The 101,865-nt window shown below is 70.8% G+C and carries 95 protein-coding genes and 1 pseudogene; 46 read left to right on the top strand and 50 right to left on the bottom strand.

Annotated features, from left to right (window positions below; genetic code table 11):
* Positions 1-102 precede the first annotated feature (102 nt).
* On the top strand, positions 103-408 hold the full coding sequence (locus tag ACIBVN_RS44390) for a hypothetical protein (protein WP_397146322.1): 306 nt from the start codon (positions 103-105) through the stop codon (positions 406-408).
* A gap of 7 nt (positions 409-415) precedes the next feature.
* Here the strand turns inward: ACIBVN_RS44390 and ACIBVN_RS44385 are convergent, their stop codons facing one another.
* The 3 genes from ACIBVN_RS44385 to ACIBVN_RS44375 all read right to left on the bottom strand — a co-directional run bounded on the left by ACIBVN_RS44385 (position 416) and on the right by ACIBVN_RS44375 (position 2,933).
* Positions 416-1,117, bottom strand: coding sequence for an SDR family oxidoreductase (locus ACIBVN_RS44385; protein WP_397146321.1), 702 nt, complete (start codon positions 1,115-1,117; stop codon positions 416-418).
* Positions 1,118-1,137: 20 nt separating this feature from the next.
* Positions 1,138-2,295 carry a thiolase family protein gene (locus ACIBVN_RS44380; protein ID WP_397146320.1) on the bottom strand — a complete coding sequence of 386 codons (1,158 nt, stop codon included), beginning with the start codon at positions 2,293-2,295 and terminating at the stop codon, positions 1,138-1,140.
* Between the two features lie 74 nt (positions 2,296-2,369).
* Positions 2,370-2,933, bottom strand: a complete 564-nt coding sequence (locus ACIBVN_RS44375) for a TetR/AcrR family transcriptional regulator (RefSeq protein ID WP_397146319.1) — start codon at positions 2,931-2,933, stop codon at positions 2,370-2,372.
* 55 nt (positions 2,934-2,988) lie between these two features.
* Between ACIBVN_RS44375 and ACIBVN_RS44370 the strand changes: the two genes are divergently transcribed.
* A complete protein-coding gene (locus ACIBVN_RS44370) occupies positions 2,989-6,087 on the top strand; it encodes a bifunctional cytochrome P450/NADPH--P450 reductase (RefSeq protein WP_397146318.1) in 3,099 nt (1,032 codons plus the stop codon).
* A gap of 351 nt (positions 6,088-6,438) precedes the next feature.
* Positions 6,439-7,053, top strand: coding sequence for an ACT domain-containing protein (locus tag ACIBVN_RS44365; RefSeq protein WP_397146317.1), 615 nt, complete (start codon positions 6,439-6,441; stop codon positions 7,051-7,053).
* A 3-nt stretch (positions 7,054-7,056) separates the two neighbouring features.
* Here the strand turns inward: ACIBVN_RS44365 and ACIBVN_RS44360 are convergent, their stop codons facing one another.
* Entirely contained in the window at positions 7,057-7,413 is a 357-nt protein-coding gene (locus tag ACIBVN_RS44360) for an ArsR/SmtB family transcription factor (RefSeq protein ID WP_397146316.1), read from the bottom strand.
* Positions 7,414-7,550: 137 nt separating this feature from the next.
* Between ACIBVN_RS44360 and ACIBVN_RS44355 the strand changes: the two genes are divergently transcribed.
* Complete coding sequence (locus ACIBVN_RS44355; RefSeq protein ID WP_397146315.1) at positions 7,551-8,534, top strand: cation diffusion facilitator family transporter; 984 nt, start codon at positions 7,551-7,553, stop codon at positions 8,532-8,534.
* A gap of 34 nt (positions 8,535-8,568) precedes the next feature.
* On the opposite strand, the gene ACIBVN_RS44350 is transcribed toward ACIBVN_RS44355, so the two are convergent.
* On the bottom strand, positions 8,569-8,715 hold the full coding sequence (locus ACIBVN_RS44350) for a hypothetical protein (protein WP_397146314.1): 147 nt from the start codon (positions 8,713-8,715) through the stop codon (positions 8,569-8,571).
* Positions 8,712-9,074: a bifunctional 4-hydroxy-2-oxoglutarate aldolase/2-dehydro-3-deoxy-phosphogluconate aldolase gene (locus ACIBVN_RS44345; protein ID WP_397146313.1), complete on the bottom strand. Its 363-nt coding sequence runs from the start codon at positions 9,072-9,074 to the stop codon at positions 8,712-8,714. The genes ACIBVN_RS44350 and ACIBVN_RS44345 overlap by 4 nt, the downstream gene beginning before the upstream one ends.
* A gap of 176 nt (positions 9,075-9,250) precedes the next feature.
* Here ACIBVN_RS44345 and ACIBVN_RS44340 point away from each other — a divergent pair, with 176 nt between their 5' ends.
* Positions 9,251-10,456 carry an MFS transporter gene (locus tag ACIBVN_RS44340; protein WP_397146312.1) on the top strand — a complete coding sequence of 402 codons (1,206 nt, stop codon included), beginning with the start codon at positions 9,251-9,253 and terminating at the stop codon, positions 10,454-10,456.
* Here ACIBVN_RS44340 and ACIBVN_RS44335 read toward each other — a convergent pair.
* Positions 10,446-11,360, bottom strand: coding sequence for a carbohydrate kinase family protein (locus ACIBVN_RS44335; RefSeq protein WP_397146311.1), 915 nt, complete (start codon positions 11,358-11,360; stop codon positions 10,446-10,448). The two genes, ACIBVN_RS44340 and ACIBVN_RS44335, sit on opposite strands and share 11 nt — an antisense overlap.
* Positions 11,357-12,382 (bottom strand): LacI family DNA-binding transcriptional regulator, encoded by a 1,026-nt coding sequence (locus ACIBVN_RS44330; protein ID WP_397146310.1) that lies wholly within the window; start codon positions 12,380-12,382, stop codon positions 11,357-11,359. Before ACIBVN_RS44330 ends, ACIBVN_RS44335 begins: the two co-directional genes overlap by 4 nt.
* Positions 12,383-12,760: 378 nt before the next feature.
* On the opposite strand from ACIBVN_RS44330, the gene ACIBVN_RS44325 reads away from it, so the two are divergent.
* Both ACIBVN_RS44325 and ACIBVN_RS44320 read left to right on the top strand, forming a co-directional pair.
* Positions 12,761-14,047, top strand: coding sequence for an ABC transporter ATP-binding protein (locus tag ACIBVN_RS44325; protein WP_397146309.1), 1,287 nt, complete (start codon positions 12,761-12,763; stop codon positions 14,045-14,047).
* 137 nt (positions 14,048-14,184) lie between these two features.
* Positions 14,185-14,808, top strand: a complete 624-nt coding sequence (locus ACIBVN_RS44320; RefSeq protein ID WP_397146308.1) for an FMN-dependent NADH-azoreductase — start codon at positions 14,185-14,187, stop codon at positions 14,806-14,808.
* A 6-nt stretch (positions 14,809-14,814) separates the two neighbouring features.
* On the opposite strand, the gene ACIBVN_RS44315 is transcribed toward ACIBVN_RS44320, so the two are convergent.
* The 3 genes from ACIBVN_RS44315 to ACIBVN_RS44305 form a co-directional block, all read right to left on the bottom strand.
* Positions 14,815-15,141 carry a Uma2 family endonuclease gene (locus ACIBVN_RS44315; RefSeq protein ID WP_397146307.1) on the bottom strand — a complete coding sequence of 109 codons (327 nt, stop codon included), beginning with the start codon at positions 15,139-15,141 and terminating at the stop codon, positions 14,815-14,817.
* A gap of 148 nt (positions 15,142-15,289) precedes the next feature.
* The gene (locus tag ACIBVN_RS44310) at positions 15,290-16,477 is read right to left on the bottom strand and encodes a hypothetical protein (protein WP_397146306.1); all 1,188 of its coding nucleotides are present in this window, start codon (positions 16,475-16,477) and stop codon (positions 15,290-15,292) included.
* A 425-nt stretch (positions 16,478-16,902) separates the two neighbouring features.
* Positions 16,903-18,153 (bottom strand): acyltransferase family protein, encoded by a 1,251-nt coding sequence (locus ACIBVN_RS44305; protein ID WP_397146305.1) that lies wholly within the window; start codon positions 18,151-18,153, stop codon positions 16,903-16,905.
* Positions 18,154-18,304: 151 nt separating this feature from the next.
* On the opposite strand from ACIBVN_RS44305, the gene ACIBVN_RS44300 reads away from it, so the two are divergent.
* Complete coding sequence (locus ACIBVN_RS44300; protein ID WP_397146304.1) at positions 18,305-19,210, top strand: D-isomer specific 2-hydroxyacid dehydrogenase family protein; 906 nt, start codon at positions 18,305-18,307, stop codon at positions 19,208-19,210.
* Positions 19,211-19,222: 12 nt separating this feature from the next.
* Here the strand turns inward: ACIBVN_RS44300 and ACIBVN_RS44295 are convergent, their stop codons facing one another.
* The 4 genes from ACIBVN_RS44295 to ACIBVN_RS44280 all read right to left on the bottom strand — a co-directional run bounded on the left by ACIBVN_RS44295 (position 19,223) and on the right by ACIBVN_RS44280 (position 23,566).
* A complete protein-coding gene (locus tag ACIBVN_RS44295; RefSeq protein WP_397146303.1) occupies positions 19,223-21,082 on the bottom strand; it encodes a protein kinase in 1,860 nt (619 codons plus the stop codon).
* Between the two features lie 169 nt (positions 21,083-21,251).
* Positions 21,252-22,394 (bottom strand): cytochrome P450, encoded by a 1,143-nt coding sequence (locus tag ACIBVN_RS44290; RefSeq protein WP_397146302.1) that lies wholly within the window; start codon positions 22,392-22,394, stop codon positions 21,252-21,254.
* 211 nt (positions 22,395-22,605) lie between these two features.
* Complete coding sequence (locus tag ACIBVN_RS44285; protein WP_397146301.1) at positions 22,606-23,391, bottom strand: IclR family transcriptional regulator; 786 nt, start codon at positions 23,389-23,391, stop codon at positions 22,606-22,608.
* 82 nt (positions 23,392-23,473) lie between these two features.
* A complete protein-coding gene (locus tag ACIBVN_RS44280; RefSeq protein ID WP_397146324.1) occupies positions 23,474-23,566 on the bottom strand; it encodes an XdhC family protein in 93 nt (30 codons plus the stop codon).
* Positions 23,567-23,629: 63 nt separating this feature from the next.
* On the opposite strand from ACIBVN_RS44280, the gene ACIBVN_RS44275 reads away from it, so the two are divergent.
* The gene (locus ACIBVN_RS44275) at positions 23,630-23,866 is read left to right on the top strand and encodes a hypothetical protein (protein WP_397146300.1); all 237 of its coding nucleotides are present in this window, start codon (positions 23,630-23,632) and stop codon (positions 23,864-23,866) included.
* A 3-nt stretch (positions 23,867-23,869) separates the two neighbouring features.
* On the opposite strand, the gene ACIBVN_RS44270 is transcribed toward ACIBVN_RS44275, so the two are convergent.
* The 5 genes from ACIBVN_RS44270 to zwf all read right to left on the bottom strand — a co-directional run bounded on the left by ACIBVN_RS44270 (position 23,870) and on the right by zwf (position 32,433).
* Positions 23,870-27,094: an NACHT domain-containing protein gene (locus ACIBVN_RS44270; protein ID WP_397146299.1), complete on the bottom strand. Its 3,225-nt coding sequence runs from the start codon at positions 27,092-27,094 to the stop codon at positions 23,870-23,872.
* Between the two features lie 92 nt (positions 27,095-27,186).
* On the bottom strand, positions 27,187-27,798 hold the full coding sequence (eda, locus tag ACIBVN_RS44265) for a bifunctional 4-hydroxy-2-oxoglutarate aldolase/2-dehydro-3-deoxy-phosphogluconate aldolase (RefSeq protein WP_349450166.1): 612 nt from the start codon (positions 27,796-27,798) through the stop codon (positions 27,187-27,189).
* A 142-nt stretch (positions 27,799-27,940) separates the two neighbouring features.
* Positions 27,941-28,906, bottom strand: a complete 966-nt coding sequence (gene glk / locus ACIBVN_RS44260) for a glucokinase (protein ID WP_397146298.1) — start codon at positions 28,904-28,906, stop codon at positions 27,941-27,943.
* A gap of 111 nt (positions 28,907-29,017) precedes the next feature.
* Positions 29,018-30,961, bottom strand: a complete 1,944-nt coding sequence (gene edd, locus ACIBVN_RS44255) for a phosphogluconate dehydratase (RefSeq protein WP_397146297.1) — start codon at positions 30,959-30,961, stop codon at positions 29,018-29,020.
* Entirely contained in the window at positions 30,958-32,433 is a 1,476-nt protein-coding gene (gene zwf, locus ACIBVN_RS44250; protein WP_397146296.1) for a glucose-6-phosphate dehydrogenase, read from the bottom strand. The genes edd and zwf overlap by 4 nt, the downstream gene beginning before the upstream one ends.
* A gap of 141 nt (positions 32,434-32,574) precedes the next feature.
* On the opposite strand from zwf, the gene ACIBVN_RS44245 reads away from it, so the two are divergent.
* Positions 32,575-33,780, top strand: a complete 1,206-nt coding sequence (locus ACIBVN_RS44245) for an ROK family transcriptional regulator (protein WP_397146295.1) — start codon at positions 32,575-32,577, stop codon at positions 33,778-33,780.
* Positions 33,781-33,793: 13 nt separating this feature from the next.
* Here the strand turns inward: ACIBVN_RS44245 and ACIBVN_RS44240 are convergent, their stop codons facing one another.
* Complete coding sequence (locus ACIBVN_RS44240; RefSeq protein WP_397146294.1) at positions 33,794-35,368, bottom strand: ABC-F family ATP-binding cassette domain-containing protein; 1,575 nt, start codon at positions 35,366-35,368, stop codon at positions 33,794-33,796.
* 78 nt (positions 35,369-35,446) lie between these two features.
* Between ACIBVN_RS44240 and ACIBVN_RS44235 the strand changes: the two genes are divergently transcribed.
* Positions 35,447-36,103, top strand: a complete 657-nt coding sequence (locus ACIBVN_RS44235) for a TetR/AcrR family transcriptional regulator (RefSeq protein WP_397146293.1) — start codon at positions 35,447-35,449, stop codon at positions 36,101-36,103.
* Positions 36,104-36,131: 28 nt separating this feature from the next.
* Here ACIBVN_RS44235 and ACIBVN_RS44230 read toward each other — a convergent pair whose 3' ends face one another.
* Both ACIBVN_RS44230 and ACIBVN_RS44225 read right to left on the bottom strand, forming a co-directional pair.
* A complete protein-coding gene (locus tag ACIBVN_RS44230) occupies positions 36,132-36,728 on the bottom strand; it encodes a hypothetical protein (protein WP_397146292.1) in 597 nt (198 codons plus the stop codon).
* Between the two features lie 69 nt (positions 36,729-36,797).
* Positions 36,798-37,499, bottom strand: a complete 702-nt coding sequence (locus ACIBVN_RS44225) for a DUF2470 domain-containing protein (RefSeq protein ID WP_397146291.1) — start codon at positions 37,497-37,499, stop codon at positions 36,798-36,800.
* Positions 37,500-37,567: 68 nt separating this feature from the next.
* On the opposite strand from ACIBVN_RS44225, the gene rpsD reads away from it, so the two are divergent.
* On the top strand, positions 37,568-38,182 hold the full coding sequence (gene rpsD / locus ACIBVN_RS44220) for a 30S ribosomal protein S4 (protein WP_397146323.1): 615 nt from the start codon (positions 37,568-37,570) through the stop codon (positions 38,180-38,182).
* 21 nt (positions 38,183-38,203) lie between these two features.
* Here rpsD and ACIBVN_RS44215 read toward each other — a convergent pair whose 3' ends face one another.
* A complete protein-coding gene (locus tag ACIBVN_RS44215) occupies positions 38,204-38,992 on the bottom strand; it encodes an ion transporter (RefSeq protein ID WP_397146290.1) in 789 nt (262 codons plus the stop codon).
* 119 nt (positions 38,993-39,111) lie between these two features.
* On the opposite strand from ACIBVN_RS44215, the gene ACIBVN_RS44210 reads away from it, so the two are divergent.
* On the top strand, positions 39,112-39,420 hold the full coding sequence (locus ACIBVN_RS44210; protein WP_397146289.1) for a DUF4190 domain-containing protein: 309 nt from the start codon (positions 39,112-39,114) through the stop codon (positions 39,418-39,420).
* Here ACIBVN_RS44210 and ACIBVN_RS44205 read toward each other — a convergent pair.
* Positions 39,349-40,050: a TetR/AcrR family transcriptional regulator gene (locus ACIBVN_RS44205; RefSeq protein ID WP_397146288.1), complete on the bottom strand. Its 702-nt coding sequence runs from the start codon at positions 40,048-40,050 to the stop codon at positions 39,349-39,351. The genes ACIBVN_RS44210 and ACIBVN_RS44205 overlap by 72 nt on opposite strands.
* Positions 40,051-40,108: 58 nt before the next feature.
* On the opposite strand from ACIBVN_RS44205, the gene ACIBVN_RS44200 reads away from it, so the two are divergent.
* Positions 40,109-40,864 (top strand): ABC transporter ATP-binding protein, encoded by a 756-nt coding sequence (locus ACIBVN_RS44200; protein ID WP_397146287.1) that lies wholly within the window; start codon positions 40,109-40,111, stop codon positions 40,862-40,864.
* Complete coding sequence (locus ACIBVN_RS44195) at positions 40,864-41,589, top strand: ABC transporter permease (protein ID WP_397146286.1); 726 nt, start codon at positions 40,864-40,866, stop codon at positions 41,587-41,589. The genes ACIBVN_RS44200 and ACIBVN_RS44195 overlap by 1 nt, the downstream gene beginning before the upstream one ends.
* Before the next feature lie 6 nt (positions 41,590-41,595).
* Here the strand turns inward: ACIBVN_RS44195 and ACIBVN_RS44190 are convergent, their stop codons facing one another.
* Positions 41,596-42,954 carry a S8 family serine peptidase gene (locus ACIBVN_RS44190; RefSeq protein WP_397146285.1) on the bottom strand — a complete coding sequence of 453 codons (1,359 nt, stop codon included), beginning with the start codon at positions 42,952-42,954 and terminating at the stop codon, positions 41,596-41,598.
* A gap of 185 nt (positions 42,955-43,139) precedes the next feature.
* Here ACIBVN_RS44190 and ACIBVN_RS44185 point away from each other — a divergent pair, with 185 nt between their 5' ends.
* A complete protein-coding gene (locus tag ACIBVN_RS44185; protein ID WP_397146284.1) occupies positions 43,140-45,176 on the top strand; it encodes a spermidine synthase in 2,037 nt (678 codons plus the stop codon).
* Here ACIBVN_RS44185 and ACIBVN_RS44180 read toward each other — a convergent pair whose 3' ends face one another.
* Positions 45,177-46,742, bottom strand: a complete 1,566-nt coding sequence (locus ACIBVN_RS44180) for an LCP family protein (protein ID WP_397146283.1) — start codon at positions 46,740-46,742, stop codon at positions 45,177-45,179.
* 175 nt (positions 46,743-46,917) lie between these two features.
* The gene (locus ACIBVN_RS44175; RefSeq protein WP_397146282.1) at positions 46,918-47,940 is read right to left on the bottom strand and encodes a neutral zinc metallopeptidase; all 1,023 of its coding nucleotides are present in this window, start codon (positions 47,938-47,940) and stop codon (positions 46,918-46,920) included.
* Between the two features lie 550 nt (positions 47,941-48,490).
* On the opposite strand from ACIBVN_RS44175, the gene ACIBVN_RS44170 reads away from it, so the two are divergent.
* Complete coding sequence (locus ACIBVN_RS44170; protein ID WP_397146281.1) at positions 48,491-49,360, top strand: LysR family transcriptional regulator; 870 nt, start codon at positions 48,491-48,493, stop codon at positions 49,358-49,360.
* A gap of 136 nt (positions 49,361-49,496) precedes the next feature.
* On the opposite strand, the gene ACIBVN_RS44165 is transcribed toward ACIBVN_RS44170, so the two are convergent.
* Both ACIBVN_RS44165 and ACIBVN_RS44160 read right to left on the bottom strand, forming a co-directional pair.
* Positions 49,497-50,843, bottom strand: coding sequence for a sensor histidine kinase (locus tag ACIBVN_RS44165; RefSeq protein WP_397146280.1), 1,347 nt, complete (start codon positions 50,841-50,843; stop codon positions 49,497-49,499).
* Entirely contained in the window at positions 50,836-51,510 is a 675-nt protein-coding gene (locus tag ACIBVN_RS44160; protein ID WP_397146279.1) for a response regulator transcription factor, read from the bottom strand. Before ACIBVN_RS44160 ends, ACIBVN_RS44165 begins: the two co-directional genes overlap by 8 nt.
* Positions 51,511-51,637: 127 nt before the next feature.
* Between ACIBVN_RS44160 and ACIBVN_RS44155 the strand changes: the two genes are divergently transcribed.
* The 3 genes from ACIBVN_RS44155 to ACIBVN_RS44145 are packed head-to-tail and all read left to right on the top strand — an operon-like array spanning position 51,638 to position 54,766.
* A complete protein-coding gene (locus ACIBVN_RS44155) occupies positions 51,638-52,804 on the top strand; it encodes an outer membrane lipoprotein carrier protein LolA (RefSeq protein WP_397146278.1) in 1,167 nt (388 codons plus the stop codon).
* On the top strand, positions 52,801-53,787 hold the full coding sequence (locus ACIBVN_RS44150; RefSeq protein ID WP_397146277.1) for an ATP-binding cassette domain-containing protein: 987 nt from the start codon (positions 52,801-52,803) through the stop codon (positions 53,785-53,787). Before ACIBVN_RS44155 ends, ACIBVN_RS44150 begins: the two co-directional genes overlap by 4 nt.
* Positions 53,774-54,766: an ABC transporter permease gene (locus tag ACIBVN_RS44145; protein ID WP_397146276.1), complete on the top strand. Its 993-nt coding sequence runs from the start codon at positions 53,774-53,776 to the stop codon at positions 54,764-54,766. Before ACIBVN_RS44150 ends, ACIBVN_RS44145 begins: the two co-directional genes overlap by 14 nt.
* Before the next feature lie 46 nt (positions 54,767-54,812).
* Here the strand turns inward: ACIBVN_RS44145 and ACIBVN_RS44140 are convergent, their stop codons facing one another.
* Together ACIBVN_RS44140 and ACIBVN_RS44135 are read right to left on the bottom strand one after the other, a co-directional pair.
* Positions 54,813-55,649: a siderophore-interacting protein gene (locus tag ACIBVN_RS44140; RefSeq protein WP_397146275.1), complete on the bottom strand. Its 837-nt coding sequence runs from the start codon at positions 55,647-55,649 to the stop codon at positions 54,813-54,815.
* A 97-nt stretch (positions 55,650-55,746) separates the two neighbouring features.
* The gene (locus ACIBVN_RS44135) at positions 55,747-56,724 is read right to left on the bottom strand and encodes an alpha/beta hydrolase (protein ID WP_397146274.1); all 978 of its coding nucleotides are present in this window, start codon (positions 56,722-56,724) and stop codon (positions 55,747-55,749) included.
* A gap of 305 nt (positions 56,725-57,029) precedes the next feature.
* Between ACIBVN_RS44135 and ACIBVN_RS44130 the strand changes: the two genes are divergently transcribed.
* From ACIBVN_RS44130 to ACIBVN_RS44120, 3 genes are read left to right on the top strand one after another with little or no spacing between them, the layout of a single operon-like run.
* Positions 57,030-57,737 carry an ABC transporter permease gene (locus ACIBVN_RS44130; protein WP_397146273.1) on the top strand — a complete coding sequence of 236 codons (708 nt, stop codon included), beginning with the start codon at positions 57,030-57,032 and terminating at the stop codon, positions 57,735-57,737.
* Positions 57,730-58,518, top strand: coding sequence for an ABC transporter permease (locus ACIBVN_RS44125; RefSeq protein WP_397146272.1), 789 nt, complete (start codon positions 57,730-57,732; stop codon positions 58,516-58,518). The genes ACIBVN_RS44130 and ACIBVN_RS44125 overlap by 8 nt, the downstream gene beginning before the upstream one ends.
* Positions 58,519-58,520: 2 nt before the next feature.
* Entirely contained in the window at positions 58,521-59,267 is a 747-nt protein-coding gene (locus tag ACIBVN_RS44120) for an ATP-binding cassette domain-containing protein (RefSeq protein ID WP_397146271.1), read from the top strand.
* On the opposite strand, the gene ACIBVN_RS44115 is transcribed toward ACIBVN_RS44120, so the two are convergent.
* A complete protein-coding gene (locus ACIBVN_RS44115) occupies positions 59,261-59,698 on the bottom strand; it encodes a hypothetical protein (protein WP_397146270.1) in 438 nt (145 codons plus the stop codon). The genes ACIBVN_RS44120 and ACIBVN_RS44115 overlap by 7 nt on opposite strands.
* 164 nt (positions 59,699-59,862) lie before the next feature.
* On the opposite strand from ACIBVN_RS44115, the gene ACIBVN_RS44110 reads away from it, so the two are divergent.
* The 3 genes from ACIBVN_RS44110 to ACIBVN_RS44100 all read left to right on the top strand — a co-directional run bounded on the left by ACIBVN_RS44110 (position 59,863) and on the right by ACIBVN_RS44100 (position 62,980).
* On the top strand, positions 59,863-60,429 hold the full coding sequence (locus ACIBVN_RS44110) for an MFS transporter (protein WP_397146269.1): 567 nt from the start codon (positions 59,863-59,865) through the stop codon (positions 60,427-60,429).
* 48 nt (positions 60,430-60,477) lie between these two features.
* The gene (locus ACIBVN_RS44105) at positions 60,478-61,191 is read left to right on the top strand and encodes a YcnI family protein (protein WP_397146268.1); all 714 of its coding nucleotides are present in this window, start codon (positions 60,478-60,480) and stop codon (positions 61,189-61,191) included.
* Between the two features lie 274 nt (positions 61,192-61,465).
* A complete protein-coding gene (locus ACIBVN_RS44100; protein ID WP_397146267.1) occupies positions 61,466-62,980 on the top strand; it encodes a serine/threonine-protein kinase in 1,515 nt (504 codons plus the stop codon).
* An 89-nt stretch (positions 62,981-63,069) separates the two neighbouring features.
* On the opposite strand, the gene aceA is transcribed toward ACIBVN_RS44100, so the two are convergent.
* On the bottom strand, positions 63,070-64,356 hold the full coding sequence (gene aceA / locus ACIBVN_RS44095) for an isocitrate lyase (protein ID WP_397146266.1): 1,287 nt from the start codon (positions 64,354-64,356) through the stop codon (positions 63,070-63,072).
* Positions 64,357-64,600: 244 nt separating this feature from the next.
* Here aceA and ACIBVN_RS44090 point away from each other — a divergent pair, with 244 nt between their 5' ends.
* Positions 64,601-66,073 carry a helix-turn-helix domain-containing protein gene (locus ACIBVN_RS44090; protein ID WP_397146265.1) on the top strand — a complete coding sequence of 491 codons (1,473 nt, stop codon included), beginning with the start codon at positions 64,601-64,603 and terminating at the stop codon, positions 66,071-66,073.
* A 33-nt stretch (positions 66,074-66,106) separates the two neighbouring features.
* Positions 66,107-67,033 (top strand): glucosyl-3-phosphoglycerate synthase, encoded by a 927-nt coding sequence (locus ACIBVN_RS44085; protein ID WP_397146264.1) that lies wholly within the window; start codon positions 66,107-66,109, stop codon positions 67,031-67,033.
* 252 nt (positions 67,034-67,285) lie between these two features.
* Here ACIBVN_RS44085 and ACIBVN_RS44080 read toward each other — a convergent pair whose 3' ends face one another.
* Entirely contained in the window at positions 67,286-67,858 is a 573-nt protein-coding gene (locus tag ACIBVN_RS44080; RefSeq protein WP_397146263.1) for a TetR/AcrR family transcriptional regulator, read from the bottom strand.
* Positions 67,859-67,944: 86 nt separating this feature from the next.
* On the opposite strand from ACIBVN_RS44080, the gene ACIBVN_RS44075 reads away from it, so the two are divergent.
* The 4 genes from ACIBVN_RS44075 to ACIBVN_RS44060 all read left to right on the top strand — a co-directional run bounded on the left by ACIBVN_RS44075 (position 67,945) and on the right by ACIBVN_RS44060 (position 71,773).
* On the top strand, positions 67,945-69,153 hold the full coding sequence (locus ACIBVN_RS44075; protein WP_397146262.1) for an MFS transporter: 1,209 nt from the start codon (positions 67,945-67,947) through the stop codon (positions 69,151-69,153).
* 76 nt (positions 69,154-69,229) lie between these two features.
* Positions 69,230-70,438 (top strand): acyl-CoA dehydrogenase family protein, encoded by a 1,209-nt coding sequence (locus tag ACIBVN_RS44070; RefSeq protein ID WP_397146261.1) that lies wholly within the window; start codon positions 69,230-69,232, stop codon positions 70,436-70,438.
* 289 nt (positions 70,439-70,727) lie between these two features.
* A complete protein-coding gene (locus ACIBVN_RS44065) occupies positions 70,728-71,303 on the top strand; it encodes a TetR/AcrR family transcriptional regulator (protein ID WP_397146260.1) in 576 nt (191 codons plus the stop codon).
* A gap of 89 nt (positions 71,304-71,392) precedes the next feature.
* Complete coding sequence (locus ACIBVN_RS44060) at positions 71,393-71,773, top strand: amidohydrolase family protein (RefSeq protein ID WP_397146259.1); 381 nt, start codon at positions 71,393-71,395, stop codon at positions 71,771-71,773.
* A gap of 347 nt (positions 71,774-72,120) precedes the next feature.
* On the opposite strand, the gene ACIBVN_RS44055 is transcribed toward ACIBVN_RS44060, so the two are convergent.
* Entirely contained in the window at positions 72,121-72,726 is a 606-nt protein-coding gene (locus tag ACIBVN_RS44055) for a DUF2867 domain-containing protein (RefSeq protein WP_397146258.1), read from the bottom strand.
* A complete protein-coding gene (locus ACIBVN_RS44050) occupies positions 72,723-74,651 on the bottom strand; it encodes a fumarylacetoacetate hydrolase family protein (RefSeq protein WP_397146257.1) in 1,929 nt (642 codons plus the stop codon). Before ACIBVN_RS44050 ends, ACIBVN_RS44055 begins: the two co-directional genes overlap by 4 nt.
* Positions 74,652-74,756: 105 nt before the next feature.
* Between ACIBVN_RS44050 and ACIBVN_RS44045 the strand changes: the two are divergent.
* Positions 74,757-75,008, top strand: a pseudogene (locus ACIBVN_RS44045) (SDR family NAD(P)-dependent oxidoreductase); the annotation flags it as partial.
* Positions 75,009-75,164: 156 nt separating this feature from the next.
* Here the strand turns inward: ACIBVN_RS44045 and ACIBVN_RS44040 are convergent.
* Positions 75,165-76,280, bottom strand: coding sequence for a serine hydrolase domain-containing protein (locus ACIBVN_RS44040; protein WP_397146256.1), 1,116 nt, complete (start codon positions 76,278-76,280; stop codon positions 75,165-75,167).
* 284 nt (positions 76,281-76,564) lie between these two features.
* On the opposite strand from ACIBVN_RS44040, the gene ACIBVN_RS44035 reads away from it, so the two are divergent.
* From ACIBVN_RS44035 to ACIBVN_RS44025, 3 genes are all read left to right on the top strand, one after another.
* Complete coding sequence (locus ACIBVN_RS44035) at positions 76,565-77,290, top strand: MarR family transcriptional regulator (RefSeq protein WP_397146255.1); 726 nt, start codon at positions 76,565-76,567, stop codon at positions 77,288-77,290.
* 202 nt (positions 77,291-77,492) lie between these two features.
* Positions 77,493-77,798 carry a hypothetical protein gene (locus ACIBVN_RS44030; protein ID WP_349456199.1) on the top strand — a complete coding sequence of 102 codons (306 nt, stop codon included), beginning with the start codon at positions 77,493-77,495 and terminating at the stop codon, positions 77,796-77,798.
* Positions 77,795-78,937 (top strand): NlpC/P60 family protein, encoded by a 1,143-nt coding sequence (locus tag ACIBVN_RS44025; RefSeq protein ID WP_397146254.1) that lies wholly within the window; start codon positions 77,795-77,797, stop codon positions 78,935-78,937. Before ACIBVN_RS44030 ends, ACIBVN_RS44025 begins: the two co-directional genes overlap by 4 nt.
* Before the next feature lie 32 nt (positions 78,938-78,969).
* Here the strand turns inward: ACIBVN_RS44025 and ACIBVN_RS44020 are convergent, their stop codons facing one another.
* Positions 78,970-79,311, bottom strand: a complete 342-nt coding sequence (locus ACIBVN_RS44020; protein WP_397146253.1) for a VOC family protein — start codon at positions 79,309-79,311, stop codon at positions 78,970-78,972.
* Positions 79,312-79,503: 192 nt separating this feature from the next.
* Here ACIBVN_RS44020 and ACIBVN_RS44015 point away from each other — a divergent pair, with 192 nt between their 5' ends.
* Positions 79,504-83,766, top strand: coding sequence for an SGNH/GDSL hydrolase family protein (locus ACIBVN_RS44015; protein WP_397146252.1), 4,263 nt, complete (start codon positions 79,504-79,506; stop codon positions 83,764-83,766).
* 129 nt (positions 83,767-83,895) lie between these two features.
* Here ACIBVN_RS44015 and ACIBVN_RS44010 read toward each other — a convergent pair whose 3' ends face one another.
* Entirely contained in the window at positions 83,896-84,582 is a 687-nt protein-coding gene (locus ACIBVN_RS44010; protein ID WP_397146251.1) for a helix-turn-helix transcriptional regulator, read from the bottom strand.
* Positions 84,583-84,689: 107 nt separating this feature from the next.
* Between ACIBVN_RS44010 and ACIBVN_RS44005 the strand changes: the two genes are divergently transcribed.
* The 5 genes from ACIBVN_RS44005 to ACIBVN_RS43985 are packed head-to-tail and all read left to right on the top strand — an operon-like array spanning position 84,690 to position 87,113.
* Positions 84,690-85,181 (top strand): DUF2231 domain-containing protein, encoded by a 492-nt coding sequence (locus tag ACIBVN_RS44005; protein WP_397146250.1) that lies wholly within the window; start codon positions 84,690-84,692, stop codon positions 85,179-85,181.
* 12 nt (positions 85,182-85,193) lie between these two features.
* Positions 85,194-85,610 (top strand): hypothetical protein, encoded by a 417-nt coding sequence (locus tag ACIBVN_RS44000; RefSeq protein WP_397146249.1) that lies wholly within the window; start codon positions 85,194-85,196, stop codon positions 85,608-85,610.
* 4 nt (positions 85,611-85,614) lie between these two features.
* Positions 85,615-85,974, top strand: coding sequence for an ArsC/Spx/MgsR family protein (locus ACIBVN_RS43995; protein WP_397146248.1), 360 nt, complete (start codon positions 85,615-85,617; stop codon positions 85,972-85,974).
* A gap of 57 nt (positions 85,975-86,031) precedes the next feature.
* Positions 86,032-86,409, top strand: coding sequence for an ArsR/SmtB family transcription factor (locus ACIBVN_RS43990; protein ID WP_397146247.1), 378 nt, complete (start codon positions 86,032-86,034; stop codon positions 86,407-86,409).
* Positions 86,406-87,113, top strand: coding sequence for a cation transporter (locus ACIBVN_RS43985; RefSeq protein WP_397146246.1), 708 nt, complete (start codon positions 86,406-86,408; stop codon positions 87,111-87,113). Before ACIBVN_RS43990 ends, ACIBVN_RS43985 begins: the two co-directional genes overlap by 4 nt.
* 34 nt (positions 87,114-87,147) lie before the next feature.
* Here the strand turns inward: ACIBVN_RS43985 and ACIBVN_RS43980 are convergent, their stop codons facing one another.
* A complete protein-coding gene (locus tag ACIBVN_RS43980) occupies positions 87,148-87,312 on the bottom strand; it encodes a hypothetical protein (RefSeq protein WP_397146245.1) in 165 nt (54 codons plus the stop codon).
* Positions 87,313-87,446: 134 nt separating this feature from the next.
* Between ACIBVN_RS43980 and ACIBVN_RS43975 the strand changes: the two genes are divergently transcribed.
* Positions 87,447-87,893: a hypothetical protein gene (locus ACIBVN_RS43975; RefSeq protein ID WP_397146244.1), complete on the top strand. Its 447-nt coding sequence runs from the start codon at positions 87,447-87,449 to the stop codon at positions 87,891-87,893.
* A gap of 174 nt (positions 87,894-88,067) precedes the next feature.
* Complete coding sequence (locus tag ACIBVN_RS43970) at positions 88,068-89,198, top strand: virginiamycin B lyase (protein ID WP_397146243.1); 1,131 nt, start codon at positions 88,068-88,070, stop codon at positions 89,196-89,198.
* A 103-nt stretch (positions 89,199-89,301) separates the two neighbouring features.
* On the opposite strand, the gene ACIBVN_RS43965 is transcribed toward ACIBVN_RS43970, so the two are convergent.
* The 3 genes from ACIBVN_RS43965 to ACIBVN_RS43955 form a co-directional block, all read right to left on the bottom strand.
* Positions 89,302-91,200, bottom strand: coding sequence for a cytochrome c oxidase assembly protein (locus ACIBVN_RS43965; RefSeq protein WP_397146242.1), 1,899 nt, complete (start codon positions 91,198-91,200; stop codon positions 89,302-89,304).
* Positions 91,201-91,335: 135 nt separating this feature from the next.
* Positions 91,336-92,235: a cation diffusion facilitator family transporter gene (locus ACIBVN_RS43960; RefSeq protein ID WP_397146241.1), complete on the bottom strand. Its 900-nt coding sequence runs from the start codon at positions 92,233-92,235 to the stop codon at positions 91,336-91,338.
* On the bottom strand, positions 92,235-92,591 hold the full coding sequence (locus tag ACIBVN_RS43955; protein ID WP_349456188.1) for a metalloregulator ArsR/SmtB family transcription factor: 357 nt from the start codon (positions 92,589-92,591) through the stop codon (positions 92,235-92,237). The genes ACIBVN_RS43960 and ACIBVN_RS43955 overlap by 1 nt, the downstream gene beginning before the upstream one ends.
* A 396-nt stretch (positions 92,592-92,987) precedes the next feature.
* Between ACIBVN_RS43955 and ACIBVN_RS43950 the strand changes: the two genes are divergently transcribed.
* Positions 92,988-93,776 (top strand): glycerophosphodiester phosphodiesterase, encoded by a 789-nt coding sequence (locus ACIBVN_RS43950; RefSeq protein ID WP_397146240.1) that lies wholly within the window; start codon positions 92,988-92,990, stop codon positions 93,774-93,776.
* Positions 93,777-94,124: 348 nt separating this feature from the next.
* Here the strand turns inward: ACIBVN_RS43950 and ACIBVN_RS43945 are convergent, their stop codons facing one another.
* From ACIBVN_RS43945 to ACIBVN_RS43925, 5 genes are all read right to left on the bottom strand, one after another.
* Positions 94,125-94,994: an ATP-binding cassette domain-containing protein gene (locus ACIBVN_RS43945; protein ID WP_397146239.1), complete on the bottom strand. Its 870-nt coding sequence runs from the start codon at positions 94,992-94,994 to the stop codon at positions 94,125-94,127.
* A complete protein-coding gene (locus ACIBVN_RS43940; RefSeq protein ID WP_397146238.1) occupies positions 94,994-96,019 on the bottom strand; it encodes an ABC transporter ATP-binding protein in 1,026 nt (341 codons plus the stop codon). The genes ACIBVN_RS43945 and ACIBVN_RS43940 overlap by 1 nt, the downstream gene beginning before the upstream one ends.
* Positions 96,016-97,746, bottom strand: coding sequence for an ABC transporter permease subunit (locus ACIBVN_RS43935; protein WP_397146237.1), 1,731 nt, complete (start codon positions 97,744-97,746; stop codon positions 96,016-96,018). Before ACIBVN_RS43935 ends, ACIBVN_RS43940 begins: the two co-directional genes overlap by 4 nt.
* A complete protein-coding gene (locus ACIBVN_RS43930) occupies positions 97,743-99,113 on the bottom strand; it encodes an ABC transporter substrate-binding protein (protein WP_397146236.1) in 1,371 nt (456 codons plus the stop codon). The genes ACIBVN_RS43935 and ACIBVN_RS43930 overlap by 4 nt, the downstream gene beginning before the upstream one ends.
* 275 nt (positions 99,114-99,388) lie before the next feature.
* Positions 99,389-99,805, bottom strand: coding sequence for a MerR family transcriptional regulator (locus ACIBVN_RS43925; protein WP_397146235.1), 417 nt, complete (start codon positions 99,803-99,805; stop codon positions 99,389-99,391).
* 28 nt (positions 99,806-99,833) lie between these two features.
* Here ACIBVN_RS43925 and ACIBVN_RS43920 point away from each other — a divergent pair, with 28 nt between their 5' ends.
* Complete coding sequence (locus tag ACIBVN_RS43920; protein ID WP_397146234.1) at positions 99,834-100,583, top strand: MBL fold metallo-hydrolase; 750 nt, start codon at positions 99,834-99,836, stop codon at positions 100,581-100,583.
* Between the two features lie 13 nt (positions 100,584-100,596).
* On the opposite strand, the gene ACIBVN_RS43915 is transcribed toward ACIBVN_RS43920, so the two are convergent.
* Entirely contained in the window at positions 100,597-101,658 is a 1,062-nt protein-coding gene (locus ACIBVN_RS43915) for an SPFH domain-containing protein (protein WP_397146233.1), read from the bottom strand.
* Positions 101,659-101,865: the final 207 nt, after the last annotated feature.

Raw genomic sequence — 101,865 nt, 5'->3', positions numbered from 1 at the left:
ATCGGGCCACCAAGCTCGATCACAGGCCCGGCTCAGCAGATCGCGATCGAGATGCAACCGGCCGGGATCGACCGCTTTACACCAGCTACCTAGAGTAGGCGGGTGCTTCCAGATCTTCGCCAGCCGCTGGTGAGGCAGCTCGCCGAGTCCGACGCGCCCCGCCGCTACTGGCACATGGCCGACGAGGACGGGCGCGCCTGGCTCTTCGAGAGCGTCGAGGGCGACGCCAACGAGCAGTGGGCGGTGCGGCAGGTGCTGGTGACCGCCGACCGGGCCGCCCGCCGCTACTGGTGGCGTCACCTGCAGGACGAGCACGGCTTCCTCGCCGACCAGCCGCTGGAGATCTGGGAGCTGACCGAGATCACGGAGCCGGCGTTCGAGTCCGTCTGGGAGGCGAGCGCCGGCTGAGCCCGGTTCAGCCGCGGGCGGCCAGCGCCGGGTAGAGGAGCTCGAGGTCGCCCGAGAGGGCGGCCCTGGCCTGCTTGCTGATCGTGTCGGCCAGGACCTCGTACGCCTCGGACTCCAGCGCGTCGAGGGTCTGGGCGACGACCTCCGCAGGGGAGATCTTCGGGCCGGTGGCGTGGGCGGCCATGTCCGTGTCGATGTAGCCCGCGTGCACCCCCAGGACGTGGGTGCCCTGCTTCTTCAGCTCCACCCGCAGGGCGTTGGTCAGCGACCACGCCGCGGCCTTCGACGCGGCGTACGTGCTCACCTCCGGGAACGTGATGAGCGACAGCACCGACAGCACGTTGACCAGCGCGCCGCCGCCGTTGCGGGCCAGGACCGGGGCGAAGGCGCGGCTCATGGACAGGGTGCCGAAATAGTTGGTCTCCATCTCGGCACGGGCCGAGTCCAGGTCTCCGGCGCCCATGCGGGCGATGCCGGCGTTGTTGATCAGCAGGTCCACGTCGGCACAGCGGGCGGCCGCGGCCGCGACGGCGTCCGGGTCCGTGATGTCGAGCTCGATCGCGACGAGGCCCGCGCCGCTGATCGTGGCGGGGTTCCTGGCGGCCGCGTACACCGTGCGGGCGCCCCGGTCCAGGAGGGCCTGGGCGAAGGCGGCGCCCAGGCCGCGGTTCGCGCCCGTGACCAGGGCGACGCTGCCGGAGATCTTCATGTTGAATCCTTTGGTTGTCGTTACAGTCGTTCGAGGATCATGGCGTTGGCCAGGCCGCCGGCCTCGCACATGGTCTGCAGGGCGTAGCGGGCGCCGCGCTCGCGCATCGCGTGCACCAGCGTCGTGGCGATGCGGGCGCCGCTCGCGCCCAGCGGGTGGCCGAGCGCGATGGCGCCGCCCTTGACGTTGACCTTGGCCGGGTCGGCGCCGGTCTCCTGCAGCCAGGCCAGCACGACGCTCGCGAACGCCTCGTTGACCTCGAACAGGTCGATGTCGGCGAGACTCAGCCCCGCGCGGCGCAGCACCTTCTCCGTGGCGGGGATGACGGCCGTGAGCATGAGGATCGGGTCCGCGCCCGCGACGGCGAAGCTGTTCAGGCGGGCCAGGGGGCGCAGGCCCAGCCGGGCCGCCGTCTCCGAGCTCGTGATCAGCACGGCCGCCGCCCCGTCGTTGATCGGGCTGGTGTTGCCCGCGGTGACCGACCAGTCGATCTGCGGGAACCGCTCGGCGTAGCCCGGGTCGGCGAAGGCGGGCTTGAGTCCGGCCAGGATCTCCGGTGTCGTGCCCGGGCGTACCGACTCGTCGCGCTCGAGCCCGGCGAGGGGCGCGAGCTCGTCGGCGAAGGAGGCCGCGGCGGCCTTGCGGTGCGAGTCCGCGGAGAACACGTCCTGCTGCTCGCGGCTGAGCGACCACTTGGCGGCGATCAGCTCGGCGCTGATGCCCTGCGGCACCAGGCCCTCGGGGAAGCGCGCGGCCATCGCGGGGCCGAATGGGTCGGCGCCGGGAGGCACGTTCGACCACATCGGCACGCGGCTCATCGACTCCACGCCGCACGCCACCACCAGGTCGTACGCGCCCGCCATGACCCCCTGCGCGGCGAAATGCACGGCCTGCTGGGACGAGCCGCACTGCCGGTCCACGGTGACCGCGGGCACCGACTCCGGGAAGCCGGCCGCCAGCCAGGCGTTGCGCGTGGTGTTCATGGCCTGCTCGCCCACCTGGTCGACGCAGCCGCCGATCACGTCGTCCACCAGCGACGGATCCACCCCGCTGCGCTCGATCAGCGCGCGCAGGGTGTGGGCGAGCAGGTCCACCGGATGGATCCCCGTCAGGCCGCCGCCCGCCTTGCCCTTGCCGATCGGAGTGCGTACGGCCTGCACGATGACCGCGTCACGCATCGCGCCCTCCTTGTGGGTTGGAAAACTGAACCCACTCTAGCGCGAGCGGGTTGGGTTTTCCAACGCACCTCTGATCAGCTGGAGAAGCTCACGATGCCGTTGATGATCAGGTGGACGGCCATGTCGAAGTTGTGGCCGATCTCCTCGGGGGCGTCCGACATGTGGCCCTGGGTCGAGGACACGATGAAGCCCGCGACGAACGCGTTCAGGATCTCGCTCGTCCGCCGCAGCTCCGGCTCGGGGACCCCCGCCAGCCGCAGGATGCGATAGAGCGTCTGCCAGATCGCCATCTGGTGGTCGGCGACGAGCTGAGGGTGGGTGTGCACATATCCCCACAGGGCCGGATGTTCTCGGGCGTGCCGGTGGTACGCCAGTGCCAGTGCCTTGAGCTGGTCCTGCCAGGGGGCGCCGTCGTCCTGTGGCATGTGCATCTGCTTGGCCGCGATGGCGCAGACCAGCTTGAGCAGCGCCTCCTTGCTCTCCACGTGGTGGTAGAGCGACATGGGGTTGACGTCCAGCTCGGCTGCCAGCTTGCGCATGGACAGCCCCTCCACCCCGCCCTCGTCTATCAGGCGTACCGCCGTGGAGCCGATCTCTTCGAGGGTCAGGGGAGTTCCCCTGCGTGCGCTCACCGCCATACGCCGTATGGTAGCGTCAACCATACGGTGTATGGCTACTCGAAAGGGAGCAATCATGGCGCAGATCCCCGCACCCCAGGGCCTGCCCATCCTGGGCAACACGCTGCAGATTCCCTCTCACTCGCCGATCGAGCACTTCGTCCAGGTCGCCTCCCGGTACGAAGAGGGCATCTTCCGGCTGGAGATCGCCGGTCGCACGATCGTGCTGGCGTACGACCCCGATCTGGTCGCGGAGGCGTGCGATGAGAGCCGGTTCGTCAAGCGCATCAGGCCGCCGCTGTCGATCGTGCGCGACTTCGGCGGCGACGGGCTGTTCACGGCCGACCACGACGAGCCGGTGTGGGGGCACGCGCATCGCATCCTGATGCCCGCCTTCAGCCAGCGCTCGATGAAGGCGTACTACCCGCAGATGCTCGAGATCGCCGAGCAACTCGTCGAGTCCTGGGCTGGCCGCCAGGGGGAGGACCTGCCCGTCGCCGACGACATGACCAGGCTCACCCTGGACACGATCTCGCTCACCGGGTTCGGCTACCGGTTCCACTCGTTCGACTCGCCCGAGCTGCACCCGTTCCTGCAGGCCATGGGTGGCGCGCTGACCGCGGCCATGCTGCGCAACCAGCAGCTGCCGTTCATCACCAAGCTCAAGCGCGGGCAGGAGGAGGGCTACCGGCGCGACATCGCCACCATGCAGGAGCTCGTCGACGACGTGATCAGGCAGCGCCGTGCCGAGGGCGTCAGCGGCTCGAAGGACCTGCTGGGCCTGATGCTGGAGGCGTCCGACCCGCAGACCGGCGCCCGCCTGTCCGACGAGAACATCCGCAACCAGGTCCTCACCTTCCTCATCGCCGGCCATGAGACCACCAGCGGGCTGCTCTCGTTCGCCCTGTACAACCTGCTGCGCGAGCCGCACACCCTGGCGCGCGCCTACGACGAGGTGGACCGGCTGCTGCCGGGCGACGAGCCGCCCACGTACGAGACGATCATGAAGCTCGACGTCATCCCCCGCATCCTGGAGGAGACGCTGCGCATCTGGTCGCCGATCCCGGCGTTCGCCGTGGCGGCGGTCGAGGACACCACGATCGGCGACTACCCCATCGCCAAGGGGCAGAGCGTCACCATGCTGCTGCCGATGCTGCACCGCAACCCCAAGGCATGGGAGCGGCCCGGCGAGTTCGACATCGACCGCTGGCTGCCGGAGAACAAGAAGAACCACCACCCCGGGGCGTACAAGCCGTTCGGCAACGGCGAGCGCGCCTGCATCGGCCGCCAGTTCGCGCTCACCGAGGCCAGGCTGGCGCTGGCGATGGTCCTGCGGCGGTTCGCGATCTCCGACCCGAACGTCTACCGCATGCAGATCAAGCAGACGCTCACGCTCAAGCCCGACGGGTTCACGCTCAGGGTCCGCGAGCGGCGCGCGCACGAGCGGGCCGTGGTCGTGGCCCAGGAGGTCGAGGAGAGCGAGCAGCAGGAGATCGCCGTCACCGGCGTCCCGCTCACCGTCGCGTACGGCTCCAACCTCGGCACCAGCTCCGACATCGCCGAGCGCCTGGCCGAGCGGGCCGGCCGCGCGGGCTTCGCCACCACGCTGACCACGCTCGACGACATGACGCCGCCGGGCGAGGGCCTGCTGATCGTGGTCGCCTCCTCCTACAACGGCAAGGCCCCCGACAACGCCCAGCACTTCGACGCGCTCGAGACGCTGCCCGACCTGTCCGGGGTCCGGCTGGCCGTGCTGGGCTGCGGGAACACGCAGTGGCCCACGTACCAGGAGTTCCCGAAGCGCGCGTACGAGAAGCTGACGGCCGCGGGGGCGGTGCCGCTGATCGAGCGCGGCGAGGCCGACGCGGACGGCGACTTCGACGGTGACGTGTCCGCGTGGACCGCGAAGCTGTGGTCGGCGCTGGCCGAGGAGTACAGCGCCTCCGCCGAGAACGCCGGGCCGCGCTACGAGATGGAGGTCCTGAACGAGGCCGAGGTCAGGCCCGCGGTCGTCTCCTCGCGTGCCTTCCCGCTCACCGTCGTCGCCAACGAGGAGCTGACCGGCGACCCCGCCGGGCTCTGGGACTTCTCGATCGAGGCGCCGCGTCCCGGCGTGCGCTCGATCGTGGCCAGGCTGCCCGAGGGCGTCACGTACTCGGCGGGCGACCACGTGGCCGTCTTCGCCAAGAACGACCCCGAGCTGGTGGAGTGGGCGCTGCGCTGCCTGCGCGTCCCCCGGGAGCAGGTGGTACGGCTGCGCGCCGCCGGATCCACCCACCTGCCCGTGGACACGCCGGTCACGGCGGGCCTGCTGCTGACCGAGTTCGCCGAGCTGCAGGACGTGGCCACCAGGGCCGACATCGAGGCGCTCGCCGCCCACACCGAATGCCCCTGGACCCGCGGCCAGCTCGCCGCGCTGACCGCCGCCTACGCCGACGAGATCCTCGCCAAGCGCCTCTCCCCGCTGGCGCTGCTCGAGCGCTTCCCGGCGATCTCGCTGCCGCTGCCGGTGTTCCTGGAGATGGCCGGGCCCATCAAGCCGCGCTACTACTCGATCTCCTCCTCGCCGCTGGCGGACCCGTCGCTCGTGCGCCTCACCGTCGGCCTGGTGGAGGGGCCCGCGTGGTCGGGCACCGGCACGTACCAGGGCATGTGCTCCGCCTACCTCGCCGGTCTGAAGGAGGGCGAGGTGTTCTACGGCTACATCCGCGTGCCCGCGCCGCCGTTCCGGCTGCCGGACGACCCGGCCACGCCGGTCATCCTCGTCGGCCCCGGCACCGGCTTCGCCCCGCTGCGCGGCTTCCTCGAGGAGCGCGCCCTGACGGGCGCCTCCGGCCGGGCCGAGATCTTCACCGGGTGCCGCCACCCTCAGCACGACGAGCTGTACGCCGGCGACCTCGCCCGCTGGGGCGTGTCCGCGCACGTCGCGTACTCCGCCGTGCCGGGGCACCCGTACCGGTACGTCCAGGACGCCATCGCGGCGCACGCCGGCGAGGTGTGGGAGCTGCTCTCGCAGGGCGCCCACGTGTACGTGTGCGGCGACGGGCTGCGGATGGCTCCGGCGGTGCGGCAGGCGCTGCTGGACATCCACCGGGAGCGGACCGGGCAGGACGGCGCCGAGTGGCTGGCCGAGCTGGAGGCGGCCGGACGCTACCAGCAGGACGTGTTCGCCTGACCGCCCAGAGCGCCGGCCCGCCGCCCGGCACCGGCTCCGACGCCGCGCCGCGGGCCGGCGCGCGCCGGCGCCGGGTGGGGCCGGCGGGCGGCTGAGTGGTGCGGCGCGGCGGCATGGTGCGGAGGTGTGTGCCCTATTGGGTGGCGGCACGGCGCGGGGGCGCGTGCCCCATCGGGTGGCGGCACGGCGCGGGGGCGTACTATGACCTGCGGAAACTTGCGCCAGCCCTTTATCGACAATCCGGACTTAACCCTGCATGCTGGGATATAACCGCAGCATGTGCGACATATCCGTGGAATATTCTCGAAACCTTTCCACGGCACTGTGGGAGCCTCTGGAAAGGGGGCGGCAATGCTGCTGCGACTGAGGGTGTCGCTGCCAGACCGGCCGGGTGGCCTTGGCCAGATCGCCAGGGCTTTGGGCGCGCTTGGGGCGGACATCCTGCAAGTCACCGTGCTCGAACGCGAGAGCGGTCGGGCCGTGGACGACTTCACCGTCTCGTGGCCGGGGCCGGTGACCACGTCCGAGGCCCGCGAGCGGCTGTCCGCCGTGCCGGGTGTACGGGTGGAGGGCGTCTGGGCGACCAAGGAGGTGCCGGGCTCGGCGCTGGACTACGACCTGCTCATGCACGTGGTGTCCGAGCCCGCGCGGGGCTTCGCCACGCTGGTGGACGCGCTGCCGGGGTTGTGCGGTGCGGAGTGGTCGGTGGCGCTGGCCGACGGGGCCGTGCGACACGCCTCGCTGGCCGCTCCCAAGAAGTTCGAGCTGGACCTGCCGGAGCCGCCGCCGCGTGCCGCCACCATGGACGCCGACGAGCTGCGGTTGATGCTCCTGCCGGTGGTGGCCCAGGGCCTGCATCTGGTGGTGGCCAGGGCGGACGGGCCGGTGTTCCACCGCGCCGAGCTGGAGCGTGCCGCCCGCATCGTGGACGTGGTCGCCAAGCTGGCCGCCCGGGCCGCCCGCTGACGTTCAGTCGTGGCGGGGCAGGCCCGAGACCTCGTGGCCGGCGTGGAACAGGGCCTCGGCGATGAGTGCCCGTACGTGGGAGTCGCGCGCCCGGTAGAGCACGCGACGCCCGTCCCTGCGCGTGTCCACCAGGCCCGCCAGCCTGAGCTTGGCCAGGTGCTGCGACACGGACGGTCGCGGCACGCCGATGGCCTGGGCAAGTGAGTTCACATCCTGCTCGCCGGATGACAACAACCACATCAGCCTCAGCCGGGTGCCGTCGCTGAGCATGCGAAAGGCGTCCACGGCTGCGTTCACCTGGGCGGGAGTCGGTTGCTCCTGCGACTGGTTGGCACCTGAGACGTTGTCGCGTGCGTACATGACTACATATCCTGGTCAAAACGGACCAATCGCGCAAGCGAGGGGATGCCATGGCTGACCAGCGGGACCTTCGAGGGCACGGGCACGGGCATGGGCATGGGCATGGGCATTCTGGGGCGGCGGGGAGATTCGCGCGCATGGTACGCGAGGTCGTGCCCCACGGCCTGTTCAGGACGCACAGCCACGACAGTGCCGACAAGACCGACGCCGCCCTTGAGTCCAGCAGCCGTGGCATGCGCGTGCTGGCCATCTCGTTCGCCGTCCTGATGGCCACCGCCGCCGTCCAGGCGGTGATCGTCGTGGCCTCCGGTTCGGTCGCGCTGCTCGGCGACACCCTGCACAACCTCGCGGACGCCCTCACCGCCGTCCCGCTGGCGATCGCGTTCTCCCTCGGCCGCCGCGCCGCCACCCGCCGCTTCACCTACGGGTACGGCAGGGCGGAGGACCTCGCGGGCATCGTCATCGTTCTCCTGATCGCCGCCTCGGCGGCCCTGGCCGGGTACGAGGCCGTCATGCGGCTGCTGAACCCCCAGGACATCAGGGCCGTCGGCTGGGTGGCGGGGGCGGCCCTGGCCGGGTTCGCGGGCAACGAATGGGTGGCCCGGTACCGGATCAAGGTGGGCAGGGAGATCGGCTCGGCCGCCCTGGTGGCGGACGGCCTGCACGCCAGGACCGACGGCTTCACCTCGCTGGCCGTACTCCTGGGCGCGGGCGGCGCGGCGCTCGGCTTCCCCCTCGCCGACCCGATCGTGGGACTGCTGATCACGTTCGCCATCTGTTTCGTGCTGCGCGACGCGGCCCGCGAGATCTACCACCGGCTCATGGACGCCGTGGACCCCGCCCTCGTGGACGCCGCCGAACGCATCCTGGGCGCGGTGGACGGGGTGCGGCGGGTCGGCTCCGTACGCCTGCGCTGGATCGGTCACGCCCTGCACGCCGAGGTGGAGATCCTCGTGGACCACGGCATGTCGGTGGTGGCCGCGCACGCGGTGGCGGTGGAGGCCGAGCACCGGCTCATCCACGACCTCCCGCGGCTGAAGGCCGCCACCGTCCACACCGACCCGCACGGCCCGGCAGGCGCCGACCACCACGCCAGCCTGTCTTCCCACCGCACCACCTGAACCTGCCCCGTGCCCCACGCAGGCGTGGGCCGGCCTACCGCGCCGCGACCTCGGCGAGCCTGGCCAGGAGGGCGGTGACGCGTTCACCGGCCGCCTTCGCGCCCCCGGAGGTCAGCGCGGATCCCATCCCGCAGGCCACGGCGCCCGCCGCGATCCATTCCGGCGCGTTGTCGATGGTCACGCCCCGGTGGGGATCGCGGGCGCCTGGGGCAGCGCCTGCCGTACGTCCCGCAGCCACGACGGCGACACGCCGGAGGCCGGGAAGATCTTCACCGCGTCCGCACCCTCCTCCAGAGCCCGGACGATCTCGGTCGGGGTCGCCACGCCGGGGAAGACGGGCACGCCGTGGCGGTGGCCGGTGCGGATCACGTCGGGGTGCAGGCTCGGCGAGACCAGGAACCGCGCCCCGGCCTCCACGGCGGCGCGGGCCGCGGCGGCGTCCAGCACGGTGCCCGCGCCCACCAGCGCCTCAGGCCGCCGCTCGGTGAGGCGCGCGACGGCTCGCACGATCTCCCACCGGTACATTACTTCCCTTCTCACGATGTACGCCGTCCGGGCCGCTGACCTGCGGGCCGTCCGGGAAATGCGCGGCGCCGCGCCACGCCGGCGCCCGTGATTTCCACGCGTCCGACTCCAGAACCGCCACCCGTCTCCCTTGACCGCGAGCCGACCGTGAGGAACGCTGAAGCGGGAGACGTTGCCGGGGGCTATTGCGCGTGAGGCGTCCATTCATCACCTTGCTGGCCGCCAATGCCCTTTCCGTCACCGGAAACGTGCTGTCCATGCTCGCCGTCCCGTGGTTCGTCCTGGAGAGCACGGGAAGCGCCGGGCTCACGGGGCTGGCCGCCTTCGCCACGACCTTCCCGATCGTCATCTCCGCGGCGTTCGGCGGCACGCTGGTGGACTGGCTGGGGTTCCGCTGGGCGAGCGTGCTGTCCGACCTGACGAGCGGCCTCGTCGTGCTCGCCATCCCCGCGCTGTCGCTGACGACCGGGCTCTCCTACCCGCTCCTGCTGCTGCTGTTGTTCGTGCGCTGGCTGGTGGCCACCCCGGGGGAGACCGCGCGCAAGGCCATGCTGCCCGACCTGTCGGCGCTCGGGCGGGTGCGCATCAGCCGCGCGACGGCCGCGTACGACGGCGTCAACCGCGGCGCGACGATGGTGGGCGCCCCGCTCGCCGGGATCCTCATCCTCTGGGCGGGTCCCAGCACGCTGCTCATCGTCGACGGCGTCACCTTCCTGCTCTCCGCCCTGCTCATCTCCGGCGGAGTCCCGCACATCGACGCGGGAGAACGCGAATCCGGCGGCTACCTGCGCGACCTGCGCGACGGGCTGACCTTCCTCTGGCGCGACCGGCTGCAGTTGAGCGCCACCGCGATGATCGTGGTCGTCAACATGCTCGACACGGGCGTGACCCAGGTGCTGCTGGCGCTGTACGCCCGCGACGTGGCAGGTGACCCCCGCGCGTTCGGCCTGCTCACCGGCGGGCTCGGAGCGGGCGCGGTGGCCGGGACGATCGTCTACGGCGCGGCCGGCGGACGATTACCCATGCGGCTCACCTACGGCTGGTGCTTCCTCATCGCCGGCGTCCCGCGCGTATTGGTGCTGGCCCTCGGCGCCCCGTTTCCCGTGGCGCTCGGCGTGGCCGCCCTTTCCGGATTCGCGGCCGGCGCGATCAACCCCATTCTCGGCGTGATCCAGTTCGACCGCATCCCCGCCCGCCTGCGAGCGCGGGCGCTCAGCGCCATGACGGCCGCCGCCTACGCGGCCATGCCGCTCGGTGGGCTGCTGGCCGGCTCGCTCACCGAACTGGCCGGTCTCGCGGCCACCCTGTACGCGTTCACCAGCGTCTATCTGATCGCGTCGATCCCGCCGTTCGTCTGCCGGGCCTGGCGCGAACTGGACCGGCCGTCTACCGCGTAAACCTGGCCAGCAGCAGGGACTCGGTGATCGGGGACTCGTGGGTGCCGGCGACGGTGCAGGCGTGCGCCCCCGCGATCGACCCCAGCCGTACGCACTCCTCCAGCGACCGGCCCCGCACCGTGCCGTACAGGAAGCCGGACACGAACGCGTCGCCCGCGCCGTTGCTGTCGGCCACCGGCCCGGGCAGCGGCACCGCCGGGAACGCGCGCGGCTCGCGGTCGCGCGTCAGGACGAGACAGCCGTCGGCCCCGCGCGTGCACACGACCGTGTGGGCCCGGCCGCGCGCGAGGATGTCGCGCATCGTCGTCAACGGGTCCTCGAGGGCGGTCGCCGACAGGAACACCAGGTCGGACCGGTAGGCGAAGTCCTTGTGGTAGTCGTTGGCGCCGTCCCAGTCGTGCAGGTCGGTGGAGACGGGGACGCCGTCGAGGTCCGGGTAGGCGTGGCGGCAGAAGTCCATGATCGAGACGTGGACGTGCCGGGCGCGCACGTTCGCGTACAGCTCGCGCGGCAGGCGCTCGCCGGGCGTGACCTTCGGGTCGTGGAGCGAGGTGCGGCGGCCGTCGGGGCCGACGAGCAGCACGCTGCGCCGGGTGCCCGCCGCGGCCGGCCCCCAGGAGCAGTCGATCTCGCGCAGCGCGTGGCGGACGAGCGCGCCCTGCGGGTCGTCGCCGATCAGGTCGGCGAAGGCGACGCCCAGCCCCAGGGCGTGGCAGCCCAGCGCCACGCCCGCGCCGGTGTTGCCGATCCGGTCGACGACCGGCGGCACGTGGTAGGTGTCCTGGTACGGCAGCGGCAGCTCAGGCACGTACACCGTCGTATCGACCCCGGAACCGCCGAGGACCAGAACGTCGTGCGTGTTCGTGGCCCCGCTCCGCAAGGCGGGTCCGGTCACTCCGCTCACCGGTTGACCAGGGGGCCGGAGCCGGTGGAGCCGCGGACGACCAGCTCCGGCTGGAAGATCAGCTCGACGTGCTTGGCCGGGGCGCCGTTCACCTCTTCGAGCAGCGTCTGCACGGCCGCCGATGCCATGGCGCCGATCGGCTTGCGCACGGTGGTCAGCGGCGGGTCGGTGAACGCGATCAGCGGCGAGTCGTCGAACCCGACCACGGACACATCTCCCGGCACGGACAGCCCCTTCTCCCTGCAGGCGCGGATCGCGCCCAACGCCATCAGGTCGCTCGCGCACACGATGCCGGTGCAGCCGCGGGTCAGCAGCTGCGCGGCGGCCGCCTGCCCGCCCTCGACGGAGAACAGGGAATGGGCGATCAGCTCATCGACATCGGTCGCGCCGAGCAGCTGCGCCATGGCCTGCTTGTAGCCCTCGATCCTCCTGATCACCGGCACGAACCTGCGCGGCCCCAGCGCGAGCCCGATCCGCTCGTGGCCGAGGTCGACCAGGTGCTGCACGGACAGCCGGGCCGCCAGGCGGTCGTCGGAGGAGATGAAGGGCGCGTCGATCTTCTCGCTGTAGCCGTCGACCAGCACGATCGGCAGGCCGCGGTCGGTCAGCCGGGTGTAGCGGTCCATGCGCGCGGTCGTGTCGGCGTGCAGCCCCGAGACGAACACGATGCCGCTCACGCCGCGATCGACCAGCAGCTCGGTGAACTCGTCCTCCGGCGCGCCGCCGGGCAGCTGGGTGCAGAGCACCGGCGTGTAGCCGTGCTGTGTCAGCGCCTTCTCGATGGCCTGCGCGAACGCGGGGAAGATCGGGTTGTCCAGCTCCGGCGTCACCAGGCCGACCAGCCCGTTGCTGCGCTGCCGCAGCCGGGGCGGGCGCTCGTAGCCCATGAGGTCGAGCGCGGCCATCACCGCCTGGCGGGTGGCGGACGACACGCCTGGCTTGCCGTTGAGCACCCGGCTGACCGTGGCCTCACTCACCCCGGCCTGGGCGGCGATGTCGGCTAGGCGAGCGTGACCGTTCATGCCACACACTTTACTTTCAACCACGCCGCTGAATCCCCTGCTCCAGGGACATCCGAGGCCGGCAGGAGCGCCCCGTCCACGCCGAAGTCCACGGGTGTCTCCGTGAGGCACGCCTGGTAGATCGCGGCGTCCCGCCACCATGCCGTCATAGTTTCCCCCTGAAGGTCTCGACTATGAAATCCCTTGCCGCAAGTTTACGCAAGCCCTTACATACCTCTCCAATACGGAAATTTCGGCTTTCGGTGTCCGAAAACGCTCGTCCGAAACTCCTAGGAAGGAGATTCTTTATGTCAAGGGTGGACATGTAGCGTTAAGGCGCGATGTACTACCTCTTCAATCAGCCTCGTCACAGGTGACACGCGCGCAAGGTGTAGGCCCATGAGCTCGGTCGTTCTCGACAAAGTGACCAAGGTGTATCCGGGCGACTACCTCGCAGTCGACCGGCTGAGCCTTCGGGCGGAGGCCGGCGAGTTCCTCGTCCTCCTCGGTCCATCCGGATGTGGCAAGTCCACGTTACTCCGCATGATCGCGGGCTTGGAGGAGATCACCGAGGGCGACCTCTGGCTGGACGGGCAATTGGCCAATCACCTGGCTCCGCGCGATCGCGACGTCGCCATGGTGTTCCAGAACGGCGCGCTCTATCCGCACAGGACCGTACGGGGGAACATCGCCTTCCCGCTGGAGATCGCCAAGTCGGACCCGGCGATGGTGCGCGAGCGCGTGACCGAGCTGTCGAAGGCCCTGCACATCGACGAGACGCTGGACCGCCGCCCCGGCACGCTCTCCGGCGGCCAGCGGCAGCGCGTGGCGATGGGCCGGGCGATCGTCCGGCAGCCCAAGTTGTTCCTCATGGACGAGCCGCTGTCGAACCTCGACGCCGGCATGCGCACCGAGCTCCGCATGGAGATCTCGGCGCTGGTCAGGTCGCTCGGCGTGACCACGATCTACGTGACGCACGACCAGGTGGAGGCCCTGACGCTGGCCGACAGGATCGCCATACTGAACCGCGGGGTCCTCCAGGACGTCGGCACCCCGGCCCAGATTTACAACGATCCAGCCACCGCCTTCGTGGCCGCGTTCCTCAACTCCCAGCAGCTGAACCTGTTGGCGGCCGGTGTCAGGACGCCACAGAACCAGTACGTCATGCTCGACTTCGGCCCGCACCGCCTCACGCTGCCGTGGAGCGATCCGAGGGCGTACGCGATCTCGCAGCACACGGGCGGGCAGGTGCTCGTCGGCCTGCGTCCCGACGGGCTGGCCCCGGTGCCGGAGTCGTACGAGGGGCCGTCCTTCTACGGGCGGGTGCGGGCGCTGGAGTACCACGGGCACGAGTGGCTGGCCTACATCGAGTGCGGGATGCCCGCCGTCCCGGTGCCCGAGCCGCCGGACCCGCGCCAGCGGATCAACGGCGAGAAGAACGGCTCGGGGAAGCTGTCGAGGCTGGTGCGGCGGATCTTCTCGTCCCCGAGCCATGAGGAGCCCCAGGAGCAGGAGAGGGTGGGCCAGCACCCGAACAGCGGCATCCACCGCCGCTCCGACCTGATCATCCGCCTGGGCAACCGCCCCGTGTGGCGTGCCGGCGACGCGGCCAAGGTGGGCGTCGACCTCTCCCGCGTGATGATCTTCACCCTGGACGGCGCTCGCATCGACCCGCCCCGCCGCTAGTTTCGCCGCCTTTCTCTGCTCCCGGGGACCGCGCACGTCCGCTGATCGTCTCGCGCCTCCGCATGTTGACTAAACGGACCATGGTCCGTATCGTCATGACCAGTAAACGGACCGAAGTCCGGAAGGGGCTTGAATCCATGAGCAGACTGCTGCACATTTCCGCCTCCCCTCGGGGCGGCGAGTCGATCTCCCTGGGGATCGCACAGACCTTCGTCGAGGAGTACCTGGCCGCTCATCCCGGCGCGACGGTCGACCACTTCGACCTGTGGGACGGGACGCTGCCCGAGTTCGGGCCCGCCGCCGCGGCGGCGAAGATGACCGTGTTCGGGGGCGGCACCCCCGTGGGTGAGCAGGCCGAGGCGTGGGCGGCGGCCGTGCGCACGTTCGAGCGCTTCGACTCCTACGACCGCTACCTCTTCAGTGTGCCGATGTGGAACGCGGGCGTGCCGTACAAGCTGAAGCAGTTCGTCGACGTCGTCAGCCAGCCTGCGATGATCTTCGACGTACACCCGGAGACCGGCTACCGCCCTCTGCTGGCCGGCAAGCGCGCCGCCGTCGTCTACACCAGCGCGGTCTGGGGGCAGGGGCTGGGGCCGGAGTTCGGGAGCGACTTCCAGTCGACGTTCTTCAACGACTGGCTACGCTGGACCGGCATCGCCGACATCCAGGAGATCCGCCACCACCCGACGCTCACGGGCTCCTACGAGGACGAGCGCAAGCAGGCCGACGAGCGCGCGCGGCAGATCGCCAGGGCTTTCTAGCCCTGGTCAACGATCGCGACCCGCCAGTATGGCCGGGTCGAAGGACGCGGGGAAGGGCTGGTCAAGTGAAAGGACGTTCCCCGCCTTCCCCTCCGCGACGAGTTCGTAGTCCTGGCCGCTCAGGTTGAAGACCTCGACACGAGGCGCGTCATCGCCCTGGAGCTCGACTCTGATGAAGACCGGGATGCCCGCTGCGGCGTATTTGGGGGGCTTGACCTCGTAGTCGCGCCGCCGACTCGCCTTGCCCGGGTTGACGACCTCGACCACGCACGCCGTGTTCGCGGCGGCGAGCACGGTGGCCCCGGCAAGCATCGCCTCGGTATGCCCTACCACGATGTCGGGAATATCGCCTCATCGCCTTCCATGGATCGAGTCTTGCACGCACGACGGCACAGAGCCAAGTGTAACCGTGTGAGCACGTGGAGTGACGAGGTCGCGTTACCGTGCCTTTACCGATCTCGTCAGGCGTCCGCCACAACTCTCACGAGGTGCAGGTCCAGCGGGGCCCGTCGGGAGTGTCCTCCACCGCGATGCCGCCCGCCAGCATCGCCGCGCGCAGCGCGTCCGCCACGTCGTAGCGCCCCTCCTCGCGCAGCCGTGACCGGAGCGCCAGCAGGGGCTCCACCAGGGAGTGCAGGCCGAGGGAGCGGAGGCCGGCGGCCGAGGCGAGCTCGCCGAGGCGGGCGATCAGCAGCCGCATCAGCTCCCTGGCCTGCTCGACCCCGCCGGAGTCCTCCTCGGTGTCGGCGGCCCATTTGACGATCTCGGCCTCGAGGTCGAGGACGGTCTGGGCCGCCGCCACCATGTCGGGCCTGCCCACGGCGGCCTTGAACAGCTCCTCGCACGTGTGGATGGTCTCCTCCAGCGTCACCTGCGCGGGGGCGGGCTCCGCCGGGGGTGGTGGGACCGTGGCCGTGCCCGTGCGGCCCTCGGCCAGGCGGCGGAGCTCGGCGAGGTCGGTGCGGGTGCCGGTGGGCAGGACCGTCTGGGAGCCGGGGCGGCGGACGGTGAGGCCGCCCCGGCCAGCCACCCGCACGGACTCGCTCTCCAGGTCGATCACCAGCGCGGTGTGCTCGTCGAGGCCGAGGACGGCGGTGCCCGGCGGCAGCTCGCGTTCCATCCGCGACAGTCGGCGTTCGCCGAGGTAGCAGAAGCGGGTGTCATGGGTGCCGCCCTCGGCGTTGTCGAAGTGGGGGATCAGCACGACCCGCAGGCCCAGCGGCTCCAGCAGGTCGATGCCCTCGCGCCAATGGGGATCCGCGCCCACCTTGTAGATCTCGTAGACCGGCACGGTGGCCAGGCCCGCCGTGCAGGCGGCCGCCGAGGCCAGCACCGTCACGCCCGCACGCGCGCGGATCCGGGCGCGCAGGTCACCGGCGACACCCGAGCCGGTCCACCGGTCGAGCGCGTAGGTGGGGCTGCCCGGGCCGGAGAAGACCCAGTCGGCGCCCGTGACCCCGGTGGCCACCTCGACATCCAGGCCGACGCTGTGCGCGAAATAGCGGCGGGCGCGGGCGGAGATGTCGGCGGCGTTCTCCTGGAAGGCGTAGGGGGTGTCGAGCAGCACGGCCCGCGCTCCCGCGCGCAGCGTGCGCGCCGTCGCGCGGTGGATCTCGACCATGGTCGGGCTCGTCTCGCCCGAGCCCATCAACACCAGCAAACCGGGCATCGTTGTCGGCCTCTCTCTCGCACGCCATCGACTACAGCCGGGCCCGCCGTCGTGTTCAAGAGCGGGGACATAATGCGTGTGGGACGTACTTGCACATGGTTGGCAGTAAGTTGGGGATGGTGACGGGAAGACACGTGGTCTCGGTTGAGACGCTCATGCTACGGGTGGGCACCGACAATCGCTGGTCCTACCGGCATGCCAGCACCCGGCCCGCGCGCGGGGAAAGCCCCGACGCGGCCGCGCGCCGGCTCAGCGGGGTCGAGGCGGGAGATCCCGGCACCGTCGTGCACTCCACGAGCTGGCGGTACGAGCCGGACGGCGGGATCGTGCTGACCTATGCGGTCTGCCCGGATCCGGCGCCGTGGCTGCCCGCGGTCGAGGTGCCCGCGCTGGAGATCGCCAGGGGAGAGGCGCCCGCGACGCCGTCACCCGACCGTGTCGCCCTGGCCAACGTGGTCGCCCACGCGGTCAGGCACCTCGCGTTCCTGATGGCCGAGGACCCCGTCGTGGCGAGTGCCCTGTCCGGGCATCCGGAGATCGCCCGCGCGCTGGAGCCGGCGGGCGCTCCGGCGTGACAGGCGGCGGCCCAGCGTCTGCATGGGTCTCTCGACGTACCTGAAGGACAGCGCGCTGACGGCCAGCACCGCGGCCACGGCGAGCGCCGTCATCATGAGCTGGTACGGCAGCTCCGCCCGCCGCAGGTCACCGGTGATCTCCACGAAATACTTCAGCAACGGATGATGCACCAGGTAGAGCGAGTAGCTGATCAGGCCGAGCCAGGTGAGCACCCTGGGCAGCCGCCGCTCGCGCAGCGCCATCCCCGCCGCGAAGGTGGCACCGGCGAGCGCGATCGTCGTCAGCCACACATCCGCCTGCACCCACCACCACCCGCCCTCGACGGCCCACAAGGGCGCGACCGCCACCAGCGCCGCCGTGACCGCGACCGGCCACAGCCGCCCGCCGCCCCGCTCCCACCGGCGAATGGCCGTGCCCGCGAACATCACCGCCAGCACCGCCACCCCGAGCCACGGCACCCGGCTGCTCAGCAGCAGCAACACCAGCGCCATCAGGCCGAGCACGCAGGCCGAGGCCGTCCGGAGGCGTCCCCACACGACACACGCCAGCCCGGCCACGAACACCACGGCGGAGACGTAGGCCGGCCACCCGCCCACCAGCACCGCCCCTGACACCACCAGCCCGACGATCACGGCGCCCGCCGCGAACAGCATCGACAGCAGCCCGCTGCGGCCGTGCCCCCCGACCAGGAACAGCGCCGTGACCAGGAGATAGAACACCATCTCGTACGACAGCGTCCACATCGTGTCGGCCACGCCGCCCACGCTCACGACGTCGAGCAGCATCGTCGCGTGCGCCGCCACCGCGCTCCCGTCCCTCGGCACCTCCTCGCGCAGCGGCACCCACCAGGCCAGGGCCAGCATGACGACGGCCACGCTGAGGTAGAGCGGGTAGAGGCGGAAGAACCGGCTGATCCAGAACAGGCGCACGTCGCCGTGGCGCTCCAGCGAGCTGGGAATGATATAGCCGCTGACCAGGAAGAACACCAGGATGCCGTAGACGCCGAGGTTGAACCAGTACGGCCTGAGCTGAGGGAGGAACCAGGGCAGGAGGTGCTCGGCCACCACGGCCGCCGCGCCGATCCCCCGCAGCGCGTCCAACCACGCCAATCTAGAAGAACTGGGCAAGGCGGCGATAGCGGACACTCGGGACAACATACCCACGCACCCTGAAGAGATGCTGGCACCCGGAAACGCCGCGCGCATACGCCCTGGATACGCTGGTGGCCCCGTGGCGAGAAGGAGGCCAAGCATGACCGTCGCCGTCCACGTCGGACCCGAGCCGGTGCCCGTGCTCATCGACGCCGTACGCCGGGCAGGAGGCGAGGTCGTGCCGCTGGAGGAGGCCGAGGCGATCGTCTACTACGGCAGCGGCGGCCCCGAGGAGCTGCGGTCGATGCTCCACGACGGCATCCGCTGGGTGCAACTGCCGAGCGCCGGCATCGAGCGCTTCGCCGAGGCCGGGGTCATCTCCGAATACCCGGTCTTCACCGCGGCCACCGGCTCCTACGGCCCGCCGGTGGCCGAGCACGCGCTGGCCCTGATGCTGGCGGCCGCGCGTGGCCTGCACCGCGCGGCCAGGGCCACGAGCTGGGAGGGCAACGGGTCCAGGGAGTTCGCGGGCTCGACGGTCGCGATCGTCGGTTTCGGCGGCATCGGGCGCTCGCTCATCAAGATGGTGGAGCCGTTCGGCTGCCGGGTCCTTGCGGTCACTGACAGGGGTGAGGCGCCCGGCGCCGACCTCGTGCTCCCGCGCGCCCGCTACCGCGAGGTGCTGCCCCAGGCCGATTACGTGGTCGTCTCGGCGCCCGCCACGCCGGAGACGAGAGGGATGTTCGGCAAGCGCGAGTTCGACCTGATGCGCAAGGACGCCTGGCTGGTGAACGTCGCCAGAGGCAGCCTCGTCGTCACCGACGACCTGGTGGAGGCGCTGCGCGCGGGCCGCATCGGCGGCGCGGCCCTCGACGTGACCGACCCCGAGCCACTGCCTGACGGCCACCCGCTGTGGGGCCTGGACAACGCGCTCATCACGCCGCACTGCGCGAACCCGCGCACCTCCTACTGGCGTGGCCTGGCCGAGCGCGTCACCGCCAATGTGCGGCGCTTTCGCGACGGCGCCCCGCTGGAGGGCGTGGTCTCGCCGTCCCAGGGCTTCTGAGTCCCGGCTGGGTCAGCCCAGGTTGAGCCGGGCTCCGTTGCTCAGCCCCGAGTCGTGCACCTCGAGCCCGGCCGGGTCGAGGCCCTTCGGCAGCTCGAACACCAGCGCGCCGGTGAACGACTGACCGGCCTCGATCCGGATCGGCGTGATCTCCTTGCCGTCCTTGTCGAGCAGCTTGGTGCCGCCGTGCAGCTCGTCGTTCTCGTCGATCAGCTTCTGCTGGCCCGGGTAGAGCACCCTGGCCTCCCGCCCGACGTTGCTGACCTGCACCCCGACCTGGCAGGTGCGCTTGGCCGCCGACCTCGCCGGCTTGGGGCACTTGGTGCTCGTCACGGCGAAGCGCAGCCTGCCGTCCTGCACCGGCCCGTCCTCACCGACCGCGGGGGAGCGGAACACCGATGCCAGCAGGACGATCAGCGCCACCAGCAGCACGACCGCGATGATCAGGGCGGTCAGGCAGCCCGTCAGCACGCCCCGCTTGACCTTGCGCGGCGGGTTGCCCGGCAGCGGCCCCTGGCCGGTGGCCGAGTGGTGAGGCCGCGGCCCGGCCCCGGTGAGATCCGGATGCGGCCCTCGCGGTGCCTGAGGCCCCCGGCCGGTGCCCGGCACGGGGCCGGTCCGCTCCGGATGGAGAACCGGCGGCACGGGCCCGGTCCGCTCGGCGGGCGGTGGCTGCTGCGGCGCGCGGCCCATTCCGGGCGTGGGACCGGTGCGTTCGGCGGGCGGCGGTTGCTGTGGCCCGCGACTCGTTCCGGGCGTGGGACCGGTGCGTTCGGCGGGCGGGACCGGGCCCGCTCCAGGTGTGGGACCGGTGCGCTCCGCGGGCGGCGGAGGCTGCGGGCTGCGCGCGGGCGCCTCAGGGTGCGGGCCGCGGCCCTGATGGGACGGACCTTGGGACGGGCTGTGGGACGGGCGCGGGCGGCCGGCGCTCGGCACCGCGCCCGTGCGGTCGGGCGGCATGCGGTGCGGCGGCTGCGGCATCATCGGGAAGTCCGACGGGTTCCACGAGTTGGTCAGGTGCTTGGTGGCGGCCAGCTGCGCCGCGGGCTCGTCGGCCGCTCCCACCAGCTCCAGCAGCAGCTGCCTGGCCGCGGGCCGGCGCGCCGGGTCGGGGTGGATGGCCGCGGCCACCAGCCGGTCCAGCGGCGCGGGCAGCCCCCGAAGGTCGGGCGGCGCCGTACGGGCCCTGGCCGCCATCACGTACGCGTCACCCTCGCCGAACGGATGCCCGCCCAGCCCCGCGTAGGCGATGAGCGACCCCCAGGCGAACACGTCGCCCGCCGGGCTCGTGCGCCCCTCGAAGACCTGCTCAGGAGCGATCCATCCGGGCGTGCCCATCACCATGCCCGCGTTCGTGTGCCGGGAGTCCACGTGCGAGGACCGCGCCAGCCCGAAGTCGATCACCCGGGGCCCGGCCAGCGTCAGCATCACGTTGGCCGGCTTGAGATCGCGGTGCACCAGTCCGGCCGCGTGGATCGCGGTCAGCGCGGCCGCCACGCCGACGGCCGCCGAGTGCAGCACGGACGGCGAGAGGGCGCCGTGCTCGATCAGGTGGTCCTCGAGCGAGATGCCGTCGATGTACTCGGTGACGAGGTAGAGGACGCCGCGGTCCTCGCCGTGGTCGAGCACGCGCGCCGTGCAGAACGAGGCCACCTTGCGCGCGTTGGACACCTCTTCGTTGAACCGCGCCCGGTAGACCGGGTCGGCCGTGAAGTCGCGCCGGATCGCCTTGAGCGCCACCCGCGACCCGTCGGCCGCCTTGGCGAGATAGACCACACCCATGCCACCGGAGCCGAGACGGCTGATCAGCTCATAGGGGCCGATCGCCGGCGGATCTTCCGGCTTCAGCGGAGTGCCTGCGGAGCGCCCCAACGTCGCCGTCCTCTCGCCGTCGTCATCCCGTCTCAACCCGAACCGTTCCTCCGCCCGGCACGCTTTTTGTACCCAAGACTCTAACGGAGGACGGGGGCGCCCGTTGGCCACTGGTGCTGAGCAGGCATGCGCCGGGGGAAGGCGCCGGCGCCCGGCGACCGAGCCCGGCTCACGGAGTGAGGCGACGCATGCGCAGCGGGCGCATCGTCACGCGCAGGCGGGAGACGTTGAGCGCGTACGGGAGCGGCCGGTGGGGTGACAGCAGCCGGCCGACCGGCTTGGGCCGGGCCGCGCGGACGATGCCGGCGAGGAAGGCCGTGCCGACCGCGAGCGTCAGGTGCACGCCGTCGCAGCCCGGCCTCGCCCACCACTCGTCCGCCGCGGTGCCGTCCAGCCAGATCTCGGGCGCGAACGTGTTCGCGTACGGCAGGCGCGGGCTGCGCTGGTGCGCCGCGATCGGCACGAGGACGGTGGTGCCGGCGGGCAGGGTGGTGCCGTACCAGTCGGTCGGCGTGGTCGTGACCCGGGAGACCGTCGGCACCGGCGGCCACAGGCGCAGCCCTTCGCGCAGGCAGGCCCGCAGGTAGCCGGGGTCGGTGCGGGCCGACTTGCGCTGGGCGGGGTGGGCGGCGAGCAGCGCCAGCGTCTGCATCAGCCCGGTGGAGATCACGCCGAACCCCATCAGCCAGAACGCCGCCTGCATGAGCCCGCGCGAGTCTGCCTCGCCGGCGTTCTCCGCGATCAGGCCGGCCAGGCTGCCCCGCTCGGCGCGGCGCAGGTGGTCGAGGATGCGGGCGTCGTACCGGCCCGAGAGGATCTCCTGGCGCCGCCTGGCACGCCACCTGCCGGCCGAGGTGAGGCCCGCCAGCAGCCTGGTGAGCTCCTCGTCGTCGGCCGCGCCGTCGCCGTAGACGCAGCGCCTGGCCACGCGCTGCCAGCGGGCGTCGAGCCGGGCGTGGTCCACCACGCCGGAGGTCAGCTGCCCGGCCTCCTCCCTGGCGATCTCGACGAACGCCGGGCGCAGCACGTCCGTCGGCAGGCCGAAGAGGCGCTGTTCGACGCCCTGCGCGTACTCGCCCCCCTCTGACAGCACGCGCAGGGCGTCGCGCTTGGACATGATCAGCAGCGCCGGGCCGCGCAGACCGCGCACCAGGACGGGGCGGCCGCCGTACCTGGCCTCTAGCCCGGCCAGCAGCGCGCGGGAGCGCAGCAGGTCGCGCCCGGGCAGCGCGTGCGGCGCGCCGGGCGGGACGACGGTGGCAGCCAGGCGCAGGCTTTCCAGCAGGGTGGCCCTGGGGAGGCCCCTAGGCACGCGCGACCTCCCGCGTTCCGACCGGCGCCCGCGGGTCCGGGGCCTTGCGGGTCCGGACCTTCCGGACCGCGGGCGCCTCCTGGATGGCCGGAGTGGGAGGGAAGTTCATATGCCGATGTGAACGCCGGGGTCGCCGCGCCGCAATGAGCGGTTTCGGCCAACGGAACACTTCCGGTCGCGCGCGGGCGAGGTGTTCCGTTGGCCGGAACGCCTACGCGCTCAGGAGCGCGGCCGAGATGGCCTGGGCGGCGCCGCGCACGGAGATGCCGAGCCTGGCCAGCGGCGCCGCGCCCGCCGGGGCGGCCACACCCAGCGACATGCAGACCCTGCCGCCGGGGCCGAACACCGGCGCGGCCACGCATGACACGCCCTCGGTGAACTCCTCCTGCGAGTAGGCCACGCCGTGCCTGCGGACCTGGGCCAGCTCGCGCTCGAGCCCGGTGAGCGTGGTGATCGTGCGGCGCGTCATCCGCTCGAACGAGCCGCGCGCGAGCAGCTCCCGGCGCAGTGCCGGGTCGAAGGCCAGCAGCGCCTTGCCGGTCGCGGTGCAGTGGAGCGGCGCGCGGTCCATGCCGTCGGAGCGGGAGTCGACCCGGTTGTGGCCGTAGAGGCGCTCGACGTAGCGGGCCTCAAGGCCGGAGGGCACGGCCAGGTTCACCGTCTGCCTGGTGGTCTCGTACAGGTAGAGCAGGTAGGGCAGCACCACCTGGCGGGTGCCAGGCACCCGCAGGCGGGTGATGCCGGCCATCGTCTCCAGCAGCTCGCCGGGCAGGTAGCCGTTGCCCACCCGCCTGGCCAGCCCGCGCGAGCACAAGACGCCCAGCAGTCGGTGCGCGGTCGACTTGGGCAGGCCCGTGGCGCGGCACAGCTGCGACAGGCTGACCGGGTGGGTGGCGGTGCTGAGCGCGAGCAGGATGTCGATGCCTCGCTCGAGGCTGCCGGGCTGAGCCACGGGGCGGTCGTCCGTCACTAGTTGGCTGGCCGTTTCCGTCGGCATTCATGTCCCTTTCGCTCTCCGAGTAGCGGAAGGGGCTTCCCGGGGCTGCGGTTTTCCTGTGCTGTACCCGGCAGCCGCCCGTTCAACGCAGGCTGATGATCTCCGCGTAGACGGAAACCGCCACCTCAGCGGGCGTTCTGGCCCCTATGTCCAGACCCGCCGGAACGCGCCCCAGGGGCCACTCACGCGCAGGCCTTCACCTCCCGTCTCAAGGCGGGTCCTGCGTTGCCGCCTCATCGTGGTCGGCTCGCCGCGCGGCCGCCGCGACCACTGGCTGGTCGGCTCCTCCGCCACGGATTCCCTGAGCGACACGAGCCGGTTGCTGCGGCTGTTACGGGTTCAGGAGTCGCAGGTGCGGGTCTTCGCCAACCAGACGGCCGCGTGGAAGGCCGCCACCCAGGTCATGCGCACCCCGGACGACGGCATCCCGCGCAGCCGCTTCCGCCCGCCGATCCACGTGTCGATCTGGAGCTGAGGTCTACCGCTCTCGTTTGAGCCGCCTGCCGAACAGGTGACCGTTGCGCACATCCTGTCCGATCAGGACGCGCACCTCCAGGTGCGGATTCCCGGCCAGCGGGGCGAGATCGAGGCCCGGGACGGCGTCGGTCAGCCAGAGGGTGCGCAGCCGGCTCAGCTGGGCCAAGGGCGAGAGATCTCGCAGTTCGCGGCAGCCGCTGAGGTCCAGATACGTCAACCGGCTCAGACGGGTCAGGGGGCGAAGGTCGTGAACCCGCGATCCTTGGAGGCCCAGACAGGTCAAAGCGGGACATCCCGTGAGAGGGGACAGATCCTCGAGTTCTTCGGTATGCGTCAGGAAAAGCTGATCGAGGCTGAACAGGGAGAGCGCCTCAAGATCTGCCAGGCGGTCGTATCCCGTCAGCTCCAATGCCGTGAGCTGGGGCGCGCGCTCGGCGATCTCGCGCACGGAGGTGAACGCCGGGACATCAGCGAGGAGCAGCTCACGCAAGCCGCCGAGCGGCGGCAGAGCATCCCAGCTCGTCAGATGCGGAGTCTCTCTGAGGCTCAGAGTCTCCAACTTGGGGAGGTCCCCCAGTGGGGAGAAGTCGGTGACGGGTCCGAGAACTCCCACATAGGTCAGGTCGTGAAGATCGGAAAGGAAACCGAGCTCGCTCGCACTGAACGCAGAGATCGACTTCAGCGCGCTGAGCTCGCGCAGGACGCGCATGCTCGCGCCGGTGAGATCACAGTTCAGAACAAGGTGATTGAGCGATTCGCGATGGGCCAGCAGCGGGCTGAGATCCGGTGCCGCACCCGTCAGAACGGCGACGGACCGCAGCGGAGGCAACTCGCCCACCGCATTGAGCTGTCCGACGGTGTGGAGCTGCAGCATCAGCTTCGTCCGAAGGGAGAAGAGAACGCGTTTGGCGTAAGCCTCGGGCTCGAAGTAACGCCAGCCCTCGATCAGCTCCCCGTCGACGTCCGGCCGGCCGTCGGACGCGTAGCCGGCCAGGACGTCGAGGGCGCCAGGGCCGTTGATCAGCAAGGCCGTCCTGACACAGGCGCGGGCGGCCGCCGGAGACAGCCCGCTGAGGTCGCGCGGTAACCGGTCGAGGACTACCTGCCCCGCCGGCGCCAGCGACCGTGCCGAAGCCACATCGCGCGGCGGGATGAGGTCGTGCAGACACCCGTCCACCGCCTCCCGCAGCCGTTCGGGGACCGAAGGCAGGGTCTCCAGGCAGGAGCACACCAGGACCTTGAGCCGCCGGGCGTACCGCGGCTCGCCGGCCATCCGGGACAGCAGCCCTGACAGCAGTTCCTCCCTGAGCGGCCCGTTCGCGTGCCCGGCCGCCATGACCACGACCTCGCGCCACTGATCGCGATGCGCGTTCAGCACCAGCGGCTCGACGTCGCCCACCTCGGCCGCGGCCCGAGCCGTCAGGTACTCCTGCACCGTCCGGTGCACGAAGTCGATCCGCCCCTCCACCGGCTCGCGGATCACGCCGCTGCGTTCCAGCAGGTATTCGAGCACCTGCGCGCCGGTGGCCTGGACCCTGGGCATGCCCGAGACGACCCGTTCCACCCACGCCAGCGCCGCCGGCTTGGCCAGCTCCACCCGGTTGGTCACCGACAGCTGCCAGGCCAGCTCCTGCAGCACCTGGATCTTCTGCGAGCGGTCCAGATGGACCTCGCCGTAGCTGGGGATGACCCGTTCGGCGTCCCGCCGCTCCAGCAGCATCTCCAGTGCCGCGCCGTACAGGCCCATGCGGTCGGGCGGCAGCTGCGAGGCACGGTCGAGGTTGAGGGCGCACAGCATGGACGCGAGCAGCGGTGTGGCGGCGAGGGCGCGCAGATGCGGCGCGCCGTCGAGATGCGACAGGAGGCGGGCCTGCACGACGGGCAGGTGCTCAGCCGGGCAGGGCAGGTCCCTGCTGTTCCTGATCGCCTCGTGCCAGTGCTCGACCAGCGTGCGGGTGTCCGACGGGGTCATCCGCTCCAGGAACGCGGGCGCGAACCCTTCCTCGTCCAGCCACGACGACCGGGCGGCCGACGGGCGGCTGGTGACGACGACCCGGATCGCGGGGAACTCGGCCAGCAACCCGCGCAGCCACGGCTTGATCGCCTTGCGCTGACTGCCGGTCAGCTCGTCGACGCCGTCGATCAGCAGCAGCGCACGCCCGGACGCCAGCTGCCGATGCACCCATCCGGCCGGCATGAGCCCGGCCAGCGCCCCGGCGGTCAGGTCGAGGAACTGCTCCGGCCTGGGCAGGTCGCGGTCGGCGTGGCTGCGCAGCTTCACCAGGAACGGCACGCCGCCGTTCCACTCGGCCAGCTCGCCCTCGAACCCGCCCCGGGCCGCCGTGATCGCCAGCCAGCGCAGCAGCGTGCTCTTGCCGCTCCCGGCCTCGCCCCGCACCAGCATCCGGTGTCCCCGCCTGAGCGCGCTCTCCACCCGCATGGTCGCGGGCTCGTCCGGCGCCTCGTGCCACGAGCCGTGGGCTTCCCTGCCCCGGGCGGCGGTGACCGACAGGCTGATGTACGCCACGCTCAGCGAGGTGCGCGGCCGGAAGCGCTCGACCCGTACGCCCAGGAGCTCGAGGTTGTCGAGGGTCTGCGAGACGTGCTCCAGATAGCGGCGGCGGAACCCGGCGTCCCTGTCCGTGCCGTCCGGGGCCTCCAGTGTGCGCACCGGCAGCCGCTCCAGCATGGCGGACATCTGCTCGCCCAGGCCGGACAGGCGTCCGAGCATCTCGGCGGCGGCGCGCGGCTGGAACTCGGGCAGGTGCCGGACGATCCGCACCAGGCAGTCGCAGCACTCGTCGAGCACGACCTCGTAGAGCCGGGACTGCGCCTCGCCGAGGTCCTTGGGGGCGGGCAGGGTTTCGCGTATGGCGCGCGCGAGGCGTACCGGGTCGGCGTCGGCGGCGAGCAGCGCGCGGTCGGAGAGGTCCGCCCGGACCAGCGTGTCCCGGACCTCCGCGAGCACGACCGGCCGATCCTCGTCGCCGAGCCCGGGGAACTCGTGCGCGCAGACCTTCAGCACCCGCGCCGTCACGGCGTCCGCGATGTCCTCGAGCTGCCGCTCGGCCTTACGGCGCACCAGGTGATCGGGGAACCGGACGCGCATCAGGTCGACGAGCGCCTTGCGGCTGCTCTCGTCGGTCGATCGGGCGGTCAGCCAGGTGCGCACGGCACGCTCGCCGACCGCCGTGCCCACTTTCAGAGCCGCCGTCTCCAGAGCCACCGGCCCATTATCCCCGCGCCTGATCCACTTCGTCCCCGGTCCTTCCGGGAAACCGGCGAGGAACGTAGCGGGCCGTGGTCCGGAGGGGTGGGCTAGCGGAGGGCCGCGGCCTCCGAGGCCAGTTTCTCCACGCGGCCCCAGTCACCGGCCGCCAGCGCGTCGGCCGGGGTCAGCCAGGTGCCGCCGACGCACCCCACGTTCGGCAGCGCGAGATAGTCGGGCGCGGTGTTCACCCGGATGCCGCCCGTCGGGCAGAACCGCACGTCCGGCAGCGGGCCGCCCAGCGCCTTGAGGTAGGGGACGCCGCCCGCGGCCTCGGCGGGGAAGAACTTCAGCTCCTTGATCCCCCGCTCGACCAGCGCCATCACCTCGGACACGGTCGCCGCCCCCGGCAGGTACGGGACGCCGCTCGAATCCATCGCCTCGACCAGCGCCAGGGTCGTACCGGGCGACACCAGGAACTTGGCCCCCGCGGACACAGAAGCGGAAATGTCCTCCGAAGTCCGGATGGTCCCCGCGCCCACCGTCGCCTCAGGCACCTCGGCGGCGATCCTGGCGATGGCCTCACGCGCGGCCGGAGTGCGCAGGGTCACCTCGATGACCGGCAAGCCCCCGGCGACCAGCGCCCTGGCCATCGGCACGGCGCTCTCGACGTCCTCGATCACCACGACGGGAATCACTGGGGCGAGATCGAGCAAGCTCATGAGTTTTCTCCTCGTCGGCCCGTTCCGGCCGTCTAGTCACGTACAAGTCCCCACACCAGCCCGTGGCCGCAACAATGGCCCTGCCCAAAGGCGGACGGCCCAACCGGTCACGCTCCGCCGAAGGCCGCCCCCGCGCCGAGGCTCAACCCACCAGCTCCGTGCGGGCGCGCTGGGACAACCAGGCCGCGGCGCCCGTCAGCGCCGGCTGAGGGGCGACGATCAGCGCGGTCCCGATGGCCGCCAGGTAGTCGGCCATGTCCGGGTTGGCGGCGAACCGGGTGCGGAAGCTGCTGGTGCGCACCCGTTCCACGATACGGGGGAGCACTCCGCCGCCCAGATACACCCCGCCCCTCGCCCCGAGGGTCAGGGCCACGTTCCCGGCGAAGCTGCCCAGCATGCCGCAGAACACCTCGACCGTCTCCGCGCACAACGAGTCGTCCAGCCGGGCCACGATGTCCGAGGCGGTCAGCTCCGCTGCGGCGACGCCGTTCACCTGTGCGAGCGCCCGGTGCAGCCGGACCAGCCCCGGCCCCGACAGCACGTGCTCGGCCACCACGTGCGGCAGCCCCTGGGACTGCAGCGCCTGGACGATCTCCAGCTCCCGCCGGTCCACCACCGGCACCGTGACGTGCCCGCCCTCGCCGGGGATCGGCGTCCAGCCGTGGTCCGTCGGCACCAGCCCGCCCACGCCGAGCCCGGTGCCCGGCCCCAGCACGGCCTTGACGCCGTGGCCCGGCTGGGGGCCGCCCAGGGAGACCAGGTCGTCGCCCTCCAGGTGCGGCAGCGACACGGCCAGCGCCTCGAAGTCGTTGAGCAGCACCGCGTACGGCACGCCGAGGTCCCGTACGGAGCCGGCCCACGTGGAGTTCGTGAGCCGGTAGTGGTCGCCGTCGATCGGCCCGGCCACGGCCAGGCACGCCGCGCCCGGTCGCGCGCCGCCCGCGTGTTCCGCGAGATAGGCGGCCACGGCTTCGGGGAGGGTCCCGTAGTCAGCCCCGGCCAGGACCGCGACGTTCGACGGCCGCGCTCCCAGCGAGGTCACCAGGCCGAACCGGGCGTTGGTCCCGCCGATGTCGGCGACCAGCCACGGAAGGTCAAAGGCACTCACCGCTCACCTCCGGCATCCAGGGCGGCGTCGATCGATCGCCGTACCTCGAAGGATGCCACGAGCGCTCACCCGGCCCCGGACGGGGTGGTGAGCCCCCCAGCCGACGACGGCTCACCGCGCCAGTCCGGCGTGCTGGGCGGCCACCGGGGTGCCGCTCTCCAGGTGGGAGGCGCCGGCCTCGGCGGGGAAGCCCAGCCCAGGGCCATGGTCGGGCGACTCGGCGCCGCTCAGGCCGAAGATCCCGGCGCCCTGCTCGGCGTGCCCCGCCATCCGGCGGAACGCCGCGAACAGCTCGCGGCCCGTGCCCACCCACTGCGCGTCGCTCAGCGGACGTCCCTCGGGCGTGCGCCGGGCCAGCTCCTCGGCGGGCACCAGCAGCTCCAGCGTCCCGGCGGCCGAGTCGAGCCTGATCACGTCGCCGTCGCGCACAAGCGCGATCGGCCCGCCGTCGGCGGCCTCGGGCGACAGGTGGATGGCCGCGGGCACCTTGCCGGACGCGCCGGACATCCGCCCGTCCGTGACGATCGCCACCCGCTGCCCCCGGTCGAGCAGCACGGCCAGCGGCGGCGTGAGCTTGTGCAGCTCGGGCATGCCGTTCGCGCTCGGCCCCTGGTAGCGGATGACCGCCACGAAGTCCTGCCCGTCCAGCTCGCCCGCCTCGAACGCCTTCAGCAGGTCCAGCTGGTCGTCGAACACCCTGGCCGGCGCCTCGATCACCAGGTGCTCAGGCTTGACCGCGGAGACCTTGGACACGGCCCGGCCCAGGTTGCCGGAGAGCATGTGGATCCCGCCGTCCGGCGAGAACGGCGCCGCGACCGGGCGCAGCACGTCCAGGTCCGAGCTGCCGCCGGTGACCGGCGACCACACCGGCTCGCCGTCCACCAGCTCGGGAGCCTCGCGGTAGCGGTCGAGCCCGCGCCCGGCCACGGTCATGACGTCCGCGTGCAGCAGGCCCTCGTCGAGCAGGTCGCCGATGAGCACCTGCATGCCGCCGGCGTCGCGGAAGTGGTTCACGTCCGCCTGGCCGTTCGGGTAGATCTTGGTGAGCGACGGCACGACCCGCGACAGGCGGGCGAAGTCGTCCCAGGTCAGTACGATCCCCGCGGCGGCGGCCATGGCCACCAGGTGGATCGTGTGGTTCGTGGACCCGCCGGTCGCCAGCAGGGCGACGCAGGCGTTCACGATGGCCTTCTCGTCGACCAGCTCGCCGATCGGGGTGTACTCGGAGCCGTGCGCGGTGATCTCCACCGCCCGCCGCCCGGCCGCCTGCGTGAGGGCGTGGCGCAGCTCGGTGTGCGGGTTGACGAACGTCGAGCCGGGCAGGTGCAGGCCCATGACCTCCATCAGCGCCTGGTTGGAGTTCGCGGTGCCGTAGAAGGTGCAGGTGCCGGGGGAGTGGTACGACTTCGCCTCGGCGTCGAGCAGCTCCTCGCGCCCCACCTTGCCCTCGGCGAAGAGCTGGCGGGCGCGTGCCTTGACCTTGTTCGGCAGCCCGGAGGCCATCGGCCCGGCCGGCACGAAGATCGCGGGCAGGTGCCCGAAGTGCAGCGCCCCGATGAACAGCCCGGGCACGATCTTGTCGCACACGCCCAGCAGCAGCGTCGCGTCGAACATGTCGTGCGACAGCGCGATCGCGGTCGCCATGGCGATCACGTCGCGGCTGTAGAGGGACAGCTCCATGCCGGCCCGCCCCTGGGTGATGCCGTCGCACATCGCGGGCACGCCGCCCGCCACCTGGGCCACGCCGCCCGCGTTGCGCACCGCCGCCTTCAGCTCCGGCGGGTACGTCTCATACGGCTGGTGCGCCGACAGCATGTCGTTGTAGCTCGTCACGATCGCCACGCCCGGCTTGGCCGTGCCGCGCAACGCGGGCTTGTCCTCGGCCGGCGCGCTCGCGAAGCCGTGCGCCAGGTTCGCGCATCCGAGGTGGGCGCGGGCCGGGCCCTTGGCCTTGGCGGCCGCGCCGTCGCGGCGGATGCGCTCCAGGTAGGCGGCCCGGCTGGCGGCGCTCCGCTCGGCGATCCGGTCGGTGACGTCCTGAATAAGCGGATTCACATTTCCTCCTCGTGCCAGGCGCGACCGCTGCGGCCGAGCAGTTCGTGGGCTCCGGCGGGGCCGGTCGTTCCGGCGGGGTACGGCTCAGGCAGGTCGTCGGACGCCTCCCAGGCCGACAGGATCGGGTCGATCCAGCGCCAGGCCGCCTCCACCTCGTCGCGCCGCATGAACAGCGTCGGGTTCCCGGCCAGCACGTCCGTCAGCAGCCGCTCGTACGCCTCGGGCACCCGCGCGGTGAACGTCTTGCCGAAGCTCAGCGACAGCGGCACCGGCTTCAGCGTCACCTCGCCCGCGCCCGGCTCCTTGGCCATGATGTGCAGCTCGATGCCCTCTTCCGGCTGGAGCCGCAGCACCAGGCGGTTCGGGCTGCCGCCGGGGAAGATGGAGTGCGGCACGTCCTTGAACTGCACCACGATCTCCGACCTCCGGTACGGCATCCGCTTGCCGGTCCGCAGGTAGAACGGCACACCGGCCCACCGCCAGTTCTTGATCTCGGCGCGGATCGCGGTGAACGTCTCCACCCGCCGCGACGCGTCGGTCGGCGGCGTGGACGCGGGCTCGTCGAGGTAGCCCGGCATCTCGTCCGCCTCGGTGTACTGGCCGCGCACGGTGAAGCGGTCCACCTCCGTGCCCGTGATCGGCCGCAGGGCCTGCAGGACCTTGACCTTCTCGTCGCGGATGGCCTCGCGGTCGCTGCGGGCCGGCGGCTCCATCGCGGTCAGCGTGAGGAGCTGGAGCAGGTGGTTCTGCACCATGTCACGCAGCGCGCCCGCGTGGTCGTAGTAGCCGCGCCTGCCGGGCGTGCCCACGGTCTCGGCGGCGGTGATCTGGACGTGGTCGATCCACAGGGAGTTCCAGATCGGCTCGAGGAAGGCGTTGGCGAAGCGCAGGACCAGCAGGTTCTGGACGGTCTCCTTGCCCAGGTAGTGGTCGATGCGGAAGATCTGGCGCTCGTCGAAGATCGCGCCGACCTCGTCGTTGATCCGTTGCGCGCTCGGCAGGTCGTGGCCGAGCGGCTTCTCCAGCACCACGCGCGAGCGCGGCGTCACCAGCCCCGCCTCGTCCAGTTCGCGGCAGAAGGGGCCGAACGTCCTGGGCGGGCTGGCCAGGTAGAAGACCCGGTCGCGCTGCTCGTACCCGGCCAGCAGCCTGGTCAGCGCGCCCCACCCGGACTTGTCCGCACCGCCGACGTCGACCGACACGTGGTGCAGGCGGCCGAGGAAGCGCTGCCACAGGGCGAGGTCGTCCACCGGGACCCGGTCGCGTACCTCGGCGTCCACCTTGCCGCGGAAGTCGGCGTCGGTCAGCCCGCCCCTGGACATGGCGATGACGCGGGTCTCCGGGGAGAGCCGGCCGTCCCTGTCGCTGTGGTACAGCGCCGGGATCAGCTTGCGCATGGACAGGTCGCCTGTCCCGCCGAAGACGACGAGGTCGGCGGTGTGGGCGGGGTTGGTGGTCGATAGGGGGGACACGGTACGGGCTCCGATGATCTACCCAGCAGGGACAGAACGGACACTAACGAGAGTTTGGGTCGCACACAAGCGGAGTTTTGGCATTTGAGATAAAAAAGTCTGGAGTTTTCATGACCTAACCCCATGTGATTCACTTAGCCGATGCCTCGACGTACCGCCGCGACCCTCGCCACCAGTGGTGAGGTGCTCCGCCTCATCCGCACCGGTGAGGCCGTGACGCGTGCCGACATCGGCCGGGTGACCGGCCTGTCGCGCCCCGCGGTGCAGCTGCGCGTCGGTGAGCTGCTGGAGCGCGGCCTGGTCGTGGAGCGCGACGACGCCCCCTCCACGGGAGGGCGGCCGCCGGTCCGGCTGGAGTTCAACGCCGCGGGCGGCGTGGTGCTGGTGGCGGCGCTCGGCGCCACCCGCACCAGGGTCGCCGTCTGTGACCTGGCCGGCGAGGAGCTGGCCGGGCGCGAGTTCGCGATGGACGTGGAGGAAGGCCCCGACATCGTGCTGCCGCTGCTCATGGACACCTGGGACGAGCTGCTGGGCGACCGGCCGCGCTCGATGATCAGGGGTGTCGGGATGGGCGTGCCGGCCACGGTCGAGTTCGCGCACGGCCGCACGGAGAGCGCCCGGGTGATGGCGTCCTGGACCGGCGTGGTGATCCCGCCGATCATCCGCGCGCGCTTCCCCGTCCCCGTGCTCGTGGACAACGACGTGAACGTGCTGGCCATCGGCGAGCACCGCGGCGCCTACCCCGACCTGGACGACCTGATGTTCGTCAAGGTCTCGACCCGGATCGGCGCCGGGGTCATCGCCGGCGGCGGCATCCTGCGCGGCGCGCTCGGAGCGGCGGGCGAGATCGGTCACATCCCGGTGCTGGACGGCGGCGACGTGCTGTGCCGCTGCGGCAACACCGGCTGCGTCGACTCCGTGGCCAGCGGCACCGCGCTCCTGCGCGACCTGCGGGCGCGCGGCAAGGACGTCAGGACCATCGCCGACGTGACCGCGCTGGTGCGGGCGGGCGACGCCGAGACCATGGCCACGGTGCGCGAGGCCGGTCGCCGGATCGGCGAGGTGCTCGCCGGGGCCGTGAACATCCTCAACCCGTCGGTGGTGGTGCTGGGCGGCGACGTGGCCGAGGCGTTCGGCCCGCTGGTGTCGAGCATCCGCGAGGTCGTCTACCGCCGCTCCACGGCCCTGGCCACCCGGCGGCTGCGCATCGAGCCGAGCCGGCTGGGCGCGGGGGCGGGCATCAGCGGGTGCGCGGTGATGGTGCTCGACCACGTGCTCTCGCCGGAGGCCGTGGACGAGACCATGACCGTCTCGCCCCTCCGCCGCGACCGCGTCGCCTCCTCCTGACCGTGGCGGGCGGCTAGCGGTCCCATCGGGGTTCGTCGCTCTCCCGTACGAGCCCGTCCGCCCCGAACACCAGATAGCGGTCGAGGTCGGCGGCGAACCAGCGGTCGTGCGTGACCGCCAGCACCGTCCCCTCGTACCCGGCGAGCCCTTGCTGGAGCGCCTCCGCGCTGGCCAGGTCCAGGTTGTCCGTCGGCTCGTCGAGCAGCAGCAGCGTCGCACCCGACAGCTCCAGCAGCAGGATCTGGAGCCGGGCCTGCTGCCCGCCGGACAGCGTCTCGAACGGCTGCGCGCCCGCCGGTGCCAGCTCGTAACGGGCCAGCGCCGCCATCGCCTCGTTGCGGGTCATCGCGTGCTCCCGCATCACCACGTCGGCGGCGGCGCGCCCCGCCAGGTCCGGTCGCAGGTGGGTCTGCGCGAAATGTCCCGGTGACACCCGGGCGCCCAGGCGGGCCGCGCCCGTGTGCGCGATCGGCTCGCCGGCCAGCAGCCGCAGGAAGTGGGACTTGCCGGTGCCGTTCATGCCCAGCACGCCGACCCGCTCGCCGTACCAGATCTCGGTGGAGAACGGCCGTAGCAGCCCGCTCAGCTCGAGGTCCTCGCACATCACCGCCCGCTTCCCGGTGCGTCCGCCGCGCAGCCGCATCCGGACGTTCTGCTCCTTGGGCGCGCGCTGCGGCGGTCCCGCCCGCTCGAACCGCTCCAGCCGCGTGACCGCCGACTGGTACGCCCCCGCCAGGGCGTCGTTGCCGGCCGAGCGCTGGCGCAGCGTGTGGACCAGCCCGCGCAGCCTGGCCCGCTCGTCCTCCCACCGCCGGCGCCGCTCTTCGAGGCGCTCCTTGCGCTGCCTGCGGGCCTCGGCGTACGTCGCGAAGCCGCCGCCGTGCACCCACACCCCACGACCCTCCACGGTGATGATGCGATCGGCGGCCTCGGCCAGCAGCTGCCGGTCGTGCGAGACGAGCAGCACCGTCTTGGCGGAGCTCCTGATCGCCCGCTCCAGCCACTGCTTGGCCCGCACATCCAGGTAGTTGTCGGGCTCGTCGAGGAGCAGCACCTCGTCGGGGCCGCGCAGCAGCGCCTCCAGCATGAGCCGCTTCTGCTCCCCGCCCGACAGCGTGCCCAGACCTCGCGCCTTGATCTGCTCGTACGGCAGCCCCAGCGCCTCCGTCGCGCACACGTCCCACACCACCTCGAGCTCGTAGCCGCCCGCGTCGGCGTAATCGGCGATGGCCTGGGCGTAGGCGAGCTGGGCAGGCTCGTCGTCCTGCCGGGAGATCGCGCGCTCGGCGGCCTCCAGCGCGGCGGCAGCCTCGCGGATGCGCTCCGGGGCGACGTTCAGCAGCAGGTCTCGCACGGTGCCCGCACCGAGGAACTGCCGCATCACCCCGATCCCGCCGCTGCTCGCGACGCGGCCGTCCGCCGGGACCAGCTCGCCCGCGATCAGTCGCAGCAGCGTGGACTTGCCCGCGCCGTTGGGCCCGACGAGCGCCGCCTTGGCGCCGTCGCCCACCTTGAACGACGTCTCCAGCAGCAGCGGCCGGCCGTCGGGCAGCAGGTACGTCAGCCCGCTCACCTCGATGTGCCCCATGACGGCCACCTCCTTCTAGATCGATGTTCCACTTACTAGACCATCGATCCGGTCACTCGCACAACGTATTATCGCCGGGTGGACACCGTGTGGTCGCGCCCCCGAAGGGCGCCAAGGCAGACGCTGACGCTCGACCGGATCGTGGCCGAGGCGGTGGCGCTGCTCGATGAGGAAGGCGTGGGCCGCCTGACCATGCGCCGCCTGGCGGAGCGCCTCGACACCGGCTCGACCACGCTCTACTGGCACGTCAAGAGCAAGGACGACGTCCTCGACCTGGCCCTGGACGCCGTGTTCGGGGAGGTGGGCCTGCCGGCACGGCCGGAGGACGGCTCCGGGTGGCAGGCCCCGGTGCGCGAGCTGATCGGCGGCTGGCGCGCGGCCTTGCTGCGGCACCCGTGGTCGGCCGCCATCCTCGACCGCCCGCTCATGGGGCCGAACGCGCTGGAGCGCACCGAGTTCCTCTACGCGACCTTGGCCGCTGCCGGCTTCGCCGCACCGAAGCCCGCCGCCTACAGCCTGTCCAACTACGTGATGGGCTCGGTCGTCATGCAGGTGACCTGGCAGGAGCGTGACCAGCAGGACACCGGGGAGTTCCTCCGGGAGCGCGCCGACCGCTATCCGGCCCTGGCCGAGCACGGCCTCGACCACGTCTGGGACGTCACGTTCGACGAGGGCCTGGGCTATCTGCTGGAGGGCATGGAGAGCTCCCGCCGGCGCAGGACCGGCGGCACATGATGCCGGCGCAGCCGTAAAAGCCGGGCTCTTACGGCTTTCTGGGTTTTCTGGGCTTGCGCGTCTTGACGGGCGGCGTGTGCTCGGGCGCGGTCGTGGCGGTGAGAGGCGGCAAGAGGGACAGGAGCGTGTCCGTCACCGACGGCGTGGAGGGCCGCACAGGCGGGGGCGTGCGGGAGACGGCGGGCTCCTCCGGGCTCACGAAGCTGGGCCGCGTAGCGGCGCCAGGGCGCACGGGCGGCGTGGTGGCCGGAGGGGTGGTGCGGCGGGCCGGCCGGCCGAGCCGCGAAGAAGGCGGGAGTGCGGAGGCCGGGTGGGCCGAGGGCGGAAGCGAGGAGGACGGAGAGAGCGCGGCGGGCGGGGGCGAAGAGGAGCGGCGCAGCGCTCCGGCGCGGGACTCGACGGCGACGGGGATGGAGCCGGTGGGGCCGCCGGACGCGGTGCCGGGCCAGTCGACCGCGTTCAGCTGCCTGGTGCCGACCTCCCCGCTCACCAGGATCCCCGCCGTGGCGAGCATGACCGTGCCGAGCAGGACGCCCGCGGCCATCAGCGCCCGCTCCCGCCGCCCGCCCTCGTTGGCGAAATCGGCGGGTTCAACGGGTTCTGATGATCGCTCGGTTTCGCTCACCCCTCAAATGCTAGAGAGGCCGCGACAGCTCCAGGGGCGATCCGGACAAATCACAGAAAATTGTGATCATCAACAGGTGCAGAGCAGCCCTCGCAGCGCCGTCTCCAGGCACAGGCCGGAGCGCGCGGGAGTGGGCCACGGGAAGCGCACCAGCGACTCGTCCACCCGCACGGTCGCCCCGTACCGGTCCAGCTCCCACAACCACACCTCGCCGGCCTGCTCCCCGAGCTGCCTGGACACGCCGGCGGTCAGCTGCGCCCGGTGCGAGGCGTTGACGTGCGCGAGCACCCGCTCGGCCGTCTCGGACAGCGGGTCCGGCGTCGCGCCCAGGTAGTCGTCGGCGTCCAGCAGGCCCGACTCCTGCCCAGTCAGGTAGACGACCTGGCCCACGTCCAGCCGCAGCAGCCGCGGCGCGCCGCGCTCGCCGAACCGCTCGAGCGCGTCGAACAGGCTCTCGTCGGCGCTGTGCGCGGCCACCGCGACCGCCGCCGCGCGTGCCTCACCCTCCGGTACGGCCTCCGCCCACCCCTGCACCTCGATCAGCCCGCGCGGATGCGTGACGGAGCCCAGCCGGCGCATCGCGGTCAGGTTCACCGCCACGACGGCGTCCTCGCGCAGGCCGTGCAGCGGCTCCCCGGGCAGCACCAGCAGCACGGGCCGGCCACGCTCGTCCACGCCCCCGCGGGCGGGCGAGGGGGCGCCGTCGACGGACAGCTTGGCGACGCTCGCGGTCGCGGCGAGGGTGCGGACCCGCTCGGGGATCGTCAGCATGGACCCTCCATTCCAATGGTAGGTTAGCCTCACCTAAGTAAGGATTACCTAATCACATCGAGGTGAACGTGCGCTACACCGGCCCCAAGGTGCGACTGTCACGTCGCGCGGGCGTCCCGCTGACCAGGAAAGCCGTCCGCTACTTCGAGCAGCGCCCCTACCCGCCGGGCGAGCACGGCCGCAAGACCAACCGCCGCAGCACCGGCGACTACGGGCTGCGGCTGATGGAGAAGCAGAAGCTGCGCTGGTACTACGACGTGTCGGAGCGGCAGCTGCGCCGCTACTGGGACCTCGCCGTGCGCAAGCCGGGCGCGTCGGGCGCCGAGCTGGTCACGCTGCTGGAGAGCCGCCTGGCCTCGCTCGTGCTGCGGGCCGGGTTCGCGCCGTCGATCTACGCGGCCAGGCAGTACATCAGTCACGGGCACGTCGCCGTGGACGGCCGCAAGGTGGACATCCCCAGCTACCTGGTCAAGCCCGGACAGGTGATCACGGTGCGGGAGCGGTCCCGCAAGATGCAGCCGTTCGTGGCCGCCGCGGAAGGCGTGTACGCCGACGAGCGCGTCGCGCCCTACCTCTCGGTGGACCACGCCGAGCTGCGCTTCACGCTGACCCACCGGCCCGAGCGCGAGCAGATCGCGGTCCCCGTGGACGAGCAGCTCGTCGTGGAGTTCTATTCTCGTTAGGCCCGCGAGGCGCCGGCGGGCTCAGTCCATGACGTCCTGCCGGCGTAGCGCGGCCACCTCCTTGCGCAGTTCGGCCAGCTCGTCCAGGATCCGCTGGGTGTGTGCCGTGGTGTCCTCGATCGCGGCGCGCTCCTCGGCGTTCTCCTCGTCCATGGCGTTGACCACGACGGCCATGAAGAGGTTCAGGACCACGAACGTGCAGACCAGGATGAAGATGGTGAAGAAGATCCACGCCGACGGATGCGTCTTCATCACGTCCCTGGCGATGTTGCCCCAGTCGTCGCCCGTCATCGTCTGGTAGAGGGTGAACAGCGAGGTCGGCAGGCTGCCGAAGCGCTCGGGAACGGTGTCCCCGTACAGCTTGGTGGCCATGACGGCGGCCACGTAGAGCACCAGGGCGAGCAGCACCACGATCGAGCTCATGCCCGGCATCGCGCGCAGCAGCGCCGACACCACGCGGCGCAGGCTCGGCACGACCGACAGCAGTCGCAGCGCGCGCAGGATGCGCAGCGAGCGCAGCACCGACAGGCCGCCCGAGTGGGGGACGAAGGCGATGGCGACGATCAGCGTGTCGAAGATGTTCCACGGGTCGCGCACGAACCGCGAGCGTTCGACGTAGAGCTTGGCCAGCATCTCGGCGGCGAAGATGTAGAGCGCGGCGTGGTCGACCGCGGTGAGCAGGTGGCCGTGGCTCGCCACGACGGACGGGACGGTCTCCAGGCCGAGCGTGCCGGCGTTGAGGAGGATGACGGCGACGATGAAGCGCTGGAAGCTCGGGCGCGAGAGTAAGGCGGCAGTGCGTTCACGCACGGGGGCAGGCTCCTAGGGGGACGATCATGTGCCCTGCCATGATGACGCATCATGATCAAGAGGTGGACTGTGGTATAAAACCCACCTGACTGCTGATCGGCGAGGGGGCCAGAGCGACCATGTCCTATCCGAACTACGGCCCCTCCTACTACGGGCCGCCGCCGCAGAGCCACCCGCAGGGCACCACCATCCTCGTGCTGGGCATCCTGAGCCTGGTGGTCTGCACGTTCATCGGCCCCTTCGCCTGGTCGATGGGCACCAGAGCGCTGCGCGAGATCGACGAGAGCGGCTACCACTACGAAAACCGCGGCATGGTCCAGGCCGGGCGCATCTGCGGCATCGTCAGCTCGGTCCTGCTAATCCTCACTCTCGGCTTCCTCATCTTCGGCTTCGGGGTCGCGCTGCTCACTGGCGGCTTCTCCCGCTAGCAGGTCGCCGATGCCCGACTCGAGCAGGTCGAACGCCTTGTCCGCCTGAGCTCTGAGGCCGGGCTCGATGCTCTCCCACTGCTCGCCCGCCAGCTGCCTGCGCACCGCGTCGTGGGTGAGGATCCGCGTCGTGTTGAGAATGTGGGTGGCGACCAGGCGCGGCGTGAGGTCGTCGGCGTCGGCCCCGAGCTCGTCGGCCAGCGCCCGCGTCAGCGCGTCCTCCCGCCGCTCCTGCATCTCGCGTAGCTTGGCCACCAGTGAGGGGGCCTCGCTGACGATCCCGGCGAACACGTCGGCTCCCTGGTTGAGCCCGTAGCGCCAGTGGCGCGTGTCGAGCGCGTCGAAGAAGTCGCGGCGGAAGGCCCGCACCACGCTCTCCCCGGGCTCGCGCTTGCGCAGCACCCGCGGCGCCAGGTCGATCGCCACGTCCTGCCGGTCGGCGAACAGGTCCTCCTTGGTGCCGAAGTAGTTGAACACCGTGTTGACCGACACGTCGGCGGTCCGGGCGATCTCGGCCACGGTCACGTTGTCGAACCCCTTGGCCATGAACAGCCCCATCGCGATGTCCGCGATGCGCTGCCTGGTCTCGCGCTTCTTCCGCTCCCGCAGCCCCTCTTCCATGCTCCCCATGGTACCGAGTTTGCAGTGACTCCAAAATTGTGACTACTCTAATTTTGGAGGAGATGAAATGATCATGACTTCAGGTCTGAGCAAGACCTTCGACGGCGGCGTGGAAGCCGTCAAAGGCGTCGACATCTCGGTCGGACCCGGCGAGATCGTCGGCTTCCTCGGCCCGAACGGCGCCGGCAAGACCACGACCATGCGCATGCTGACCACGCTGCTGCGCCCCACCTCGGGCACCGCCACGGTGGCCGGCCACGACCTGCTCGGCGACGCGAAGGAGGTGCGCAGGCGCATCGGCTACGTCTCCCAGAGCGGCGGGGTGTCGCCGGTGACGCCGCTGAAGGGCGAGCTCGAGCTCCAGGGCATGCTGTACGGACTGAGCCGCCGGGAGGCGGAGGCCAGGACGCGGGAGGCGCTGGAGCGGCTCGGGCTCACCGGACTGGAGCACATGCCCGGCGCCGCCCTCTCGGGTGGGCAGCGCCGCCGCTTCGACATGGCGTTCGCCCTGCTGCACGACCCCGTGCTGCTCTTCCTCGACGAGCCCACGGCCGGGCTAGACCCGCAGAGCAGGGCCAACCTGTGGGACCACATCCGCTCGCTGCGGGAGGAGAAGGGCATGGCGGTCTTCCTGACCACCCACTACCTGGACGAGGCCGACGCGCTCTGCGACCGGATACTGATCATCGACCACGGCCGGATCGTGGCCGAGGGCGCCCCTGCCGAGCTCAAGACCGGCGGGCGCACGCTCGACGACGTGTTCCTCGACATCACCGGCAGGTCGCTGCGCGAGGAGAGCGCGCCTTCCGGAAAGGGCGTCTGATGCTGCGCGACACCTGGGTGCTGTTCCGCCACGGCGTGCGCGTCACGCTGCAGCAGAAGCTCGGCATGATCTTCGGCGCGATCCAGCCGCTGCTCTTCCTGGTGCTGTTCGGGCCGATCTTCACCACGTTCGGCACGTGGGAGACGCTCGTTCCAGGGCTGATCATCCAGCTGGGGCTGATGAGCATGGGCCTGGCCGGGTTCGGGGTGGTGTTCGAGAAGCGCTCCGGCGTGCTGGAGCGGATGCGGGTCACCCCCGCCAGCCGCCTGGCGCTGCTGCTCGGGCGCGTGCTCAACAACACGCTCACGCTGGTGATCCAGCTGGCGCTGCTCCTCGCCGTCGCCTTCGCCCTCGGCCTGCGCGCTCCCGCGCCTGGGCTGGCCGCCGGGATCGTGCTGGTGGTCGTGCTGGGGGTCAGCCTGGCCGCCCTGTCGTACGCCATCGCGCTGACGATCAACGAGCAGCTGTTCGCGCCCGTGATGTCCACGGCGGTGATCCCGCTGGTCCTGCTGTCCGGGTCGTTCCTGCCGATGTCGATGGCGCCGGGCTGGCTCGACGCCATCTCGCACATCAGCCCGTTCAGGTACGTGCTGGAGGCGCTGCGCGACCTGTTCGACGGGCGCTACCTGACCGGCACCGTGGGCCTGGGCGTGGCGGTGACCGTGGTGTTCGCCGTGGCCAGCCTCACGATCGGGACCCGGGTGTTCAACCGCGAGAACGCCTGACCGGCGTCAGGCCGCGCTCTTGAGCCGCCGCTGGAGCGCGGCGATGATCCCGGCCGGATCCACGTTCCCGTAGCCGTAGTCGTAGTCGAAGCCCACCTGGCTGCGGTCCTCCGCGGTGCGCCGCAGCAGCGCCCGCAGCTGGGCGGGCGACAGTCTGGCGGCCGGCCACCGGGTGCGCACGGCGGCGACGAGCCCGGCGGCCACCGGCGTCGCCGCGGAGGTGCCCGAGTCCGCTGTGCCGTCGCCGAACGCCTTGGATCCGGAGAAGTGCGTGTAGGCGCACAGGTCGGGCTTGCGGGCGGTCAGCCGGCCTGGCCCCTGCGAGGAGTAGCCCACCCGCTCGCCGTTGACGTCGACGCCGCCGACCGACAGGACCTTCGGGTGGGAGTTGGCGCCCGCGATGGGCCGGCTGGGGAAGGCGCACCGGCCGTCGGGGCACTGCAGCCCGCAGTTGCCCGCCGCGAACAGCACGTCCGCCCCCGCCGCGTCCAGCTCGGCCACCATCAGGTTGAACGGGTGGGCGGCGTTGTCGGAGTAGTTGCCGGGGTGGCCGACGGGGAAGTCCCACTCGGGGGAGAACGACCCCCACGAGTTGCTCACGACCAGCGCCCTGGTGCCGGCGGGCTGGGCGGCGAGCACGTCGCGCAGGTGCGCGAAGGCCGACACCGCGTCCGACAGCAGCCCGTCCATCGCCGTGCCGCCCGGCCGGGTGGACAGCAGCACCGGGATGTCGATCAAAGACGCCTGTGGGGCGGCGATGAGCGCGTCGAACGCGCACATCGTCCCGTGGTCGACCTCGAACTCGCCCGGCGTGCCCGACACGCCCTGCGGGCTCCAGGACCGCGCCGCGTCCAGCGTGACCCCTCTGCCGAGGTGCCTGGCCGTGTGGGCCGCGTTGATCCCGGTGTCCAGCACGGCCAGCGCCACCCCGGTGCCGTCGAGCCCTTCGGCGTGCAGCGCCGGCACGTTCAGCAGCCGCTCCACATCGTGCCAGTCGCCGACCGGCGGATCGCCGCCGCACGTCTGCGTGGTCCCGATGACCGGGTCGGCGAAGATCCCGACCACGTCGGGCCTGAGCGCGGGCAGCATCGCGATCCTGGAGGCCGGCTCGTCGTCCGAGATCGTGCCGCGTACCAGCACCGAGGCGTCCTCGGCGGCCAGCGAGAAGCCGAGCGGCTGGTTGAGCGAGAGCGGATCGCCGCCCGCCGCGGGGACGGGCCGCGCGACGGCCACGGGAACGAAGGCGGGATCGAGCTCGACCCCGGGCAGGCCGTCGGCGACGTCTGCCGTGGTGGCGATCTGGCCCGGGTCGGCGACGGCCGCGACCAGATCGGGGGAGGGGCGGAGCTGGATCAGAACCCGCATGTGACACCACCGAAGGATGTGGAGGGAAACGAACTCCCCAACTTTCATCCATCCAATGGTTTGGCGTCCAGCGACTCACAGGGCTTTTGACCTGCGTAAATGCCCTAATTCGTGCGAAGCGGACGACATTTCTCGCGGGCGGCCGGACTTCCTTGTTTTCGGTCTCTTCACTACGGTGATGCAGCATGACGCTCGAGGCGCAGAAGCCGGTCGGGGACGGGGAGAAAGCTCATTGGCTGGCGGTGCGGCCGAGGCTCGTCCTCGCCAGTGCCTTCATGCTCTTTCTCGAGCTGGCGCTGATCCGGTGGACCGGGTCCAACATCGTCCACCTCAGCTATTTCACGAATTTCGTGCTGCTCGGCTCATTCCTCGGCATAGGGCTCGGCTTCCTGCGGGTGGGGCGGTCGCGGCGGCAGCCGTACTACTCGCCCGTCGTGCTCGCCGCGCTGGTCGCCGTCGTCCTGACCTTCCCCGTGACGGTCGACAGGAACACCGACGGCGTCCTGTACTGGACCAGCCTGTCCACCAGCGGCCCGCCCGCCTGGCTGATCCTGCCGGTGATCTTCTGTGCCGCCGCGCTGGTGCTCATGGGGCCCGCCGAGCTAGTCGGGCGCTGCTTCCCCGAGCTGCCGCGCCTGGAGGCATACCGCTACGACCTGATCGGCAGCCTCAGCGGGATCGCGGCGTTCACGGCGCTGTCGTTCCTGAGCGCGCCGCCGGTGTTCTGGGGGCTGATCGCGGCCATCTGCTACGGCCTGCTGCTGGTGCCCCGGCCCCGCTCGCTCTACTTCGGGCTGGTCACCGTGCCCTCGCTGGCCGTCGTGGGGCTGCTGCTGGTCGAGACGCTGACCGCCGGGGCGATCTGGTCGCCGTACTACAAGGTCACCACCAGGCAGCTCACGCAGCTCGGCGTGCTCGTCACCGACATCGCGGTCAACGGCATCCCGCACCAGCAGGCCGTGCCCGCCGCCGCCCGCCTGCAGTGGGAGGCCCAGTACGGGCTGCCGTACGAGCGCAACCCGAAACAGCCCAAGGACGTGCTCATCGTCGGCGCGGGCAGCGGCACCGACGTGGCCATCGCGCTGTCCAAGGGCGCGAACCGGGTGGACGCCGTGGAGATCGACCCCAAGCTGCGCGAGCTCGGCGGCTCGGTCCACCCCGACCGGCCCTACGACGACCCGCGCGTCACCACCCACGTCACCGACGGGCGCGCCTTCCTGGAGCGCACGAGCGGCAAGTACGACCTGATCCTCTTCGCCCTGCCCGACTCGCTCACCCTCGTCTCCGGGGCCTCCTCGCTGCGCCTGGAGAGCTACCTGTTCACCGAGGAGGCCATGCGGGCCGCCCGCGCCCACCTCAAGCCGGGCGGCACGTTCTCGATGTACAACTACTACCGCGAGAGCTGGCTCGTCGACCGACTCGCGTCCACGATGCAGAGCGCCTTCGGCCACAAGCCGTGCGTGGACGTCGTCAGCACGGCCGGCCAGCAAGCCGTCATCACGGCCGGTCTGACCGCCGCCGACCAGCGCTGCGCGGCCGAGTGGCCGGGCGCCGCCCCCGGCACCCCGCAGCCCGCCGACGACGACCGGCCGTTCCTCTACCTCAAGGACGCCGCGATCCCGCCGATCTACATCATCACGCTCGGCCTGATCCTCATCGTCAGCCTCCTCGCCGTCCGCGTCGTCGCGGGGCCCTATGAGCGGATGCGCCCGTACGCGGACCTGTTCCTGCTGGGCGTGGCGTTCATGCTGCTGGAGACCAAGAGCGTCACCGGGTTCGCGCTGCTGTTCGGCACCACGTGGGTGGTGAACGCGATCGTCTTCGCCGGCGTCCTGGTCGCGGTCCTAGCCGCCGTCGAGGTCACCCGCCGCTTCCGCACCCCGCCCCTGCCGGTCATGTACGGCGTGCTGTTCGCGGGCCTGCTGCTGGCCTGGCTGGTGCCCAACGCCTGGCTCCTGTCGCTCCCGCTGCCGCTGCGCGCGGTGGCGGCGGTGACGGTGGCGTTCCTGCCGATCTTCGCCGCGAACGTCGTCTTCGCCAAGCGCTTCGCCGACACGGCCGACGCGACCACGTCCTTCGGGGCGAACCTGCTGGGCGCCATGGTGGGCGGCTGCCTCGAGTACGCGGCCCTTGTGATCGGCTACAAGGGCCTGCTGATCGTGGCGGCGCTGCTCTACATCGGCGCCATGGCGCTGCTGCCGAGGAAGCGGGCGGCGCTGTGACTACGACAGGCCGCAGAGCTCGCTGAGTGACTTGGCGCCGCTCTTCTGGGTGTTCCTGGTCGGCGTCTGCGTGGGCGTCGCGGCCTGCGCGCGGGTCGGTGACGCCGAGGACGTGACGCTCGGGGACGCGCCCACATTGGCGGTCTGCGCCTGCCGAGGGGGCCGGACCGAGTCGTTGATCGCCTTCTTCGTCGCCTGGCGGATCTTCACCCAGTCCGGGCTGCCCGTGTAGAAGTTGGGCGGGACGAACTGCAGGCTGGTGATCCGGGCGTCCTTGACCTTGACGGCCAGTTCCACCAGCGGCTGCACCAGGTGCTGCGGGATGTTCGTCTGGGCCAGGCGCTTGGCCGCGCCGGCGATCTTGGTGAAGTTGGCCAGGATCTTGGCGGGCGTGGCCTGCTGGGCGAAGGCGCCAATGACGCAGCGCTGGCGGGCCATGCGCGAGAAGTCGTCGCTGTTGACCCGGGAGCGGCCGTACCAGAGGGCCTGCTCGCCGCTCAGCCTGTGGTAGCCCGCCTTGATCGTGCCCGCGGTGCCGTAGTGGCCGCCCCACTTGACGTCCTGCTCGACGCGGATCTTGAGGCCGCCGATGGCGTCGACGAGGTCCGCGAAGCCGTACATGTTCATCAGCATGTAGTAGTCGATCTTGAGGTTCAGCGTGTAGCCGATGGCGTCCATCAGCGCGCGGGCGCCCTTGTTCTTGCCGCCCATGAGCTGCGGGTTGTCGTTGGCGTACTGCCAGACCTCGTTGAGCAGCCCGCCGTTGGGCAGCTCGGCCATGTAGCCGTTCGGGAACTGCTTGTGCAGCGGCGAGCTCGGGGGGAAGCGCACGTGCTGCAGGTTGCGCGGCAGGCTGAACAGCACGGTGTTGCCCGTCTTGAGGTCCACGCTGGCCACGTTCATGCTGTCGGTCCGCACGCCGGTGCGGTTGCCCGCCGCGTCGCCGCCGATCAGCAGGAAGTTCACGCGGTCCTTGCCGCCCCACGGGTCCTCGCCCTCCTTGACCGGGGGCGGGACGTCGGGGTCGGACTGCGAGGGGAAGATCTGCTGGATCGCCTCCCGTGCGGTCAGCACGTAGTTGGCGGTCAGAGCGAACGGCGACATCACCGACACGCACAGCACCCCGACCACGATGCCGGTCACCACCTGGCCCTGCTGGTTCAGCCGGTTGGGACCGAGCGCGATGTAGGAGGCCACCATCACCGCGAACCACGCCAGTGCGCAGATCGAGGCCACGACAACCACGGTGACCATCATCCCGTCCCCGGCGAACGCGGTGAGGTTCTGCAGGTTCCGGGTCAGCCCGAAGGCCAGCGCCGCCAGCAGCAGCAGCGCGTACGCGCCCAGCATCGCCAGCCCGACACGGCGACGCCCGGCGCGCAGATGAGCGGCGCCGGGCGCGATGGCGGACAGGGCGGTCCACCCGAGTACGGAGGCGGTCGTCAAAGGCTTGGCAAAGCGAGGGGCCGAGGAGCCGCGAGGAGTCGAGGAGCCAGGACGCGGGCGGCGGATCGGGCGCCGTTTCCTGCCTCCGGGCACGGTCTCCGACCCCTCGCGATTGCTCACACCCGGCTCCTTACACGCCTACCAGGCAAAACTGACGTTTGCCCCCCGTTGGCCACAAGATTGCCAGGATTCTAGCCCCCATATCTGGACATCAGAGACATGTGCCCAACCTGAGATGAACTCCGCGTGCACGAAAGGCCACGTTTCACGGCCTTCCGCAGGCCGACGGGCAATTTCAGGAAGTCGTCGAGGCCGGCGCGAGCCAGGTGTTGCACTGGTACGCCTTGTTCTTCTCCCAGCCCTGCCTGAACCACAGGTTGTTGTTCACGGGCTTGCCGTGGTCGCGTGGCCAGCCGGGGTAGTCGCCCACCTGGCCGTAGAACCAGAACAGGCGGGCGCGCAGGGACGTGTTCACCGGGTACGACGACGCCACGGACCGCATCCACATGCCGCCGAAACAGGTGGCCTGCAGCTCCAGCCGCCTGCTGAGCGCCAGCTTGCCGCTCTGGCTGGAGGAGTCGAGGGTGGAGCGCCACCAGGAGTTCATGATGCCGGTGATGTTCTGGACGTGGTGCCCGTACTCGTGGGCCATCATGCTGATGATGCCGCCGTGCCAGGAGATGATCTGGCCGTACCCGCGGGCGTTGCCGTTGCCCCTGGCCATGGCCGAGGTGGAGGCGTAGATCGTGTTGTTGCGCGGGCAGTAGTACGGCACCATGCTGCCCGCCGACGGATAGTCGCCGCACGCGCCCCTGCCCCGCTTGGCCGCGATGGCGTAGTTGGGCGGGCTGAAGTTGATGCCCTGCCGCTGCAGGATCGGCCCCCATGCCTGGTCCATGCACTTGCCGGTCTTCAGGATCAGCGCCTTGAGCTGGCTGTGGTTGAAGATGTTCGCGTTGCCGGCGGGGCAGCTCAGCCTGGGCAGCGAGCCGGCCCGGTACATGGTGTTGTTCTTGAGGCTCGTGTTGACGGTGACCTGGGGCTGCTGCTGTTGCCGGGTGGGGGGCGTCTCCGGCTCGTCGGACTCCTGCTGGGTGGGCTCCTGCTGGGTGGGCTCATCGGACTGCGAGCGCGTCGGCGTCCAGATGGGGGTGGGCTCGTCGCTGCCGCTCTCCGACGGCTCGTACGTCGGGATGGCGACCGGCGTCGTCGTGTCCGACCTCGACGAGCTCTTGAGCAGGGCCGTTCCGATGATGAGCAGCACGAACAGCGCCGCGACCGATCCGACGACGGCGCCGATCACCCCGATGGCGCCCATGCCCGACTTCTTGCGCTGCGGCGGCCCCCACTGCGCCGGTGGCAAGGGCGGTGGCGGGGGAGGAGGGGGCGGCGGCTGCCGGTACTGCTGCCCGCCGTAGGGCGGCGGCGGTGGTGGTGGCGGGTACTGCGGGCCGCCGCCTTGCGGGTAGGCCGGCCCCTGAGGCCACTGCGGATGGGCAGGCCCTTGCGGGGGAGCGGCCGGCGGCGGAGGCGGGGCCGGGTACTGTTGCCTGCCGCCCTGCTGCTGCGGCTGGCCATAGTTCGGTGGCGGCCACGGCAACGAGGGCGGCCTCTGTGGCTGCCCTGGCCCCTGTGGCGGGGGTGGATATTGCCCGTTCCCTGTCACCGTGTCTCCCCGTTCACCCGGTTGTCTGGAATGGATGGCTTTGGGGTGCGACTAGTCAGACCCTTGCCAAATTTGGGGCAAAAGCATACTGATTTATCACCCGTCACGGATGTAGCAGTGCTCGGTTACGGTCCGAAATCATTCGAGGTGATCTCGGTTATCTCCCGGTCCGCGCGGCGGGCGTTGCCCTAGCTTCTTTGGCATGAATCTCCAGCAGCTCCGCTATGTGGTCGCGACTGCGGAGCACCGCACCATGACCGACGCGGCCAGATCGCTTTACATCGCGCAGCCTGCGCTGTCACGCGCGATCCGCGATCTTGAGCGAGAGCTCGGCATGACGCTCTTCGCTCGTTCCGGCCGCGGCGTGGTCGTCACCGCCCAAGGCCGCCGGGTGGTCAAGCTGGCGAGGGAGGCACTCGACGCGGTTCACGAGATCGAGAGCCTGGCCAACCACAGCGGGGTCACGGACGCCGAACTCCGCATAGCCTCCACGCCCAGCCTCGAACCCGGTCTCGCCGGACGGCTGCTCCCGGCCTACGCGGCCGAGCACCCGGGAGTACGCGTGCACATCGTCCGCTGCGATGGCAGAGACGCCGTCGTCAGCGCCATCAGGGACCAGCGGGCCGACCTCGGGCTCACCGATCTGCCCGTCCCCACCGACCTCATCACCCACCCGCTCGAGCGCCAGGAGATCGTGCTGATCTCCCCGCCCGGGCTCGACCTCCCCAATCCGGTGCCGATGGGCAAGCTGCACGGCATGCGCCTGGCGCTACCTGCCCGCGGCAGCATGCGGCGCAGGGAGCTGGACGCGATGTTCGGCAAGTACGCGGTCAGCCCCGTCGTCGTGCTCGAAACCGACGAGCGCAACGGCTGGCTCAACGCGGTACGCGCCGGCCAGGCGTCGCTGCTCTGGTACCGCGGCATGGCCGAGCAGGCCGCCCGCGCAGGCTTGATCGTGCGCTCGCTCGAGCCCGCCGTGCGGCGCGTCATCGCCGTCGTGCACGCCCGTCGCCGCCTCCCGCTGATCGCCCAGGACTTCCTGACCACCGCAGAGAAGGGGACAGCCGCCTGACCAGATAGGAACGATCCATGCTCATGGCCTCTGCTCCGCAGAGGCGGGCTCGGTCGCTCTCGATGCCGCCGCCTTCCCCCGCTCTGGTCGCTACGCTCCCGCCGCTCCTCCAGGCGGCGGCGCTCCCTCGCCGGTGTCAGGGGGAGACGGGCAGCCGCACCACGACCCGCAGCCCGGGCGCGGCGTCCTCCAGGACGACCGTCCCGCCGTGCGCCCGCACGGTCTCGCGTACGATGGCCAGCCCCAGACCGGCGCCGCCCTCGTCACGGCTGCGACCGGAATCCAGCCTGGTGAACCGGTTGAAGACGCGCTCGCGATCCTGCTCGGGAATGCCGGGCCCGTCGTCGGTCACCGTCAGCACGCCGTCCGCGGTCAGCGCCACCTCGACCTTCGACGACGTGTGACGTGCCGCGTTGTCCATCAGGTTCGTCAGCACCCGGCTCAGGTCGAGGGCGTCGCCCCGCACCACGACCGGGTCGCACACCGTCAGGCGCGCCTCGGCGTACCTGTCGACGGTGTGCCGCACCACCTCGTCAAGTTCGACGGGCTCACGCCTGGCGGGCACGCCGCCGCGCTCGTCCAGCCTGGCCAGCGCCAGCAGGTCCTCGGCCAGCCTGGACAGCCGCATCGTGTCCTCCAGGACGCCCTCGGCGGTCTCCTGCCAGTCCTGACCCTCGGGATGCCCGAGCGCGACCTCCAGCTGCAGCCTGATGCTGGCGAGAGGGCTGCGCAGCTCGTGCGCGGCGTCGGAGACCAGCGCCCGCTGGCGCTGCTCGGCCTCCTCCAGCCGGGCCAGCATGTCGTTCAGCGTGGTGGCCAGCGAGTGCACCTCGTCACGTGACTGCGGCACCGGCAGCCGGCGCGACCTGGCCGTGTGCGTGATGTCCCGTGCGCCCTTGCGCAGCGCCGTGATCGGGCGCAGCGTACGGCCGATCATGAGCCAGCTCGCCACCGCGAGCAGCACGATCAGCGCGGGCGTGCCCACCAGCAGCACCCTGCCGGCCGTGGCCAGGCTGGTCTGGATCTCGCTGACGGGCCTGGCCGCGATCACGGTCTGCCCGCGGTCCGCCTGCAGGACGATCACGCGCAGGGCCCCGGAGATGGCGTACGGCCGCCCGTCGAGGAACGTGGCCTGTCCGTGCTTCAGCACTTCGGCCCTGGCCTTGGCGTCCAGCAGCGGCACGAGCCGGTCGGTGCCGTACGTGACGTGCGTGATCCGCCCCTGGGCGTCGATGACCTGCACGATCGTGCCGTCGTGCGTGGTGATCGGGCTGGTCAGCGTGCCCGCGTCGGCCGCCACGCGGACGGTCTGGGCCTGCTGCCTGGTGGACTCGTCCACCGTGTCCATGAGCGCCCGCTCCAGCACGCTGACCAGCACCGACGCCGACACCGCGAGCGCCAGCGCGAGCACCGCGGCGGCCACCACCGTGAGCCTGAACCGCAGCCCCTGCCGCCGCCACCACAGGAGCGGGGAGTCAGCCACCGTCGCCCGCCAGCCGGTAGCCCGCGCCGCGCACGGTCTGCAGCGCGTTCCTGCCGAACGGGGCGTCGATCTTGCGCCGCAGGTAGCCGACGTACACCTCGACGACGTTCGGGTCGGTGTCGAAGGTGTCCCACACGTGCTCGAGGATCTCCGCCTTCGACACGACCTCGTCCCGCCGCCGGATCAGGTACTCCAGCAGCGCGAACTCCCTCGGCGTCAGCTCGATCGCGCTCCCGTCCCGCTCGACCCTGCGCCGCGCCGGGTCCAGCGACAGGTCACCCGCCACCAGCACCGACGGCCGCCGCCCCGAGTCGCGCCGCAGCAGCGCTCGCAGCCTGGCCACCAGCACCACGTACGAGAACGGCTTGGTCAGGTAGTCATCGGCCCCCAGGTCCAGCCCGTCGGCCATGTCGTACTCGCCGTCCTTGGCGGAGAGCATGAGGATCGGCACCCAGTTCTCCTCCGCGCGCAGCCGCTTGCACACGTTGTAGCCCGACAGCCTGGGCAGCATGATGTCGAGCACCACGACGTCGTAGTCGCCGTGCCTGGCCGCGTGGAGCCCTTCCTCGCCATCGTGGGCGAGGTCCACCGCGAACCCCTCAGCCTGGAGCCCCCGCTGGAGCGCGGCGGCCATGCGCCGCTCGTCCTCGACGACAAGTACTCTCATGTGGCAATTCTCCTGTTCCTGCCCTGAGACAACGCTGAGAAGGCTGAGAGCCGTCTCAGACAGTCTCAGGTCTGCCACAGGATGCATCACGCAGGCTCTGAGCATCGACATACCGTTAAGGAGTGAGATGCGCAGAGGCACGTTCGTGAGGTGGGGAGTCCCGATCGCGGCCGCGGCCGTGATCGGAGCCGCGATCGGCGCCGGCCCCGTCATAGCCGCGGTGAGCGGCGATCCGGTGCTGCCGGAGCGCTCGGCCCAGCAGCTGCTGGCCGACGCCGTGGCGGCGACCAGCAAGGAAGGCGGCATCCCGCCGATGTCCGGCACCGTCCAGCAGACGGCCTCGCTCGGCCTGCCGGCGCTGCCGCAGACCGGCGAGGCGTCGCCGCTCAGCCTGCTGTCCGGCTCGCACGAGGTGAAGGTCTGGTACGGCGCCAAGGACAAGCTGCGGGTGGCCATGCCGACCCAGCTGAACGAGACCAACCTGATCGTGAACGGCGACCAGGCCTGGTACTGGGAGAGCGCCACCAACACCGCCACCAAGGTGAGCATCAAGGCGGGCACGGAGCAGCAGCACAAGGCGCCCACGCCGCAGCCGACCGACCTGACGCCGCAGCAGGTGGCCGAGCGGCTGCTGGCCAACGTCGGCCAGCACACCGCGGTCCGCGTGATCAACACGGCGGAGGTGGCGGGCCGGCCGGTCTACCAGCTCGTGCTGGCGCCCAAGGACGCCGGCTCGCTGGTGCAGGAGATCCGCATCGCGCTCGACGGCGAGACGTACGTCCCGCTGCAGGTGCAGGTCTACGCCAAGGAGTCGGCCGAGCCGGCGTTCCAGGTCGGGTTCACGCAGGTGACGTTCACGCCTCCGGCGGAGGAGAACTTCACCTTCACCCCGCCCGCGGGCGCCAAGGTGGAGGAGAAGACACTCGGCGCGGACATGTCCCAGGGCGCGGAGCAGCGGGCCGAGCACGCCAAGGACGTCGCGGGCCGGGCGAAGGTCGTGGGGCAGGGCTGGACGACCGTGGCGGTCGTGCCGTTCTCGCTGTCGGACCTGAAGGCCGGGACCGCGACGCCGTCCGACTCGCGTCAGTCCGCTGACCCGGGCGCCGGCCCGAGCACCGATCCGAGCGCGCTGGTCGACAGCGTGCTGAAGTCCGCCACCCCGGTGAGCGGCGCGTGGGGCTCCGGCAAGCTGATCAAGACCAAGCTCGTCACCGCCCTCCTGACCGACGACGGCCGCCTCCTGGTCGGCGCGGTCACCCCGGAGGAGATCACCAAGGCGGCGGGCGTCAAGTGACCGCTGTCACGCAGGAAGCGGGGGCGCCCTTCGGGGCGGCCCCGCCCCCGGGGACGAACGCCGGGGAATCCGCCATCGTCACGGAGGGCCTGACCAAGCGTTTCCGCGGCGGCCAGGTCGCCGTGGACGCGCTGGACCTGGCCGTCCCGCGCGGCTCGGTGTTCGGCTTCCTGGGGCCGAACGGCTCGGGCAAGACCACCACGATCCGCATGCTGCTCGGCCTGATCGCGCCGACGTCGGGCGAGTACTCCGTGCTCGGCCTGCCGCAGGCCCAGGCTCTGCCCAAGGTGGGGGCGCTGGTCGAAGGGCCGGCCTTCTACCCGTACCTGTCGGGCGCGGCCAACCTGATGCGCTTCGACGCCGCCGACCCCACCGCTCCGCGCGGCACCGCCCGCCGGCGGATCGCCGAGGCGCTCGAACGCGTGGGCCTGTCGGCCGCGGCCGGCAAGCGCTTCCGCAACTACTCGCTCGGCATGCGCCAGCGCCTGGCCATCGCCGCCGCCCTGCTGGGGCCGCGCGAGCTGCTCATCCTGGACGAGCCGACCAACGGGCTCGACCCGCAGGGCACGCGCGAGGTCCGTGCGCTGGTCAAGGAGATCGCCGCCGACGGCACGACCGTCTTCGTGTCCTCGCACCTGCTGGCCGAGGTCGAGCAGATGTGCACGCACGCGGCGATCATGCGTACCGGCAAGCTCGTGGCGCAGGGCACGATCGCCTCGCTGAGCGGCGGGATCATGGCGCGCGTCCGGGTGGAGACGCCCGACGTGGCGGACGCCGCGCGGGTGCTCGGCAAGCTCGGCCTCGCCGACGTGCGGCCCGCGAGCGGGGAGGTCACGGCGGAGCTGGGCGGGCACGCGCCGGAGCGGATCAACGCCGCGCTGGTGGGGGAGGGCGTGGCCGTACGCGGGCTGGCCGTGGTGCGGCCGAGCCTGGAGGACGTGTTCGTCGGACTGACTGGGGAGGGCTTCGATGTCGACGGCTGAGACGGCGGGAACCTTGGGGCCGGCCACGTCGGCTGCGGTGTCCGCGGCGGAGACGCAGACCACCCGGCGCACGCCCGGCCTCGTGCCGGTCACCGAGACCATGCGCACCGCGGAACGCCGCCACCCGCCGGAGCCGCCCGGCGCCGCTCCCGTCCTCGCGGGCAGGACGTGGGCGTTCTGGCGGCTCCTCGGCTCGGAGCTGGGCCTGACCTTCCGCCGCCCGCGCAACCTGGTGATGCTGGCCGTGCTCGGCGTCGTGCCGGTCATCATCGGCGTGACGTTGCGCATCGTCAGCTCAGAGGGCGGCATGGGCGGGATCATCGCCGACGTCGCGGGTAACAGCCTGATGCTGACGTTCGCCTCGTTCTCGTTCCTCGTGCTGCTGCTGATGCCGGTCGCCGTCAGCGTGGTGGCGGGCGACTCGATCGCGGGCGAGGCCGGGGCGGGGACGCTCCGCTATCTGCTGGCCGCCCCCGCGGGGCGCACCCGGCTGCTGCTGGTCAAATACCTCAACGCGGTCGTCTTCGCGTACGCGGTGACCGCGGTGGTGGCGCTGACGGCCCTGCTGACGGGCCTGATCCTCTTCCCCGCCGGTCCGGTGACGCTGCTTTCCGGCACCACGATCTCGATGACGGACGGCCTGCTGCGCATCCTCATCGCCGTCGGGTACGTCGGCGCCGGGATGGCCGCACTGGCCGCCATCGGGCTGGCGCTGTCGACGTTCACCGAGGTGTCCATCGGCGCCATCGCGGCCACTCTGGTGCTGGTCATCGTCTGCCAGGTGCTGCGGGCGATCCCCGAGCTCGGCTCGATCACGCCGTACCTGCTGCCGTCCAGGTTCACGAACTTCGACGCGGTGCTGCGCAGCCCGATCGACCTCGGCGCGCTGAGGGACGGGTTGCTGACGTTCGGGGCTTACATCGGGCTGTTCGGCTCGATCGCTTGGGCCCGCTTCTCCGGCAAGGACATCACTTCCTGACGGCCGGCTCGCCGCCCGGCCGTGACGCCCGGGCGGCCGGACGCCTCTACGAGGCGAGCGTCGCCGCCTCCTCGGCCTCGACCTGCCGGTTCCAGTCGCGCTTGATCTCGCGCCACTGCTCGTCGTCGGCCCCGGCCCGCCAGTATCCGGAGATCGACAGCCGGTCCATCCCGATCCCCCGCTCGACCCGCAGGTGGCGGCGGAGCTCCTTCACGAACCCCGCCTCCCCGTGCACGAACGCGTGCACCTCACCCTCAGGGAACTCCAGCGCCCGCACCGCCTCCACGAGCCGCTGGCCCACGGGGCGGTCGCCCCGGCAGACCCAGCTGATCCGCGCGTCGGCGGCCGTCTCGAGCTTCTGCTCGTCCTCGGGCGCGTCCACCTCCACCAGAACGTGCGCCAGCGCCCCCTCCGCCAGCCCCTCCAGCGAGGCCGCGATGGCCGGCAGCGCGCTCTCGTCGCCCACCAGCAGGTGCCAGCCGGCCGCGGGGTCGGGCGCGTACCCGCCGCCGGGGCCGAGCATGAGCAGGACGTCGCCGGGGACGGCGCGCTCTGCCCACGGTCCGGCCAGCCCCTCGTCGCCGTGCACCACGAAGTCGAGGGTCAGCTCACGGCTGTCGGGGTCCCAGGCGCGTACGGTGTAGGTCCGCAGCCGCGGCCAGTGCTCGCGCGGCATCGTCTCGCGACAGGTCTTCACGCTGAACGGCTCGGGATATTCCACCCCTTCGTGCGGGAAGACCAGCTTGACGTAGTGGTCCGTCAACCCGGAGGTGGCGAAGCCGGCCAGCCCGTCGCCCCCGACCACGACGCGGACCATGTTCCGTGAGATCCGCTCGGTCCGCAGGACGACGCCCCGATGGTGATCCGTGGGCTTCTCAGCCATCAAACAGGCCCCCTGACTAAAGTTAGGTATACCTAACCTTACACTTCTCCGAGGTGCCAGCGTACGCCGGTCATCACAAAAGGGGCAGTGCCAAATTTCACGCCGCGGCGATATCGCCCGTGGACGCGCGCCGGGCGGCGACCGCTCGCAGGAAATGCGACATGTGCCGGAACGCCAGTCGCGCCTCGGGCAGCACGTCCGCCAGGATCGGGAAGGCGTGCGGCATGTGTTTCCACTCCTCGTACCGGACCTGGACCCCGGCCAGGCGGGCCCGTTCGGCCACTCTCCTCGCCTCGTCGCGCAGCACCTCGGTCGACCCGGTCACGATCATGAGCGGCGGCAGCCCCGTGAAGTCCCCCAGCACGGGGGACACGAGCGGATCGTGCGGGTCGAGACCGGCGGTCCACCGGCGCGCCAGCCACCGCACCCGGCCGGCGGGGAGCATGGGGTCCTGCCAGCGGTTCGCGCGGCGGGGGATATCGGTCAGGTCGGCCCACGGTGACAGGCAGATCGCCGCCGCCGGCAGCGGGAGCTTCCGGTCGCGCAGTGCCAGCAACGTGGCCAGCGTGAGGTGGCCGCCCGCCGAGTCCCCGGCCAGGATGATGTCCTCGGGCGCGTGGTCGCGCCCCAGCAGGCAGTCGTACGCGTCCAGCGCGTCGGCCAGCGAGTCCGGCAGCGGGTGCACGGGCCCCTGCCGGTAGTCCAGCGCCAGCACCGGCCGCTTGGCCGCCACCGAGAGCCGCCAGGTGATGGAGCGATGGGTACGCGGCGAGCACGAGAAGTACCCGCCGCCGTGGAAGTAGAGCACCACCTTGCGATCGTCGAGCCCCGGCCCGCCGCGCACCCACTCGCCCTCGCACGCCGAGAACGCCTCGGGCGCGACGGTGACGTGCTCGGGCTGAGGCACCCGGACCAGCCGCCCGAGATCACCGAGCCGGGCGGCGCAGGCCAGGGCGAGAGGATGGCGCATGAGTATCGTCGAAGCCGGTTTCAGGGTGCCGTGCATCAGGCCGATGAGTGCGCGGGCCTGCCAGCTCAAGGGGTACTCAGGCACCAAGTCCCTGTCGATCCGCATATTGACCCTCCGACGAATCTCCTTCCCCCGACGAGATCGTCCTACCGGCCGGTAAGTATCTCATCGCTTATGCGGATATTTCGGCACTGTGACGCGCTGTCGTACGAGGTGCGCCGGACGCCGGCCACTGGACCGTACGACGTCATACTGGTCTTCTGCCCTGACAGCGCCGCACTTCACCAGTCGCTGCTGGTAACCGTGCCCTCACCCCCCGGAGGTGCAAAACCATACCGCTCTATGCCCGGCTCGTCCGGTACGGCTTTCGCAAACACGCCACCTACGTCTGGGCCGCGGTCGCCGGGGCGTTGACCAACAGCGTGTTCGGCATCCTGCGTGCCTACATCCTCATCGCGCTCTGGCAGGCCCGCCCGGGGCTGGCCGGCTACGACATCTCCGACGCCATCACGTACTGCTTCATCACCCAGGCGTTCATCGGCCCGATGCAGCTGTTCGGCGGCGGGCTCGGCATCCCCGAGCGCATCCGCAGCGGCGACATCGCGCTCGACCTGGTCCGTCCCGCCTCGCTCCAGCTCTGGACGCTGGCCGAGGATCTGGGCAGGGCCGGCTATCTGTTCCTGGTCCGCAGCATCCCGCCCATGTTCGTGGGCGCGGCGCTGTTCGGCATCACCCTCCCGGCCGATCCCGGCCAGTGGCTGGCGTTCCTGACCGGCTTCGCCATCGGCGTCGTGGTCGGCTTCGGCTGGCGCTACCTGGTGGCACTGTCGGTCTGCTGGCTCGTCGACGACCGGGGCGTCGCGGTGGCGTCGTTGATCTTGACGACGTTCTTCTCCGGGATGATGGTGCCGCTGCACCTGTTCCCCGGCTGGCTCGGCGATCTGGCCATGGCGCTGCCCTGGGCGGCCATGGTCCAGCTCCCCACCGACCTCTACCTCGGCAAGGCGCCGGTCCTGGAGACGCTCGCGTTCCAGGCGCTCTGGGCGGCGGTCCTGCTCGTGCTGGGCGCGCTCGGCACCAGGGCGATCCGCCACAAGGTGGTGATCCAGGGTGGCTAGGACGTACTTCCTGCTGATGTGGACCTGGACCCGGGCCGCGGCGGCGTACCCGGTGTCGTTCGCGCTGATGACTTTGTTCGGCATCGCGATCGCCGCGCTCGACGTCGGCGTGATCCTGGTGGTCTTCGCCAACACCACCACGCTCGCCGGCTTCTCCCGCGACGAGGTGCTCTTCCTGTATGGCGCGAGCAGCGTGTCGTTCGCCATCTGCGACACGTTCGTCAGCAACATCGACCGGGTCAGCCAGCACATCAAGGCGGGCACGCTCGACACGATCCTGATCAGGCCCGCGAGCGCGTGGATCCAGCTCGCCACCGACCGCTTCGTCCCCGCCAGGGTCGGCCGGATCCTGCAGGCGGGCATCGTGCTCGGCTACGCCGTCGGCGCGCTCGGCATCGAGTGGCGGCGTGCCTGGATGATCCCCGTCATGGTGGTCACGGGCGTGGTCATCTTCACGGCGCTGTGGACGCTGGGCGGCGCGCTGCAGTTCGTGCTGACCGACGCCCCCGAGGTGACCAACTCACTGACGTACGGCAGCCACCAGCTCAACCAGTACCCGCTCAGCATCTACGGCCGCGACCTGGCCAGGGCCGTGACGTACGTGCTCCCGCTGGCCTTCGTGAACTGGCAGCCCGGCCTGTACGTGCTGGGCCGGGCCGACCCGTTCGGCACGCCCGAGTTCATGAGATTCGCCGGACCGGCCGCCGCGCTGGTCCTCGCCCTGCTGGCTGGGCTGGCCTGGCGGCAGGGCATCAGGCACTATCGATCCACGGGGAGTTGACGATGATCGAACTCGACGGGGCCGGACGCTCGTTCAAGATCAAAAGGAAGGTCGTGCACGCCGTGCGCGACCTGTCGTTCACCGTGTCGGCGGGGGAGTTCGTCGGCTACCTCGGGCCCAACGGCGCGGGCAAGTCCACCACGATCAAGATGCTCTGCGGCATCCTCACGCCCACGTCGGGCCGGGTCCGGGTGGCCGGGCTCGACCCGTCGCGCAGGCGCACGACGCTGGCGCGGCGGATCGGCGTGGTGTTCGGGCAGCGCACGACGCTGTGGTGGGACCTGCCGCTCGCCGACAGCTTCGAGCTGATCCGCCACCTGTACAAGGTGGAGCGCGCCACGTTCAGGTCGCGGCTCGGCGAGCTGACCGAGACGCTCGACCTGGGCGAGTTCATGCGCACGCCGGTGCGCCAGCTCAGCCTGGGCCAGCGCATGCGCGGAGACCTGGCGGCGGCGCTGCTGCACGCGCCCGACGTGCTGGTGCTCGACGAGCCGACGATCGGGCTGGACGTGGTGAGCAAGGCCAGCATCAGGGACTTCCTGCAGAGGCTGAACGCCGAGCAGGGCACGACCGTGCTGCTCACCACTCATGACCTGGGCGACATCGAACGCCTGTGCCGCCGGGTCATGCTGATCGACCACGGGCGGCTGGCGTTCGACGGCACGCTCGACGACCTGATGGCCACGGCGCCCGACCAGTCGAGCCTGGAGGACGTGGTCACCCGCCTCTACACGGCCGCGCCTCAGTAGTAGCTGCCCTCCGGCGTGGTCTCGTAGTCGTCGTCCAGTTCGTCGTCCCGCCGCGACCAGCGCGACGGCATCAGCACGGGGATGAAGAGCGCCACGCCGAGCAGGGCGAACACGCCCGTCGTGAGCAACGTCTTGGCGCCGAAGCCGACGTCCCTGATGAGCTGGTTGACCGACGGCTCGCTCGGGATGAGGGAGAGCGCCCTGTTCATGTCGAGGGCGTAGACGACCGTCCAGGCCAGCAGGACCATCGACGGCACGAACGTCGCAAGCGGCGAGATCCGGCCCGCCACCACCAACCCGAAGACCAGCCCGATCGCGGCCATCGCGCCCAGCGCGATCCACATCTTCTGGCTGTCCGGTGGGTTCGCCGCCGCATTGCCGACGACCTGCTGGACGGCCCAGCCGCCGCCTGCCACCACGGCTGCCGTCACCACAAGCCCTATGAGGAAACCACCCAAGTGCCGCAACGTTCTCACCTCGATGTCAACGCGGTCGGCACGACCCTAGCGACAAATGGTCCATTTCGGACAGAGTTGTGCAGCTTCGCACTCCAGGTCTCATGAGTGACTGCCCCGTGAGAGCATGGGGCACACCCATGCGCGCGCAACTCCCTCTAAGGCTCGCGCGGACGGCCGCCTTCTCCGCCGTCTGCGTGACTCTCGCCGCGTTCGCCCACATGCTGGGCGGCGGCTCGGCGCCCGCGCCATGGGCCGCCGGTCTCGGGCTCGCGGGCGCGTCCGCGCTGGGACTGGCGCTGTGCGGCAGGGAACGCTCGACGGCGACGATCAACGTCGTCCTGGTGTGCGCCCAGCTGGGGCTGCACGAGCTGTTCGCGAGAGACGGCGAGACCTACTTCGCCCTGCGCGGCCTGTTCCCGGCGAACGCCGTCGTGCACAGCCACACGCAGGGCGGCCTGGCCGTCAACACCGGGATGCTGCTCACGCACGTGACGGCCACGCTGATCACGGGCCTGTGGCTGGCGCGCGGCGAGGCCGCGCTCTGGTCGCTGCTGCGCCTCATCGGCCGCCGGCTCGTGCTGCTGCCGGCGGTCGCCGTGCCTGTCGTACGGGCTGCCGCGCCGATCGTGCTGACCAGGGTCGTCCCGCTCCAGCCGGAGTTCCGGCACTGCGTGGCCAGGCGTGGTCCTCCACTTCCCGCCTGACCATCTGACACCCCTTTCATTTCCCATTCACCAAGTGGAGTTCTTCGCATGTCCTTCGTACGCCGTGCGGCGACGGTGCTCGCCGCCGCCACCGCCCTCACCGCCGGGCTCGCCATGCCGGCGCTGGCCCACGTCACCATCCAGCCGGGCTCCGCCGAGCAGGGCGGGTTCACCAAGGTCGCGTTCCGGGTGCCGAACGAGCGCGACGACGCCTCGACGGTCAAGATCGAGGTCAGCTTCCCGACCGACCATCCGCTGGCGTTCGTGTCGGTCAAGCCCCTGCCCGGCTGGGACGTCAAGGTCACCCAGGGCAAGCTGCCTAAGCCGGTCAAGACCGAGTACGGCGACCTCGAGGAGGCCGTGACCAAGGTCGTGTGGTCGGGCGGCAAGATCAATCCGGGGGAGTTCCAGGAGTTCGAGGTGTCCATGGGGCAGCTGCCCAAGGACACGCAGGCGCTGACGTTCCCGACGAAGCAGACGTACTCGGGCGGTGAGGTGGTGGACTGGGCCGACCCGCCCAAGGCCGACGGCACCGAGCCCGAGCACCCCGCCCCGACGCTCAAGCTGGTCGCCGCCAGTGGGGGTGACGGGCACGGCACGGCCGCCGCCTCTGCCCCCGCTGCTCCGGCCGGAGCAGCGCCGGTGGTGGTGCCGGCGTCCACTGACGGCACCGCCCGCCTCCTGGGCGGCGCGGGCCTGGTGGTGGGCGTCATCGGCATCGTGATCGGCGCCCTCGGCCTCCGCCGCCGCCCCACCTCCTGAGCCCACGCGCCCCGGGCCGGACGCCCTGAGCTCCGGCCCATCCGGGACCCGGGTGGAGCATTCTCCTCCGGCACGCCAAGGACGAAACGCCACTTCAGACCGTCGAACCACAGCCCTTACTAACCCCGAAGGAATGACCGCCTTACCTGCAATACCCCTTATGGCAGACATGCGGAAAGCCTCCGCGGATCCGGCCACAGTGTGCTTTGCCGTGTCCCTGATCAGGAGAGGCGAGAACCGGATGGCGCGTGGTGCGAGTGACATGCCTCCTGGCGTGCGACCGCTTACGGTGGGCGACCCGGTCATCATCGGCCGATACCTGCTCCTCGGCCGCCTCGGCACGGGCGGGATGGGAGTGGTGTATCTGGCCGAACACCCTCAGGGTGGCCTGGTCGCACTCAAGACGCCGCATGCGGTGCAGCTCAACGATGCCACGTTACGCGCGCGCTTCGCTGAGGAAGTGACTTTCTCGCGAAGATTGGTGCCGTTCTGCACGGCGGCGGTCGTGGAGGACGGCACCGACAAGGACCGCCCCTACCTGGTCAGCGAGTACATCCCAGGCCCTGCGCTCTCTCAGGTCGTCGGGGCCAGGGGGCCGCTCACGCCCGACCTCGCGTACGGCGTGGCGCTGGGCGTGGCCGCGGCTCTGGTGGCGGTGCACGAGGCAGGGCTGGTCCACCGGGACCTCAAGCCGGGCAACGTGCTGCTGTCCACGCGGGGGCCGCACGTCATCGACTTCGGCATCGCGCGCGACGTCGACACGCTGGCCGCGCACACGCAGGCCGGGCAGGTCATGGGCAGTCCCGGCTGGGTGGCGCCGGAGCGGCTGACGGGCGGCCCCGCGGTGCCGGCGTCGGACGTGTTCGCGTGGGGGTGCCTGGTGGCGTTCGCCGCGACGGGGCACCACCCGTTCGGCGGTGGCGAGGCGGATGTGCTGACCCGGCGCATCCTGTTCGACCCGCCGCGGCTCGCGGGCGTGCCCGCCATGCTCCGGCCCGCCGTCGAGGCCGCGCTGGCCAAGGATCCCGCCGACCGCCCCAGGTCCGCCGACCTGCTGCGGGTGCTGCTGGCCGCAGGGGGCGTCGGCGAGCCCTGGGACCTGCGGCAGGCGGTGGCCGCGGTGCTGGAGGAGATCTGGGCGCCGGTGCCCTACCCGCCCGGGGGAGGCAGGGTACGCCTCGCGTGGCCGTCCGGCGACACGGACTCCGGCCCGCAGAGCGGTGTGGAGCGTTCCGACATGCGCAGGAGGCGCAGGAGGAGTGCGGGGGCGCACCTGTCGCACGCCAGTTTCGCCGCCCTCGCCACGGTCTCCATCGCGGCCATCACGGTGATCGCGGCGGCGGGCGGCGGCGGGACGAGCATCGGGGGAGGTTCGCTGCTGCCGGGCAACCCGCCGGTCGTGCAGCCCCATGGCAGCGCCGGCTCCACCGTCCGGCCCTCGGCCGCCCCCACCCGGCCGGTGCCGCTCACCAGGGCAGGGACGACGGCGCCCACCACGGCCACGCCCACGGTTTTCGCCACCACCACGCGCACGAGGAGCCCGCTCACCCTGCGCAGCCCGTCACCCGAACGCAAGGACACCTTCCAGCCGCCGGCCACGAGCGGTCCTGAGGGCCCCGATGATCCGGGCGAGTGCGCCAGCCCGGCTGGCAGGCGGCGGGGGAACGCGGCCAGAAGGGACTGCCCGCAACCATCGCAGTCGATCACCACGATCCCTCAGGACGGGCCCGGCGAGTCGCCGGACCCGACCGTGTCCGTCTCGCAGACGCCGACGGCTACCGGGTCTTAGCCAGAAAGAAAGGCCGCGCCAGTGCTGGGGGAGAACTGGCGCGGCCGTCGCCGGTGACCGCCGCATGCCCGGAGGGCGGTCCGGCGAGATCAGTGGGCGAACTGCTCCTCCTCCGTCGAGCCCTTGAGCGCGGTCGTCGAGGAGTCCGGCGCCACGGCCGTGCTGACCAGGTCGAAGTAGCCGGTCCCGACCTCACGCTGGTGCCGGGTGGCCGTGTACCCGCGCGGCTCGGCGGCGAACTCGGCCTCCTGCAGTTCCACGTACGCCGACATGCCCTCGGCGGCGTACCCCTGGGCCAGGTCGAACATGCTGTAGTTCAGCGAGTGGAACCCGGCGAGCGTGATGAACTGGAACTTGTACCCCATGTGCCCCAGCTCCCGCTGGAACTTGGCGATGGTGGAGTCGTCCAGGTGCTTCTTCCAGTTGAACGACGGCGAGCAGTTGTAGGCGAGCATCTGGTCGGGATACTCGGCCTTGATCGCCTCGGCGAACTCGCGGGCCACGTCCAGGTCGGGCGTGCCGGTCTCCATCCAGAGCAGGTCGGAGTAGGGCGCGTACGCCAGACCGCGGGCGATGCAGGACTCCAGCCCGTTCCTGACCCGGTAGAAGCCCTCCGCGGTGCGCTCGCCGGTGGTGAACTCCTGGTCGCGCGGGTCCACGTCGCTGGTCAGGAGCGTCGCGGCCTGTGCGTCGGTCCGCGCGACGATCAGCGAGGGGACCCCGGCGACGTCCGCGGCGAGGCGGGCGGCGTTCAGGGTCTTGATGTGCTGGCCGGTCGGGATGAGCACCTTGCCGCCCAGGTGGCCGCACTTCTTCTCGGAGGCGAGCTGGTCCTCCCAGTGCACGCCCGCGGCGCCCGCCGCGATCATGCCCTTCATGAGCTCGAACGCGTTCAGCACCCCGCCGAAGCCGGCTTCGGCGTCGGCCACGATGGGCGCCAGCCAGTGCGGCGCGTCCGGGTCGCCCTCCGACCAGGTGATCTGGTCGGCGCGCAGCAGCGCGTTGTTGATGCGGCGCACGACGGCGGGGACGGAGTTGGCCGGATAGAGGCTCTGGTCCGGGTACGTCTGCCCGCCCAGGTTCGCGTCCGCGGCGACCTGCCAGCCGGACAGGTAGATCGCCTTGAGGCCCGCCTTCACCTGCTGGACCGCCTGGTTACCGGTCAGCGCGCCGAGGGCGTTCACGTAGTCCTCGGTGTGCAGCAGCTCCCACAGCCGCTCGGCGCCGAGCCGGGCCAGCGTGTGCTCCTCCTGCACACTGCCGCGCAACCTGATCACGTCCTCTGCGCGGTACGTGCGCTCGATGCCCTCCCAGCGAGGGTCGTTGTCCCATTCGTCCTGCAGCTGCTCGGCAGCTCCCTTGAGGCGATCGATCATTGTTCACTCCTTTTCGTCCCCTGGGGCTCACGCCGAGTCTGTGCCCTGGCCGGGCCGGTCAATAGTCGTAAGCTTGCAGAAGAATCGAAGAAGTTTCCTGATTGTGCATTACTCGCGGGTATTCAACTGTGAAGAAATCCATACTTTTCCCGTTGGCCTAGACCAATCCGAGTGACGCGGCACGTGTCCCAGGGCGCACCTCGAAGGCTAGAAAATGGGCCGAATTTCTGTCTAAGATGCCCATATGGCGCCCTTGCTAGGTGAAGAACCGCTGTCTTTGACGCAGGAGCTCGATCTGATTGCGTTTGGCCAGCGCCTGCGCCACCTGCGCAAACAGCGCGGACTCACCCTGTCGGACCTCGGCTCGCGCGTCGGCAGGGCGCCCAGCCAGCTGTCGCTGCTGGAGAACGGCAAGCGCGAGCCCAAGCTCTCGCTGCTCAAGGGGCTGGCCGCCGCATTGGGCGTGCCCGTCGAGGAGCTGCTGCGCCGCCAGGCGCCGAACCGCCGCGCCCAGCTCGAGATCGCGCTGGAGGAGGCGCAGCGCGATCCCATCTACGCCGGGCTCGGGCTTCCGCGCCTGAAGGTCTCCGCACGCGTGCCGAACGACGTTCTCGAACATCTCCTCGGCCTGTACGGCGAGCTGCGCGCCAGGCAGGCCCGCGGCACCGCCACTCCGGAGGAGGCCAGGGTCGCCAACGCCGAGCTGAGACGCAGGCAGCGCGAGGTCGGCAACTACTTCGGCGAGATCGAGCAGGCCGCCGCCAAGGCGCTCGACGCGGTCGGCTACCGTACGGGCGCGCTGTCCCAGAGCATGATCCAGAGCCTAGTCACGCATTTCGGCTACACAGTGCACACCGCGCAAGACCTGCCCAGGTCCGTGCGTTCCATCACGGATCTCCGCAACCGCCGCATCTATGTCAAGCATGAGCAGCTGGGCATGCACACCCCGCGTACGATCCTGCTCCAGACCCTCGGCCACCTCGCGCTCGGCCACGGCAAGCCGCGCGACTTCGCCGACTTCCTGCGCCAGCGCACCGAGGCGAACTACTTCGCCGCCGCCGTCCTCGTCCCGGAGCGAGCCGCCGCGCTCTACCTCCAGGAGGCCAAGACCGACCGGGCGCTGTCGGTGGAGGATCTGCGGGACGTGTTCGCGGTCTCGTACGAGATGGCCGCCCACCGCTTCACCAACCTCGCCACCCACCACCTTGGCCTCGTCTGCCACTTCGTGCGCAACGACGCCGGGGGCACCATCTACAAGGCGTACGAGAACGACGGCATCGTCTTCCCTGCCGACGAACAGGGGGCCATCGAGGGGCAGCGGATGTGCCTGCAGTGGTCGGGGCGGCAGGTGTTCGCCTCGCCCGATCGGTTCTCGGTGTTCTACCAGTACTCCGACTCACCCACCGGGACCTATTTCTGCGTGGCGCACGTGGATCCGTCGCGCGAGCGGGACTTCGCGATCACGCTGGGGGTGCCGTACAAGGAGTCGCGCTGGTTCAGGGGTCGTGAGACCACCAACCGCACCAAATCCAACTGCCCCAACGGCGACTGCTGCCGTCGCCCGCCCGCTGACCTGGCCGAACGCTGGGAGGGATACGCCTGGCCGTCCGCCCGCGCCAACTCGCACGTCCTGGCCGCGCTGCCGCCGGGCTCGTTCCCGGGGGTGGACGAGGCCGACGTGTATACGTTCCTGGAGCGGCACGCCACCACCGCATAAGCTGAAATGTGGGGATACGGGGGGAGGTGTCGCATGCTTCCTGAGGTGCGGGGATGGTTGTGGCGCCGTACTTCGTCCGCCGCGGACTGGCCGCTCCGGGACCTGAAGGCCGCCAAGGGGGAGACCACGGTGAGCGTGGTGCTCCCGGCGCGCGACGAGCGGGCGACCGTGGGCGAGATCGTCAGGGTGATCCGGCGGGAGCTGGCCGGGCTCGTCGACGAGATCGTGGTGATCGACTCGCGTTCCTCCGACGACACGGCGCTCGTGGCCGCGCGGGCGGGGGCCTCCGTGCACGCCCAGGACGAGATTTTGCCGCAGCTCGTGCCGCTGGACGGCAAGGGCGAGGCGCTCTGGAAATCGCTGGCGGTGACCTCGGGGGACGTGCTGGTGTTCGCCGACGCAGATATCCGGAAATTTCGTGCTTCGCTGATATTTGGCCTGCTCGGGCCGCTCCTCGCGGACCCCACCGTGGTCTATTCCAAGGGCTGTTATGACCGCCCGTTGAACGGCGCCTCCAACGGGGGCGGCCGCGTCACCGAGCTCGTGGCCCGCCCGCTGATCAACCTCCACTGGCCGCAACTGGCCGGCTTCGTCCAGCCCCTGGCCGGCGAGTACGCCGGCCGCCGCTCGGCCCTGGAGCGGGTGCCGTTCCTCACCGGGTACGGCGTGGAGCTCGGGCTCCTGATCGACCTGCTGGAACTGGCCGGGCTGGACGCGCTCGCCCAGGTGGACCTGGGGTCGCGCGAGCACTCACCGCAGTCGACCGAGGCGCTCGGGGGGATGGCGTCCCAGATCATGCTGGCCGCCTGGTCGCGGTTGCAGCGGCAGGGCAAGATCCATGCCTGCCACGAGCCTTCGGTCCGGTTGACGCAGTTCCGCAGGGGGCTGGACGGGCACGACGTCCTGCTCCGCGACATCGGGATAGGCGAACGCCCACCCATGATCACCATAACCCCGTAACCCCCGCTGGCGTCGCACGCTTGGCGCCGGCCTCCGCCGTACACCTCCTCGCCGACGCGGCGCCCGGAGACGCGCACCGCCACGCGTGCGAGAGACGGGGATCACCACGCGCGTGAGAGGCCGGGGCGCATCGCCATGTCAGCAGTGCCACCTCAGCGGCCCGTCCACCGCACCACGGGACGTGTGCGCGCAAAATGCCTCCGGTGTGCGGCGCGGGGCCGCCACGACGCCGGCCCCGGGCGGGGGCCGCCGTTACTTGAACCCGGCTGCCACGATCTCGGCGATCTGGTCCCGCATGGCCTCGTGGTCGTCCGCGGCATCCCCCAGGATGATCCGCCCGAGCTGCGGCACCATCGACGGGAACAACGCCAGCCCCGTCAGCAGGAACACCATCCGCGCCACCCCGGCGGAGGGCTCCACCCCCAGCCCCTCCGCCAGCGAACGTGTCTTGCGGGCGCAGCGCTCCACCCGTGCCTCCTGCCCGGGCAGCAGGTCAGGACCGCGGTAGTTGAGCGCCTCCCACATCAGCAGCCGCACCAACTCGGGATGCGTGTGGTAGTAGTCCGTCAGCTTGGCTACGTACTCCGCGGGATCGGCCCCCGGGAGGGCGATCTGCGCGGTCAGGTCGTCGAGCGCCTCCGTGATGACGGCATCGAACAGCTTCTCCTTGCTGCCGAAATGTCCGTAGATGCGTTCCTTGTTGACGCCGGCGCGCTCGGCGATGCGATCCACGCGGGCGCCCGCCACGCCGTACGCGGCGAACTCCTCCCGCGCGGCCTCCAGCAGGGCGGCGCGCGTGGCGGCGGTCGAGACCTTGGGTGCCATGCGGCCCATCATAGCCACCAACCAGTTGGTTGTAATCCAACCATTCAGTTGACATCCAACTAGTTGGTTGGTGTAGCGTCCGGCTCATGGCAATAACCTCTCCTTCCGCGCCGCCCCACTTCCCGGCGCCCTCGCCGGCCCCCGCCCGCGCCCCCTTCGGGCGCACGATGACGGCGTTCACCCTCACCGCCGTGCTGGTCAGCGGCCAGCTGTACGTCGTGATCCCGCTGCTGCACGACATGGCCGCCGGCTGGGGGTCCTCGCCGGGCGGGCTGACCTGGCTGGTGACCGCGTTCGGCATCGGGTACGGCGCCGGCTTCCTGGTGTTCGGCCCGCTGTCCGACCGGTACGGGCGCCGCAGGTTGTTGATGATCGGGCTGCCGCTGGCCGCGCTCACCTCGGCGGCGGTCGCGTTGAGTCCGTCCCCCGAGGTGGCGTTCGTGTTGCGGGCCGTGCAGGGGCTGGCGGTGGCGATGTTCCCGCCCGCGGGCATGGCGTACCTGGCGGAACGGGTGGAGCCGCGCCGGCGGGTGGTCGCGATCGCGGCGGTGACCGGCGCGTTCCTCGCCTCGGCCGTGCTGCTCCAGGTCGCCGCCCAGCTGATGGTGAACACGATCGGCTGGCGCGGGCTGTTCCTGCTGTCCGCGGCGGGTTTCCTGCTGGCCTTCCTGGGCGTGCGGGCGGTCATGCTGCCTGACCTGCCGCGCGAGGGCGCCGGTTCGCTGCTGTCGGTCTATCGGGCGGTGCCGGGCCTGCTGTTCCACCGCGTTCTCAGTCTCCGGTACGTGGCCACGATCATGTTGATGGTGGGCTTCGTGGCCGTTTACACCGGTTTGCAGATCTACGGCGTGACGTCGTCCGCCGAACTGCTCACGCTCCGAGCGGCCGGGCTTCCCTCGATCGTCCTGGTGCCCCTCCTCATGCCGTGGCTGGCCCGCATACCCACGACCATCAGGGCCGCGGCGTTCCTGTCGGCCGGCGCCCTCGCGCTCGCGGCCGTGGGCCTGACCGGCGCCGCGGCGCTGGTGCTCCTGCTCGCCGTCTACGTTGCCGCCATCACCGGCGGCCTGCCCAGCCTGAACGAGGCCATCTCGGCCGGAGCCGGCCAGGCGCGGGGAACCGCGCTGTCGCTGTTCTCCTTCGCTCTCGCGGTCGGCGGCAGCGCCGGACCGCAGGTGGCCGCCGCGTTCGGGGAGTTCACCCCGCTGATGTACGGCCTCGCGATCGGCATGGGGCTGGCGGCCCTGGCTGTACTTGCCTCCGCGAGGGCATCTCGGCAGGCGGATCGGTACTGAGGCCGGGCATTCCGTCCCATGGCTACCAGCCGGTAAGGTGTTACCAACGGTAACCCGCCCCTAGGAGAGTGCGCACATGGCCGGCTTCAGCATGGAGCTCAGCGATGACGTGGTCGCGGTACGCGACTGGGTGCACGAGTTCGCCCGTGACGTGATCCGCCCGGCGGGCGCCGAATGGGACGAGCGGGAGGAGACCCCCTGGCCGGTCATCCAGGAGGCGGCCAAGATCGGCCTGTACTCCCTCGACTTCTTCGCCACCCAGTGGTTCGAGGAGAGCGGGCTGGCGCTGCCCGTGGCGTTCGAGGAGATCTTCTGGGGCGACGCGGGCATCGGCCTGGCCATCGTCGGCACCGGCCTGGCCGCCGCCGCTCTCGCGTCGAACGGCACCCCGGAGCAGATGGGGGAGTGGCTGCCGCAGATGTTCGGCACGGAGAACGACGTCAAGCTGGGCGCCTTCTGCGCCTCTGAGCCGGACGCCGGCTCCGACGTCGGCGCCATCCGCACCCGCGCCGTCCATGACAAGGGCGACTGGGTCCTGGACGGCGTCAAGACCTGGGCCACGAACGGCGGCATCGCCGACGTCCACGTCGTCGTGGCCTCGGTCGACCCGTCACTCGGCACCCGGGGCCAGGCGTCCTTCGTCATCCCGCCCGGCACACCCGGGCTGTCCATGGGCCAGAAGTTCCGCAAGCACGGGATCCGCGCCTCCCACACGGCCGAGGTGGTCCTGGACGGCGTGCGCGTACCGGGCTCCTGCCTGCTCGGCGGCAAGGACAAGCTGGACGCCCGGCTGGCGCGCGTACGCAATGGGGAGCGAGCGGGCGAGCAGGCGGCGATGCGCACGTTCGAGACCACCCGCCCGTCGGTCGCCGCCATGGCCGTGGGCATCGCACGCGCGGCCTTCGAGTACGCCAGGGACTACGCCCGCGAACGTGAGCAGTTCGGCCGCAAGATCGGCGAGAACCAGGCGATCGCCTTCCTCCTCGCCGAGATGGCCACGCGGGTGGACGTGGCCCGCCTGCTGACGTGGCGGGCGGCATGGATGGCGCGCAGTGGCCGGCAGTTCACGCAGGCGGAGGGGTCGATGTCGAAGCTGGTGGCGGGGGAGACAGCGGTGTGGGTTACGGAGCAGGCGATCCAGATCCTGGGCGGCGCCGGATACACCCGGGAGCACCCGGTGGAGCGCTTCCACCGGGACGCCAAGATCTACACGATTTTCGAGGGCACGTCCGAGATTCAGCGCCTCATCATCGGGCGTTCCGTGACCGGACTGCCTGTCAGGTAAGTCTTTCGCAGGTCGGATGTGGTGTCGGGGTCGTCTGCGAGTATGCGTGATCGTTTAAGTTGAGGGATCTTGGCTGTGGGGGCCGGTTGGCGGAGTCGCAACGCTCGCGCTCGTCGGCCGAGCCGTCCACTGGGGAGTCGCAGTCGGCGCCAGAACAGGGTGATTGCGTCAGGAGGCGGGGCTTGGCGCGTCCCACTCTGCCGTTCGACCCTGTGCTATGGGACATATATTGTTTTAGTTAACATGTGAATGGCTGAGCGGATGCAATTGCCCGGAGAGGTGAGAACGAATGGCTACCCGACGGGCGGAGACGACGCAGGAGAGTCGACGACTGCTGATTGGGGCCGCAACCGAGCTTTTCGGTGAGCGCGGTTACCGGCAGACAACGTTCGAACACATCGCTGCCCGATCGGGGGTGAGCCGCGGCTCCATCCCCTGGCACTTCGGCAACAAGGAGGGCCTGCTGGCGGCGGTCATCGAACACGCGACCGATACCGTTCGTGCCAGCTTCAGCGCCGTCCCCCCGGGACCTGCCGGCCTCGACCGCGCCCTGGCTGAAGTCGTCGACTTCACCCGGCTCCCCTCGACCAGGCTCTTCATCACCCTCATCGCAGAAGCCGTCGAACCAGGCTCACCCCTGCACGAGCGCTATGCCGACCTGCACCGCAGCTTGCGCGAGCAGGTCCAGTCCTGGCTCGCGACGATCGAGTTGCCCCCCGGAATCCCGGCGGAGCACCTCGGCACCATCCTGACTGGAACAGTCATGGGGATACACCAGCAGTGGCGCGTCGACCCGGAGTCCGTCGACCTCGACAAAACCTACGCGACGCTGCGAACGCTCCTCTCGGCCGGCCTTCGCATCTGACCCAAGGTGACGCCATGCGGGGTCGTGTGCCTCCATTGCGCCGGGGTGGAATATAACGTGCCGACCGCGTCTCGCGGTCGAGGCACTGCATGAGGCAGGTGTGCCGTTGCTGGCGGGAACGGATGCCAACGATTGCCCGCACGGTCCCCGTCATGCACGGCGCCGGCATCCACCGTGAACCGGTCCTGCTGGTCCAGGCTGGTCTCACGCCGGCTCAGGCACTTGCCGCCGCCACCAGTGCACCTGCCCGTCACTTCGGTCTGCGCGACCGTGGAAGGATCGCTCCAGGCCTGTGGGCGGACCTGTTGTTCGTACGGGGCGACCCGACCACCGATATCACCGATACCCGGTCCATCTGCGCGGTGGGAGGCGACTGGAGAATAGGTAAGCATGGAGCCGTCAACCACAGGACGCCCGCGAGACCCCGCGCGTTGACGCCGCGATCCTCGCGGTCACCAGAGGGGCCCTGAGTGAGGTTGGTGAATCATGCCAATCCGGTGTTTCGCTCTCGGGCCGCCCTCGCACGATCGTCCTTTCGCGCCGCCATGATGACGAGCACTCCGGCGGCGAGCCCGGCGAAGAACGGGGATGGCACGAGAATGATGCCGCCCACGCCGGCCCAGAAGGTGATCTCGTTTGCAGCGGCTGCGTCGTCTCCGCGCCCTGGTCTGGGAGTACGAGTGGGACGGCCGCCCGCACCCCGCGGTTCACCCAGTCGACGACGTCTTCCCAGGCGGTGACCACCAGTAGGATCAGGTGCCCCGTTCCGAGCGTGAGCATGATTCCGCTCGCCCAGCGGAGCAGGAGCGTCCGCTTTCTAGAGTTCATTGTGCTCCGCGGCGCGGTCGCGCTCGCGCCAGGCTCGCTCCCATTGCCGGGTGAGCGCCGGGTAGACGATGAGGTAGCGGAAGGGAGCGATGGCCGCCAGGTAGAGCCGGCCGAACAGTCCGTTGGGCTTTACCAGTACGGCCATCCGCAGCTCGTAGTCACCGTTGGCACCCGCGACCCAGCCCAGATGCATGACGGTGTGCACGGTCTTGTTTGCCAGTTCGCGCGTGGCCTCGGTGTCGAGCTGGTAGACCGCCTTGAGTGGCATGCGGTCGTCGTCCAGGCCGGGAGGAGTGCTGCGCAGGTCGCCGGGCAGCCGGTCGCGGAGCGATGCGACGCGCTGGCCGATGCCCGCGGCTGGCTTGTCCCAGCCGAGGAGCGCTCCGATCCGCCACCGCAGCGCGAACAGGAACCTCGAGGGCAACGATTGCCGTGCGAGCCCGCCGAGAGTCCGCATCGCGGCGAGCATCAGCGTGAAGTCGTCCGGTCCGGCGCCGGGCGTGCGGAAGGACCACACGTCCTCGACGGTGAAGTCTCTGGTCAGGTCGTGGATGCGCCACGGGTGGGAGGCGTGCGCGCTGGTCGGCAGCTTCACGAAAGGCTCCTTTCGGCCATCATGGCCATCAGCGTCATCTGGTCGAGCTCAGGTGTGGCGGCGGGGTCGAGTTCGCGGTAGCGGCGGTGCAGGTTGACCACGATGCGCTCGGCGTCCAGCCAGGTGGCGTACTCATCGAGCTCCACTTTCTCGATCGCCTCGGTGAAGGTCAGGCCGCGGGCGTGGGCGGCGTCGGCCTGGTCGATGACGTGGGTGAGGTAGCCGCGTACCGCGCGGATTCCGTCGGGGTCGGTGACAGGGCCGTGGCCGGGGACGATGGTGTGGGCGCCGGTGGCGATCATCGTGTCGCAGGCGGTGATCCAGTTGGTGATCGGGCCGCTCCACACAATCGGGGTGCAGCCGATGAACAGCAGGTCACCGGCGAAGAGCACACCCGCGTCCGGCACGTGTACCACCGAGTCGGCGCCGGTGTGAGCGGGGCCGAGGTTCGTCACCCGCACTTCACGACCGGCGATGTCCAGGGTCAGTTCCCGGTCGTAGGTCCGGTCGGGCAGCCGCAGGCGGATACCGCTGAAGTCGAAGGCGCTGAAGCGTTCACGGAAGTAGGGGGTCGCCGGGCCCATCTCCGCGACTTGGGCGGCGGTCAGCATCTCCGGGGGCATCTCATGCCGCATCTCCTCGCAGGTCGCCGCCGCGGCGATGAGCTGAACCTGCTCGCCCAGCAGCTGGTTGCCGTGAGTGTGGTCACCGTTGGCGTGGGTGATGACGGCCTGGGTGAGCGGGTGGCGATCGATGATCTCGCGCATGGCGGCGAGCATCTCGGCGGTCAGCGGCAGGTCGAACAGCGTGTCGACCAGGAGCGAGGCGCCCTCGCCGGCAACCAGCCCCGCGTTGCTCCAGCCGTACCCGCCATCGGGCAGCAGCCAGGCCCACACGCCTGCGCCGACCTCGTGCAGCCCGCGCGTGTAGGGAAGCCTGGACGGGGCGCGGTTCACGCGCGAGGGTGCAGGCCGCCGATCGGGGTTGTGCCGGGGCGCCAGCGGGTATGGCGGAGCGGACGCGCGCACGGTCTGGCGGGTACGGCCCAGCCCTTCGACGGCCAGCTCGACGACATCGCCGTCGCGTAGCCAGCCGGGGAAAGCGGCCGGATCGGTGAGCGACAGGTGCTCGATGAGGCAGCAACCGGGCACGGTGCCCGAGCCGAACACGTCACCGGGCACCAGGTCCACGCCGCGCGAGGCGTAAGAGATGACCTCGCCGAAGCTCCAGTCCATCGCGTCGGTCCGGCCGGAGCCGATGGTCCGGCCGTTGACCGTCGCCTCGACGTGGAGGGCGAGCTTGCCCTCGCGGCGGTAGGGTTCCAGCTCGTCCGGAGTGACTAGGAACGGGCCGAGGGTGGTCGCGCCGTCCTTGCCCTTGGCCTGGCCGATCGCCAGCGGTGACTCGCGCAGCTGCAGGTCACGTGCCGACCAGTCGTTGTAGATGGTGTAGCCGATGATGTGCTCCTCGGCCTGCTCCGGGGTGAGGTCGCGCCCGGCCGGTCCGACGACCGCGGCGATCTCCAGCTCGAAGTCGAACCAGGCGCTGCCCGGCGAGATCGACACCTCGTCGTACGGCCCGGCGATCGTCGACGGGTTGGCGAAGTAGAACGCAGGGATCTCGTACCAGGCGTCCTTGAGCGTGCGTGGCTGACCGGCGGCCTGCTGGCAGTTGCGGATGTGGTCCAGGAAGCACAGGCAGTCGCGGATCGAGGGCGGGCGCAGGGGCGCGCGCAGCCTGGCCCCCGCCAGCGGTACGGCGTGCGAGGCCGAGGCCAGCGCCGACTCCCCGATCGCGCGCATCTCTGCCGCGCCCCTACCGATCAGCTCGACCAGAGTGACGTCCGTCGCAACGGGGTGGATCCGGTCATCGCTGACCACTCCGACCCGCTCGCCGGCATCTGTCGCGTACGTGACCCAACGCATGGCAACCCTCTCGTTCTATGCTGACAAACACAGGTTATATCAACCAGCATTCGCTCTTCCGTCCGGCATAGCAGATTGGGACTTTCGGCGTCATGACCACGACACATGAGACCAGGACCTGGATCATCACCGGTGCGAGCTCCGGGCTCGGCCTTGCCTTGGCCGAGCCCGGCGCTCGCCGCCGGCGAGCGGGTGCTGGGCACGGCGCGGCGGGTGGACCGGTTCGGCGCGCTCAAGGCCCGGTACGGTGACCGGCTGCTGCCGGTCGAGCACGACGTGCGCGACACCGGCGCGGCCGCCGCCGTCGTGCAGCAGGCGCTGGAGGCGTTCGGGCACGTCGACGTGCTCGTCAACAACGCCGGCGCCGGACAGGTCGGCGTCGCAGAGGAGGTCGCAGACGCGCAGCTGCGCTCCTTGTACAGGCCGGCCAGCCGGTTCCACATCCTGATGGCGCGGTGTCCGGTCGGCGCCTGTTCCAGCGCGCGCCGGAAGGGATGTCAAGGGGGGTGCGGGTCAGGCGGTGGGGCGGAAGGCCGCGTCGAGGACGTCGATGAACAGTCCAGCAGGCGGCATGCCCCAGTCGCCGTTGACGTTCTGGGTGAGGACGCGCTGGCCGTCACGCGTGCCGTACAGGTAGGACCAGGTGCCGGTGATCATGCCGCCGTGACCGTACACGGTGGTGCCGCAGGGCAGCGTGACCGAGGAGATGCCCAGGCCGTAGCTGTAACCGTCCAGCCACTTGCCGTCGGGGACCGGGGTCATGGTGAACAGCTCGCTCTGCTGAGCGGGTGGGAGGAGCCAGCCCTTCAGGAGCGCGCCCAGGAAGGTGTTGAGGTCGGCGGCGGTGGAGATGATCTCGCCGACCCCGAAGGCGTACGACGGGCTCAGCTCGGTGACGTCGTGGGCCGGCGCGTCGGCGTCGGGCAGCATGAGCTTGGAGTAGCTGCTCGGGTGGGGGCCGCGGAATCCGGTCTCGCCGCCGGGAGCGTAGGTGCCGGTCAGCTTGAGCGGGCGGGCGATGCGATGGGCGACGGCGTCGGCGTAGGACATGCCGGCCGCCTTTTCGATGATCATGGCAGCCAGGACGAAGTTGGTGTTGGAGTAGCCCCAGCCCTGGCCCGGCTGGAAGTCGGCCGGGTGGGAGATGGCGATCTTCACCAGGTCCTCGGGGGTCAGCTTGTCGAAGCGGTGCTCCAGCAGCTTGGGCGTCCAGTAGCGGTCGAGCATGCCCTCGTCGAGGGTGTAGGCGAAGATGCCGCTGGTGTGGTTGAGCAGCTGCCTGATGGTGATCTTGCTGCCGTCGTGGCCGTTGCCCCGGACCAGGCCGGGCAGCCACTTGTCCACCGTGTCATCCAGGCTCAGCAGGTACTCGGCGGCCAGCTGCAGGACCAGGGTGGCGGTGAAGGTCTTGGTGATGCTGCCGACGCGGAACTGCTCCTGCGGCGTGCGCGGGCGGCCGGTGGCGGTGTCGGCCACGCCCGCCGAGCCGAACCACTGCTGCGTGCCGTTGCGGATCTCGGCGATCATGCCGGGGTAGCCTTGCTCGGTCACGGCGGCGTCCAGCAGGCGCTGAATCTCGGCCTGGCCGGGGACGATCAGGCTCGCGGGGGTGGTGGCCTGGGCGTTCATGTGGGGTCTCCTTCAGGGGCTGGCGGGGGCTGGTCGCCCGCTCTGTCATCGATCTTCGCGGCGATGGAAAAGTTACGTTGCATACGACAGATCGTCAATCATGAATCCGCGAAGCAACAGTGTTACTGCAGCTGAGATGGCCTAGTTCGTTGCATGAAGGTTGCCGATTAATGCAATGTGAATCGCGGTGAGTTGCATGTCGCTGCCGTCGGATGCACACTTTCCGTCAACCGAGATCCCCCTCGGCCGCACGCGCGCGGTCGAGCGACCAGGAAGCGGACGCCGTGCCCGGAGACAGGCTCACCCAGCAGGACCGCCGTCAGATCGCCGACGGGCTGGCGGGCGGTCTCACCTACGCCGAGATCGCCCGCCGCCTCAAACGGCCCACCTCGACCGTCACCCGCGAGGTGATGCGCAACGGCGGCCCCGGCGCCTACCGCGCCGACCAAGCCCAGCGCGCCGCCGACCGGCCTGTTCACCGTCGCAGGACCACCCCCGCGGCCGCGCGCGGTGATGCCGACGCCTACGGGCGCGACCTGCGAACCGTGCGCGAGGTGGCAGGCCGGCTCACCGACCTGCTGGTGCAGGCAGGGATCCCGCAGATGATGGCCAGAGTGCTCGCCGCCCTGTACACCACCGACAGCGGCAGCCTCACCTCCGCCGAGCTCGTCCAGCGCCTGCAGGTCAGCCCCGCCTCGATCTCCAAAGCCGTCGGCTACCTCGAAGCCCAGGAACTCATCCGGCGCGAACGCGACCCCCGGCGCCGCGCGGAGCGGTACGTCATCGACGACGACGTCTGGTACCAGGCCATGGTGGCCAGTGCCCGCGCCAACGCCCTGCTCGCCGACACCGCCCGGCAAAGCGCCCACACCCTCGGCCCGGCCACCCCCGCCGGCGTCCGGCTGGAGAACATGAGCCAGTTCCTCGCCCGCGTCGGAGACGACCTGGTCCGCTCGGCCGAACACTGGCGCCAGGTCTACACCACTCCACAGACGAGCGAGCACGGGTGAGCCTGGGCGGTGATGTCCCTGGTCTGCTTGGCCCTATGCGTGGTCTTCAAACGCCGAAACCGGCTGTGGCTCTCGCCCGGACCTCTCGGCTCGTCACGCCAGGCGCAGGGACAGGCCGAGCCGCAGCGCGTTCAGCCGGGCCGCATGCCCTGTTAGATTGTCGTGCGATTGATGTCGATCTAGCAGTAGAGGCGTGACTCACGTGGCAGGGTTCGAGATCTACTTTGACACGCTCGAGGAGTGCGCGACCAAGGCCAAGGGAGTCGCGAACCAGTTCAAGAGCGTGGCCGACGAGGCTCCCGCGAGCGTCGGCACCTCCTGTTTCGGTGACCTCGAGGGCTCTTCCGGCAAGCTCGTCAAGGCCGTCAAGGACCTCGAGGGGAAGATCGACGCCGAAATGCGCCATGCCCAACAGAACTTGACCAAGGTCGAGGCGGCAATCCATCAAGTCGTCAGCAATGTCCGTCGGGCCGACCTCCCGACCGTGCCCCGGACGGAGCAGGCGTGACGTATGACCCCCTCGGCCCCATCCAGCGCGTCATCGACAAGCTGAGCGGCGACCAGGCCGAGATCTCCAAGATCTCGACTCGATGGCGAACGCTGGCCACCGACATCACCACGGAGACGGGCGCTATCAGACGCGCAGCCAACAGGGTGGACAACGCGTGGAACGGCGCCGCCGCCGAAGACTTCGCCAAATACATGGCCAGATATCCCAAGTCCGGCACTGCACTGAGTGACGCCCTGACCAGCTGCGCCGGCAAGCTGGATGCCGCGGGGGCCGCGCTCGAGACGGCCAAGAGCGAGGTCCAAGCCATCTACGGGGAGAAACGCGCCTGGCTGGACGAGCAGCGCAACGACCCCGACAGCAACACGATCTCGATGACGAGCATCAGGTCCCAGGTGTCCAACGCCCTCGCGCGGGCCAAGGTGCACACGGACAAGGCGACCGAAGCCCTCGACAAGGCCACCGACGAGATCGGCAAGTACCTCGGCGAGGTTCAGTTCTTCACGGGCATCCCCGCTCCTGGTGATCAGGACTTCGTCCCGGGCAACAACTCCGCTGCGCGCTGGGTCCCCGACCCTGACTTCCAGCCAAAAACCTCGACCACCCAGCTGACGTCCTACAACGGAAACGGCGCACCGAGCGGCTACAACGGAAATGGCGCGCCGACCGGCGGCCAAGGGTATGGCACGACCGGGCTGAGCGGTGGTGGTGGCAATGCGGGCGCGCCTTCGCTGGCCGTCCCGCCGAACGCCCACAGCCTGGCGGCCAACCCCCGCGCCCAGAGCGTCATCGACTACGCCCTCAAGCAGCTCGGCGACCCGTACGTGTGGGGGGCGACAGGACCCGGCTCCTTCGACTGCTCCGGGCTCACGCTGCGCGCGTACGAGTCCGCGGGGACCAACATCCCTCGGGTCGCCCACGACCAGTGGATGCACGGACCGCGCATCCCTGAAGGCAACGTGAAGCCGGGGGACCTCGTCTTCTTCGACAACAACGGTGACGGCACCGCTGACCATGTGGGCATCGTGCTGGACCCCGAGAAAGGCACGATGATCCACGCACCCAGACCGGGCTCCGAGGTCAAGATCGCTCCCTACGGCGGCAACCCCATGGGCTTCACCCGGCCGGGAGTGAACTGACCCCGGTCCAAGCGATCAGGTCTGCGGTGGCGTCACCCCGTGACGCCACCGAAGCTGATCTCATTGCCTTCCGCGTCCCGGTAGGTCACCTTGGTCACGCCACCGTCGTACGTTTCGCGCTTCGCGGGCTCGATGCCCCGCCGGGCGATCTCGGCAACCCGGTCGTCCAGGTCGTCGACGAACGACAGCACCAGGGCGTTCCCCGCCCGTTCCGGCTCCTGGACGATGTAGATGTAGCGGTGCTCGGCCACCTCCCACACCGCCTCGATGTCGTTCGGCAGGAACGAGGGCTGCCCGCCGAAGAGCTGCTCGTACCACGGCAACGCCGCGGCGTAGTCGGTGACGGGGATGCCGGCAAAGAGGTCCAGCGCCATGTCGTCCTCCACGCGTGGTTGATGTGCTGCCAGAACTGACCCCGGCAGCGCCGGGAACTCATCGGTGCCTGACGTAATCACCTCCCCGTTGACATCGATGTGAGTTTCCGATCACACTTGGTTTCGGACCTACGATTAAAACGATTCAACACCGCCCGAAACCCCCCAAGCGCCACCCTGAATGGACGCCCCATGCGCAAGACCGCGGCCATTGCCCTCACTCTGGGCTTGTTAACGCTAACGCCGATCCAGGCGCACGCCGGAGACGCTGACCGTGCCTTCGACTTCGGCACCTCCGACAGCGCTCTTCATGAGGGCTACACACGCGTCACCGAGACCACCGCCTACACCTCCGCCCAGGGATACGGCTTCGCCGACACCTCGGGTGTGACCTCGGCCGACAGGTCCACGGGCGACGCGCTCCGATCCGACTTCGTCGCCACCGGCGGCGCCACCTTCAGCGTCGACCTGCCCAACGGCGACTACACCGTCTCACTCATCGCCGGTGACGCCACCGAGGCGACCGACATCGCCATCACGGTCGAGTCGATGACCAAGGTGCAGCAGACCGCCAAGCCGGCCGGCCAGTACCTGGAGATGTCCTTCGGCATCGCCCTGGTGGACGGGAAGATGGACTTCGCCTTCTCCGGCGCCGCCCCGAAGATCAACTCGCTGGCGATCACGCGACAGGCCGACCGCGCCCCCGGCACGATCCCGACCGCCTACATCGCGGGCGACTCGACCGTCCAGACCTATGACCCGTACTGGGCACCCGAGGCCGGGTGGGGCCAGATGATCGAGCAGTTCCTCACCACCGGCGTCGCCTTCGACAACCACGCCATCGGCGGACGCAGCTCCAAGAACTTCATCACCCAGGGCCGCCTCGACACGGTCCTGCGTGCCATCAGGCCCGGCGACTACTTCTTCGTCCAGTTCGGGCACAACGACGCGACGGTCAGCGTCCCCGACAGGTACGCCTCCCCGGCGGACTACAAGGAGTACCTGAAGGTCTACGTCAACGGCGCCAGGCAGCGCGGGGCGACTCCCATCCTCGTCACGCCCGTCTCCCGTCTCGACCACAACGCCACGACCGGCAAGTTCAACGTCTCCTTCCCTGAGTACGTGGCGAAGATGAAGGAGCTGGCCCAGGAGGAGAACGTCGCCCTGGTCGACCTGTCCACCCTGAGCAGGGAATACCTGGACAGCATCGGGCCCGAGGCGGCCAAGTCGGTGTTCCTGCACGTCCCCGCGGGCGTCTACGGCGCCTGGCCGAACGGCGCCACGGACAACACGCACTTCCAGGAGTACGGCGCCATCCAGATGGCGCGCCTGGTCGCGGGCGGCGTGAAGGCGCTGGGCCTGCCGCTGTCGCAGCTGGTGCGGGAGATCGAGCCGCCTGCCGCCGTCCCCGCCAAGCCCGCCGGACTGGTGGCGGGCGGCATCTCGAACGCGGGCGCCGTGCTGAAGTGGGACGCCACCGAGTCCGCCGACGTCTACAAGGTGCTCCGCGACGGCACCCTGGCCACGACCGCGGCGATCCCGCAGGCCTCGGTCTCGGGCCTGGAGGAGGGCAAGGCCTACGAGTTCCGCGTGGTGGCGGTGAACGGGCGCGGCGACTCCGAGCCGTCCGACCCCGTGCGGATCACCACCAAGCGGGCCCTGTACAAGTACGATTTCGGGCCCGCGAGCGGGCCGGTCGCCGCCGGGTACACCCAGGTCACGCGGGCGACGATCTACACGCCTGAGAAGGGCTTCGGGCTCACCAACTCGGCGAACATGATCGACCGGGACCGCGGCAGCGCGCTGGACGACCTCGGCAGGGACTTCGTCGCCTACTTCGGCGGCTCCTACGAGTTCAAGGTGGACGTGCCGAACGGGCTGTACGGCCTGAAGGCGTACGTGGGCGACCTGCTGGGCAGCGCACGGACGAACATCTCCGCGGAGGGCGGCACCGCCGTCGCCGTCTCCAGCAGCAGAAGCGTCGCCACGACCGCCATCTCCGGCATCAAAGTCACCGACGGGCAGCTGAACGTCGTCGTGTCGGGCGCCACCGCCCACCTCAACGGCCTGGAGATCACCCCCATCCTGACGGCTCCCGAGGGCTTGGCCGCCGGAACGGTCTCCTTCGACGGGATCACCGCCGGCGTCCCGTTGACCTGGACCGCGACGGACGGGGCGGCGGCCTATCGGATCTTCCGGGCCGAGGAGGGCGACGCGAAGCCCACCCTGCTCGGCAAGGTGACCGAGGCCTCCTACACCGACAAGGCCGCCCAGATCGGCTCCCGCTACGACTACACGGTGACCGCGCTCGATCCCGCCGGAGACGAGTCGGTGCCCTCTGCCGCGGTCAAGGTCGCCACCGTGGACGGCTCGGTGACGCCGCCCGCCGCGCCGCCGGCGCCCCGCCTCGGCCAGATCGAAAAGGACAGCGTGGAGCTGCGCTGGAGCGCGGTCGAGGGCGCGCTGCTGTACCGGGTCCAGCGGGCCGAGAAGGAGGAGGGCCCCTACAAGCTGATCGGTGCCACGCAGGAGCCGTCGTTCACCGATGACAAGGTCATCACGACGGTCCCCTTCCACTACCGGATCGTGGCCGTCAACAGGGGTGGCGCCTCCGAGCCCTCGCCGTCCACCGCGTCGCGGGCGGCCGCCAAGCTGAAGCGGCAGATGGAGCGCCTGAACCGGGCGCCGGTCGCCGTCGCCACCGGCTCGGGCGTCTACCTCGGCTGGCGGCTGCTCGGGCTGGACGATCCCGGCCAGGCGTTCGAGATCTGGCGCGACGGAAAGAAGATCAAGGAGGTCGCGGGCGCCACGAACCACCTCGACCCTGACGGGACGGCACAATCCGTCTATCGGGTGGTCCCCGTGGGCGGCGACCCGACGGCCGAGTTCGGCGTGTGGAGTCAGCCGTACACGGAGATCCCGCTGGACAAGCCGGCCGACGACTACACCAAGGACGGCCAGCCCCACACATACAGCGCGGGCGACGCCTCGGTCGGCGACCTGGACGGCGACGGCGAGCTCGACCTGGTCCTCATCTGGAACCCGAGCAACGCCAAGGACAACTCCCAGTCCGGCTACACCGGGCTCGTCTATGTGGACGCGTACACGATGGCGGGCAAGCGGAAGTGGCGGATCTCGCTCGGCAAGAACATCCGCGCGGGAGCCCACTACACCCAGCTGATGGTCTACGACCTCGACGGCGACGGCAGGTCGGAGGTGGTCATGAAGACCGCCGACGGCACCGTCGACGGCGCGGGCACCGTCCTGGGCAATCCCAGCAGGGACTACCGCAACTCCAGCGGCTACGTACTGTCCGGTCCGGAGTACCTGACGGTGTTCGAGGGGAGCACGGGCAAGGCGATCGACACCGTCGACTACGTCCCGCCGCGCGGCGACGTGGCGGCGTGGGGCGACGCGTACGGCAACCGCGTGGACCGGTTCCTCGCGGCCGTCGCCTACCTGGACGGCGAGCACCCGTCGGTCGTCTTCAGCCGCGGCTATTACACGCGCACCGTCCTGGCCGCCTACGACTTCGACGGCAAGGACCTGAAGCAGCGGTGGGTCTTCGACTCCAGCACCCCCGGCAACAGCGCCTTCGCGGGACAGGGCAACCACAACCTGTCCGTCCTGGACCTCGACGGCGACCAGAAGGACGAGATCGTGTTCGGCTCGATGGCGGTCGACGACGACGGCGAGGGCCTGTACAGCACGCGCCTGGGACACGGCGACGCGCTGCACGTCACCGACCTGGACCCGAGCCGGCCCGGCTACGAGGTGTTCGCGGCCCACGAGGACATGGGCTCCAGCGGCAACCGCGGCGCCACCTTCAGGGACGCCGACACGGGCGAGGTGCTGTGGTCGATGCCCGCCACGAAGGACACCGGCCGCGCCGCCGCCGCCGACATCGACCCCGAGCACCCAGGCGCCGAGGCGTGGGCGGTCACCGCGACGGGCGAATGGAACTCCAGGCAGGGTGAGCTGCGCTCGGCCTCCGGCGAGCTGCTCGGGCAGTCGATCCCGGCGGCGAACTTCCTCGCCTGGTGGGACGGCGACCCGCTCCGCGAGATCGTCGACCACGCCTACGACCAGGCCAAGGGCGTCGGCGTCGGCACGATCTCCAAGTGGGACGGCACGACGAGCAAGGAGATCCTCCGCGCGGAGGGCACCTACTCGAACAACTCCACCAAGGGGACGCCGACGCTCCAGGCCGACCTGGTCGGTGACTGGCGGGAGGAGATCATCTGGCGGTCCCAGGACAGCACCAAGCTGCGCCTCTACACGACCGTCGACGTGACCGACCGCAGAATCCCCACGCTGATGCACGACCCGGTTTACCGGCTCTCGGTGGCGTGGCAGAACGTCGGCTACAACCAGCCGCCGCAGGCGGGCTTCTTCATCGGTAACGGCATGACCGTCCCGGAGGCTCCGCGCATCACCTACACGCGGGCGCGCTAGCCCGTACCCGGAGGGCCTCCGCTGTGGTTCCGCACCACAGCGGAGGTCCTCCTCTGCGTCTCGTCGTACCGGCTGATCGCCTTGTCCGCGGCTTGCCCGGCTGTGGGAGACGGGACATGCAGCGCAAAGCTAGGGGACGGTCAGGCGGACGCAGCACTCGCCCGGTTTGGGGTCCAGGACCGCTTCGACGCCGGTGGCCTTGAGGCCTTCGAGGTAGCCCGACAGGAAGCCGTGGTTCATGCCGCAGACCAGGTCGGGGGCCTTGGCGGCGAGCGGGTGGAAGGGGCAGTTGCGCAGGCGGATGTCCGTGGGGCTGATCCTGGCAGGTTCGAAGCCGTGCTGCTCGAGCATGCGCTGGCAGAAGGTGAGGGCGCGCTCCGCGCCGAGCCTGCCCGGGCGGGATCGCTCGCGCTCGGCGCTGCCCAGCCCGCGCCCGCGTTGCCTGGCGGTCCTGATCGCCGCCGCACTGCCCGCCTCGCCGTCGCGCTGGGTCAGGATCGCGTCCAGGAAGAGGTCGGCCAGAAGGGCATGCCGCCGCTCGGGGATGGTGACCCTGATCTCGGCGTCGCCCGGCAGGTAGACCTTGGGCCGGCGCCCCACCTTGCGCACCCCCTCAGGAGCCGCGTAGTCGGCCCGCAGCAGGCCTGCCGCGACCAGCTTGTCGAGGTGGAACGCGGCCAGCTTGCGCGAGATGCCGACGCTGGCCGCGGCCTCGTCACGGGTGACAGGACGGCCCGCACGGCGGACGTAGTCGAACATCTCCCGGCGCGACTCCTCGCCCAGAACGCTGACGATCGCGACGTCGTTGGTGGTCACGCCACCAAAATACCGCCAATCTCCGCGGGTGATAAGCGATGGCTTGACGAGACTGCGGGAATAAGACCAACATTGATTAGCGAAACTCGGCTCGAGGGGATGGTCACGTGGATTCCGCCAAGCAGCCGGTCAGCCCCGTGCTGGCCGGACCGTACGGGCACCCGTACCACCCGATCCTGGTCACCGTGCCCATCGGTGCCTGGGTGTCCAGCCTGGTGTTCGACATCGCCGCCCTGTTCGTGCGCGACCCGGAGTTCCTGGTTCTGGGGGCGCGCTGGTTGATCGCCATCGGGCTGATCGGCGCGCTGGCCGCGGCGTGCGTGGGCGCGCTGGACCTGTTCGCCATCCCCACCGGGACCCGCGCGTTCCGGACCGCCGTGCTCCACATGAGCCTGAACCTGCTGGTGGCCCTCGCCTACGTCGGCAACTTCCTGTGGCGCTCCGGCGACCGGCTGGAGCCGGGGATGCTCGCGCTCAACGCCGTCAGCCTGGTCGTCCTCGCGGTCGCCGGCCGTCTGGGCGGCAAGCTCGCCTTCCGCTACGGCGTCCGCGTCGTCGACGAGGACGCCCAGGCCGAAGGCTTCCTTCGATCGAAGTAAGAGGTGTTCCCCATGGCAATCGCCGCACTCGTCACCTGGGTCGTCACCGCGCTGGGCGGCTTCTACCTGCTCGCCGGCTGGCTGTCCAGGGGCGGCGCCAGACAGGGGAGCGGCAGCCGGCTGCCGGTCCCGGTCATCTTCGGCCACTTCGCGCTGGCCGCCGTCGGTCTCGTGGTGTGGATCGTCTACCTGCTCACCGGCAACCACGCCCTGGCCTGGGCCGCGCTGATCATCTTGGTGCCGGTTGCCGCGCTCGGCTTCACCATGCTGGCCCGCTGGATCCAGGCCAGGCGCGTACGAGCCGCGGTGCCCGCGGGGCAGCAGCCGTCCCCTGCCGAGAGCAACTTCCCGGTGCCCGTGGTCGCGGGCCATGGGGTGCTCGCCGTCGTGACCGTGGTCCTGGTCCTGCTCGTGGCCATTGCGGGCTGACCCGATGGAGATCTGGATCAACCCCGCCTGCTCCAAGTGCCGGTCGGCGCTGTCGCTGCTCGACGCGGAGCAGGCCGACTACACGGTGCGCCGCTATCTGGAAGACCCGCCGACCATGCTCGAACTGGAGGACGTGCTGCGGCGGCTGCGGCTGGAGCCCTGGGACATCACCAGGCTGGGCGAACCCGTCGCGGCCGACCTCGGTCTGGCCGAGTGGCCGCGTACCCAGGCCGACCGCGACCGATGGATCCAAGCGCTGGCCGCGCACCCGATCCTCATCCAGCGCCCGATCATCACAGTCGACGACCAGACCGCCGTGATCGCGCGCACCCGCGACGCAGTCCTTCGCGTCGCCGAGCGCTGAATGAACGACTCCACATGATCTCGCGATGACATAACGAAATCGGGTTATCATCGCTATATGGCGATTGATATCGAGAGCGGCCCCTGTGTCAGTGCCGACATCGCCGCCGGGATCCCCCCGGCGGCGGCCCTGTTCCACTCCCTGGCCGACGAGACCCGGCTGCGCATCGTGCAGCGCCTGGCCAGGGGCGAGGCGCGGGTCGTGGACCTGACCGCCGAACTCGGCCTTGCCCAGTCCACCGTGTCCAAGCACCTGGCCTGCCTGCGCGACTGCCACCTGGTCGACTACCGGGCCGAAGGCCGCCAGTCGTTCTACTCCCTGACGCGCCCCGAGCTGATGGACCTCCTCGCCTCCGCCGAGCAACTCCTGGCCGCCACCGGCCACGCGGTCACCCTGTGTCCCGCTCCAGGCCCAGGGGAGAAGGCGGCGTCGTGACCGCACTGAACCTGGGCCCGGCACCGGCCCGCCGCTCCGCGCTGCAGCGCCGCATCCGGCTGCTGGTCGCCGTGACCATCACCTACAACGTGATCGAGGCCGTGGTCGCCATCACCGCCGGCACCATCGCCTCCTCCGCGGCGCTGATCGGCTTCGGCCTGGACTCGATCGTCGAGGTCGCCTCGGCCGCCGCGGTGGCCTGGCAGTTCTCCACCGCCGACCACGAACGCCGCGAGAAGACGGCGTTGCGGGTCATCGCGCTCTCCTTCTTCGCCCTGGCCGCGTACGTCACCTTCGACGCCGTACGCGCCCTGCTCGGCGTGGGGGAGGCCGAGCACTCCGCGCCCGGTCTGATCCTGGCCGCGCTCTCGCTGGTGGTCATGCCGTTCCTGTCGTACGCCCAGCGCCGTGCCGGCCGCGAGCTCGGCTCGGCCTCGGCCGTGGCCGACTCCAAGCAGACCCTGCTGTGCACCTACCTGTCGGCGGTGCTGCTCGTGGGCCTGGCGCTCAACAGCCTGTTCGGCTGGTCCTGGGCCGACCCGATCGCGGCCCTGGTCATCGCGGCCGTCGCGGTCAAGGAAGGGCGCGAGGCTTGGCGCGGAGACGCCTGCTGCGCCGTCCCCACTGTCTCGGCCTCCGCGGCTGCCGGATCCGGTGGTTGCGCGGACGGTTGCTGCTCACCCGCCAAGGAGGACCCCCGTTGATCGGCCGCCCGATGCTCGCCCGCGTGCGAGCCGCCTACCGCAGTGAGATGCGCGCCGCCCGCACCGCCACCTGGCCTCGGGCCGGCTCGTACTGCTCCACGACCCGGTCGAACCGCCGCTCAACACGCTGTTCCTGGTGCAGCGGCCAGGCGGGGACGCCAACCCGGACGTCGTCCGGGTCCGTGACCGGCTCCAGCACGCTGCCCGCGCCTGGAGCTAGAGGCTAAGGTCCTTAGTTTCGCAGGAATAGGTACCTATATGGGTAACCCTCCCGTCCCCCACGCGCGGCCGCCCTGCGCATGATGGAGAGCACCTCGACTGTGGGAGTACTGCATGAACACCTATGCCTTCATGGGACAGAGCATCAGACAGGAGGTCGACACGAGCGTCCATAGCCCGGCCTGGGACCGGATCAAATCCAAGGTCCTGGGCCCCGACGAGAGCGAAGTTCAGGGCGAGCGGATCGCCTCCTGGTCGCTTTCTTCGAACCTGTTCTCCGCGATCCGGGCGCGGCGTCTCATCCGTACCCGGCTTGCCGCATGGGGTCTCGCCGGACCGGCCGCGGCCGCTGAGCGGCTGGCCGGCGAGCTGGTCGCCGATGCGGTGCGGCAGGCGCGCGGGCCGTACCGGCTGACGGTCTGGGCCACGGGTGGCCTGCTGCGCTGCGAGGTCGAGGCCGCGACCGGCGCGCCGGCGCAGCGCCATCCCGCTGTTTTCGAGCAGCTGGCGTGCTGCTGGGGCACCTCGGACAAGACTCTCTGGTTCGAGCTCCCCGCCTGAGCGGAGGCCATCAACCGGCTCGGCAAGGCCCGGAGCAGCACGGGCGCGCTGATGAGTTGGCCTTTCCATGACCAGCCACGAACGTGGACGGCACGAAACAGACGGTCACCGTGCGTGATATTGGGAGCGACTACGGCCGCCAGCGGTCCTTCGTTCTTCGTCTGGAAGGATGCCATGCGTTCCTCGACTCGACGCCGGAAATACCCGCTCGTGGTCACAGCGATGACCCTGGCGGCGAGCACGCTCTCGCCCGTGTCCGCGTCCGCCGGCGCGAGACTCCAGCCGCCACCCCCACGCCCCTGGGTGAAGCTCTGCCAGAAACTCAAGCAGATGCCCGAGCACCGGGGCATACGCTGCCCCCGCCCGCCCAGGATCCCGCCGTGGAGCGTCTCGGCTGCCAGGCTCGCGGCCAACGGCGCCCAGCGGGCGACGATCAACGAAATTTCGGTGCCGAGCAGTCCCGCGAGTCCCATCAGCATCAAGAAGGGGCCGGATGACGCGTTGTGGTTCACCGAGAACGCGGCCAACAAGATCGGAAGCGTCACCACGGAGGGCCTGTTCACCGAATACTCCATTCCCACCACCGATTCCCAGCCGGGTCACATCACCGCCGGCTCGGACGACGCGCTCTGGTTCACCGAGGCGGTCGGCAACAAGATCGGCCGGATCACCACTCACGGGACCATCACCGAATACCCGCTGCCGACCGGCGATTCCTATCCCTGGGGGATCACCAAAGGGCCGGACAACGCCTTGTGGTTCGTCGAGCAACTGGGCAACAAGATCGGCAGGATCAGCACCAGCGGGACCATCACCGAATACCCCCTGCCCACCGGCGACGCCTACCCGCTGCGCATCACCGCGGGACCGGACGGCAACCTGTGGTTCACGGAGTCTCTGACGGGCAAGATCGGCCGGATCACCACCAGTGGCACGATCACCGAATTCAGCGTCCCCTCCGCGGGCGCGATACCGGTCGGGATCATCACGGGTCCGGACAACAAGCTGTGGTACACCGACGCCAACGGAAAGGTGGGCTCCCTCACCACCGCGGGAGAATTCACCGAATATCCGCTGGACGACGTCAACAGCTATCCGTGGGGCATCACGGACGGTCCCGACGGCAAACTGTGGTTCGTCGAGCAGCTCGGCGACAAGGTCGGCAGCATCACCACGACGGGGACGATCAACGAGTATCCGCTGCCGACCCGTTTCTCGGGAGCCTTCGAGATCACGGACGGCCCCGATGCCAATCTCTGGCTCACCGAGAACTACGTCGACCAAATAGCGGTCGTCACTCCATGACCAGGTCTGCCGGCTCTGGATGATCGCCATCCCGCCTGCCAGCAGGCCCACGGCGACGATCAACGGACTGCCCTTGGCGGCTTGGACGAGGGGGAAGACCCAGTCACCGTACTCCTTCATGCCCTCGGTGCCCGGCAGCACTAGACGTACTCCCTTTGCGGGACCGCGCCAACCGTACGGCCAGCAGCGTGAGCGGCAGCAGCGCGACGAGCAGGTAGGCGACCGCGGCCAGCCGCTGATCGCTGAGAAGGTCTGGAGCGCCAGGCGGGGCCGCCAGCAGGAACCAGTCGGCCGCAACCGGCGGTCCGAGCAGCAGTAAGGCGCCCATGGCCAGCTGTACCGCCCCGACAGCGGCCAGCAGGCCGGCGCGGACGGCCCAGGAGATCGGGCGCGGCAGCGGGTCCACGCCTGCCAGCATCCAGAACACCACCGACCCGGCGCCGAAGAACCCCAGCTCGGTGGCCAGATGCGCAGCGTGTTCTGACAGCGCCCACGCCAGCCAGCCGGTTCGGTACAAGAGCGGGAAGGCCAGCATGTAGGCAATCGGCAGGCAGACAAGGACTGCCAGTCGGCCGGGGCGGCGCGAGCCTGGATCGCCGTACTGGGACGAGGCGGTGGCGGCCAGGGTGAGCGGGGCGCCGAGGCAGAGCAGCAGCGGGGCGAGGACGGCAAGGACGGTCTGCTGCAGGGCATGCGCCGACACCATCACCCGCGCGTATCCTCCGGCGCCGCCGAGCAGCACCAGCCCCATCAGCGCGAGTCCGGTGTACCAGGCGAGCGTGCGGCCGAGCGGCCAGGAGGCGACCCTCCGAAGGCCGGCCAGGTAACCGATCGCGGGCAGAGCCAGCAGCAGAAGGATCATCGGGTCCAGGCGGACCTCGGTGAGCAGCGCGGCGGGCGTGAAGGGAGCCAGGTCGTACTCCAGCACGCGGAAGAGGTGTCCGCCGTCGATCTGCGGGATCGGTGGCGGAGTGCGGGACAAGCCGACGGCCAGGGCCATGGCCGCCGCCATCACGATCAGCTCGCCCGCGGCCAGCCGGATGAAGACCTGGCGCACGCTCCGGTCGGCGACGCGCGCGACCGTACGGCGACGGTGGGTCCAGCCGAACCCGGCGAGGATCGCCAGCGCGGCGGTCTTGGCCAGCAGGAACCCTCCATAGGCGCTCTGCCACAGGTCCGAGAACGTGTTCAGCCGTACCCATGCGGCGGCCAGACCGGAGACGGCCACACCCGCGAAACACCACAGGGCGATCGCGCTGAACCGGGACAGCACGACCCGTAGATCGTCGGAATGCCGGAAGTGCAGGAGCACCGCGCCCAAGCCGCCGACCCACAGCGACACCGCGAGCAGGTGCGTCATCAGGGCGGACACCGCGATGTCGTGGTTCGCGGCGGAGGCCGCATGGCCGACATAAGTGGGCGGCAGGGTCGAGAACGCCGCGATCGCCAGCGGAATCCACGCGGGCAGGCGCGGCAGCCGCGCCGCCACGCCCGCCACGGCGACCATGGCCGCCACCAGCAGCAGCACGCGGGCCTGCGGGATGGACAGGCTGAAGGCCAGCAGCTCGGGGGCTGCGAGCAGGTTCGGGACGGGCAGCGCGGTGACCTCTGACACGGTCAGCAGGTAGCTCAGCAGGCCGGCAGCCGCCCAGCCGAGCGCCCACCGGCCGGCCGCGCGCAAGCAGGCCGCTTTCTGGGGCGAGGAGAGCGGGGCGAGGACCGCGGCCGCGAGCAGCGTTCCCACGGTGGCGACCGCGCACAGGTGGTAGCAGAAGCGGACCAGCGGCATTCCCCACGCGGTGAGCGGCCCCGCGGTGGGCAGCCCGGCGATGGCCGGCCCTCGTGCGCCGGAGCCCAGGGCCACGGCCAGCACCACGAGGCCCGCGGCGATCAACGCGGCACCGGCGTAGATCCGCTGACGCCGCCCGTCGAGGCGGGACGGCGTCCAGGCACGCTTACGCGGCGGATCGACCCTTGTGTCCGCGGTCAGGCTCCAGCGCATATCTGGGGATACGCGGCATCGTGCAGGTCGGTTCGCGCGTCTTGGGAACTGTGCCGGTATCAGAGGCCTGTGCCGGCCACGATGCTCGATTGCGCGCCCCGGCTATTCGTGGGTCCTGCCGGATCGTGCGTGAGCTCACCAGCCGAGTTCGTCGCAGCCCTTGTGGTCGGCGGGCTCGACCTGCAGCGTGGCATGGGCGACGCCGTGGCGCTGGCGCAGCAGGTCGCGGGCCTGGTCCAGCACGGAGTGGTTGTCGTTCTGGTCGATGGTGACCAGGTGGGCGGTGGCGACGTTCATGCCGGAGGTGAGGGTCCACAGGTGCAGGTCGTGCACGTCGCGTACGCCCTCGATCGCGGCCAGGTCCTTCGCGACGGCGGTGGCGTCCATCCCTTCGGGCACGTGCTGGCCGAGCACGGCGAAGACCTGGCGGCCGAGGGAGACGGCCCGGACGGCGACGAACACGCCGATGGCCAGGGCGACGACCGTGTCCCAGAACGTCTGGCCGGTGGCGGTGACGAGCCAGCCCGCGACGATGACGCCGACGGACCCGGCCGTGTCGGCCACGACTTCCAGGTAGGCGCCCTTGACGTTGAGGCTCTCGTTCGCGCCCGACCGCAGCAGCAACAGGGCCACGAGGTTCACCGCGAGGCCGATGGCGCCGACGACGAGCATCGGGCCGGAGGAGACCTCGGCGGGACCGCCGATGCGGCCGATGGCCTCGATGACCACGTACAGGGCGACACCGAGCATGAGCACCACGGCGAGCAGGGACGCGAACACCTCGGCCCGGTAGGAGCCGTAGCTGCGGCGGCCGGTGGTGTCGGGGCGGGTGGCGATCCTGGTGGCGATCAGGGCCGCGCCGAGGGTGACGACGTCGGCGGCCATGTGGCCGGCGTCCGACAGCAGCGCCAGCGAGCCCGAGAGCAACCCGAAGGCCAGCTCGACCACGAAGAAGGAGCCGATCAGGGCGAAGGAGACCGCCAGCCGCCAGCGGTGACGGCTGCCGGCGTGCCCGTGTCCGTGACCGACGCCCATCAGGTGTTCCCGCCGCGTTCGGGGTGAATGGCGTCGGTGTGCTCGGTGTGGGCGAGCGCGAGGTCGAGCAGCATCCGTACGTGCGGGTCTTCCAGGCGGTAGTAGGCCATCCGGCCGGAGCGGCGCGCGGCGACGATGCGGTGCGCGCGCAGCAGCCGCAGGGCGTGGGAGACGGCCGACTCGCTCTGGCCGGTGACCGCGGCCAGGTCGCATACGCACAACTCGCCGTCGAGCAGGGCGACCAGCAGCCGCAGCCGGTTCGGGTCCGACAGCAGGCCGAAGATGTCCGCGGTGTCGGTCAGGTCCTCGGCGGCCGGCATCCGTTCGCATACGGCGGCCACTCGGTCAGCGTCCACGACCTTGGCAGCACATCCATCCATCGCCAACACGCTCTCATCTGAAGATACATTCATATGTGCAAGATTGGGCGATGCCCGGATGCCGTGTCAAGAGCGCCCGCTCTGCCGGACGCCATGCCCGTGACTCTTACCTCTACACATGAACATCTACTCAGGTGTTTAAACACTGCGTAGCGTGTTAACTACTCTTCGTAGAAAGCTGATGACGGTCAGGTGGTCAGCACCTGACCTTCCCCCGCACCCAGGCCTCCTGGACTGCGGTGCAGTTGCGCACAGGAAGGGACTGCGCATGAGAACTGTCCACGCCGCCCCCGCCGTCGCAGGATGAGCATCGAGCCCTCGCCGGCCGGACACGGGAACCTCGGCGCACCGCCTCGGCGACGCCCTCAGCTGATGCGTACGTGGCGCCCACCAGCCGCGGTGGCCGCGCTCACGCTGGTTGTCACCGTGGCCGTCCCGGCTGACGCCGTCCGGGCAGAAGGCCGGTGCCATGCGCCCAGCTTGATCGCCCACCGCGGCTATCCCCCATCGGGATCGGAGAACACGCTCACCTCGCTGCGCCGGGCGTTGGGTGCCGGCGCCCGGCAGGTGGAGATCGACATCCGCTTCACCAAGGACCACCAGCCGGTGCTCATGCACGACGCCACGCTCGATCGCGCCACGAACGGCAGCGGATTAGTGGCCACCTCTACCCTGGCCCGGCTGCGTACTGTGCGTGGCGGCGACGGGCTCGCGCCGCCCACCTTGGGGCAGGCACTGAGCCTGCTGCGCGGCCACGCCGACCTGGTGCTGATCGAGCTGAAAAGTGTCCCGGACGAGGCCGACAGCCGAGCCCTTGCCGCCGTCTACCGCCGCTACCGCGCCTACCGCTGGGCCGCGCTGACCTCGTTCCTGCCCGATGCCCTGACCCGCGTCGCCTCCCTGCCGGCCGCCCAGGGCCTGGTGGCCCGCACCCCGCCCTCTCCCGCTCGGGCCCGGCGCTACGCCTTCGTCGCCATCCGCCACGACCGGTTGTCCCGCTCCTGGGTGCGCCGCTACCACGCCGCCGGAGTGTCCGTCTACGCCTGGACGCCGAACACCCCTGCCGCCTGGCGACGCCTGGCCGACTACGGCGTCGACCGCATCATCACCGACCGCAGCCGCCAGTACTCCACCTGGGTGAGAACCCGGTGCGCCCCCTGAAGGGAATCACGATGACTGGACCGCACTCCCGCCGCCATCACGGTGAAGCGGGCGGCGAAAGCCACACCGCCTCCTGCGCCACCGCGTGACCGGACCGCCCGCCTTCGCCGCCTCACCATCGCACCGCCGCCTCGCCATCCGACTGCCCGTCACGAGCAGGCTGCTGCGGCCTTCGAGCGAGGCGAGGGAGTCGAGGGGCGCCCAGATCTGGACGGCCAGCTCGTGGGCCGCTTGGGTGGGCTCCACGCCGTGCGGGAGCCGGGTGAACAGCTCGCGTCCTGTCTGCTGCCTGGATCGACACCCTGTCCGTCGCGTCCGACCACCACCTGTACGCCATCGCCAACCAGCTCAACCGCCAGCCTGACTTCCACGAGGGCCACGATCTTCGCCGCAAGCCGTACCTCCTGGTACGCGAGCCCATCGACGCAGGCCCGGTACGGCTCCGGTAGTCCCCACCGAGAGCAGCTCGCGGGTGTAGGGATGGGCGGGCGCGTCCCACACCTGGTGCGCCGGGCCGGTCTCGACGATCCGGCCGTGGTGCAGCACCGCGACGTCGTGCCGCGCCACATGCCGGACCAGAGCCAGGTCGTGGGCGATGAACAGCTGGCCGAGGCCCAGCTCGTCGCGCAGCTCGGTGAGCAGATTGACGATCCCGGCCCGTACGGACGGATCGAGCGCGGACACGGGTTCGTCGAGCACCAGGAGCCTGGGGGAGCAGGCGAGGGCGCGGGCGATGCCCACGCGCTGGCACTGGCCGCCGGACAGCTCGTGCGGGCGGCGCCGGGCGAGCGAGGCGTCCAGGCGTACGAGCTCGAGCAGCTCGGCGACCCGCGCCCGGCCCGTCACCGGATCCCAGCGTCCCTGGACGCGCAGCGGTTCGGCGATCGCGTCGTGGACGCGCAGCCGCGGGCTGAGCGAGCCGTACGGGTCCTGGAAGACGGGCTGCAGCGCGGGTCGCAGCGGGCGCAGGGCCCGCTCGTCGAGTCCGGTGAGCTCGCGCCCCTCGAACCGCACCGACCCGCCCTCGGGCCTGCGCAACATCAGCACGGCGGCGGCGATGCTGGACTTCCCCGACCCAGAACCGCCGACGAGGGCAAGGGTCTCGCCGGCCCGCACGGTGAACGAGACCCGATCGACCGCGAGGACCGGCGGGGTACGGCGGCCACGTGCCGGGTAGCGGACGGTCAGGTCACGCACCTCCAACAGGGGCGATGTCATCAAGACTCCTCGAACAGCTCGGTGACCGGATCCGGCAGCTCGCCGAGCCGGTGGCAGGCGGCCAGCCGCCCGTCGCCGGCCTCGTACGGCTGCGGCTCCCGCGCCCGGCAGGCGTCGGCGGCGGCCGGGCAGCGGGGCGCGAAGGCGCACCCGGGCGGCAGCGCGCCGGCCGACGGCGGCGAACCGCCGATCGAGGGCAGCCGCCGGCCCGTCATCCGGGCAGAGGCGACGAGGCCGCCGGTGTAGGGGGCGCGCGGGTGGCTCAGCACCTCGCCGACCGGCCCCGATTCCGCGAGCCGGCCCGCGTACATGACGAGCACGCGCTCGGCGTGCGCCGCGGCCACCGCCAGATCGTGCGTGACCAGCAGCACGGCCGCCCCCGAACGTTCGCGCAGCTCGCCCAGCATGCGCAGGACGCGGTCCTGGACGAGGGGGTCCAGCGCGGTGGTCGGCTCGTCGGCGATGACGAGGGCGGGATCGTTGACGGTGGCCATGGCGATCACCACGCGCTGGCGCATCCCGCCGGAGAACTCGTGGGGATAGGCACGCGCGCGCCGCGCCGCGTCCGGGATGCCGGCCCGGTCGAGAGCGGCCACCGCACGCTCCATGGCGGCACCACGGCTCAGCCGCCGCACCGATCTCGCGGCGAGGGCGATCTGGTCGCCGACGGTGTGCACGGGGCTGAGCACCGACAGCGCGTCCTGCGGCACGAAGGCGACAAGGCGGCCACGTACCCGCTGGTAGAGGCGCTGGGGCGCGCCGCACAACTCCTGACCGTCCAGCCGTACGCTGCCGGAGGCCCGCAGGCCGGGCGGCAGCAGCCCGAGCACGGCTCGCGCGGTGAGCGACTTGCCCGCGCCGGACTCGCCGACGACGGCGAGCATCTCCCCACGGTTCACCTCGAAGGACAGCCCCCGTACGAGTTCCGTGTCCCGGCCGGTGACGCGCAGGTCGCGCACGGCCAGCAGCGGCTCGGTGCCCGTCATGCCGGACCTCCCGGCCAGCAGCGGCTCGGGGCCGGTCATGCCGGACCTCCCGGCCCGCGGCGGAGAGTGGACAGCGACACCGCGAGCGCGGCCAGCAGCAGGAGCATCCCCGCCGGGACCAGCGCCGCCCACGGCGCGCGCTCGACGTAGGGCAGCGACTCGGCCAGCGTCAGCCCCCACTCGGGGGCGGGCGGCTGGGCGCCCAGCCCCAGAAAGCCGAGGGACGCCAGGGCCAGCGCGACACCGGGCAGCCGCAGCACCGCGTGGCGGGCGATCGGACCGGCGACCGCGGGCAGGACGTGGCGGGTCAGGATCCAGGCGGGCGGGGAGCCGATGGCACGCTGGGCCACAAGGTGGGCCGCGGCGCGGGTCTCGGACACCAGGGCGGCCGCGTGAGCGGCGAGCACGGGCCAGGACACCAGCGCGACCGCGACGGAGGCGCCCAGCGTGCCGGGTCCCAGCAGCGCCGCGACCAGGATGCTGGCGATCACCGGCGGCACGGCGTTGGCGATCTCGGCGGTGCCGGAGGCCAGGCCGGGCAGGAAGCCCATGGCCAGGGAGAGCGCGTACGAGGCCGCGCACACCAGGGCGGCGACCCCCAGCGTGGCCGCCGCCCCGTGACCGGCCCTGGCCAGGACGTCCCGGCCCAGCGCGTCGGTGCCCAGCGGATGCTCCCAGCTCGGCCCGGCGAGCCTGGCCGCCAGGTCGACGGCCAGCGGATCGAGGAACAGACCCCAGCCGATGGCGAGCGCCAGCACGGCGGCGCAGGCGGCCGGTACCAGCCGGCCCGCCCCGGCCGCCGGGAGCGGGTCCGGCGCGGGCAGCGACAGGGCGGCGTCGCGCAGCCCGGGGCCGAGCATCCAGCGCCGGACGGCGCCGGCCAGCGTACCGGCGATCACGCCGAGGAGGACGAGGGCGAGCACCGCGGCCTGCAGCAGCGGCAGGTTCTGCGATTCCGCCGCGCCCAGCGCGGTACGCCCGATGCCGGGCACCGCGAACACCGTCTCGACGGCCACCGCGCCGCCCGTCAGCCCCACGGCGACCAGCCCGAACTGGGGGACGAGCGCCGGCAGCGCACGGCGGAGCACCGCCCGCGCGATGACGCCGGGACCGCAGCCGGCCGAGCGCCACAGCCCCACCCACGGCTCGGCGAACACCGACGGCAGCGCGTCGTCCACCAGCCGCCCCAGGATCCCGCCGGCCGGGATGCCCAGCGCGAGCGCGGGCAGCACCAGGTGCCGCGGCTCCTGCCAGCCGTAGGGCGGCAGCCAGCCCAGCCATACCGACAGCGTCACCAGCAGCAGCGTCGCGATGAGGAACTCGGGCAGCGCGCCCAGGGCCGCCGCCGCGGCTCCGGTGCTCCGGCCGCCGCGCAATGAGCCCCGCGCGCCGCGCACCAGCGTCGGCGTGCACAGCACGCACACCAGCACCAGTGTCACGGCCAGCGCCGCGGCCATCAGCGTCAGCGAGACGCTGACGGACGACAGCACCGAGGGCAGCACCGGGCCGCCGTCCACCCAGGAGCGGCCGAGGTCGCCGCGCAGCACGCCTCCCAGCCAGTCGCCGAGCAGCGGCACGGGACCGCCGTCCAGGCCGAGCTCGCGCCGGATGGCCGCGAGCGTCTCCGGTGACGGCTCCTGCTCGGCGGAACGGGCGCGCAGCAGCGACAGCGCCGCGTCGCGACCGGACAACCAGGGCAGCAGCCCGACCAGGACGATGATCGCGATCAGCGAGACGGCGCGCGAGACCAGGGGGGACGCCCTCATTTGAGCCGGGTGTCGAGCGTGACCAGGAGCCGCTCGCGCGGGTCCTTCGCCGAGTCTGCCACCGCGGTGGCATCACCCTGGATGACGCGCTCGTGCAGCATCGGGATCGCGGCATCGGTACGCAGGATCGCCGCCTCGGCCCGCAGGATCGCCGCGCGCCTCGCGGCGCCCGCCTCCGTCGTCGCGGCCTCGCGCACCGCCCGGTCGACGTCCTTGTCGCACAGCTTGGCCAGGTTGAACGAGCCGTCGCAGGTGAAGTCGGCCTGCATGTACGCGACGGGGTCGCCGGAGTCCAGCATCGTCGCCCGGGAGAGGATGAACGCGTCGAACTTGCCGGCCAGCGCGTCCTCCTCGATGTGCGCGTACTCCCGCACCACCAGCGTGACCGTGAACCCGGCGGCCTGGAGTTGCTGCTGCAGCACTGAGGCGATCTCGGGCAGCTCAGGCCGGTCGGAGTAGGTCGCGAGCGAGATCGACGTGCCCTTGGCGTCGGCGGGTGCCGTCCTTTCCGCCAGGGCTCGACGGCCTTCGGCGGCCCACGGGAGGGCGGGCCCCAGCAGGCCCCGCGCGACGTCGGCGCGGCCTTCGTACACGCCATTGACCAGTTGTGCGGCGTTGATCGCGACCCGTACGGCGGCGCGCGCCCCCGGCTCCTTGAAGGGGCCGGTCGCGGTGTTCAGGTAGAGGGTGTTGGTCCGCGGCATCGGCACCTCGCTGATCGTCTCCTTCCGCAGCAGCGCGGCCTGCGAGACCGGCACCGCCTCGGCGATGTGCGCCGCGCCGCTGCGGATGGCGGCGGCGCGCGCGGTGCCGTCCGGGACGAAGGAGACGTCGATGCCGGTGGCCTTGGCCTTCCCGCCCCAGTAGCCGTCGTAGCGGTCGAGGGTCGCGGTCGTGGTGCCGTTGACGCGGGTCAGCTTGAAGGGGCCGCTGCCGGTGCCGACCGGGTTCACCTTGCCGTCCTGGCCGTAGGCGCTTTCGGCCAGGATCGACAGCTGCGGCGAGGACAACCGGTGCGGTACGAGCGGGTCCGGCCCGCCCGTGGTGACGACGACCTTGTCGCCCTCGGCCCTGGCCTTGAGTGCCACGCCGTCCAGGATGCGCGGTTTGGGAGTGGCCTCCGCCGCGTGGGTCAGCGCGCCGGCGGCGGCCTGCGCGCTCAGCCGGGTGCCGTCATGGAAGGTCACGCCCTGACGGACGGTGAACTCCCAGGTCCGGTCGTCACGCCGGGTCCACGCGGTGGCCAGCCCGGGTCGCGCGTTGCCCTGCTCATCCAGGTTGACCAGGGTCTCGGCGGTGGACCAGCGCGACAGCTTGAAGGCGTCGTCGCTCAACGGCGACAGGCCGGCACGCGGGGGCTGGAGCATCGCCACCTTGATCCGGCCACCGGCGGGGGAGGAGCTCTCGCTCTGCCCGTCGGCTGGGAGGGAACACGCGGCCAGTGAAAGGGCACAAGCTGTCATGAGGGCATGCAAAGACCTGGGATTACGCATGGATGGTCCAGACGTGGGGAAATTAGGCGATCGAGAGATTAGCACATTGAAAACCGTTCCCATTTTCGTGCTACTGCCTCGAAGCCGAGCTCGATGAGCGGGTACGTCGCCCTGCCCACGCCCACGGGGTGATGGGGCCGGGGCTGGTGTTAAACGTCGGTCAAACCCCCGGGCGGCGGGATGTGCGCCGCGATCCGCTCGCGGGCGTGCTCGCATTCGGCGAAGCTGTGCGGACAGGCCAGGGCGTGCTCGATGAGCTCCTTGGCCGCGCGAGCCCGCGAGATGCGCTCCTCCAGCTTCGCGACGTGACGGCGCAGCAGGTCGCGGTGGTCCATCGGGCTGGCGGTGGACAGGAGCGAGCGCAGCTCCGGCAGCGTGAAGCCGGCTTCCTTGCCCATGCGGATCAGCGCCACCCGCTCCAGATCGGCGTGCCCGTAACTCCGCCGGCCGCCCGTCTGCCGGGCCGGCCGGAGCAGGCCCATGCTCTCCCAATGCCGCAGCACATGAGTGGGCAGACCGAAGCGCTCGGCCAGTTCGCCGATCGACAGGTCCTCGCTTGACTTCATGTATACATTAACCGGCACCGTGGGCGGCATGATCAAGCAATCGATCGCGGTCACCCGCGTGGTGAACTCCTGTGTGCTGCTCGAGCTGGACGGGCACCAGGTGCTCACCGACCCCTGGTTCATCGAGCGATGGTGGCTGCGCCGCGGCGAGCCACTGGGTCTGCGGATCGCCGACCTGCCTCCCCTGGCCGCCGTCGTCGTCACCAACCCGGCCACCAACCACTGGGATCTGCGCGCCCTGCGCCTCCTGCCGGACAAGGACGTCCCCGTGTACGTCCCCTTCCCGCGCATGGCTCGCCAGGCCAGAGCGCTCGGTTTCCGGAACGCCGAGCGGCTGAGCTGGGGCGAGACCCGGGAGATCGCGCCGGGCCTGTCCATGCGGGTGGTGCCCTCCGGGCGCACTCTGATGTGGCCCAACAACGCCTACGCCTTCAGCACGGCCGACGCCGAGGTCTTCTTCGGCGGGGAGATGGCCGAAGTGGACCCGCTCGAGCGGTACCGGTCCGGACACCGGGCAGTGGACCTCGCCCTGCTGCCGGTCAACGGGCTGCGTCCGGTGTTCGGCCCGCGCCTGGTGATGGATCCAGCCCGCGCGGTGGCCGGGGCGTCCGTCCTGGGTGCGGGGGTGCTGATCCCGGTGCACGACGCCCACGGGCACGATCCGCTGTCGGCGCTGTTCCGGACCGGCGGCACCGCCGCGGACGCGGTGGCGCTGGCCGGGACGCGCTTGCGGGTCGTGGACCTGAGGCCGGGCGAGCGCTGGACACCCGCGCCCTGAGCCGGCCCTTGGTCTATGCGGTACGCGAGACGCCACTTCTCGCGGCGGGTTCCGCGGCGGGACGTTCGGCCGGTTCCGCGGTGCGACGTCCGGCGGGTTCCGCGGCGGGACGTTCGGCCGGTTCCGCGGTGCGACGTCCGGCGGGTTCCGCGGCGGGACGTCCGGCGGGTTCCGTGGCGGGACGTCCGGCGGGTTCCGTGGCGGGACGTTCGAACGAAGGTCCTGGCGGGGCCAGCTCAGGCGTGCCCGCGCCCGTCACGGCCGGTTGCTCTTCCGGCTGACGCTCCGAGGGAGCGGCGGCCTGCGCAGAGGCAGGCGTCTCCCTCCCGGACCGCTCGAAGAAGCGCAGCAGCTCCACCGGCAGCGGCATGACGAGCGTGGAGGTCTTCTCGGCCGCGACCTCCACCACGGTCTGCAGCAGGCGCAGCTGCAGCGCGCCAGGGGTCTCGGTCATGATGGCCGAGGCGTCGGCGAGCTTCCGCGCGGCCTGGAACTCTCCGTCCGCGGTGATCACGCGCGCCCTGCGCTCCCGTTCGGCCTCGGCCTGGCGGGCGATGGACCGCTTCATGGTGTCGGGAAGATGGACATCCTTGATCTCCACGCGGTCGATGTGGATGCCCCATCCCAGCGCGGGGCTGTCGATCATCAGCGCCAGGCCCTTGTTCAGCTCCTCCCGGTTGGAGAGCAGGTCGTCCAGATCGCTCTTGCCGATGATCGAGCGCAGTGACGTCTGCGCCACCTGCTCGATCGCGAACAGGTAGTTCTGCACCGCGATGGCCGCCCGCAGCGGCTCCTCGACCCGGAAGTAGGCGACGGCGTCGACCTGTACGGAGACGTTGTCACGGGTGATGCCCTCCTGCGTGGGCACCGGCATCGTGACGATCTGTACGTTCACCTTCCTCATCCGGTCCACGACCGGGATGAGGAAGGTGAGCCCTGGCTGGCGGATCTCCCGCTGTGCCTTGCCGAAGCGGAAAACCACGCCGCGTTCGATCTGGTTGACGACCCTGACGCTGGAGACCGCCAGCCAGACCGTGATCATGATGATCAGTCCGAGCACAATATTGATGATCATGGCCTCATCCCTCCCTTCAAGGCTAGATCCGGAGACATGCCTGCGTAGGTAAGGAAGTCGTCAAGACCTGGACATCGCCGCCCGCCGCACGCCGCGGAATCAGCGGGTACTACTAGGTAGCTGGTGTTTTTTGATCTATCTCGTGTCGGTCTCTCCTCGTGTGCCAAGGTGATCGATGTAGGTCACCGGGCGTGGGGAGAGATCGAG

The sequence above is a fragment of the Nonomuraea sp. NPDC049400 genome (genome assembly GCF_044466425.1).
Lineage (GTDB): Bacteria > Actinomycetota > Actinomycetes > Streptosporangiales > Streptosporangiaceae > Nonomuraea.
This window is presented reverse-complemented; position numbering and strand designations above follow the sequence as displayed.

Bases quoted from the DNA above. Each gene is read 5' to 3' on its own strand.
- ACIBVN_RS44385 (WP_397146321.1), bottom strand. From the start codon at position 1,117: ATGAAGATCTCCGGCAGCGTCGCCCTGGTCACGGGCGCGAACCGCGGC.
- ACIBVN_RS43995 (WP_397146248.1), top strand. From the start codon at position 85,615: ATGGAGATCTGGATCAACCCCGCCTGCTCCAAGTGCCGGTCGGCGCTG.
- ACIBVN_RS43925 (WP_397146235.1), bottom strand. From the start codon at position 99,805: ATGAAGTCAAGCGAGGACCTGTCGATCGGCGAACTGGCCGAGCGCTTC.
- ACIBVN_RS43915 (WP_397146233.1), bottom strand. From the start codon at position 101,658: ATGATCATCAATATTGTGCTCGGACTGATCATCATGATCACGGTCTGG.
- ACIBVN_RS44245 (WP_397146295.1), top strand. From the start codon at position 32,575: ATGCCTCGACGTACCGCCGCGACCCTCGCCACCAGTGGTGAGGTGCTC.
- ACIBVN_RS43945 (WP_397146239.1), bottom strand. From the start codon at position 94,994: ATGACATCGCCCCTGTTGGAGGTGCGTGACCTGACCGTCCGCTACCCG.
- ACIBVN_RS44210 (WP_397146289.1), top strand. From the start codon at position 39,112: ATGTCCTATCCGAACTACGGCCCCTCCTACTACGGGCCGCCGCCGCAG.
- ACIBVN_RS43970 (WP_397146243.1), top strand. From the start codon at position 88,068: ATGCGTTCCTCGACTCGACGCCGGAAATACCCGCTCGTGGTCACAGCG.
- ACIBVN_RS44145 (WP_397146276.1), top strand. From the start codon at position 53,774: ATGTCGACGGCTGAGACGGCGGGAACCTTGGGGCCGGCCACGTCGGCT.
- ACIBVN_RS44205 (WP_397146288.1), bottom strand. From the start codon at position 40,050: ATGGGGAGCATGGAAGAGGGGCTGCGGGAGCGGAAGAAGCGCGAGACC.
- ACIBVN_RS43940 (WP_397146238.1), bottom strand. From the start codon at position 96,019: ATGACCGGCCCCGAGCCGCTGCTGGCCGGGAGGTCCGGCATGACGGGC.
- ACIBVN_RS44000 (WP_397146249.1), top strand. From the start codon at position 85,194: ATGGCAATCGCCGCACTCGTCACCTGGGTCGTCACCGCGCTGGGCGGC.
- ACIBVN_RS44330 (WP_397146310.1), bottom strand. From the start codon at position 12,382: ATGAACGGTCACGCTCGCCTAGCCGACATCGCCGCCCAGGCCGGGGTG.
- ACIBVN_RS44015 (WP_397146252.1), top strand. From the start codon at position 79,504: ATGCGCAAGACCGCGGCCATTGCCCTCACTCTGGGCTTGTTAACGCTA.
- ACIBVN_RS44070 (WP_397146261.1), top strand. From the start codon at position 69,230: ATGGCCGGCTTCAGCATGGAGCTCAGCGATGACGTGGTCGCGGTACGC.
- ACIBVN_RS44360 (WP_397146316.1), bottom strand. From the start codon at position 7,413: ATGTACGCACGCGACAACGTCTCAGGTGCCAACCAGTCGCAGGAGCAA.
- ACIBVN_RS44285 (WP_397146301.1), bottom strand. From the start codon at position 23,391: ATGCCGACGGAAACGGCCAGCCAACTAGTGACGGACGACCGCCCCGTG.
- ACIBVN_RS43965 (WP_397146242.1), bottom strand. From the start codon at position 91,200: ATGCGCTGGAGCCTGACCGCGGACACAAGGGTCGATCCGCCGCGTAAG.
- ACIBVN_RS44135 (WP_397146274.1), bottom strand. From the start codon at position 56,724: ATGCGGATCGACAGGGACTTGGTGCCTGAGTACCCCTTGAGCTGGCAG.
- ACIBVN_RS44200 (WP_397146287.1), top strand. From the start codon at position 40,109: ATGATCATGACTTCAGGTCTGAGCAAGACCTTCGACGGCGGCGTGGAA.
- ACIBVN_RS44075 (WP_397146262.1), top strand. From the start codon at position 67,945: ATGGCAATAACCTCTCCTTCCGCGCCGCCCCACTTCCCGGCGCCCTCG.
- ACIBVN_RS44170 (WP_397146281.1), top strand. From the start codon at position 48,491: ATGAATCTCCAGCAGCTCCGCTATGTGGTCGCGACTGCGGAGCACCGC.
- ACIBVN_RS44040 (WP_397146256.1), bottom strand. From the start codon at position 76,280: ATGAACGCCCAGGCCACCACCCCCGCGAGCCTGATCGTCCCCGGCCAG.
- ACIBVN_RS43935 (WP_397146237.1), bottom strand. From the start codon at position 97,746: ATGAGGGCGTCCCCCCTGGTCTCGCGCGCCGTCTCGCTGATCGCGATC.
- ACIBVN_RS44195 (WP_397146286.1), top strand. From the start codon at position 40,864: ATGCTGCGCGACACCTGGGTGCTGTTCCGCCACGGCGTGCGCGTCACG.
- ACIBVN_RS44365 (WP_397146317.1), top strand. From the start codon at position 6,439: ATGCTGCTGCGACTGAGGGTGTCGCTGCCAGACCGGCCGGGTGGCCTT.
- ACIBVN_RS43960 (WP_397146241.1), bottom strand. From the start codon at position 92,235: ATGGGCGTCGGTCACGGACACGGGCACGCCGGCAGCCGTCACCGCTGG.
- ACIBVN_RS44105 (WP_397146268.1), top strand. From the start codon at position 60,478: ATGTCCTTCGTACGCCGTGCGGCGACGGTGCTCGCCGCCGCCACCGCC.
- ACIBVN_RS44380 (WP_397146320.1), bottom strand. From the start codon at position 2,295: ATGCGTGACGCGGTCATCGTGCAGGCCGTACGCACTCCGATCGGCAAG.
- ACIBVN_RS44065 (WP_397146260.1), top strand. From the start codon at position 70,728: ATGGCTACCCGACGGGCGGAGACGACGCAGGAGAGTCGACGACTGCTG.
- ACIBVN_RS43920 (WP_397146234.1), top strand. From the start codon at position 99,834: ATGATCAAGCAATCGATCGCGGTCACCCGCGTGGTGAACTCCTGTGTG.
- ACIBVN_RS44175 (WP_397146282.1), bottom strand. From the start codon at position 47,940: ATGGGCGCCATCGGGGTGATCGGCGCCGTCGTCGGATCGGTCGCGGCG.
- ACIBVN_RS44190 (WP_397146285.1), bottom strand. From the start codon at position 42,954: ATGCGGGTTCTGATCCAGCTCCGCCCCTCCCCCGATCTGGTCGCGGCC.
- ACIBVN_RS44325 (WP_397146309.1), top strand. From the start codon at position 12,761: ATGAGCTCGGTCGTTCTCGACAAAGTGACCAAGGTGTATCCGGGCGAC.
- ACIBVN_RS44080 (WP_397146263.1), bottom strand. From the start codon at position 67,858: ATGGCACCCAAGGTCTCGACCGCCGCCACGCGCGCCGCCCTGCTGGAG.
- ACIBVN_RS44050 (WP_397146257.1), bottom strand. From the start codon at position 74,651: ATGCGTTGGGTCACGTACGCGACAGATGCCGGCGAGCGGGTCGGAGTG.
- ACIBVN_RS44120 (WP_397146271.1), top strand. From the start codon at position 58,521: ATGATCGAACTCGACGGGGCCGGACGCTCGTTCAAGATCAAAAGGAAG.
- ACIBVN_RS44090 (WP_397146265.1), top strand. From the start codon at position 64,601: ATGGCGCCCTTGCTAGGTGAAGAACCGCTGTCTTTGACGCAGGAGCTC.
- ACIBVN_RS44375 (WP_397146319.1), bottom strand. From the start codon at position 2,933: ATGGCGGTGAGCGCACGCAGGGGAACTCCCCTGACCCTCGAAGAGATC.
- ACIBVN_RS44140 (WP_397146275.1), bottom strand. From the start codon at position 55,649: ATGGCTGAGAAGCCCACGGATCACCATCGGGGCGTCGTCCTGCGGACC.
- ACIBVN_RS44320 (WP_397146308.1), top strand. From the start codon at position 14,185: ATGAGCAGACTGCTGCACATTTCCGCCTCCCCTCGGGGCGGCGAGTCG.
- ACIBVN_RS44355 (WP_397146315.1), top strand. From the start codon at position 7,551: ATGGTACGCGAGGTCGTGCCCCACGGCCTGTTCAGGACGCACAGCCAC.
- ACIBVN_RS43975 (WP_397146244.1), top strand. From the start codon at position 87,447: ATGAACACCTATGCCTTCATGGGACAGAGCATCAGACAGGAGGTCGAC.
- ACIBVN_RS44240 (WP_397146294.1), bottom strand. From the start codon at position 35,368: ATGGGGCACATCGAGGTGAGCGGGCTGACGTACCTGCTGCCCGACGGC.
- aceA (WP_397146266.1), bottom strand. From the start codon at position 64,356: ATGATCGATCGCCTCAAGGGAGCTGCCGAGCAGCTGCAGGACGAATGG.
- ACIBVN_RS44300 (WP_397146304.1), top strand. From the start codon at position 18,305: ATGACCGTCGCCGTCCACGTCGGACCCGAGCCGGTGCCCGTGCTCATC.
- ACIBVN_RS44370 (WP_397146318.1), top strand. From the start codon at position 2,989: ATGGCGCAGATCCCCGCACCCCAGGGCCTGCCCATCCTGGGCAACACG.
- ACIBVN_RS44085 (WP_397146264.1), top strand. From the start codon at position 66,107: ATGCTTCCTGAGGTGCGGGGATGGTTGTGGCGCCGTACTTCGTCCGCC.
- ACIBVN_RS44020 (WP_397146253.1), bottom strand. From the start codon at position 79,311: ATGGCGCTGGACCTCTTTGCCGGCATCCCCGTCACCGACTACGCCGCG.
- ACIBVN_RS43990 (WP_397146247.1), top strand. From the start codon at position 86,032: ATGGCGATTGATATCGAGAGCGGCCCCTGTGTCAGTGCCGACATCGCC.
- ACIBVN_RS43950 (WP_397146240.1), top strand. From the start codon at position 92,988: ATGCGTACGTGGCGCCCACCAGCCGCGGTGGCCGCGCTCACGCTGGTT.
- ACIBVN_RS44160 (WP_397146279.1), bottom strand. From the start codon at position 51,510: ATGAGAGTACTTGTCGTCGAGGACGAGCGGCGCATGGCCGCCGCGCTC.
- eda (WP_349450166.1), bottom strand. From the start codon at position 27,798: ATGAGCTTGCTCGATCTCGCCCCAGTGATTCCCGTCGTGGTGATCGAG.
- ACIBVN_RS44185 (WP_397146284.1), top strand. From the start codon at position 43,140: ATGACGCTCGAGGCGCAGAAGCCGGTCGGGGACGGGGAGAAAGCTCAT.
- ACIBVN_RS44155 (WP_397146278.1), top strand. From the start codon at position 51,638: ATGCGCAGAGGCACGTTCGTGAGGTGGGGAGTCCCGATCGCGGCCGCG.
- ACIBVN_RS44310 (WP_397146306.1), bottom strand. From the start codon at position 16,477: ATGCCCGGTTTGCTGGTGTTGATGGGCTCGGGCGAGACGAGCCCGACC.
- ACIBVN_RS43930 (WP_397146236.1), bottom strand. From the start codon at position 99,113: ATGCTCCAGCCCCCGCGTGCCGGCCTGTCGCCGTTGAGCGACGACGCC.
- ACIBVN_RS44110 (WP_397146269.1), top strand. From the start codon at position 59,863: ATGCGCGCGCAACTCCCTCTAAGGCTCGCGCGGACGGCCGCCTTCTCC.
- ACIBVN_RS44225 (WP_397146291.1), bottom strand. From the start codon at position 37,499: ATGCTGACGATCCCCGAGCGGGTCCGCACCCTCGCCGCGACCGCGAGC.
- ACIBVN_RS44060 (WP_397146259.1), top strand. From the start codon at position 71,393: ATGAGGCAGGTGTGCCGTTGCTGGCGGGAACGGATGCCAACGATTGCC.